The sequence below is a fragment of the Aureimonas pseudogalii genome, assembly GCF_014196835.1.
Taxonomy (GTDB): domain Bacteria; phylum Pseudomonadota; class Alphaproteobacteria; order Rhizobiales; family Rhizobiaceae; genus Aureimonas; species Aureimonas pseudogalii.
Genome location: NZ_JACIEK010000001.1, coordinates 444678 through 560020 on the forward strand (window position 1 = coordinate 444678; position 115343 = coordinate 560020).

The 115343-nt window shown below is 69.2% G+C and carries 95 protein-coding genes, 1 tRNA gene and 1 pseudogene (2 of these 97 cut by a window edge); 49 read left to right on the forward strand and 48 right to left on the reverse strand.

All coding sequences use genetic code 11. From position 1 onward, the window contains the following. From GGR04_RS02150 to GGR04_RS02160, 3 genes are all read right to left on the reverse strand, one after another. Window positions 1-186, reverse strand: partial view of an FAD binding domain-containing protein gene (locus GGR04_RS02150; RefSeq protein ID WP_183197381.1) — the 5' portion only. It extends 618 nt beyond the left edge of the window; only the first 186 of its 804 coding nucleotides appear in the window; the start codon lies at window positions 184-186; the stop codon falls past the left edge of the window. A gap of 20 nt (window positions 187-206) precedes the next feature. Then, on the reverse strand, window positions 207-2561 hold the full coding sequence (locus tag GGR04_RS02155) for a xanthine dehydrogenase family protein molybdopterin-binding subunit (RefSeq protein ID WP_183197383.1): 2355 nt from the start codon (window positions 2559-2561) through the stop codon (window positions 207-209). An 84-nt stretch (window positions 2562-2645) separates the two neighbouring features. Then, entirely contained in the window at window positions 2646-3146 is a 501-nt protein-coding gene (locus tag GGR04_RS02160) for a (2Fe-2S)-binding protein (protein WP_183197385.1), read from the reverse strand. A 507-nt stretch (window positions 3147-3653) separates the two neighbouring features. Here GGR04_RS02160 and GGR04_RS02165 point away from each other — a divergent pair. From GGR04_RS02165 to GGR04_RS02220, 12 genes are all read left to right on the forward strand, one after another. Then, entirely contained in the window at window positions 3654-5609 is a 1956-nt protein-coding gene (locus GGR04_RS02165; RefSeq protein ID WP_246392629.1) for an autotransporter assembly complex protein TamA, read from the forward strand. After that, window positions 5609-10996: a translocation/assembly module TamB domain-containing protein gene (locus tag GGR04_RS02170; RefSeq protein WP_183197389.1), complete on the forward strand. Its 5388-nt coding sequence runs from the start codon at window positions 5609-5611 to the stop codon at window positions 10994-10996. Before GGR04_RS02165 ends, GGR04_RS02170 begins: the two co-directional genes overlap by 1 nt. 128 nt (window positions 10997-11124) lie before the next feature. After that, window positions 11125-11352 carry a hypothetical protein gene (locus GGR04_RS02175; protein WP_183197391.1) on the forward strand — a complete coding sequence of 76 codons (228 nt, stop codon included), beginning with the start codon at window positions 11125-11127 and terminating at the stop codon, window positions 11350-11352. A gap of 276 nt (window positions 11353-11628) precedes the next feature. Further along, window positions 11629-13281 carry a glucose-6-phosphate isomerase gene (gene pgi, locus GGR04_RS02180; protein ID WP_183197393.1) on the forward strand — a complete coding sequence of 551 codons (1653 nt, stop codon included), beginning with the start codon at window positions 11629-11631 and terminating at the stop codon, window positions 13279-13281. Window positions 13282-13286: 5 nt separating this feature from the next. After that, complete coding sequence (locus GGR04_RS02185) at window positions 13287-15782, forward strand: glycogen/starch/alpha-glucan phosphorylase (RefSeq protein WP_183197395.1); 2496 nt, start codon at window positions 13287-13289, stop codon at window positions 15780-15782. 179 nt (window positions 15783-15961) lie between these two features. After that, the gene (gene glgC / locus GGR04_RS02190) at window positions 15962-17227 is read left to right on the forward strand and encodes a glucose-1-phosphate adenylyltransferase (protein ID WP_183197396.1); all 1266 of its coding nucleotides are present in this window, start codon (window positions 15962-15964) and stop codon (window positions 17225-17227) included. Then, window positions 17224-18669 (forward strand): glycogen synthase GlgA, encoded by a 1446-nt coding sequence (gene glgA, locus GGR04_RS02195; protein ID WP_183197398.1) that lies wholly within the window; start codon window positions 17224-17226, stop codon window positions 18667-18669. Before glgC ends, glgA begins: the two co-directional genes overlap by 4 nt. Further along, window positions 18666-20294 (forward strand): alpha-D-glucose phosphate-specific phosphoglucomutase, encoded by a 1629-nt coding sequence (locus tag GGR04_RS02200; protein ID WP_183197400.1) that lies wholly within the window; start codon window positions 18666-18668, stop codon window positions 20292-20294. Before glgA ends, GGR04_RS02200 begins: the two co-directional genes overlap by 4 nt. Then, on the forward strand, window positions 20291-20902 hold the full coding sequence (locus GGR04_RS02205; RefSeq protein WP_183198986.1) for a DUF2585 domain-containing protein: 612 nt from the start codon (window positions 20291-20293) through the stop codon (window positions 20900-20902). Before GGR04_RS02200 ends, GGR04_RS02205 begins: the two co-directional genes overlap by 4 nt. A gap of 74 nt (window positions 20903-20976) precedes the next feature. Further along, window positions 20977-23013, forward strand: coding sequence for a glycogen debranching protein GlgX (gene glgX, locus GGR04_RS02210; protein ID WP_183197403.1), 2037 nt, complete (start codon window positions 20977-20979; stop codon window positions 23011-23013). 78 nt (window positions 23014-23091) lie between these two features. Then, window positions 23092-24939, forward strand: coding sequence for a DNA mismatch repair endonuclease MutL (gene mutL / locus GGR04_RS02215; RefSeq protein ID WP_183197405.1), 1848 nt, complete (start codon window positions 23092-23094; stop codon window positions 24937-24939). 109 nt (window positions 24940-25048) lie between these two features. Continuing rightward, window positions 25049-25282: a DUF2093 domain-containing protein gene (locus tag GGR04_RS02220; RefSeq protein WP_183197407.1), complete on the forward strand. Its 234-nt coding sequence runs from the start codon at window positions 25049-25051 to the stop codon at window positions 25280-25282. Between the two features lie 96 nt (window positions 25283-25378). Here the strand turns inward: GGR04_RS02220 and lpxK are convergent, their stop codons facing one another. Genes lpxK through GGR04_RS02250 form a run of 6 tightly spaced genes read right to left on the reverse strand, consistent with a single transcriptional unit; the run spans window position 25379 to window position 30952 of the window. Beyond that, complete coding sequence (gene lpxK, locus GGR04_RS02225; protein WP_183197410.1) at window positions 25379-26395, reverse strand: tetraacyldisaccharide 4'-kinase; 1017 nt, start codon at window positions 26393-26395, stop codon at window positions 25379-25381. Continuing rightward, entirely contained in the window at window positions 26395-27735 is a 1341-nt protein-coding gene (gene waaA / locus GGR04_RS02230; RefSeq protein WP_183197412.1) for a lipid IV(A) 3-deoxy-D-manno-octulosonic acid transferase, read from the reverse strand. Before waaA ends, lpxK begins: the two co-directional genes overlap by 1 nt. Further along, window positions 27732-28508: a lysophospholipid acyltransferase family protein gene (locus tag GGR04_RS02235; protein ID WP_183197414.1), complete on the reverse strand. Its 777-nt coding sequence runs from the start codon at window positions 28506-28508 to the stop codon at window positions 27732-27734. Before GGR04_RS02235 ends, waaA begins: the two co-directional genes overlap by 4 nt. A gap of 48 nt (window positions 28509-28556) precedes the next feature. Then, window positions 28557-28793 carry a DUF4170 domain-containing protein gene (locus tag GGR04_RS02240; RefSeq protein WP_183197415.1) on the reverse strand — a complete coding sequence of 79 codons (237 nt, stop codon included), beginning with the start codon at window positions 28791-28793 and terminating at the stop codon, window positions 28557-28559. A 33-nt stretch (window positions 28794-28826) separates the two neighbouring features. Further along, entirely contained in the window at window positions 28827-29615 is a 789-nt protein-coding gene (locus tag GGR04_RS02245; RefSeq protein WP_183197417.1) for a 3'(2'),5'-bisphosphate nucleotidase CysQ, read from the reverse strand. Beyond that, entirely contained in the window at window positions 29615-30952 is a 1338-nt protein-coding gene (locus tag GGR04_RS02250) for a TldD/PmbA family protein (RefSeq protein WP_183197419.1), read from the reverse strand. The genes GGR04_RS02245 and GGR04_RS02250 overlap by 1 nt, the downstream gene beginning before the upstream one ends. Window positions 30953-31058: 106 nt before the next feature. Here GGR04_RS02250 and GGR04_RS02255 point away from each other — a divergent pair, with 106 nt between their 5' ends. After that, complete coding sequence (locus tag GGR04_RS02255; RefSeq protein WP_183197421.1) at window positions 31059-32921, forward strand: monovalent cation:proton antiporter-2 (CPA2) family protein; 1863 nt, start codon at window positions 31059-31061, stop codon at window positions 32919-32921. Between the two features lie 27 nt (window positions 32922-32948). Here GGR04_RS02255 and GGR04_RS02260 read toward each other — a convergent pair whose 3' ends face one another. After that, window positions 32949-33167: a hypervirulence associated TUDOR domain-containing protein gene (locus tag GGR04_RS02260; protein ID WP_183197423.1), complete on the reverse strand. Its 219-nt coding sequence runs from the start codon at window positions 33165-33167 to the stop codon at window positions 32949-32951. 174 nt (window positions 33168-33341) lie between these two features. On the opposite strand from GGR04_RS02260, the gene GGR04_RS02265 reads away from it, so the two are divergent. After that, the gene (locus tag GGR04_RS02265) at window positions 33342-34379 is read left to right on the forward strand and encodes a DNA topoisomerase IB (protein ID WP_183197425.1); all 1038 of its coding nucleotides are present in this window, start codon (window positions 33342-33344) and stop codon (window positions 34377-34379) included. A 26-nt stretch (window positions 34380-34405) separates the two neighbouring features. Here the strand turns inward: GGR04_RS02265 and GGR04_RS02270 are convergent, their stop codons facing one another. The 5 genes from GGR04_RS02270 to GGR04_RS02290 all read right to left on the reverse strand — a co-directional run bounded on the left by GGR04_RS02270 (window position 34406) and on the right by GGR04_RS02290 (window position 41330). Next, on the reverse strand, window positions 34406-35320 hold the full coding sequence (locus GGR04_RS02270; RefSeq protein ID WP_183197427.1) for a patatin-like phospholipase family protein: 915 nt from the start codon (window positions 35318-35320) through the stop codon (window positions 34406-34408). A 117-nt stretch (window positions 35321-35437) separates the two neighbouring features. Next, window positions 35438-36766 carry a M16 family metallopeptidase gene (locus tag GGR04_RS02275; protein WP_183197430.1) on the reverse strand — a complete coding sequence of 443 codons (1329 nt, stop codon included), beginning with the start codon at window positions 36764-36766 and terminating at the stop codon, window positions 35438-35440. Between the two features lie 17 nt (window positions 36767-36783). Further along, window positions 36784-38358 (reverse strand): M16 family metallopeptidase, encoded by a 1575-nt coding sequence (locus tag GGR04_RS02280; RefSeq protein WP_183197432.1) that lies wholly within the window; start codon window positions 38356-38358, stop codon window positions 36784-36786. Between the two features lie 98 nt (window positions 38359-38456). Next, window positions 38457-39020: a 16S rRNA (guanine(966)-N(2))-methyltransferase RsmD gene (rsmD, locus tag GGR04_RS02285; protein ID WP_183198987.1), complete on the reverse strand. Its 564-nt coding sequence runs from the start codon at window positions 39018-39020 to the stop codon at window positions 38457-38459. A 12-nt stretch (window positions 39021-39032) separates the two neighbouring features. Further along, a complete protein-coding gene (locus GGR04_RS02290; RefSeq protein WP_183197434.1) occupies window positions 39033-41330 on the reverse strand; it encodes a pseudouridine synthase in 2298 nt (765 codons plus the stop codon). Window positions 41331-41446: 116 nt separating this feature from the next. On the opposite strand from GGR04_RS02290, the gene GGR04_RS02295 reads away from it, so the two are divergent. After that, on the forward strand, window positions 41447-41878 hold the full coding sequence (locus GGR04_RS02295) for a nucleoside deaminase (RefSeq protein WP_183198988.1): 432 nt from the start codon (window positions 41447-41449) through the stop codon (window positions 41876-41878). A 20-nt stretch (window positions 41879-41898) separates the two neighbouring features. Here the strand turns inward: GGR04_RS02295 and GGR04_RS02300 are convergent, their stop codons facing one another. The 4 genes from GGR04_RS02300 to GGR04_RS02315 form a co-directional block, all read right to left on the reverse strand. After that, the gene (locus tag GGR04_RS02300; RefSeq protein ID WP_246392631.1) at window positions 41899-42567 is read right to left on the reverse strand and encodes a hypothetical protein; all 669 of its coding nucleotides are present in this window, start codon (window positions 42565-42567) and stop codon (window positions 41899-41901) included. 186 nt (window positions 42568-42753) lie between these two features. Beyond that, window positions 42754-45792 carry an isoleucine--tRNA ligase gene (ileS, locus tag GGR04_RS02305; protein ID WP_183197436.1) on the reverse strand — a complete coding sequence of 1013 codons (3039 nt, stop codon included), beginning with the start codon at window positions 45790-45792 and terminating at the stop codon, window positions 42754-42756. Window positions 45793-46039: 247 nt separating this feature from the next. Beyond that, complete coding sequence (locus GGR04_RS02310) at window positions 46040-47032, reverse strand: bifunctional riboflavin kinase/FAD synthetase (protein ID WP_183197438.1); 993 nt, start codon at window positions 47030-47032, stop codon at window positions 46040-46042. After that, window positions 47029-47886: a TIGR01459 family HAD-type hydrolase gene (locus GGR04_RS02315; RefSeq protein ID WP_183197440.1), complete on the reverse strand. Its 858-nt coding sequence runs from the start codon at window positions 47884-47886 to the stop codon at window positions 47029-47031. The genes GGR04_RS02310 and GGR04_RS02315 overlap by 4 nt, the downstream gene beginning before the upstream one ends. Window positions 47887-48216: 330 nt before the next feature. Here GGR04_RS02315 and groES point away from each other — a divergent pair, with 330 nt between their 5' ends. The 6 genes from groES to GGR04_RS02345 all read left to right on the forward strand — a co-directional run bounded on the left by groES (window position 48217) and on the right by GGR04_RS02345 (window position 53688). Further along, a complete protein-coding gene (groES, locus tag GGR04_RS02320; RefSeq protein WP_183197442.1) occupies window positions 48217-48513 on the forward strand; it encodes a co-chaperone GroES in 297 nt (98 codons plus the stop codon). A 77-nt stretch (window positions 48514-48590) separates the two neighbouring features. Beyond that, a complete protein-coding gene (groL, locus tag GGR04_RS02325; RefSeq protein ID WP_183197444.1) occupies window positions 48591-50249 on the forward strand; it encodes a chaperonin GroEL in 1659 nt (552 codons plus the stop codon). Window positions 50250-50530: 281 nt separating this feature from the next. Then, window positions 50531-51301: a sulfite exporter TauE/SafE family protein gene (locus GGR04_RS02330; protein ID WP_183197447.1), complete on the forward strand. Its 771-nt coding sequence runs from the start codon at window positions 50531-50533 to the stop codon at window positions 51299-51301. Window positions 51302-51396: 95 nt separating this feature from the next. Further along, window positions 51397-51585 (forward strand): CsbD family protein, encoded by a 189-nt coding sequence (locus GGR04_RS02335; protein WP_183197449.1) that lies wholly within the window; start codon window positions 51397-51399, stop codon window positions 51583-51585. A 166-nt stretch (window positions 51586-51751) separates the two neighbouring features. Then, window positions 51752-53143 carry a class II fumarate hydratase gene (gene fumC, locus GGR04_RS02340; RefSeq protein ID WP_183197451.1) on the forward strand — a complete coding sequence of 464 codons (1392 nt, stop codon included), beginning with the start codon at window positions 51752-51754 and terminating at the stop codon, window positions 53141-53143. A gap of 173 nt (window positions 53144-53316) precedes the next feature. Beyond that, complete coding sequence (locus tag GGR04_RS02345; RefSeq protein ID WP_183197453.1) at window positions 53317-53688, forward strand: DoxX family protein; 372 nt, start codon at window positions 53317-53319, stop codon at window positions 53686-53688. Between the two features lie 53 nt (window positions 53689-53741). Here GGR04_RS02345 and hisG read toward each other — a convergent pair whose 3' ends face one another. From hisG to GGR04_RS02365, 4 genes are all read right to left on the reverse strand, one after another. Further along, entirely contained in the window at window positions 53742-54446 is a 705-nt protein-coding gene (hisG, locus tag GGR04_RS02350) for an ATP phosphoribosyltransferase (protein ID WP_183197456.1), read from the reverse strand. Further along, complete coding sequence (locus GGR04_RS02355; protein WP_183197458.1) at window positions 54443-55603, reverse strand: ATP phosphoribosyltransferase regulatory subunit; 1161 nt, start codon at window positions 55601-55603, stop codon at window positions 54443-54445. Before GGR04_RS02355 ends, hisG begins: the two co-directional genes overlap by 4 nt. Beyond that, entirely contained in the window at window positions 55600-57162 is a 1563-nt protein-coding gene (gene hisS / locus GGR04_RS02360; protein ID WP_183197460.1) for a histidine--tRNA ligase, read from the reverse strand. Before hisS ends, GGR04_RS02355 begins: the two co-directional genes overlap by 4 nt. Window positions 57163-57299: 137 nt before the next feature. Beyond that, window positions 57300-57947: a DNA-3-methyladenine glycosylase I gene (locus GGR04_RS02365; protein ID WP_183197462.1), complete on the reverse strand. Its 648-nt coding sequence runs from the start codon at window positions 57945-57947 to the stop codon at window positions 57300-57302. 164 nt (window positions 57948-58111) lie between these two features. Between GGR04_RS02365 and GGR04_RS02370 the strand changes: the two genes are divergently transcribed. The 3 genes from GGR04_RS02370 to GGR04_RS02380 all read left to right on the forward strand — a co-directional run bounded on the left by GGR04_RS02370 (window position 58112) and on the right by GGR04_RS02380 (window position 60806). Next, the gene (locus GGR04_RS02370) at window positions 58112-58879 is read left to right on the forward strand and encodes a DUF2927 domain-containing protein (RefSeq protein WP_183197464.1); all 768 of its coding nucleotides are present in this window, start codon (window positions 58112-58114) and stop codon (window positions 58877-58879) included. Window positions 58880-59059: 180 nt separating this feature from the next. Continuing rightward, window positions 59060-59941 carry a L,D-transpeptidase gene (locus GGR04_RS02375; protein WP_183197466.1) on the forward strand — a complete coding sequence of 294 codons (882 nt, stop codon included), beginning with the start codon at window positions 59060-59062 and terminating at the stop codon, window positions 59939-59941. A gap of 118 nt (window positions 59942-60059) precedes the next feature. Further along, window positions 60060-60806: a L,D-transpeptidase gene (locus tag GGR04_RS02380; protein WP_246392633.1), complete on the forward strand. Its 747-nt coding sequence runs from the start codon at window positions 60060-60062 to the stop codon at window positions 60804-60806. Between the two features lie 67 nt (window positions 60807-60873). On the opposite strand, the gene glcF is transcribed toward GGR04_RS02380, so the two are convergent. The 7 genes from glcF to GGR04_RS02410 form a co-directional block, all read right to left on the reverse strand. Beyond that, window positions 60874-62211, reverse strand: a complete 1338-nt coding sequence (gene glcF, locus GGR04_RS02385) for a glycolate oxidase subunit GlcF (protein WP_183197468.1) — start codon at window positions 62209-62211, stop codon at window positions 60874-60876. A 17-nt stretch (window positions 62212-62228) separates the two neighbouring features. Further along, the gene (locus tag GGR04_RS23685) at window positions 62229-62477 is read right to left on the reverse strand and encodes a hypothetical protein (RefSeq protein ID WP_210291606.1); all 249 of its coding nucleotides are present in this window, start codon (window positions 62475-62477) and stop codon (window positions 62229-62231) included. Window positions 62478-62578: 101 nt separating this feature from the next. Beyond that, window positions 62579-62794: a DUF433 domain-containing protein gene (locus tag GGR04_RS02390; RefSeq protein ID WP_246392635.1), complete on the reverse strand. Its 216-nt coding sequence runs from the start codon at window positions 62792-62794 to the stop codon at window positions 62579-62581. Between the two features lie 30 nt (window positions 62795-62824). Beyond that, complete coding sequence (glcE, locus tag GGR04_RS02395; protein WP_183197472.1) at window positions 62825-64057, reverse strand: glycolate oxidase subunit GlcE; 1233 nt, start codon at window positions 64055-64057, stop codon at window positions 62825-62827. Next, window positions 64057-65550: an FAD-linked oxidase C-terminal domain-containing protein gene (locus GGR04_RS02400; protein WP_183197474.1), complete on the reverse strand. Its 1494-nt coding sequence runs from the start codon at window positions 65548-65550 to the stop codon at window positions 64057-64059. The genes glcE and GGR04_RS02400 overlap by 1 nt, the downstream gene beginning before the upstream one ends. Before the next feature lie 297 nt (window positions 65551-65847). Further along, window positions 65848-66558, reverse strand: a complete 711-nt coding sequence (locus GGR04_RS02405; RefSeq protein ID WP_210291654.1) for an RlmE family RNA methyltransferase — start codon at window positions 66556-66558, stop codon at window positions 65848-65850. Window positions 66559-66587: 29 nt separating this feature from the next. Continuing rightward, entirely contained in the window at window positions 66588-67847 is a 1260-nt protein-coding gene (locus tag GGR04_RS02410) for a Ppx/GppA phosphatase family protein (protein ID WP_183198991.1), read from the reverse strand. A 677-nt stretch (window positions 67848-68524) separates the two neighbouring features. Here GGR04_RS02410 and GGR04_RS02415 point away from each other — a divergent pair. Further along, on the forward strand, window positions 68525-68755 hold the full coding sequence (locus tag GGR04_RS02415; RefSeq protein WP_056697844.1) for a DUF6429 family protein: 231 nt from the start codon (window positions 68525-68527) through the stop codon (window positions 68753-68755). Window positions 68756-68760: 5 nt separating this feature from the next. On the opposite strand, the gene GGR04_RS02420 is transcribed toward GGR04_RS02415, so the two are convergent. Together GGR04_RS02420 and tnpC are read right to left on the reverse strand one after the other, a co-directional pair. After that, complete coding sequence (locus tag GGR04_RS02420; RefSeq protein ID WP_183198992.1) at window positions 68761-69366, reverse strand: plasmid pRiA4b ORF-3 family protein; 606 nt, start codon at window positions 69364-69366, stop codon at window positions 68761-68763. A gap of 2 nt (window positions 69367-69368) precedes the next feature. Beyond that, window positions 69369-70364: pseudogene (gene tnpC / locus GGR04_RS02425) on the reverse strand (IS66 family transposase); the annotation flags it as partial. Between the two features lie 60 nt (window positions 70365-70424). Here tnpC and GGR04_RS02430 point away from each other — a divergent pair. The 13 genes from GGR04_RS02430 to GGR04_RS02490 all read left to right on the forward strand — a co-directional run bounded on the left by GGR04_RS02430 (window position 70425) and on the right by GGR04_RS02490 (window position 85579). Next, window positions 70425-70498, forward strand: a tRNA-Gln gene (locus tag GGR04_RS02430). A 1227-nt stretch (window positions 70499-71725) separates the two neighbouring features. After that, window positions 71726-72886: a transporter substrate-binding domain-containing protein gene (locus GGR04_RS02435; protein ID WP_183197477.1), complete on the forward strand. Its 1161-nt coding sequence runs from the start codon at window positions 71726-71728 to the stop codon at window positions 72884-72886. Continuing rightward, a complete protein-coding gene (locus tag GGR04_RS02440; RefSeq protein ID WP_183197479.1) occupies window positions 72883-73530 on the forward strand; it encodes an ANTAR domain-containing response regulator in 648 nt (215 codons plus the stop codon). The genes GGR04_RS02435 and GGR04_RS02440 overlap by 4 nt, the downstream gene beginning before the upstream one ends. Window positions 73531-73568: 38 nt before the next feature. Then, window positions 73569-74795: an urea ABC transporter substrate-binding protein gene (locus GGR04_RS02445; protein WP_312857410.1), complete on the forward strand. Its 1227-nt coding sequence runs from the start codon at window positions 73569-73571 to the stop codon at window positions 74793-74795. Between the two features lie 74 nt (window positions 74796-74869). Next, window positions 74870-75742, forward strand: coding sequence for an ABC transporter permease subunit (locus tag GGR04_RS02450; RefSeq protein ID WP_183197483.1), 873 nt, complete (start codon window positions 74870-74872; stop codon window positions 75740-75742). A gap of 5 nt (window positions 75743-75747) precedes the next feature. Next, the gene (locus GGR04_RS02455; protein WP_183197485.1) at window positions 75748-76827 is read left to right on the forward strand and encodes a branched-chain amino acid ABC transporter permease; all 1080 of its coding nucleotides are present in this window, start codon (window positions 75748-75750) and stop codon (window positions 76825-76827) included. Continuing rightward, window positions 76827-77546 (forward strand): ABC transporter ATP-binding protein, encoded by a 720-nt coding sequence (locus GGR04_RS02460; protein WP_183197487.1) that lies wholly within the window; start codon window positions 76827-76829, stop codon window positions 77544-77546. The genes GGR04_RS02455 and GGR04_RS02460 overlap by 1 nt, the downstream gene beginning before the upstream one ends. Then, window positions 77539-78255 carry an ABC transporter ATP-binding protein gene (locus GGR04_RS02465; protein ID WP_183197489.1) on the forward strand — a complete coding sequence of 239 codons (717 nt, stop codon included), beginning with the start codon at window positions 77539-77541 and terminating at the stop codon, window positions 78253-78255. Before GGR04_RS02460 ends, GGR04_RS02465 begins: the two co-directional genes overlap by 8 nt. Before the next feature lie 38 nt (window positions 78256-78293). Continuing rightward, complete coding sequence (locus tag GGR04_RS02470) at window positions 78294-79292, forward strand: acetamidase/formamidase family protein (protein WP_183197491.1); 999 nt, start codon at window positions 78294-78296, stop codon at window positions 79290-79292. A gap of 79 nt (window positions 79293-79371) precedes the next feature. Continuing rightward, window positions 79372-81120, forward strand: coding sequence for a nitrilase-related carbon-nitrogen hydrolase (locus tag GGR04_RS02475; protein WP_183197492.1), 1749 nt, complete (start codon window positions 79372-79374; stop codon window positions 81118-81120). A 201-nt stretch (window positions 81121-81321) separates the two neighbouring features. After that, complete coding sequence (locus tag GGR04_RS02480; protein ID WP_183197495.1) at window positions 81322-82419, forward strand: SMP-30/gluconolactonase/LRE family protein; 1098 nt, start codon at window positions 81322-81324, stop codon at window positions 82417-82419. 251 nt (window positions 82420-82670) lie between these two features. Continuing rightward, complete coding sequence (locus tag GGR04_RS02485) at window positions 82671-83636, forward strand: aldo/keto reductase (protein WP_210291656.1); 966 nt, start codon at window positions 82671-82673, stop codon at window positions 83634-83636. A 308-nt stretch (window positions 83637-83944) separates the two neighbouring features. After that, window positions 83945-85579, forward strand: coding sequence for a methyl-accepting chemotaxis protein (locus GGR04_RS02490; protein ID WP_183197499.1), 1635 nt, complete (start codon window positions 83945-83947; stop codon window positions 85577-85579). Between the two features lie 520 nt (window positions 85580-86099). Here the strand turns inward: GGR04_RS02490 and GGR04_RS02495 are convergent. Beyond that, on the reverse strand, window positions 86100-86279 hold the full coding sequence (locus tag GGR04_RS02495) for a hypothetical protein (RefSeq protein ID WP_183197500.1): 180 nt from the start codon (window positions 86277-86279) through the stop codon (window positions 86100-86102). Window positions 86280-86787: 508 nt separating this feature from the next. Next, window positions 86788-89106: a M10 family metallopeptidase C-terminal domain-containing protein gene (locus tag GGR04_RS02500; RefSeq protein WP_183197502.1), complete on the reverse strand. Its 2319-nt coding sequence runs from the start codon at window positions 89104-89106 to the stop codon at window positions 86788-86790. 394 nt (window positions 89107-89500) lie between these two features. On the opposite strand from GGR04_RS02500, the gene arfA reads away from it, so the two are divergent. The 5 genes from arfA to GGR04_RS02525 all read left to right on the forward strand — a co-directional run bounded on the left by arfA (window position 89501) and on the right by GGR04_RS02525 (window position 95232). Continuing rightward, complete coding sequence (gene arfA, locus GGR04_RS02505) at window positions 89501-91006, forward strand: arabinosylfuranosidase ArfA (protein WP_183197503.1); 1506 nt, start codon at window positions 89501-89503, stop codon at window positions 91004-91006. Window positions 91007-91016: 10 nt separating this feature from the next. Next, window positions 91017-92093: an ABC transporter ATP-binding protein gene (locus GGR04_RS02510; protein WP_183197506.1), complete on the forward strand. Its 1077-nt coding sequence runs from the start codon at window positions 91017-91019 to the stop codon at window positions 92091-92093. 75 nt (window positions 92094-92168) lie between these two features. After that, window positions 92169-93446: an extracellular solute-binding protein gene (locus GGR04_RS02515; protein WP_183197509.1), complete on the forward strand. Its 1278-nt coding sequence runs from the start codon at window positions 92169-92171 to the stop codon at window positions 93444-93446. An 83-nt stretch (window positions 93447-93529) separates the two neighbouring features. Then, window positions 93530-94408, forward strand: coding sequence for a carbohydrate ABC transporter permease (locus tag GGR04_RS02520; RefSeq protein WP_376769822.1), 879 nt, complete (start codon window positions 93530-93532; stop codon window positions 94406-94408). Continuing rightward, window positions 94405-95232 carry a carbohydrate ABC transporter permease gene (locus tag GGR04_RS02525; protein ID WP_183197512.1) on the forward strand — a complete coding sequence of 276 codons (828 nt, stop codon included), beginning with the start codon at window positions 94405-94407 and terminating at the stop codon, window positions 95230-95232. The genes GGR04_RS02520 and GGR04_RS02525 overlap by 4 nt, the downstream gene beginning before the upstream one ends. On the opposite strand, the gene GGR04_RS02530 is transcribed toward GGR04_RS02525, so the two are convergent. The 14 genes from GGR04_RS02530 to GGR04_RS02590 form a co-directional block, all read right to left on the reverse strand. After that, entirely contained in the window at window positions 95204-95983 is a 780-nt protein-coding gene (locus GGR04_RS02530) for a FadR/GntR family transcriptional regulator (RefSeq protein WP_183197514.1), read from the reverse strand. The genes GGR04_RS02525 and GGR04_RS02530 overlap by 29 nt on opposite strands. Before the next feature lie 127 nt (window positions 95984-96110). After that, window positions 96111-97397 carry a D-tagatose-bisphosphate aldolase, class II, non-catalytic subunit gene (locus tag GGR04_RS02535; RefSeq protein WP_183197516.1) on the reverse strand — a complete coding sequence of 429 codons (1287 nt, stop codon included), beginning with the start codon at window positions 97395-97397 and terminating at the stop codon, window positions 96111-96113. Beyond that, window positions 97394-98386 carry a tagatose kinase gene (locus GGR04_RS02540; RefSeq protein WP_246392637.1) on the reverse strand — a complete coding sequence of 331 codons (993 nt, stop codon included), beginning with the start codon at window positions 98384-98386 and terminating at the stop codon, window positions 97394-97396. Before GGR04_RS02540 ends, GGR04_RS02535 begins: the two co-directional genes overlap by 4 nt. Beyond that, window positions 98383-99393 (reverse strand): LacI family DNA-binding transcriptional regulator, encoded by a 1011-nt coding sequence (locus GGR04_RS02545; RefSeq protein ID WP_183198993.1) that lies wholly within the window; start codon window positions 99391-99393, stop codon window positions 98383-98385. The genes GGR04_RS02540 and GGR04_RS02545 overlap by 4 nt, the downstream gene beginning before the upstream one ends. 108 nt (window positions 99394-99501) lie before the next feature. Next, window positions 99502-100272 (reverse strand): L-iditol 2-dehydrogenase, encoded by a 771-nt coding sequence (locus GGR04_RS02550; RefSeq protein ID WP_183197520.1) that lies wholly within the window; start codon window positions 100270-100272, stop codon window positions 99502-99504. A 314-nt stretch (window positions 100273-100586) separates the two neighbouring features. Next, the gene (locus GGR04_RS02555; RefSeq protein WP_183197522.1) at window positions 100587-101246 is read right to left on the reverse strand and encodes an HAD family hydrolase; all 660 of its coding nucleotides are present in this window, start codon (window positions 101244-101246) and stop codon (window positions 100587-100589) included. Between the two features lie 505 nt (window positions 101247-101751). Beyond that, complete coding sequence (locus GGR04_RS24215) at window positions 101752-101874, reverse strand: hypothetical protein (protein ID WP_281383019.1); 123 nt, start codon at window positions 101872-101874, stop codon at window positions 101752-101754. Window positions 101875-101983: 109 nt separating this feature from the next. Next, a complete protein-coding gene (locus tag GGR04_RS02560; protein WP_183197525.1) occupies window positions 101984-102760 on the reverse strand; it encodes an ABC transporter ATP-binding protein in 777 nt (258 codons plus the stop codon). Next, a complete protein-coding gene (locus tag GGR04_RS02565; protein ID WP_183197527.1) occupies window positions 102757-103608 on the reverse strand; it encodes an ABC transporter ATP-binding protein in 852 nt (283 codons plus the stop codon). The genes GGR04_RS02560 and GGR04_RS02565 overlap by 4 nt, the downstream gene beginning before the upstream one ends. Next, complete coding sequence (gene nikC / locus GGR04_RS02570; protein WP_183197529.1) at window positions 103605-104525, reverse strand: nickel transporter permease; 921 nt, start codon at window positions 104523-104525, stop codon at window positions 103605-103607. The genes GGR04_RS02565 and nikC overlap by 4 nt, the downstream gene beginning before the upstream one ends. Then, window positions 104522-105616, reverse strand: coding sequence for an ABC transporter permease (locus tag GGR04_RS02575; RefSeq protein ID WP_183197531.1), 1095 nt, complete (start codon window positions 105614-105616; stop codon window positions 104522-104524). Before GGR04_RS02575 ends, nikC begins: the two co-directional genes overlap by 4 nt. A 33-nt stretch (window positions 105617-105649) precedes the next feature. Continuing rightward, entirely contained in the window at window positions 105650-107260 is a 1611-nt protein-coding gene (locus GGR04_RS02580; protein WP_312857386.1) for an ABC transporter substrate-binding protein, read from the reverse strand. Window positions 107261-107398: 138 nt separating this feature from the next. Beyond that, window positions 107399-108448, reverse strand: coding sequence for a dipeptidase (locus GGR04_RS02585; protein WP_183197533.1), 1050 nt, complete (start codon window positions 108446-108448; stop codon window positions 107399-107401). A 36-nt stretch (window positions 108449-108484) separates the two neighbouring features. Continuing rightward, window positions 108485-109237, reverse strand: coding sequence for a UTRA domain-containing protein (locus GGR04_RS02590; protein ID WP_183197535.1), 753 nt, complete (start codon window positions 109235-109237; stop codon window positions 108485-108487). A 160-nt stretch (window positions 109238-109397) separates the two neighbouring features. Between GGR04_RS02590 and GGR04_RS02595 the strand changes: the two genes are divergently transcribed. From GGR04_RS02595 to GGR04_RS02620, 6 genes are all read left to right on the forward strand, one after another. After that, on the forward strand, window positions 109398-109553 hold the full coding sequence (locus tag GGR04_RS02595) for a hypothetical protein (RefSeq protein ID WP_183197538.1): 156 nt from the start codon (window positions 109398-109400) through the stop codon (window positions 109551-109553). Window positions 109554-109693: 140 nt separating this feature from the next. Then, window positions 109694-110746, forward strand: a complete 1053-nt coding sequence (gene uvsE, locus GGR04_RS02600; protein ID WP_183197540.1) for a UV DNA damage repair endonuclease UvsE — start codon at window positions 109694-109696, stop codon at window positions 110744-110746. Window positions 110747-110884: 138 nt separating this feature from the next. After that, on the forward strand, window positions 110885-111826 hold the full coding sequence (locus GGR04_RS02605; RefSeq protein WP_183197543.1) for a hypothetical protein: 942 nt from the start codon (window positions 110885-110887) through the stop codon (window positions 111824-111826). A 313-nt stretch (window positions 111827-112139) separates the two neighbouring features. Beyond that, window positions 112140-113105, forward strand: coding sequence for a galactofuranose ABC transporter, galactofuranose-binding protein YtfQ (ytfQ, locus tag GGR04_RS02610; RefSeq protein ID WP_183197545.1), 966 nt, complete (start codon window positions 112140-112142; stop codon window positions 113103-113105). 189 nt (window positions 113106-113294) lie between these two features. Then, complete coding sequence (locus GGR04_RS02615; protein ID WP_183197548.1) at window positions 113295-114806, forward strand: sugar ABC transporter ATP-binding protein; 1512 nt, start codon at window positions 113295-113297, stop codon at window positions 114804-114806. Continuing rightward, on the forward strand, window positions 114803-115343 hold the 5' portion of the coding sequence (locus GGR04_RS02620) for an ABC transporter permease (RefSeq protein ID WP_183197550.1). The gene runs 506 nt beyond the window's last position; the window shows 541 of its 1047 coding nt (coding positions 1-541); it begins with the start codon at window positions 114803-114805; its stop codon lies beyond the right edge, outside the window. Before GGR04_RS02615 ends, GGR04_RS02620 begins: the two co-directional genes overlap by 4 nt.

Below are 115343 nucleotides of genomic sequence, written 5' to 3' on the forward strand. Positions count from 1 at the left end.
CGCGATGCCCTTCATCTCCTTGATATGGCGAAGATCGATGAGCGCGCCGGGCGCCGCGAGGCGCGCCTTCATCGTCGGGATCAGCGTCATCCCGCCCGCGAGATACTTGCCCTCTCCGCCGGACTGCGTGAGGGCGGCGGCCGCTTCACCGAGCGAGGTCGGGCGCTTGTATTGGGTCTGGTACATCGGATCGTTCCCTCTCGCCGTCAGGCCGCCGACCGGGCCGCGTGGATCGCGCGCCAGACCTTTTCGGGGGTCGCGGGCATCGACAGGTCGTTGTTGCCGATCGCGTCGGTGATGGCGTTGATCACGGCCGGCGGCGAGCCGATGGCGCCGGCCTCGCCGCAACCCTTGATGCCCAGCGGATTGGTGGTGCAGGGCGTCTCGGTGGTGAGAACGTCGAACATCGGCAGGTCCCAGGCCCGCGGCATCGCGTAGTCGTTGTAGGAAGCCGAGACCAGCTGCCCGCTGTCGTCATAGTGCGTGCCCTCGAGCAACGCCTGACCGATGCCCTGCGCAAGGCCGCCATGCACCTGCCCCTCGACGATCATCGGGTTGATGATCCGGCCGAAATCGTCGGCCGCGACGAACTGGATGATCTCGGTGGTGCCGGTCTCCGGGTCGACCTCGACCTCGCAGATGTAGGTGCCCGCCGGGAAGGTGAAGTTCTGTGGGTCGTAGAACGCGCCTTCCTTCAGGCCCGGCTCCATTCCGTCGGGCAGGTTGTGCCCGGTATAGGCGCCGAGCGCGACCTCGTGCCAGGCGAGCTTGCGGTCGGTGCCCGCCACCTTCACCTCGCCGTTCTCGATCACGATGTCCTCGTCGGAGGCTTCGAGAAGATGGGCGGCGATCTTCTTGGCCTTGGCCTCCACCTTATCGAGCGCCTTGGCGATGGCCGACATGCCGACCGCGCCGGAGCGCGAGCCGTAGGTGCCCATGCCGAACTGCACCTTGTCGGTGTCGCCGTGGATCACCTGCACGTTGTCGATGGGCAGGCCGAAGCGCTCGGCGATGAGCTGGGCGAACGTGGTCTCGTGGCCCTGCCCGTGGCTGTGCGAGCCCGTCAGGATCTCGATCGTGCCGACCGGATTGACCCGCACCTCCGCCGATTCCCAGAGACCGACGCCTGCGCCGAGCGAGCCGACGGCCTTGGAGGGCGCGATGCCGCAGGCCTCGATGTAGCAGGAGAAGCCGATGCCGCGCAGCTTGCCGCGCGCCTTCGCCTCCGCCCGCCGCGCCTCGAAGCCCGCCATGTCGGCGGCCTTCAGCCCTGCATCCAGCGTCGCGCCGAAATCGCCGGTGTCGTAGTTCATGATCACGGGCGTCTGGTGCGGGAAGGACGTGATGAAATTCTTTCGGCGGAACTCGGCCGGCGACTGGCCGAGTTCGCGCGCCGCCGTCTCGACGAGGCGCTCCACCACGTAGGTCGCCTCTGGCCGGCCAGCGCCGCGATAGGCGTCCACCGGCACGGTGTTGGTGTAGACCGCCTTCACGTTGGCGTGGATCGCAGGGATGTCGTACTGGCCCGAGAGCAGCGTCGCATAGAGGTAGGTCGGCGTCGCCGAGGAGAAGAGCGACATGTAGGCGCCGAGATTGGCGATCGTTCCGACCTTCAGGCCGATGATGCGTCCGTCCGCATCCATGGCCAGTTCGGCATGGGTCTGATGGTCGCGCCCGTGAGCGTCGCTGAGGAAGGCCTCGGAGCGGTCGGAGGTCCATTTCACGGGAACGCCGGTGCGCTTGGACGCCCAGAGGCAGACGATCTCCTCGGGGTAGATGTAGATCTTCGAGCCGAAGCCGCCGCCAACGTCGGGCGCGATGACGCGCAGCTTATGCTCCGGCGCCACGTTGTAGAAGGCGCTCATCACCAGCCGCGCCACGTGCGGGTTCTGCGACGTCGTCCAGCAGGTGTAATGGTCGTCGGCCGCCTCGTAATGGCCGAGCGCGGCGCGCGGCTCCATCGCGTTGGGGATCAGCCGATTGTTGACGATGTCGAGCCGCGTCACGTGGGCGGCCCGGGCGAAGGCCTCGTCCGTGGCCTTCTCGTCGCCGATCTCCCAGTCGAAGATCAGGTTGCCCGGCGCTTCCGGATGCAGCTGCGGAGCGCCCTCCTTCAGCGCCTTGGCGGCGTCGACCACGGCGCCGAGCACCTCGTAGTCGACCTCCACGGCCTCGGCGGCGTCGCGCGCCTGCGCCTTCGTATCGGCGACCACCACGGCGACGGTCTGCCCGACATGGCGCACCGAGCCGACCGCGAGCGCCGGCCAGGCGCCCATCTTCATGCCCGTGCCGTCCTTCGAGGACACGGCCCATCCGCAGATGAGATTGCCGATCCCGTCGCCGGTCAGCTGTTCGCCGTCGAGAATGTCGATGACGCCCTTCATCGCTCGCGCCGCCGCGGTGTCGATGCCGCGGATCTTCGCGTGAGCATGGGGCGAGCGCACGAAGGCGGCGTATTTCATGCCGGGAACGACCATGTCGTCCGTGTAGCGGCCGCGGCCGGTGATGAACCGCCGGTCTTCCTTGCGCAGAACGCGCGCGCCGATGCCTTCGACACCCATGACGAGATCCTCCCGAGATCGCTGCGGGCGGCGCTCGCGGCGCCCTCCAGGCGCCGGCGCGGCCCGATAGAGAAAGCCTGCGGCCTATTCGGCGGCGATGCGCTGGTCGGCGGGCTGCGAGCCCATGGCTTCGGCCGCCGAGAGGATCGCCTTGACGATGTTGTGATAGCCGGTGCAGCGGCAGATGTTGCCGTCGAGCTCCTCGCGCACCGTGTGCTCGTCGAGGACGCCGTCGTGGCGGCGGATCATGTCGATCGCCGTCATGATCATTCCCGGGGTACAGTAGCCGCATTGCAGCCCGTGATGCTCGCGGAAGGCCACCTGCACGGGGTGCAGCTCCTGCCCCTGTGCGATGCCTTCGATCGTCGTCACCGCCGAGCCGGCGGCCTGCACCGCCAGCATGGTGCAGGACTTCACCGCCCGCCCATCGACATGCACGATGCAGGCGCCGCATTGCGAGGTGTCGCAGCCGACATGGGTTCCCGTCAGGCCGAGCTGGTCGCGCAGGAACTGCACGAGCAGCGTGCGGCCCTCGACCACCCCGTCCATGGCGCGCCCGTTCACCGTCATCGAGACTTCGGTCATGCACGTCCTCCCCCGGGCCGCGGCGAACGCGGCCTAATCCTCCGGCGTCGCACGGCATTCGACCGGCCGGCGAGCCCCGCGAATGGCGGGCGTTGGGCTCTCGCCCTCGCCTCGTTCTCATCGCGTTCCACCGGAGATTGCTCTGCCGTTTCGAGCCTCGCAAGCGAAATCTGGAATCCTTCCATCTTGGCCGCAGGCCTCGATTCGAGCGCCGGCACCGGCTGCGTCGAAACGACACGCCGCCGCAGAACGACCGGGTTTGGCGCCAATCCGAGGGCGGCGCGCGAAGACTGTGGCGCAAGTCCCACAAAAGGTTCGGCGATTGATCGGCGGGCCGAGGTGGCGGTTGTCATTTGGGGTGGGTCCGGCATTTTGATGGAGACGTGCTCGGGAGCGCGATGGTCGAGAGAGGGTTCGCACGGGGTGCGGCGCTCGTTCGCCCGGTGGCGGAGCAATCCGTCACGGTTCCCGGTTCTGATGGCATCCGGCGAAGAGAGCGTTCCTGCGTTGTTTGAGAGCTTGAAGCGTCGCCGTCTTCCCGTCCTGTTCGCCCTTCTCGCGGCGACCTTGGCGGGCCCGCTCGTGCCGGCGCCCGCGCAGGCGTTCGAGATCTTCGGCATCACGCTGTTCGGCAAGAAGGAAGCCGATCCCGCGATCACCGACCCCGTCGAGTACACGGCGACGCTGACGGTGGCGCCGGAGAACGAGGACCTGCAGGAGGTTCTGGAAAAGGCCTCCTCGCTGGTGGCCGACGAGGACGAGCCGGTCTCGGGCTCGCTCGGGCTACTCGCCAAGGCCAAGAACGACCGGCGCCGGCTCGTGGCGGCGCTCTACGAGAACTCGCGGTACGACGGCCTCGTGACGATCCGCATCGAGGGGCGCGACGTCGCCGACCTCCTGCCTGACGCCGCGTTCGACACCTCGCGCCCGGTGCCTGTCGAGATCACCGTCGATCCCGGCCAGCTCTTCACCGTGGGCCGCGTGTCGATCGACGCCAACGGCGTGCCGCTCGATCCCAAGACCTACGATCTGGCGCCGGGCTCGGCGGCCGATTCCACGCGCATCCTCGCCGCCGAAGGGCGCATCCTAGAGGCCCTGCGCAACGAAGGCCGCCCCTTCGTGGCCCTGACCGAGCGCAGCGTCGTTGCCGACAGCGCCACGGCCACGGTCGATCTGTCGCTGCGCATCTCGCCCGGCGAGCCCGTGCCCTTCGGCCAGACCTTCGTCGACGGCACCACGCGGATGGACCCGGGCTTCGTCGCCTTCATGGCCGGCATCGAGCCGGGCACGCCCTATTCCACCGCCGCGCTGGAGACCGCGCGCAAGCGGCTGGTCGATCTCAACGTCTTCTCCAACGTCAGCGTGCGCGCCAGCGACGCGCAGGCTGCCGACGGCACGCTGCCGCTGCAGGTCACCGTCGCCGAGCGCAAGCGCCATGTCTTCGGCGCCGGCGCCACCTTCTCCAACACCGAAGGGGCCGGCGCCAACGCCTATTGGGAGGACCGCAACGTCTTCGGCCGTGCCGAGAGCCTGCGCATCGAGGGCGCGGTGTCGCGCATCGGTGCCAACACGCTGTCGGACACCGGCCGCGAGACCGACGGGTTCGACTACCGGCTCGCAGGCGTCTTCCGCAAGCCGGGCGTCCTCGGGCCCGATTCCGTCTATGTGGGATCGCTGATCGGCCTGAAGGAGCAGCCGCTCGCCTACGACCGCACCTCGGTCGCCTTCACCAACGGCGTCGAATATTCGATCGACGCCCGGCAGCGCCTGACGGTCAACGTCGTCGCCGAGTACGAGACGATCACCGACTATCTCGTCTCCGACGAGGAGTTCATCATCGCCTCGGTGCCGGTGACCTACACGTTCGATTCGCGCGACGACAAGCTGAACCCGACCAGCGGCTTCCTCGCCAAGCTGGCGGCGGAGCCGGGCTACGAGATCAACGGTTCGGTGCCTTTCGTGAAGGGCCGGGCCGACGCCTCGGCCTATTTCTCCTTCGACGACGACGGCCGCTTCGTGCTGGCCGGGCGCGTCGGCTACGGCGCGGTGGTCGGCGCCGACCTGCAGGAGGTTCCCAACGACCGCCGCTTCTATGCCGGCGGCGGCGGCTCGGTGCGCGGCTACGTGTTCCAGTCGATCGGTCCCTACTACCCCTCGATCCCGCTGCCGGGCACCAACCCCAATTTCGTCGACACGCCCACCGGCGGCCTCTCGGTCTTCGAGGCGTCGGCAGAGCTTCGCTTCAAGGTCACCGACAACATCCAGATCGTGCCCTTCGTGGATGCCGGCACGGTGGGCGAGGATCTCGCCCCGGACTTCGGCAACCTGAAGATCGGCGCGGGCGTCGGTGCCCGCTACATGACCGGCTTCGGCCCCATCCGGGTCGATGTCGGCATTCCCCTCGATCCCGGCCCGCGCGATGGATCCTTCCAGATCTATGCCGGCATCGGACAGGCCTTCTGATGATCATGCGCGCCCTTGCCCCCCTCGCCGCGCGCCTGCGCCTCGTGCTGATCATGGCGCTCGCCCTGCCGGCGATCCTCGCGGCGCAGCCCGCCCGCGCCCAGTTCCTCGCCGGGCAGTTGGAGAGCCTTCTTTCCACCGACGAGCGCATCGTGAAGATTGAGGGCCTGAGCGGCGCCCTGTCGGGCAACGTGCGCATCGAACAGCTGACCGTCGCCGACCGCGACGGCGTCTGGCTGACGGCCCGCGATCTGGCGCTCGACTGGTCGCCGCTCGCGCTCGTACGCAAGACCGTGTCGATCGACAATCTTGCCGCCGCGCAGATCATGCTCGACCGCCTGCCCCGTGCCTCCACGGCCCCGGCCGACGAGAGCGCCGGCGGCTTCTCCCTGCCCTCGATCACGGCCCGCGTCGGGCGCATCGCCATCGCCGAGTTCGTGCTTGGCGAAGCGGTGGCCGGCGTTCCCGCCCGCCTCTCGGCCGAAGCTTCGCTCAATCTCGCGCCCGATCCCGCCCAGCTCGACGCCAACGCCCGCGTCCAGCGGCTCGATCAGCCGGGCGAGGTGTCGCTGCGCCTCGGCTTCCAACCCGACGCCAACCGGCTGGAGATCGCCGTCAATGCCAGCGAGCCGGCGGGCGGGCTGGTTGCGAACCTCCTCAAGCTGCCCGGCGCGCCGCCGGTGACGCTCGCCGTGACCGGCTCGGGTCCGTTCGACGATTTCGCGGCGAACGGCACGCTCGATCTCGGCACCGAGCGCGCCGCGACGCTCCAGGCGAACGTGCGCAACGGCACCGAAGGCCGGCGCGTCGAAGCCTCGTTGACCGCCCTCAGCGCGCCTTTCGTGCCGCAGGCCTATCTCGGCGTCGTCGGCGAGAATCTCGCCCTCGACGCCAACGTGCTGCTGCGCTCCGACGGCGTCGTCGCGATCGACACCGGCCGCCTCGTCTCCGGCGCTCTCCAGGTGACGGCCGCCGGCACGCTCGACCGCAGCGGCAGCGCCAACGACCTCCAGGTGACGCTGCGCACCGATGCCGGCAATCCCGTGGCGCTCAGCTTCGGCTCGGCGGGGTCGCAGACCGCGCTGGAACTCTCCAGCCTCGACGCCACGCTGAAGGGCGCCTTCGCCGCCGCCGCGCTCGACGTGTCGGCCGCCGCGCGCACCGCCGGCTTCGAGGACTACGTCCTCAACGACGTGACCGCCAACGCGGTGAGCTCTGCCTTCGACCTCAACAATCTCGCGGGGCCGCTCACCCTCGTCGCCCGCGCCCGCAACGCCACGGTCGCCAACACCGCGACCGGACGGGCGCAACTCGTCGCCTCGCGCGTGCTGGAGGGCCCGATCGCGCTCGACGCGGCGGGGGCGCTGACCGCCGACGGTATCACCTTCGACACCGCCCGCCTCACCACGGGCGCGGCCGAGCTTTCGCTCGCCGGTCAGGCGGCGCTGAACTTCTCCACCTTCCAGCTGCAGATCGACAGCGCCTTCGAGACCGCCGCCTTGGAGCCGCATGCCGAGCCCTATGTCGGGACGCGCGTGCGCATTGCCGGCAACGCCCGGCGCGGCAGCGACGGCTCGCTCGGCGTCGAAAACCTCGTGGTGGACGGCGACGCGCTCGACATCGGGGGCTCCGCCAGCCTCACCGGCGAGACGATCGCAGCCGCCATCACCGGCCAGCTCAATCAGGCCGCGATCGCCCAGTCCGGACTCGACGGCTCCGCCAGCTTCACGCTGAACGCCTCCGGCACGACGAGCGCGCCGATGATCGATCTCACGGCCAGCGCCAGCGATCTCCTCGTCGCCGGGCGTTCGCTGAACGACCTCAACGCCCGCATACAGGGCACCTTCGCGCCCGACGCGCCCTCCGGCACGATCGCGGTGGGAGGCACCTACAACGGCGCGCCGCTGGCCCTCACCGCCGATCTCGCCAGCGAGGGCGGGCAGCGGCTGCTGCGCAACCTGCTCCTGCGTCAGGGCGAGAACCGCATAGAGGGCCAGCTCGCCCTCGACGACGAGAACCGCCCCTCCGGCAACCTGCGCATCGCCGTGCCGAACGCCGCGACGCTGCTGGCGCTCGCCGGCCAGACCGGCTCCGGCGATCTCTCGGGCACGCTGAACTTCGCGGTCGGCAACGGCGGCACGCCCGTCGCCGACGTGGCGCTGCGGTCGAACGGCCTGACGCTCGGCACGAACGAGCTGAGCGACGCCGCGATCGACCTGCGCCTCACCGACTTCCTCGCCCGCCCGCTCGCCGCCGGCACGGTGCGCGCCGGGGCCCTTCGCGCCGGCACGTTGAACGCCGAGCGGCTCGACGCCTCGCTCGCCACCGTCAATCAGGCGACCGCCGTCAACGCGACGGTGCGGCTGAACGAGGTGCCGGTGCGCCTCTCCACCGACATTGCCTTCACCGATGCCGGCACCGTCCTCGACCTTCGCACGCTCGAAGCCGCCATTCCCGACGCGGCGCTCTCGCTCGCCGAGCCCGCGACGATCACGCTGGGGTCGCTGCGCACCACGATTTCGCCGCTTCGGCTCGATGCGGCCGGCGGTTCGCTGACGGTCGAGGGCTCGCTCGGCGAGCGCTACGATCTGCGCCTCGCGCTCGACCGCTTCCCCGCCGCGATCGCCAATCCCGCCGTCTCGGGCCTCGCGGCGTCCGGCACGCTAAGCGGCACGGCGTCGCTCACCGGGCTCTCGGCAGCGCCCGACGCCGATTTCGACCTCACCGCCGACGCGCTCGCGACCTCGCAGACGCGCGCGGCCGAGATCGCCGCGGTGGACGCGGCGCTGCGCGGTCGTTATCGCGACGGCACGGCGACGCTCACCGCCGCGCGTGTCGATCTCGGAACCGGCTCCATCGACGCCACCGGCACGGTGGGCCAGTCGCTCGACCTCGCGCTTCGCCTCACCGACATTCCCGTGGCGCTCGCCAACGGCTTCGTCGCGGGGCTAGACGCCGAGGGCACGATCAGCGGCACCGCGAACGCGGTGGGTTCGCTCACCAACCCAGCCGTCACCTTCGACATCGCGGGCTCCGGCATCACCGCGGCCGAAGTGCGCCGCGCCGGCGTCGCGCCGCTGACGCTCGATCTCTCGGGCGTCTATCGCGGCGGCACCGCCCGGCTGGAGACGGCGCGGGTCGACGTCGGCACGGGCCGAATCGAGGCGACGGGCAGCGTCGGCCGCGACCTGAACCTCCAGCTCGCGATCGTCGATCTTCCCGCCGCGCTTGCCAACGGCGCACGGCCGGGGCTCGGCGCCTCGGGTGTGATCAACGGCACCGCCATCGCCACCGGCTCGATCAGCAACCCGAACGCCGAGTTCCAGCTGACGGCGCGCGACCTCACCGCCGCGCCGTTGCGCCAGGCCGGCCTGGAGCCTGCAGCCCTCGACCTCGCCGGCGCCTATGGCGACGGCACGGCCCGTCTCGACAGGGCGCGGATCGACGTCGGGAACGGTTCGCTCGACGCCACCGGCACGGTGGGGCGCACGCTCGACCTGCGCGTCGCGCTCGACGGGCTTCCCCTCGCCCTCGCCAATGCCGTGCGGCCCGATCTCGACGCGCGCGGAACGCTGTCGGGCACGGCGAGCGCCACGGGCTCGATCTCCGATCCCGCGGCGAGCTTCGACCTGCGCGCAACCGACGTCTCGGTGGCGCAGACCCGCGCGGCCGGCGCCCCGTCGATCGACGCCGTTGCCGCCGGCCGGTACGCGGCCGGCACTGCCGAGATCCAGACCGCCCGGATCGATCTCGGCTCCGGTTCGGTCAGCGCCACCGGCAGCGTCGGCCAGCGGCTCGACCTCGCGGTGACGCTCGACAATGTCCCCGCCTCGCTCGCCAACGCGGCGGCGCCTGGCATCGCGCCCACGGGCACGCTGAACGGCACGGTGCGCGCCGGCGGCACGATCGCCCAGCCAAACGTCGACTACGATCTCCGCGTCGGCGCCCTCACCCTGCAGCAGACGCGCGACGCCGGCGTCGGCCCGCTCGATATCGCCGCGCGCGGCACCTTCGCCGACAATCGCGTCACGCTGGATTCGCAGCTCACCGGCTCGGGCCTCGCCTTCACCGCCGCGGGCTCCGTCGCCCTCGCCGGCCCGACCTTCGACCTGCGCCTCGACGGCACGGCGCCGCTCTCCCTCGCCAACCGCATCCTCGCCGAGAACGGCCGCTCGGTGCAGGGCACGGCGCGCGTCAACGCCGCGATCACCGGCACGCCTTCCAGCCCCAACGTCGTCGGCACCGTCTCCACCGCCGGCGCGAGCTTCACCGATACCGGCGCCAACCTGTCGCTGCGCAACATCAACGCCGACATCGCGCTCAGCGGCACCACCGCGACGCTGCAGCGCGTCACCGCGGAGTTCGCGGCCGGCGGCACGCTGTCGGTCGGCGGCACGATCGGGCTCGGCGCAGGTTTCCCCGCGAACCTGACGATCCAGGTGAACCAGGGCCGCTACGCCGACGGCGAGCTGGTGTCGATCCGTCTCGACGCCGGGCTGACGCTGACCGGGCCGCTCACCGGCGACGCCGTCCTGGCGGGCACGATCAATGCCTCCGAGATCAACATCCTCGTTCCCGACAACCTGCCGACCTCACTCGCCCGCATCGACCTCGAACGGCGCAACGCACCGGCCGCGGTGCTTCAGCAGATCCGCGAGATCGACCCGAACGCCGGCAAGGCGGGCACCTCGCCGCGCGGCGGCATCCGCCTCGACGTGACGCTGAACGCCCCCAACCGCGTCTTCGTGCGCGGTCGCGGACTCGACCTCGAGCTCGGCGGCACCATCCGCATCACCGGCCCCGTCTCCAATCTCGGCATCGATGGCGGGTTCGAGTTGCAGCGCGGGCGCTTCCAGCTCCTGTCGCGCCGACTCGACTTCGAGCGGGCTTCGCTCACCTTCGACGGCAATCTGGTTCCGACGCTGGATCTGCTCGCGACGTCCGACACCGGTGAGGTCACCGTCAACATCGCCATCACCGGACCGGCGACGAACCCGGCCTTCAACTTCTCCTCCTCCCCTGCCCTGCCGCAGGACGAGGTTCTGGCGCGCCTGATCTTCGGCCAGGGCACGGCCGATCTCTCGCCGCTGCAGATCGCCCAGCTCGCGTCCGCCGCGGCGCAGCTCGCAGGCGTCGGGGGGTCCACCAACCTCCTCGACAACCTACGCTCGCAGCTTGGCGTCGACGATCTCGACATCCGCACCAATGCCGACGGGCAGACGGCGGTGGGTGTCGGGCGTTACCTCAACGACAACACCTATGTCGGCGTCGATTCCACCGGGCGCGTCGCCATCGACCTCGACCTCGGCGCCAACGTGAAGGCGCGCGGTGCGGTCACGGCGGGTGGCGGCGGCGAGGTCGGCATTTTCTACGAGCGGGAATACTGACGGTCGCGGCGTCCCGCGCCCGCCTGACGCCGCAACGTTTGACGCGCCGCGCCGTTATCGGTCCGTCACAAACGGTCGATGCCCGCCCTTCGGGGGCGACCGGCATCGAGACGGAAAGGAACCGGACCATGAGCACCGAGCCCCTCAAGCATGCGACGTTCCACGGCGGGGACGGTCGCAGCTTCGCCTCGCCGCAATCGGTTGTCGACGATACCGGGCTCGATCACGACGGCAAGCGGTCGATCCTAGAGGAGTGGAAGCGTCGCGTCGCCGCCGAGAACCGCGAGGACGGCATCGACACGCTCGATCACACGCTCGACCGTGCCATCGAGAACCTCGCGGGCCTGCGCACCTGATCATCCCTCACTGCGCCCTGCGGTCATGGCGGGTCGATCCAAACGGATCGGCCCGCTTTTTCGTGTCGGATGCCCCGTCCGGTCGCTTCACGGCGGCGTGAGGGCAATTTGGCAACAGTCGGCGTGGTAGATACGTCGACGACGGGTTGGAAACGGCCTCGTCGCGTACCGATCCGGGATCCGGCGGTTGAGGTTTTGCTTCGCCGCAAAAGCCTCTATCTCTGAACGCTGGTGCGGACGGCTCCTCGCGAGGGGCTTTGAGCGATGGATTAGGACGTGAACGAGAACAGACCCGTTTCGAGCGACGCCGGCGTCGAAGACCTCAAGAGCCGCGGCGAGACCGCGATCGCCAAGGGCATCCGCTCGCTCTTCACTGAGAATGCCGATCGCTTCGCCGCCTTCTCGGTGCGCCACGACGACCTCCTCCTCGACTTCTCCAAGACCGCGCTGTCGCGGGACGACCTCGCCGCGCTCCTCGCCTTCGCCGGGACGGCGCAGGTCGAGGCGCGGCGCGACGCGATGTTCGCGGGCGCGCGGATCAACGCGACCGAAGGGCGCTCGGTGCTGCATGTCGCGCTGCGCGGGCGGCCCGAGGACGGCTACACCGCCGATGGCGAGACGGTCGGCGACGAGGTCGAATCCGTGCTCGCGGCCATGTCGCGCTTCGCCAACGGCATTCGCAACGGCGCCATCCGCGGCGCCACCGGCGAGACCATCACCGACATCGTCAATATCGGCATCGGCGGGTCCGACCTCGGCCCGGTGATGGCGACGATCGCCCTCTCCCCCTACCATGACGGCCCGCGCGCGCATTTCGTCTCGAACATCGACGGCGCGCACATGGCCGACACGCTGGCCCGCGTCGATCCCGCCACCACGCTCTTCGTCGTGGCTTCCAAGACCTTCACCACGATCGAGACGATGACGAACGCGCAGACCGCGCGCCGCTTCGTCGCCGCGGCACTCGGCGAGGACGCCGTCGGCGCGCATTTCTGTGCGGTCTCCACCGCGCTCGACAAGGTCGACGCCTTCGGCATCGGCGCCGACCGCACCTTCGGCTTCTGGGACTGGGTCGGCGGTCGCTACTCCGTCTGGTCGGCGATCGGCCTGCCGCTGATGATCGCCATCGGCCCCGACCGCTTCCGCGAGTTCCTCGCCGGCGCGCGCGACATGGACCGGCATTTCGCGCAGGCGCCGATCGAGCAGAACCTGCCGATGCTGCTCGGCCTCGTCGGCTGGTGGCACCGCGTCGCGCAAGGCCACCCGACCCGCGCCGTCATCCCCTACGACCAGCGCCTCGCCCGCCTGCCCGCCTATCTCCAGCAGCTCGACATGGAATCCAACGGCAAGCATGTCGGCCTCGACGGCCGCCGCGTCGCCGTCACTGGCCCCGTGGTCTGGGGCGAGCCCGGCACCAACGGTCAGCACGCCTTCTTCCAGCTCCTGCACCAGGGCACCGATCTCATCCCGGTCGAGTTCATCGTCGGCGCCAACGCGCACGAGAGCGATCCGGAGATGCGCATCCACCAGGATCTTCTGCTCGCCAACTGCCTTGCGCAGAGTGAAGCCCTGATGAAGGGCCGCACGCTGGAAGAAGCCCGGCAGCAGCTCCTCGACGCCGGGCGTTCCGCCGACGAGGCCGAGCGCATCGCGCCACACCGCGAGTTTTCCGGCGACCGGCCGTCCCTGACCCTCCTCTACCGCCTGCTCGACCCCTTCGCCTTCGGACGGCTCGTGGCGCTCTACGAGCACCGCGTCTTCGTGGAAGCCCAGCTCTTCGGCATCAACGCCTTCGACCAGTGGGGCGTGGAGCTCGGCAAGGAGTTGGCCACCGGCCTCCTGCCGGTCGTCCAGGGCAAGGAATCCGCCGCCACCCGAGATTCGTCCACGGCCGGCCTCGTCGCCGCCATCGCTGACATGAGGACCTGACCCCGATGACCGCATCCAGCCTTGCCGAAACGAGCGCCGCCGAGCGGACCTTCGCCGAGAAGCCGGCGCCCCGGCTCAACGATGCCGATACCCTGGCGCAGGAAATCGTCGAGAAGCTCACCTATTCCATCGGCAAGTCGGTGAAGCGCGCGCGCCTTCACGACTGGCTGGAGGCGACGACGCTGGCGGTGCGCGACCGCATCATCGACCATTGGCTCGTTTCCTCGCATGAGACGGCCGAAACCGGCGCCAAGCGCGTCTGCTACCTGTCGATGGAGTTCCTCATCGGCCGGCTGCTGCGCGACGCCATCGCCAATCTCGGCCTCACCCAGTCGGTGCGCGAGGCGCTGGCGCGCTACGACGTCGAGCTGGACCTCGTGGAGCTGCTGGAGCCCGACGCCGCGCTCGGCAATGGCGGTCTCGGGCGTCTGGCCGCCTGCTTCATGGAGTCGATGGCCTCCACCGGCGTCCCCGGCTTCGGCTACGGCATCCGCTACGTCCACGGCTTCTTCCGGCAGGAAATCGTCGACGGGCGGCAGGTCGAGCTGCCCGAAACCTGGCTGAAGCACGGCAACCCCTGGGAGTTCGAGCGCCGCGAGAGCGCCTACGAGATCGGCTTCGGCGGCAAGGTGTCGATGCTGGACGAGGCCGGCAAGCCGCCGCGCCAGGTCTGGCGCCCGGCCGAGCGCGTTCTCGCCGTCGCCTACGACACGCCGGTGGTGGGCTGGCGCGGCGAGCACGTCAACACGCTGCGCCTCTGGTCGGCACAGTCGCTCGACCCGATCCTGCTCGACGCGTTCAACGCCGGCGACCACATCGGCGCGCTGCTGGAATCGAACAAGGCAGAGGCGATCACCCGCGTCCTCTATCCTGCCGACTCGCATCAGGCCGGCCAGGAGCTGCGCCTGCGCCAGGAGTATTTCTTCTCCTCCGCCTCGCTGCAGGACATCATCCGCCGCCATCTGCGCGAGAACGAGACGCTCTCGAACCTCGCCGACAAGGTCGCCATCCAGCTCAACGACACCCATCCGGCCGTCTCGGTGGCCGAGCTGATGCGCCTCCTGATGGACGTGCACGGCATGGAGTGGGACGAGGCCTGGACGATCACCCGCGCCACCTTCTCCTACACCAACCACACGCTGCTGCCCGAGGCGCTGGAGACCTGGCCGATCCATCTCTTCGAGCGCCTGCTGCCGCGCCAGATGCAGATCATCTACGCGATCAACGCGGTGGTGATGCGCGAGGCGACGCAGGGCCAGGGCTTCGACGATACGACCATCTCGGCGATCTCGCTGATCGACGAGGGCAACGGCCGGCGCGTGCGCATGGGTCAGCTCGCCTTCGTCGGCAGCCACGCCGTCAACGGCGTCTCGGCCCTCCACACCGAGCTGATGAAGGAGACCGTGTTCCACGACCTCCACAAGCTCTACCCCTCGCGCATCGAGAACAAGACCAACGGCGTGACCCCGCGCCGCTGGCTCTTCGAGTGCAACACGGGTCTCGCCAGCCTCATCGACGAGACGATCGGACCAGGCTTCCGCGACGAGATCGGCGAACTCAAGAAGCTCGACGGCTTCGCGAACGACGCGGCGTTCCGCGAGAAGTTCGCCGCCGTGAAGCGCGCCAACAAGGCCCGGCTCGCCGCGCTGGTGGAGGAGCGGCTGGCCATCCAGCTCGATCCGAACGCCATCTTCGACATCCAGGTGAAGCGCATCCACGAGTACAAGCGCCAGCTTCTCAACATTCTGGAGACGGTCGCTCTCTACGAGCAGATCCGCTCGCTGCCGCATCTCGACTGGACGCCGCGCGTCAAGATCTTCGCCGGCAAGGCGGCACCCTCCTACGTGCAGGCCAAGGAGATCATCCATCTCGCCGGCGACGTGGCGCGGGTGATCAACTCCGACCCCTCGGTGCGCAACCTGCTGAAGGTCGTGTTCATCCCCAACTACAATGTCAGCCTCGCCGAGATCATCATGCCGGCGGCCGACCTCTCCGAGCAGATCTCCACGGCGGGCCTCGAGGCGTCGGGCACCGGCAACATGAAGTTCGCGCTGAACGGCGCGCTGACGATCGGCACGCTCGACGGTGCCAATGTCGAGATGCTCGAACATCTGGGCGCCGAGAACATCTTCATCTTCGGGCTCGATGCCGACGAGGTGGCGCGCATGCGCCGCGAGGGCCACAACGGCCAGAGCGTCATCGACCGTCAGCCGCTCTTGCGCTCGGCGATCGACTCGATCTCCGCCGGCGTCTTCTGCCAGGAGGAGCCGGGCCGCTACGCCTCGCTGATGAACTCGATCCGCGACCGTGACTGGTGGATGATCGCGGCCGACTTCCGCGCCTACTGGGACACCCAGCGCCAGCTCGACATGCTCTGGAAGAAGCCCGACGACTGGAACAAGATCGCCGTCCACAACACCGCGCGCATGGCCTGGTTCTCGTCGGATCGCTCGATTCGCGAATATGCCAAGGACATCTGGCGGGCCGGGCCGGACGCCTGAAGGGCCACCCATGCGGGTATCCACGTAAAAAACTGTGGGAGCCGGGTTGTCCCTCTGTGGCAGCCCGGCTTTGCGGCGCTATCTTGACGGAACCGGGGCGATAAGACCTTCTCACGAGGTGGCGAACCGGCCGCGCCGGTGTAGGCGGCGCGGACGCTGAGAGTAGGGGGGAACGATCCATGGCCGACCGCAGAGTGGCGCCGATCTCGCGCGATACGATGGCCTACGTACTGGCAGGGGGACGGGGCAGCCGCCTGATGGAGCTGACCGACGACCGCGCCAAGCCCGCGGTCTATTTCGGCGGCAAGTCCCGCATCATCGACTTCGCTCTGTCGAACGCCGTGAACTCGGGCATCCGGCGCATCGGCGTCGCGACCCAGTACAAGGCGCATTCGCTGATCCGGCACCTGCACCGGGGCTGGAACTTCCTGCGCCCCGGGCGCAACGAAAGCTTCGACGTGCTGCCCGCCTCGCAGCGCGTCTCGGAAGATCAGTGGTATGCGGGCACCGCCGACGCGGTCTACCAGAACATCGACATCATCGAGTCCTACGCGCCGAAATACATCGTCATCCTGGCAGGCGACCACGTCTACAAGATGGACTACGAGATCATGCTGCAGCAGCATGTCGACACCGGGGCCGACGTCACGGTCGGCTGTCTCGAAGTGCCGCGCATGGAAGCCGTCGGCTTCGGCGTGATGCATGTCGACGAGAAGGGCCGCATCACCGACTTCATCGAGAAGCCGGCCGATCCACCGTCGATCCCCGGCCGGCCCGACACGGCGCTCGCCTCGATGGGCATCTACGTCTTCAACACCGAGTTCCTCGCCGACCAGCTGCGGCGCGACGCGGCCGATCCGATGTCGAGCCGCGACTTCGGCAAGGACATCGTGCCCCACATCGTGCGCCATGGCACCGCCTGGTCGCATTCGTTCAACACTTCGGTGGTGCGTTCGGCCGCCGAATACGGCGCCTACTGGCGCGACGTCGGCACGGTGGAGGCCTATTGGCAGGCCAATATCGACCTGACCGACGTTCAGCCGCAGCTCGACATCTACGATCGCGACTGGCCGATCTGGACCTATGCCGACGTGACGCCGCCCGCCAAGTTCGTTCACGACGAGGACGGGCGCCGCGGCACGGCCATCTCCTCGCTCGTCTCGGGCGACTGCATCATCTCCGGCGGCTCGCTGCATCGCTCGCTGCTCTTCACCGGCGTTCGGCAGAACTCCTACTCCAAGCTCGACCACGCCGTGGTGCTGCCGGGCTGCCATATCGGGCGCGGCGCGCGCGTCACCAAGGCGGTGCTCGATCGCGGCGTCCACATTCCCGACGGGCTCGTCATCGGCGAGGATCCCGAGCTCGACGCGCAGCGCTTCCGGCGCACCGCCAGCGGCATCTGCCTCGTCACGAAGCCGATGATCGACCGACTGAACTACAGATGACCAGCGTCCTCTCCGTTTCCTCGGAGGTGTTTCCGCTGATCAAGACCGGGGGGCTCGCCGACGTCGCCGGCGCGCTGCCGCTGGCGCTCGGCCGCATCGGGATCGACGTGCGCACGCTCATTCCCGCCTACCCGAGCGTTCTCGCCGGATTGGGGGGCGGCCAAGTCGTGGCGGAGATGCCCGAGCTCTTCGGTGGCCCGGCGCGCATCCTCCAGGTCGAGGTCGCGGGCCTCGATCTCCTGCTGCTCGACGCCGCCCATCTCTACGACCGGCCGGGCGGCCCCTATATCGGGATCAACGGCTACGATCATCCCGACAACTGGGCGCGATTCGCCGCGCTTTCCAAGGCCGCCGCGCTGGTCGGCCTCGGTCTCATTCCCGGCTACCGGCCCGACATCGTCCATGCGCACGACTGGCAGGCCGCGCTCGCGCCCGTCTATCTGGAGCGCGAGCCGGACCGGCCGCGCACCGTCGTCACCATCCACAACCTCGCCTTTCAGGGCGCCTTTCCGCACGCCATCTTCGCCGAACTCGGCCTGCCCGACGAGGCATGGGGGGTCGACGGGGTCGAGTATTACGGCTCGGTCGGCTTCCTGAAGGGGGGTCTGCGTTCGGCCGACGCGGTCACCACGGTCAGTCCCAACTACGCTGCCGAGATCACCACGGCGGCGGGCGGCATGGGGCTCGACGGGCTGTTGCGCGGGCGCGCCGACCGGCTCACCGGCATCGTCAACGGCATCGACGTCGAGACCTGGGATCCCGCCACCGATCCGCATGTCGCGGCGACCTTCACCCGCGGCGACGTCTTTCGTCGCACCATCAACAAGCGCGCCCTCGAGGCGGAGTTCGCCATCGAGGAGGACGACACGCCGATCCTCGCCGTGGTCAGCCGCCTCACCTGGCAGAAGGGGCTCGATCTTCTAGCCGAGAGCTGCGACGACATCGTTGCCGCTGGCTGCCGGCTGGTGATCTGCGGCTCTGGCGACCGCATGCTGGAGGGCGCCTTCCTCGGCGCAGCCGCTCGCCATTCGGGGCGCATGGGCGTTCGCATCGGCTACGACGAGATCCTGTCGCATCGCATCCAGGCCGGCGCCGACGCGTTGCTCGTGCCGTCGCGCTTCGAGCCCTGCGGTCTGACGCAGCTCTACGCGCTGCGCTACGGCTGCCTGCCCGTGGTCAGCCGTGTGGGCGGGCTCGCCGACACGGTGATCGACGCCAATTTCGCGGCGCAGGCCGCGGGCGTCGCCACCGGCGTGATCTTCTCGCCGGTCTCGCGCGAGGGACTGATGGACGGCATCGGGCGGCTCGTGCGGCTTTACGAAGACCCCTCGCTCTGGCGAGACCTGCAACTCACGGCCATGTCGAGCGACGTCTCGTGGACGAGCAGCGCTCGCCGCTACGCCGATCTCTACAAGAGCCTCCTCCCGGAACCCCTCGCATGATCCAGACCGTCGCGACCACGCCCTACGACGACCAGAAGCCCGGCACGTCGGGCCTTCGCAAGAAGGTGCCGCACTTCCAGCAGCCGAACTACGCCGAGAACTTCCTCCAGGCGATCTTCGACGCCTCGGAGCGGGCGCCGGGCGCGACGATCGTGATCGGCGGCGATGGGCGCTTCTTCAATGCCGACGTGGTGCGAAAGGCCATCCGCATGGCCGCCGCCAACGGCGTCGGGAAGGTCGTGGTCGGGCGCGACGGCCTCCTCTCGACGCCGGCGGCCTCCAACCTCATCCGCCAGCGCAAGGCGGCGGGGGGCATCATCCTCTCGGCCTCGCACAATCCCGGCGGGCCGGACGGCGATTTCGGCATCAAGTACAACATCGCCAACGGCGGGCCCGCGCCGGAGGGGATCACCGACGCGATCTACCGGCGCACGCGGGAGATCACCGAGTATCGCATCGTGGACGAGGACGCGCCGGATCTCGGCACCCTCGGCACCACGCGGCTCGGCGAGATGGAGGTCGAGATCGTCGATCCCGTCGCCGACTACGCGGCGCTGATGGATACCTTGTTCGACTTCGGCGCCATCCGCGCGGCGATCGCCGGCGGCCTGACGCTGCGCTTCGACGCCATGCATGCGGTGACCGGCCCCTACGCTCACGAGATCCTCGAGCGCCGCCTCGGCGCGCCCGCCGGCACCGTGATCAACGGCACGCCATCGGAAGATTTCGGCGGCGGCCATCCCGATCCGAACGTCGTCTGGGCGGCGCCGCTGGTCGATCTCCTGATGGGTCCGACCGCCCCCGATTTCGGCGCCGCCTCCGACGGCGACGGCGACCGCAACATGATCCTCGGGCGCGGCATCGTCGTGACGCCGTCCGATTCGCTCGCGGTCCTCGCTGCCAACGCCCATCTCGCTCCCGGCTATGCCCGCGGCATCGCAGGCATCGCCCGCTCGATGCCCACCAGCGGCGCGGCCGACCGGGTGGCGCAGAAGCGCGGCATCGGCCTCTTCGAGACGCCCACGGGCTGGAAGTTCTTCGGCAATCTTCTCGACGCCGGCAAGGTGACGATCTGCGGCGAGGAAAGCGCCGGCACGGGCTCCGACCACGTGCGCGAGAAGGACGGGCTCTGGGCCGTGCTGCTCTGGCTCAACATCCTGGCGGTGCGCAAGGCGAGCGTCGCCGAGATCGTCCAGGCGCACTGGCGCGAGTTCGGACGAAACTACTATCAGCGCCACGACTACGAAGAGGTCGATAAGGCCGCCGCCGAAGGGCTGATGGAGTCGCTGCGCGATCGTCTGGCGTCGATGGCCGGCCAGCGCTTCGGCACGCTCGTGGTCTCGCAGGCCGACGATTTCTCCTACCGCGACCCGATCGACGGCTCGGTCTCCACTGGCCAAGGCGTGCGCATCGTCTTCTCCGGCGGCTCGCGCATTGTCTTCCGCCTGTCGGGCACCGGCACCAAGGGCGCGACGTTGCGCGTCTACATCGAGCGCTACGAGCCCGAGAGCGGCCGTCTCGACATGTCGATCGACGAGGCGCTCGGCGAACTCGTGCGCACCGCCGACGCCATCGGCGAGATCACCAAGCGCACCGGCCGGGCCGAGCCGGACGTACGCACCTGAGCGCTCTCGCGCGGGAGCCGGAGCTTGGCAGGCGCGGCGGCTCCAACCGCCGCGTCGCGCCCTGGCACGTCGCGCTGATCCTCGCGCTCATTGCCGCGACGGCCGCGATCCTCCTCGCCATGGGCCGGGTGCCGATCTGCGAATGCGGTACCGTCAAACTCTGGCATGGCGCGGTGCAGAGTTCGGAGAACTCGCAGCACCTCTCCGACTGGTACTCGCCGTCGCATTTCATCCACGGGCTGATCTTCTACGCTTTGGCTTGGGTGGCGGCGCGTCGCCAGCCGCTCGGGGCTCGGCTCGCCGGAGCCGTCTTCGTGGAAGCCCTGTGGGAGATCGCGGAGAACAGCGACGCGGTGATCCAGCGCTACCGCGAGGCGACGATCGCGCTCGACTACTATGGCGACAGCGTCGTGAACTCGGTGGCCGACATCGGCTTCATGGTGCTCGGCTTCCTCTTCGCCTCCCGCATGCCGATCTGGGCGAGCGTCGCCGTCGCGATCTTCTTCGAAGGGCTGACGGCCGTTCTCATCCGCGACAACCTGACGCTCAACGTTCTCATGCTTCTCTATCCGCTCGATGCCGTGCGCGTCTGGCAGAGCGGGCTCTAGCGTTTGAGAGGAAGCGCCGGCGTCGGGACGACGAGCGCTCCGAAGCGGAATCCCAACGAGGAAGGCCGACGAGCATGACGCGCCAGATCACCGCCGAACGCGGCCTGCCGGACGGCCTCGGCGCGACGCTGATGGAGGACGGCGTGCATGTCGCCGTCTTCTCCGCCCACGCCGAGGCGATCGACCTTTGCCTCTTCGAGCCCTCGGCCCCGGTGGAGGCGCAGCGTCTGCAGCTGCCCGGCCGCATGGGCGACGTGCACTACGGCTTCGTGCCGGGGCTTCGCGCCGGCGCGCTCTACGGCCTTCGCGCCCACGGACGCTTCGATCCCGCGCAAGGTCATCGCTTCGACGCCTCGAAGTTGCTGGTCGATCCCTATGCGCTGCGGATCGACCGGCCGTTCCTCTACCACCCGACGCTCGCCGCCCCGCCCGGCCGCGCCATCGACACGGCGCCGCTGGTGCCGCGGGCCGTGGTGGATGCGCCGGCCGGGGATGCCGCCCCCCTCCCCTTTCGCCGACCGGGCTTCACCTACGAGGTGCTGGTACGCGCCTACACGCAGCGCCATCCCCTCGTGCCCGAGCGCCTGCGCGGCACGGTGGCGGCGCTCGCCGAGCCGGCGGTGCTCGACCATCTCGTGCGCCTCGGCGTCGAGACGGTGGAACTGATGCCGCTCGCCGCGGCGATCGACGAGCGCCACCTCTCGGCGCTCGGCCTGACCAACGCCTGGGGCTACAATCCGGTGACGCACCGCGCGCCCGATCCGCGCCTTGCGCCCGGCGGCTGGCCGGAGATCCGCCGCACGGTCGAGGCGCTGCACGCGCGCGGCATCCGCGTCCTTCTCGACGTGGTGCTCAACCATTCCGGCGAGAGCGACCGGTGGGGGCCGACGATCGCCTATCGCGGCCTCGACAACCGCAGCTACTACGCCGCCGCGCCGGACGATCCCGACTGCCTCATCAACGACACCGGCACCGGCAACACCTTCGCGCTCTGGCGCGAGCCCGTGGCGCGTATGGCGATCGACGCCCTGCGGACCTGGGTCGAGGTCGGTGGCATCGACGGCTTCCGCTACGATCTCGGGCCGATCCTCGGGCGCACGCCCGATGGCTTCCGCCCCGATGCGCCCTTCTTCGCGATGCTTGCCGCCGATCCGGTGCTGAAGGACCGCATCCACGTCGCCGAGCCTTGGGACATCGGGCCCGGCGGCTATCAGGTCGGCCGTTTTCCGCGCCCCTTCCTCGAATGGCAGGACCGGTTCCGCGACGACGTGCGCCGCTTCTGGCATGGCGAGACGGGCCTCATCAGCGCGCTCGCGACCCGCCTCGCCGGCTCGCCCGATCTCTTCGACAGTGGCGGGCGCACGCCCGGCGACGGTGTCAATTTCATTGCCGCGCATGACGGCTTCTCGCTTGCCGATCTCGTCGCCTTCGAGGCCAAGCACAACGAGGCCAACGGGGAAGGCAATCGCGACGGGCATGGCGAGAACCATTCCTGGAACAACGGCACGGAAGGCCCGACGCGCGACCCGGCGATCGCCGAGGCACGGCGGTGCGACGTGCGCGCGCTACTTGCGACGCTCTTCGTGGCGCGAGGCACGCCGATGATCGTGGCGGGCGACGAGATGGGCCGCACGCAAGGCGGCAACAACAACGGCTACGCGCAGGACAACGAGACGCTCTGGCTCGACTGGCCAAGCGCCGACATGGATCTCACGGCCTTCACGGCTCGGCTCGCCGCTCTTCGCCGCGAGGAGCCCGCCCTCCATGCCGACCGCTTCCTGACCGGCGCCGAATGGCATGGGCGACCCGACGTGACCTGGCTCGGCGACGACGGCGCGGCGATGACGCCGGAGGCGTGGAACGCGCCAGAGGGGCGCTTCCTCGGACTTCGCACGAGCGGCGGGACGCAGGGTGCCGATGTCCTCGTCTACCTCAACGCCGCCGGGGAAGCCCGCGACCTAAGCCTGCCCGAGCCGCGACCGGGCCATGCCTGGTCGCTCGCGCTCCAGTCCGATCGCCCGGACCTCGGCGAGCGCCCGCTAGGGCCGGGTCTCGGCCTCTCGGTCGGCGCGCGGTCGGTCTTCATTCTCGTGGAACGCCTCGCCGCCTGACGGGCCGTGCCGCCGGTTTGCCCACCCGCCCGCAAGCGCCTATCGTGGCGACCCGTCGCCCGTCCTGCCGAGCCTGCCATGCCCATCGAGCAACTGTCCGAGACCCTGATCGACCAGATCGCCGCCGGCGAGGTGGTGGAGCGGCCGGCGAGCGTGGTGAAGGAGCTCGTCGAGAACAGCCTGGACGCCGGCGCGCGCCGCATCGAGATCGTCACCGCCGGCGGCGGCAAGAGCCTGCTTCGCATCACCGACGACGGTCATGGCATCCCCGAGGCCGAACTGCCGCTCGCCGTTCGCCGCCACTGCACCTCGAAGCTCGCGGGCGGGCTCGACGCCATCGCCTCGCTCGGCTTTCGCGGCGAGGCGCTGCCCTCAATCGGCTCGGTGGCGCGCTTGTCGCTGCGCTCGCGTGCGGCCGGAGCCGACGGCGCGCACGAGATCCTCGTGCAGGGCGGGCGCACGGAAGGGCCCCGGCCCGCCGCGCTCGGTCAGGGCACGGTCATCGAAGTGCGCGACCTCTTCCACGCCGTGCCGGCCCGGCTGAAGTTCCTGAAGAGCGACCGGGCCGAGTCCTCGGCGATCACCGAGGTGGTCCGGCGCATCGCGGTGGCCTTTCCCGGCGTGCGCTTCGAGTTGGCCGGCGAGGACCGCAGCCCGACGATCCTCGAGGCGGTGGCGCCGGGCCGCGAGATCGACCGGGTGGCGCAGGTGCTGGGCGCCGATTTCACCGACAATTCCTTCGCGCTCGACGCGGCGCGCGAGGGCGTTCGGCTCACCGGTCATGCCGGCCTGCCGACCTTCCACCGCGGCAACGCGCTGCACCAGTTCGCCTATGTGAACGGGCGGCCGGTGCGCGACAAGATGATCCTCTCGGCGATCCGTGGCGCCTATGCCGACGCGATGGCGCGCGACCGGCACCCGGTCTGCGTGCTCTTTCTCGACCTCGACCCGCGCGACGTCGACGTCAACGTCCATCCCGCCAAGGCGGACGTGCGCTTTCGCGATCCCGGCCTCGTGCGCGGGTTGGTGGTCGGCTCGATCCGCGCCGCCATGGCCAATCTGGCGCTGCGCGGCTCGACGGAAGGCGCGGGCGGACTGATGGCGCGCTTTCGCGCCGGTCCCACCGGCTTCGCGCCCGCGCCGAGCCCGCCAACGCCTGCCGCCGCTGCCAGTGCCGCTTCGTTCGGCTCGGGGCGGGGCTTCTCCGCGCAACCCTCCGCGCGCTACGAGATCGACGCCTCGCCGTCTCGGCCCCTGAACGGTCCGGCCCCACGTTTCGCCGATTTCGCCCCGTCCGCGAGATCGGTCGCCCCGGCCGCGGCCGAGCCCACCCCGGCGCGTGCGCAGTTTCCGCTGGGTGCCGCGAGAGCCCAGATCGACAGGGCCTTCATCGTCGCCGAGACCGGGGACAGTCTCGTGATCGTCGACCAGCATGCCGCGCACGAGCGCCTCGTCTACGAGGCCCTGAAGACCTCGCTGCACGCCAAGCCCCTGCCCTCGCAGATGCTGCTCCTGCCCGAGATCGTCGATCTGCCGGAGGCCGACGCCGACCGGTTGGGCGAGGCCGCGCCGACGCTGGAGCGGTTCGGGCTGCGGCTGGAGCGCTTCGGGCCGGGGGCGGTGATGGTGCGTGAGACGCCGGCACTGCTCGGTGAGGTCGATGCCGGCGCGCTGGTGCGCGATCTCGCCGACGAACTGGCGGACAGCGGCACCGGCACGGGGTTGCAGGCGCGGGTCGATCATGTGGCGGCGACCATGGCCTGCCACGGCTCGGTGCGCGCCGGCCGGCGCCTCGACGGCGCCGAGATGAACGCGCTCCTGCGCCAGATGGAGGCGACGCCGGGCTCGGGCACCTGCAACCACGGGCGGCCGACCTTCATCGAGCTGAAGCTCGCCGACATCGAGCGCCTGTTCGGCCGGCGTTGACGAGGGCTTCAGGGCACCCCGCGTTGACTTGCCGGCGGAAAGCGCGAGAACAGGCGATCCCTGGACGCGCGCCGGCCAGACCCGAACCGACGAGACAGAGACCAGACCCATGATGAACCGTATGGACAGCGGCGGCGAGGCGAAGCTGCGCTATCTCGACGCCGATTTCGAGGTCGTGCGGCCCGGCGCCTTCGTGCGCTGCGCCGTCACCGGCGAGGCGATCCCGCTCGATCTCCTGAAATACTGGAGCGTCGAGCGCCAGGAACCCTATGCCGACGCCGCCGCCTCCTTGGCGCGCGAACTCGAACTCGACCCGGGTCTTCGCAAGCGCTCCACCCGCTAGACCATTGCGGGGGAAAGCCGAACCGGTTTCCCGTCCGGACGATGCGGCGGACAGGGACTGGAGCCGATCTGGCAAACACGTGCCGCCCCATCGGCTCTAGGCGGCGGCTTCTCGGGCGGCATAGGCGTCGAGCGCCCGGCGCAGGATCGCCTCTGCGTCGCCCTCGCCGGCGAAGCGCAGTTCGTGTTCGAGCACGCTCGTACGCTCATGGAGAGCCCGCACCACGCCGGCCGAGGCGGCGTGCAGGCGCTGGGCGTCCTTGGCGGTGGTGACCAGCCGGGCGCCGAGGCTGTCGGCCTCCTGAAGGAGGCCGCGCGCGTCGTCGGCGCCGAAGACGTGGTGGTCGGGATAGTCGCTCCGGGCCACGATCTCGGCGCCCGCCGCTCGTAGCGAGCGGTGGAACTTGCCGGGATCGGCGATGCCCGAGAAGGCGAGGACACGCACCCCCGCGAACTCCGCGCCGTTCGGCGAGAGGATGTCGGCGGTGAAATGCGACAGGCCGGGCGCCGCGAAGCCCGGACGAGCGTCCGGCCCGGCCCCGACGGTCAGGATCGCGTCGGCGTGGCGAAGCTGCGTCATCAGCGGCGCGCGCAGCGGGCCGGCGGGAAACACCCGGCCGTTGCCCACCCCCCGCACGCCGTCCACCACCACGAGCGCGAGATCGCAGCGAAGATGCGCGCTCTGGAAGCCGTCGTCCATGATCGCGAGGTCGCAGTCGGCCTCGCACAGCCGCCGCGCGCCGGCCAGCCGGTCGCGCGAGACGGCGGTGGGCGCGGCGGCAGCGAGCAGCATCGCCTCGTCGCCGACGGCTCGCGCGTCGTGCCGGGCGGGGTCGACGAGGACCGCGCCGCGCTCGCGCCCGCCGTAGCCGCGCGTCAGGAAGCCGGGACGCAGGCCAAGACCTCGCGCCGCGGCGGCGAGCGCGAGGCAGGTCGGCGTCTTGCCGCCGCCGCCGAGCGTCAGATTGCCGACGCAGATCACCGGCAGTCCGGCGTCGGCGCGCACGCCGCGATCCATCCGCCGCCCGGCGATCGCCCCGAAGAGCGCGGCGACGGGGGCCAGCGCCCGGGCGCCCCAACTGACCTCACGCCACCAGAAGCCGGGCGCGCGCATCAGCGGACGTCCCCGTCACGGCGGTCGGGAGTGCGGCGATCGAGCCTCTGCTGCAGGCGCAGCGGCAGGAGGAAGGGATCGAGCGCCGCCATCGTGCGGCGAAGACCTCCGCTCATCTCGTTCACGGCCCCCGCGGCGCTGGCGATCATCGCCCGTCGCATCTCGGGATGAGCGAAGAGTTCGGCGACGTTGTCGGCGAGTTCCTCGCGGTCGCGCACGATGCGCGCGCCGCCGGCGTCGATCAGGCGCTGGTAGACCTCGCGGAAGTTCTGCACGAAACGGCCGGACAGGACGGCCGCGCCCAGCATCGCCGCCTCCAGCGGGTTCTGCCCACCCTCGCCGTGGATCGACTTGCCGACGAAGGCGATCTCGGTGAGGCGCAGGTAGAAGCCCATGTCGCCCATCGTGTCGCCGAGCAGGATGTCGGTGGTGGGGTCCGGCAATTCACCGCGGCTCCAGCGGGCCACCGTCAGCCCACGGGCGCGCATCTCCTTCTCCACCGCGTCGGCGCGCTCGACATGACGCGGCACCACGATGGTCAGGAGGCGGGGCCGATCCTCGCGCAGGCGCAGGTGGATGTCGGCGGCCATCGCCTCCTCGCCCTCGTGCGTGGAGATCGCCGCCCAGACCGGGCGAAGGCCGAGAATGCGCCGGGCGTCGGCGAGATCCTCGGAGTTCACCGGGGGCGCCTCGACGTCGGCCTTGAGGTTGCCCGAGATGGTGACGGCCCGCGCGCCGAGGAGATGGTAGCGCTCGCCGTCGATGTCGGACTGCGCCACGATATGCGCGAGGTTCTCGATGAGCGCCTCGGCCAGCCGCGGCACCGAGCGCCAGCGCTGGAACGAGCGATCCGACAGTCGCGCGTTGACGAGAATCTGCGGGATCTTGCGCCTGGCCAGTTCGGTCATCGTCACCGGCCAGATCTCGCTCTCGGCGATGATCGCGAGATCGGGCCGCCAGTGGTCGAGAAAGCGGCGCACGCAGGAGGTGATGTCGAGCGGCACGTATTGGTGGAGCACGCAGTCGCCGAGGCGCTCGCGCACGAGCACGGCGGAGGTCACCGTGCCCGTCGTCATCAGGACGCAGATCCCGTCGGCCGCGATCGTGCGCACGAGCGAGGCCACCGCGATGCTCTCGCCGACGCTGGCCGCATGAATCCAGACCAGCGGCGCGTCCGCCGGGCGCGGCTCGCCGGGGTAGCCGTAGCGTTCGCGGCGACGGCCGCGCTCCTCCTTGCCGCGCGCGGTGCGCCAGCCGACATAGGCCCCGATGCCGGGATAGGCGAACGAGCCCGCCATCCGATAGGCCGCCAGCGCGGTCCTTGCCCAGCCTTCGCTCAATGCGTTCCGTTCCCGTCCGCCAGTTCGATGGCTCTTCGATTCGCCCGCTCGATCGCCGCGGTCAGCTGCACGCGGACTGCCTCCAGCACGGCGGCGTCGGCGTCGGCAGGCACCATGATCGGCTCTTCCATCACCACGGCAATGCGGCCGAAGGGCAGCGGAAGCGTGGTCCGGTCCCAGGTTTTTTCGAGCACCCGGCGCCGGCTCGTCACCGCCGCGCTCGGCACGATCGGGCGCCCCGAAAGGCGGGCGAGCGTGACGATGCCGAGCCCCGCCTCGCGCGCCACGCCCTTGGGCACGTCGGCGATCATGCAGACGCCGAACCCCTCGCGCAGCTGGCGCATGAGCTGGATCAGCGCGCGCGCGCCGCCCTTCTGCGAGGCGGCCTCGCGCACCCGGCCGCCCGAGCCGCGCACCGTGGCGATGCCGAAACGCTCCACCACGGCGGCGTTGATCTCGGCGTCGGCGTTGCGCGAGAGCAGCGCCACGTAGGGCAGCCTGCGCGGCCGGAAGAAGGGCGCAAGCAGGTGCTGGCCGTGCCAGAGCGCCACGATCGCGGGATGCTCTCGCGCGAGGATCGCGGCAAAATCGCTCGATCCCGCTGCCCGGCGCTGCGTCGCGTACACGAGACGCAGCGCCTCGTAGATCGCCCGACCCACGAAGCGGACCACGGCCGGCGAGCGGGACAGCGTCTTCATCCGCCGCTGCAGGCGCACCCGCAGGCGCCGCCGCCGCGGCGGCCCGCCGGCAGCGACCGGTGGCTGGTCATCCATGGCCGGCGACGCGCTCGCTCACGGGTCTGGCGCTCACGGGGCTGGCGCTCACGACAGCTCGGGATCGAGGAGCCGGTGCATGTGGACGATGAAATAGCGCATCGCCGCGTTGTCGACGGTCGCCTGCGCCTTGCCGCGCCACGCCGTCAGCGCCGACGCGTAGTCGGGATAGATGCCGACGATGTCGAGCGCCGACAGGTCGCGGAAGTCGACCGACTTCAGCGAGGTCAGCTCGCCGCCGAAGACCAAGTGAAGGCGCTGCTTGGACTCGTTTTCGGTGACCATGGGCTGAAACTCCGAAAGGAACGGGACAACGGCTCAAGCCGCGGCGGCGCCGTAGGCGAGAAGGCGATCCAGATGCCCGACGCCGCCCGCGACGAGAACGCCATGCCTTTCCGACGCCGGATTGTAAAGGTGGCGCCCGGCGTCGAGCCGCGCCAGCGCCCCGCCGGCCCGCTCGAGAATGAGGTCGCCGGCCGCGATGTCCCAGTCGTTGGCGCGCGGCCCGATCAGCGTTCCATCGAGCCGGCCGCTCGCCACCAGCGCCAGACGCCAGGCCAGCGAGGGCACGCCGGGCTGGAAGGCGATCCGGGCGCCGTGCTCGGCCTCCAGACGCCGCCGCATGCCGTCGGGCATCGAGAGGCGCAGCGGGCTGCCGGGGTCGGGCGCGGCGACCGAGATGGTCTCGCCGCCGAGCAGCGCCGGTCCGCCCGCTGTCGCCGTCAGCACCTCGCGCAGCGCCGGTGCGTCGATGACGCCGGCGACGGGCCGCCCGCACGCAATCACGGCCACCGAGATGCACCAGGTCGTCTCGCCGCGCAGGAAGGAGCGCGTACCGTCGATCGGGTCCACCACGAAGAACCGCTCCTCGCCCTCGCCCGCCGGGCGGGCCGCCGTCTCCTCGGAGATCCAGCCATAGGTCGGCCGCGCGGCGAGCAGCGTGCGCCGCAGATGGTCGTCGGCGGCGAAGTCGGCTTCCGAGACGGGCGAATTGCCCTTCCAGAAGACTTGCGGATCGCGCTTCCAGAAACCCAGCGCGATCCGGCCCGCCTCGGCCGCGGCATCGGCGATGAGCGCGAGATCGTCGAGGTGGCCCTCGTCCGCCATCAGGATCCGGCCACCGTCATCTCGCCGACGCGAAGGGTCGGCACGTCCACCGAGAAGCGCGGATCGCCGTCGTCGGCGGCCTCGATCGCGAGCAGCATGTCGCCGAGATGGCCGGCGACGGTGAACTCCGAGACGGGATGGGTCAGCACGCCGTTCTCGATCATGAAGCCCGACGCGCCGCGCGAGTAGTCGCCGGTCACGAGATTGGCGCCCTGCCCGATCATCTCGGTGACGTAGATGCCCCGATTCGTATCGCGGATCAGGTCGGCCGGGCTGCGCGCGCCCTTGGTCAGCGAGACGTTGGTGGAGGAGGGCGAGACGCCGGAGGAAGAACGCGACGCTCGCCCGTTGGGCTGGAGGCCCAGCTCGCGCGCCGTGGCGCCGTCGAGCAGCCAGTGGCGCAGGATGCCGTCCTCCACCAGCGCCAGCCGCTCGCCGCGCAGGCCCTCGCCGTCGAAGGGGCGCGAGCCCGGACGGCGCACGAGCAGCGGCTCATCGAGGAGATCCATGCCCTCCGGCAGGACACGGCTGCCCATCCGGTTCTTGAGGAAGCTGGTGCCGCGCGCGATGCCGGCGCCGTTGATCGCACCGAGAAGGCTGCCGATCAGCCCGCGCGAGACGCGCGGATCGAGCACGATGGGATAGCGGCCCGTCGGCACCTTGGCCGGCGAGAGACGACGCACCGCACGCTCGCCCGCCCGGCGGCCGATCGCGTCCGCCGCGTCGAGATCGCCGGCATGCATGCGCGAATCGAAGTCGTAGTCGCGTTCCATGCCCGTGCCCTCGCCGGCGACGACGCTGACCGAGCGCGAATAGCCCGAACGCATCCGCCAGCCGCGAAAGCCCGTGCTCGTCACCAAGACGAGACCGGTGACGCCGGTGCCCGCGCTGGCGCCGCCCGAATTGGTGACGCCCGCGACGTCGAGCGCCGCGGCCTCCATCGCCTTCGCCGCCTCGACCAGCGCCTCGCCGGCGATCTCGGTGTCGTCGTAGAGGTCGAGATCGAGCTCGCCCGACGAGAGAAGCGCGGGGTCGGCGAGCCCGGCATAGGGGTCTTCCGGCGAGACCTTCGCCATCGCCACCGCGCGCTCGGCCAGGCGGTCGGCGTCAGCGCGGATGTCGGCGGAGACGGTCGCGACGCGCCGCCCGACGAAGACGCGTAAGGAAAGGTCGTCGCTCTCCGACGATTCCAGTTCCTCGACCTTGCCGAGCCGGACCTGCGCCGAGCGGGATCGCGAGAGGACCGACGCGGCGTCCGCCGCATCCGCGCCATGGCGGCGCGCGGCCCCGATCAACCGGTCGCCGAGGTCGGCCAGGCGCTGGATATCGTCGTTCATCGTGAAAACCGCCGAAGCTTTTGCATCCGCACCATCTATTATGCGATTCGCGTCAATCAAGCTGCTGCTTCGGCGCGGCAGGCGATTCGATCTTGCGGGAGACCCCATGGAAGAGACCGCGCCGCTGTTTCTGGAAGTCCTCCTCATTCTCGGCGGCGGCATCGTCGCGGGAACGCTGTTCAAGCGCATCGGCCTCGGGACCGTGCTCGGCTATCTCTTCGCCGGCATCGTGCTCGGGCCGGTGCTGCGCGTGATCGAGAGCGGCAAGGGCGAGATCCTCCATATCGGCGAACTCGGCGTCGTGTTCCTGCTCTTCATCATCGGTCTGGAGCTGAAGCTCTCGCGCCTCTGGTCGCTGCGTCGCCAGATCTTCGGTCTCGGCCTCGCGCAGGTGCTTCTCACCGGCGCGGTGCTCGCCGGCCTCCTCATGCTGCTGCCGCTCGGCTGGCGCGCCGCGAGCGTCATCGGCTTCGGCCTCGCGCTCTCCTCCACCGCCTTCGCGCTGCAGCTTCTGCAGGAATCGGGCAGCCTCAACACGCGTTTCGGGCAGGCGTCCTTCTCGGTGCTCCTGTTCCAGGATCTCGCCATCGTGCCGCTGCTGGCGCTGCTGCCGGTGCTGGCGCCCGGCGGTGGCGCGGAGGCCGCGGCGGGGATCGATCCCGTGGCGATCGCCAAGTCCTTCGGCGCGCTGCTGCTGCTCGTGCTGGCCGGGCGCTATCTCATCAACCCGCTGTTTCGCGTGCTTGCCAATGCCGGCGCGCGCGAGGTGATGATCGCCGCGGCGCTCTTCGTGGTACTGGCCTCGGCGCTTCTCATGGGCCTTGCCGGATTCTCGATGGCGATGGGCTCCTTCATCGCCGGCGTGCTTCTGGCCGAATCCTCCTACCGGCACGAGCTGGAAGCCAATATCGACCCGTTCCGCGGCCTGCTGCTTGGCCTGTTCTTCATCGCCGTCGGCCTGTCGCTCGACATCGCGGTGATCCGCGACAACTGGTGGATCATCCTCCTCGGCGCGCCCGCGCTGATGGCGGTGAAGGCGGCGATCCTCTATCCGCTCTGCCGCGTCTTCGGCGAGAATCACGCTAACGCCCTGCGCACCAGCCTCGTGCTGCCGCAGGGCGGCGAGTTCGCCTTCGTGCTGTTCTCGGCCGCCAGCGGCGCGGCGATCTTCGACGGCGCGGTGGGCTCGCTCCTCGTCGCCGTCGTCACGCTGTCGATGGCGCTCACCCCCCTCACCGCCTATCTCGGCCGCCGGCTGACGGAGGAGGAGGACGACGAGGGCGAGCAACTGGAGGAGGATTTCGAGGGCGCCGGCTCCGACATCCTGATGATCGGCTTCTCGCGCTTCGGGCAGATGGCGGCGCAGGTGCTGCTCTCCAGCGGCCTGGAGATGACGATCCTCGATTCCTCGGCCGAGCGCATCAAGACCGCCGGTCGCTTCGGCTTCCGCATCTATTTCGGCTCGGGGCTGCGGCGCGAGGTGCTGGAGGCCGCCGGCATCCGGCAGGCGAAGATCGTGGCGGTCTGCACCAACAAGCCGGAGGTGACGAACCAGATCGTCGATCTCATCCGCTCGGAATTTCCGAACGTGTCGCTCTTCGTGCGCTCCTACGACCGAAACCACTCGCTGGTGCTGCGCGAGCGCGGCGTCTCGTTCGAGATCCGCGAGACGCTGGAATCGGCGCTGCGCTTCGGCGGCCAGACGCTGGAAGAGCTCGGCTTCGAGACGGCCCGGGTGCGCGAGATCGTCGAGGACGTGCGCAAGCGCGATGCCGAGCGTCTGGTGCTGCAGCAGGCCCGAGGCCTCGGCGCCGGCGGCAGCGTCTTCGCGCCGAACAAGGCGACGCCGGAACCGCTGGTCAAGCCGCGCGCCGGGCGCGACGGCGAACCGGCGGGCCCCAAGCGCCGGCCGCGGGGGCAGAAGCCGCTCAGCGTGCGGCTGGCCGAGGAGTCCGCCGCCGCCGATTGATCCGGCGACGGCGCATGACGCCAGGTCTCACTTCGCCTTGTGGACCTCGCTGTCCTTCTTCAACGCCTCGGCGCCGTCCTCCTGCTTCACGAGATAGGCGGGCTCGTCCTTCGTGGCGTTGCGAGTGATCTCCTTGCCCTTGATCTCTTTCGTCACCTTGTCGGTGAAGGTCTCCTCGACCTTACCGGTCGCGGTGCCCTTGCCGTATTTCCACTCGACCTCGGTGCCCTTGCGAATGCCTGTCATGATGCCGTCTCCGATGATGGTTGGCGGGGCAATGCGGGCGCCGCATCCCTCGTTCCCCGACGAATGCCGCAAGCGGCGGGGTTGAATCGTCGCAGCCCACGCCGCTCTGTGCGCGCAAGGGAACGACGCGGCGCGAAAGGGCGTTGGCTCGCACGATCACCGGTGTGCCCGTCCATGAACAAGCGTCTCGAATTCCATGCCCTGCGCTTCGGCCTTCTTATGGTCGATCCCGCCGACTTCACGGTCGAGCGGCGCAAGCACGGAAGCCAGCATCGCATCGTCTTCGCCGGCGGCGAGACGATCACCGACAAGCGGCTGAAGGCGCGGGTCAAGGCGCTGGTGATCCCGCCCGCCTGGGCCGACGTGAAGATCTGCGTCGAGGAGAACGGCCATATCCAGGCGATCGGGCGCGACGAGAAAGGCCGGCTGCAATACCGTTACCACGACGACTGGGTGAACGTGCGCAACGCCGTGAAGACCGAGCGCCTGCTGCGCTTCGGCCGGGCGCTGCCGAAGCTGCGCAGGCGGATGGAAAAGGATCTTCGCCGACCCGCGCTGGACGAACGCACCACCTCCGCCGTCGCCGCCCGGCTGATCGACGTCGCCGCGATGCGCCCGGGACACGAGAAGTACGCCGAGGACGGCGGGCGCGGCGTCGCGTCGCTGCGCAAGGGAGACCTGCGCCTCGGCAAAAGCCGTGCGGTGCTCAAGTTCGTCGGCAAGTCGCGCAAGCTCAACGTCATCGAGATCGAGGACCGCAACCTCGTGCGCTCGCTCGAGAAGATGCGCGCCGGGCGCGGCAAGCGCCTGTTCCACTATCGCGGCGCCGACCACAAGGCCCATGACCTGACCGCCAACCGGCTGAACGCCTACCTGCGCGATTCCGCCGGCAAGCGGATTTCGGCCAAGGACTTCCGCACTTTCCACGGATCGGCCGAGGCTCTGCGCTTTCTGGTCGAGGAGGTGAAGCCGGCGGAGACCGACACCGAGGCCAAACGCAAGCGCGCCGTGGCGAAGGCCATGCGCGCCGTCAGCGAGGTGCTGCGCAACACGCCAGCCGTGGCGCGCGCGTCCTACGTCCATCCCGAGATCGTCTCGGCCTTCGAGGAAGAGCGCCTGCCGCGAAATCTGCTGAAGGGGCGCAGGCGCGAAGGGCTGACGAAAGTGGAGAGCGGGTTGATGCGCTTTCTCGAAGAGACCGCTACCGCCTGAACCCCACCGCCTGAACCGCCATGCGCTCAGGCGACCGTGCGCGCCACCTCCTCCGGCGATGGCCGCCCGAGCGGCCAGCCGCGGCCCGCGAAGGCCGCCTCGATGGCGCGCTTGGTCTGTTCGCGCACCGGGCTCGTCTCTTCCACGATCACGCGGGCGCGCAGGAAGTCGAGCACGCCATAGCCGGACACCGCCGGCTGCACGAAGATCTCCGGCGCCCCGCAGGCGAGCTTGGCGCGGATGATCGCCTGCATCATCAACTGCGAGGCGCCGAACATCGTCTCGATCGGACGCGGCAGGGGCGCGCCGGAGGCGACCGGCCCGCCGGTGACGTCGCAGGCGACCACGAGGTCGCAGCCGCGAGCGGCCACGTCGAAGGGCAGCGGATTGGTGATGCCGCCGTCGACCAGCACCACACCGTCGCGCCGCACCGGACGAAACACCGCGGGAATGGCAGCGGAGGCGGCGATTGCGGATGGAAGGGGCCCGCTCGTCAGTTCGCATTCGCGGCCGGCGAAGAAGTCGGTGGCGATGACCGTCAGCGGGATCGCGAGATCCTCGAACTGGCCGGGCACGCGCGCCGGCAGGAAGGCCGCGATGACCCGCTCGGCATTGAGCTGCCCGAACCGCAGCCCGCCTTCCGCGATGAACTCGGCGAAGGAAGGCGGCCGCGTGCGCCAGAGCGTGCCGACCACGAGGCGGCGGTTGGCGAGCGCCTCGAACACATGGGCACGGATCTCCCGCGCCGTGAGGCCGGCCGCGAAGGCCGCGCCGATCAGCGCTCCGATCGACGATCCCGCGATCCGCGCGGGCTTGAGGCTGAGATCGTCGAAGGCCTGGAGAACGTGGATATGTGCGAGGCCCCGCGCCCCGCCGCCGCCGAGCGCGAGGCCGATGCTGGGATCGGAGAGCGGAGAGGGAGAAGTGGGACTAACGGACATCGGCAGGCTTCCCCTCTCGTCCGGCGCCCCATCACGGGATGGCGGACGAGAAGGGTCCGAGACGCTGGAAAGTGAAGATGGGCGGCGGGACCGCTTCTGTCAGCCCCGCCCGCCCGATCAGGCGGCGGGACCGACGGTGATGACAGTCGGCTCAACCGAAAGGAGGCGCTTGGCCACCGCTTTGACGTCGTCGAGCGTCACCGCGTCGATCAGCGCCTGCCGGCGGTCGATATAGTCGATGCCGAGATCGTCGAGTTGGATGCCGACGAGGGTGGAGGCGATCGACAGCGACGAGGAGAGGTTCTGCACGGCGTAGGAGCCCTTCACGAAGGCCTTCGCCTTGTCGAGTTCCTCCGCCGACGGCCCGTTTTCGGCCAGCTGCTTCAACTGCTCGCGGATGATCGCGACGCTTTCCGCCGCCTTGTCGGCCCGCGTCGCGGTGGAGCCGGCCAGCAGCGACGCGTGGTCGTAGTTCGACAGCGAGGACCCGGCGCCGTAGGCCAGACCCCGCTTCTCGCGGATCTCCTGGTAGAGGCGCGAGGTGAAGGAGCCGCCGCCGAGCACATGGTTGGCGAGATAGGCGGCGAAGAAGTCCGGCGCGTCGCGCTTGACGCCGGGCAGCACGAACTGGATCTGCGTCTGCGGCACGGCGAGCGTCACCGCCTCCACCTTGCCCGTCACCGGCTGCACGTCGGGGACGGTCGTCAGTTCCGCCGTCTGGCGCAGCGGGCCGAACACCTCGTCGAGACGCCGGCCGAGCGTCGCCGCGTCGATCGCCCCGACGACGCCGACCACGAGATTGTCGCGCCCGAAGGTCGTCTGGCGGAAGGCTCTGAGATCGTCGGCCGTGACCGTGTTCAACGTCGCGACCGTGCCCTCGACGGGGCGCGAATAGGGATGGTCCGGGAAGACAGTCGTGCGGAAGGCCTTGCCGGCGAGCGTGCCGGGATCGTTCTCCTCCGAGACGATGCCCGCCGCGATCTGGCCGCGGATGCGCGCCACCGGCTCCTCGTCGAAGCGCGGCTCGTTGACCGAAAGGCGCAGCAGGTCGAAGGCGGCATCCTCGTTCTCGACGATGGTGCGGAAGTTGCCGGAGAAATTGTCGTAGCCGGCATCGTAGGAGAGGCTGACGCCGAGTTCGTCGAGCTTGCCCTGGAAGGCCTGGCTGGTGATGTCGCCGGCGCCCTCGTCGAGAAGCCCCGAGAGAAGGTTGGCGATGCCCTCCTTGCCCGGCTTGTCCTGCGTCGAGCCCGCGCCCTCGAAGGCGAAGCGCATGGCGATCAGCGGGTTGGTGTAGTCCTCGACCAGAAGCGCCTTGATGCCGCCAGGGCTCGTCACCTCCTGGATGTCGACGGCTTGGGCCACCGTCGCGAGGCCGAGCGATGCCAGGCCCGTGAAGCCGAGGGCGAGCGTCGCCCGGCGAAACGAATGGAGAAGAGCGTTCATAGAATGGGATCCGTTCGTCAGGAGCGCGTGTCGCCGGGCGCCGGAGCGCCGGCCGCCGGGTCCACCGCGCCGGCGGCGGCGGGCGTGCCCTCGGGCGCCTTGGCGTCGGCCGCCGTCTCGGCGGCGGCCGGCAGCAGCGTGCCGGTGACCGAGCGTTTCTTGTCGAGAATGGCGCGCGCCGCGGCGTTCACCTGATCGACGCTCACGGCCTCGATCCGCTCCGGCCAGCTCTCGACGTCGGCGATGGTCTGACCGGTGGAGAGCGCGGCGCCGTAGCGGCGCGCCATCGAGGTCTGGTTGTCGCGCTGGTAGATCAGCGCCTTGCGCACCCGGTTCTTGGCGGCCTCGAGCTCGGCCGGCGTCACGCCGTCCTTGACGAGCCGCACGATCTCGCCGTCGATGGCCGCTTCCACCTGCGCCAGCGTCGCCTCGCCGCGCGGCGTGCCGTAGGTCATGAACTGCCCGTCGTCAAGCGCCGTGCCCTGGTAGTAGGCGCCGGTGCCGGCGGCGATGCCCTGCTCCACCACGAGTGCGCGATAGAGCCGGCTGGTGGTGCCGCCGCCGAGAATGTCGGCGAGGAGATCGAGCGCCTCGGCCTCGCCGGGCTCGGCATTGTTCTCGGAAGGGGCGAGATAGGTAGTCTGGACGCTTGGCTGCGTGACCCGCGCGTCCGACAGCGAGACGGTGCGCGCGGCCAGCGGCTCGGGCTCCTGCGGGCGCTGGCGCTCGCCGGGCTCGGCGCGCCGCTTCACCTGGCCGTAGGTCTCCTCGGCATAGGCGCGCACCTGATCGAGCGTCACGTCGCCGGCCACCAGCAGCGTCGCGTTGTTGGGCGTGTAGTACTTGTCGTAGAAGGCGATCGCCTGGTCGCGCGACAGCTTCTCCATCTCCTGCCGCCAGCCGATCACCGGCGTGCCGTAGGGGCTGTTGGCGAAGAGCGCGGCGTCCACCGCCTCGGAGAGCTGCGCGCCGGGGTCGTTGTCGACCCGCATCCGGCGCTCTTCGAGAATGACGTCGCGCTCGGGCAGCACCGCCTCGTCGGAGAGGACGAGGTTCTCCATGCGGTCGGCCTCGAAGGCCATCATCTCGCGCAGCTGCTCTACCGGCACCTGCTGGTAGTAGGCCGTGTAGTCGTAGGAGGTGAAGGCGTTCTCCGAGCCGCCGACCGCGGCCACCGCCGCCGAGAAGGCGCCGTCGGGATGGGCCTTCGTGCCCTTGAACATCAGGTGTTCGAGGAAGTGGGCGATGCCCGACTGGCCGCGCGCCTCGTCGGCCGAGCCGACGCGGTACCAGATCATCTGCGTGGCGATGGGCGCGCGATGGTCGGGCAGCACCACGACCTGCAGGCCGTTGTCCAGCGTGAAGCTCTCGATCGCCGGGCGCTTAGCCTCGGCAGCCGCGGCTGCCGGCGTCGGGGCTGCCGGCGTCGGAGTGGCGGGGCTCGTTTTGGTGGCGCTCGCGGCCGGGCGCGGGGCCTCCTGCGCGAAGGCGGGCGTCAGGGCGGTGGCACCCAGCGCCAGCGCCAGAAGCGAGGTGCCGGCCGAGCGGACGAGCGACGTCCGGCACAGGACCTTCCGGGACAGGGACTTCATCGTCGGGCGTTTCCTCGTGTTGCGTCGGGCATCTCGCCGTCCGATATGGCGGACGGCGAGGAAAGGAGCCAATTACGTTTTTGTAAGGGCTTGGAATCTCAAGCGATCGACACGGCCCGCAAGAAGCGCAGCCGCGTCTCGCCCATCTCGCGCTCGTCCTCGACGACCAGCCCCGCGATCGGCTCGAAGGGCGCCGCCAGTGCCTCCTCCAGCACGAGGAGCGCGCCGGGAGCGAGCCAGCCGCCGGCGAGCGCGCCCGCCAACGCGGCTTCGCCGAGGCGCCGGCCGTAGGGCGGATCGGCGATCACGAGATCGAAGGGCTCCACCGGGCCGGCGGGGCCGAGCCGCGTCGCGTCGCGCCGGAAGATCTTGGTGCAGCCGCCCAGCCCGAAGGCTTCGACATTGGTGCGGATGAGGCCGCGCCCCTCCGTGCCCTCCTCCACGAAAAGGCAGAAGCGGGCGCCGCGCGACACCGCTTCCAGACCGAGCGCGCCGGTGCCGGCGAAGAGGTCGAGCACCCGGGCGCCCTCGAAGCGGAAGCCGAAGCCGTGCTGCAGGATGTCGAACAGCGCTCCGCGATGGCGTTCGCTCGTCGGGCGGATGCCTTCGCCCTTCGGCGTGGCGAGGGGGCGGCCCTTCAGGCTGCCCGCGACGATTCGCATCGCCATGCCGGATCAGCCCTTCGGGCCGCGACCGCCGCCCCCGCCACGGGGCCGGTCGCCCTGGGGCCGATCCCCGTGTGGGCGATCCCCGCGCGGACGGTCGCTGCCGGAGCGCTCGCCGCCCCGCGCGCCGAAGCCGCCCGTCCGCTCGCCCGTACGAGGGAAGCGCTTGGCCTTCTCGTCGCGCTCGGCCTTCTTCGCCTCGCCCACGGCCCGGGCGCCCGGCGCCATCCAGACGTTGGTGGAGCGCTTGGGCTCGTTCAGCGCGGGGCGGCGCGTCGCGCGCGCATCGCCGCCGGCCTCGCCAGTCCGGTCGTTCGGCCGGTCGTTCGGGCGACGCGGCTTGTCGCCGAAGGTGGGCTTGTCGCGGCCGCCGCCGAAGGCCGGGCGCTCGCGCTTCTCGAAGGTGCGCCCGCCCCGCTCGCCGCCGTCCGGCTTGTCGCGGAAGGAGCGCGGCGCCTTGGTGTCGAGCCGGCCGAGCGCGTCGTCGCGCTTGGCGGCGCCGAACTTCTTGCGGTTCGGCGTCGAGTCGGTGGCGCTGATCCACTCACGCTTGGGCTTGGCGCCGCGCTCGGACCGGTCTTCGCTCGCCTCGGTGCGCTTCGGCGCGACCACCGCCTGGTTGGTGAACTCGTTGACGATGGGCGCGTCAAAGTCGGCGCCCGATTCTTCGATCAGGCGCTCGCCGAGCTGGTCGCGCAGCATGCGGCCCTTGATCTCCTGCACCGCGCCTTCGGCGAGATCGCCGAGCTGGAACGGTCCGAACGACAGGCGGATCAGCCGGTTCACGTCGAGCCCGAGATGGCCGAGCACGCGCTTGACCTCGCGGTTCTTGCCCTCGCGAAGGCCGAGCGTCAGCCAGACGTTGGAGCCCTGCTCGCGATCGAGCGTCGCCTCGATGGCGCCGTAGAACACGCCGTCGACGGCGATGCCCTGACGCAGCTCGTCGAGCTGGGCCTGCGTGACCTCGCCGCGGGCCCGCACCCGGTAGCGCCGCAGCCAGCCCGTGGCCGGAAGTTCGAGGACGCGCGCCAACCCGCCGTCGTTCGTCAGCAGCAGCAGGCCTTCGGTGTTGATGTCGAGGCGCCCGATCGAGAGCACGCGCGGCATGTCCTCCGGCAGGCGGTCGAACACGGTGGTGCGCCCTTCCGGGTCGCGGTTGGTGGTGACGAGGCCGGCCGGCTTGTGGAAGAGCCAGAGGCGGGTACGCTCGATCGCCGGCAACGGCTTGCCGTCCACCTCGATGCGGTCGCGCATCGTCACGTCCACCGCCGGGGTGTCGAGCTTGCGTCCGTTCAGCGTGATGCGCCCGTCGGCGATCATGCCCTCGGCGTCGCGGCGCGAGGCGACGCCGGCGCGCGCCAGGCGCTTGGCGATGCGCATGGACCCGTCGGACGCGGTCTCGCCGCCCTCGCGCCGGGCCGGACGCTCGCCGGCCTCGGTGCGCGATTCGCGGCGCGATTCGCGGCGCGGACGCTCCGCCCGGTCGGAGCCTCCCGAACGCTGCTTGAACTCGCGAGGCTTGCGTGCCTCGCCGGCGACGTCGCCATGCTGCAGCCGGCCGTAGGAGCGCGGACGCGCCTCGCCGCCCTCAGTTCTGGCACCGCCATGCGAGAACATGCCGTGCGAGCGGGGCGTGAACGGCTTGTCGCCGCCCTGCCGGGCGGGACGCTCCGCGCCCTCGGGCCGGCGATACGAGCCGCGCTCGCCGCCGTCCTCACGCTTCACGAACGGCTTGCGCTCGCCCTCGGGCCGCTCGGTGCGCGCCCGGAAGGGCTTGCGCTCGCCGGCCTCGCCGTCGCGCTTGACGAAGGGCTTGCGCTCGCTCGTTCCAGCACCGCGCTCGCCGCCTTCGCGCTTCACGAAGGGTTTGCGTTCGCCGTCGCCGCGTTCGGTCCGGGGCCGGAACGTCCGCCCCTCCCCCGCGCCGCCGCCCTCGTGCTTCACGAAAGGCTTGCGCGCGCCCTCGGTCCGCTCGGTGCGCGGCCGGAACGTCCGGCCCTCGCCGCCACCCGCGCCTTCGCGCTTGACGAACGGCTTGCGCTCGCCCTCGCTGCGTTCGGTTCGGGGCCGGAAGGATCGCTCTCCGTCGCCACGCGGCGCGCCGGCCGCTCCTGCCGGGCGCGACCGGAACGGCTTGCCCGCGCCCGCGCCGCCCGGCTTGGCCCCGCCGAACGCCGGCTTGCCGCCGCGCGGGCGATCGCCGCCGCCCGCGCCGCCGCGGGCTCCGCCACCGCCGCTCTTGCCGCCGCCGCTGCGCGGTCCGCCCTTGCCGCCGCCGCGGCGGCCACCGTCGTTCGTGTCGCTCATCTTTTCGCTATGCCTTGTTTCGGGCGACGCATATCAAAAACCCGTCGACGAAACGAGGGAAACGGCGTGTCCCGCAGGAATTGGATGCCAGCCAAGGCCGATGGCCCGTGAACTGGATGGACGAGGCGCTGACGCAAGCCCATCTCGCCGCCGATCGGGGCGAGACACCGGTCGGCGCCGTGGTGGTGTTCGAGGAGCGGATCGTCGCCCGCGCCGGCAACGAAACCCGCGCGCTGTTCGACCCGACGGCCCATGCCGAAGTGCTGGCGATCCGCCGCGCCTGCCGGGCGGTCGGCTGCGAGCGCCTGCCCGGCTTCGATCTCTACGTGACGCTGGAGCCCTGCGCGATGTGCGCGGCGACGATCTCCTTCGCGCGCATCCGCCGGCTCTACTACGGCGCGGCGGACGAGAAGGGCGGAGCGGTGGAGCATGGCTCCCGCTTCTACGCCCAGCCGACCTGCCATCACGCGCCGGACGTCTATTCCGGCATCGGCGAACGGGCGTCCGCCGAGCTTCTTCGCAGCTTCTTCCGGGCCCGGCGGGACTGACGCTGGCGGCCGGGAAACGATCAGAACGGCCAGAGGCTCTTCAGCTTGGAGCCGACGCTCGTGGTGCCCTTCATGCGGCGCTCCTTGACCTCCTCGTCGTCGCCCTGCACGCCCACTGGCGCGGTGGCGGCCGGCGCGCGATAGGCGAGCGGTGGCTCGGAGAGGTAGCGGCGCACCTCGGGGCTGCCCTGGCGGGTGTTCTTGGCAGCGTCGGTGGCCGCGACGCGTTGGCCCGCCATCGCCTTGGGGTCGAGCCAGCTGTTCTCCATGTCGGTGCGGCGCCCGACCGTCGAGCTCTGCACGGAACGCTCCACCGGGATGCCGTCCTTGGCCGCGGTCATGTAGCCGACCGGCAGCGGGGTGTCGGGATCGGGCGCGGCGGCCTGCAGGCGGGCGCTGCGCCGCTCCGGCGATTCCGGCCAGTCGGCGTCGTTGGCCGCCGATACGGACTCGCTCGGCGGCGGCAGCGCGCCGATGGTCTTGGGCTTCACCAGTTCGGGCCGCGGCGCGTAGCTGGGGCGGGCGCCGCCGGTCGAGCCGAGCGAGACGATGTTGTCGAGATCGCTGAAGAGCTGGCCGCCCTGCGACTTGCCGGTGCCGTAGGTCGGCCCCATGCATCCGGCCAGCGTCATCGCGCAGATGCCGAGGAGCGCGGCACGAACACCCACGCGGATGAGATCAGACGTCATGCTCAGCAGTTCCCCTCGTGGCGCGATCGACCGGCCCTCTGGACAAGGGTTCGCCGCAGCTTTATCTCGCGCCATCCCACGACAATCCGGCGAATTTGCGAGCCCTCCTGTAGGCGAGACCGCCTCGTCTGTCCAGAAACGGCGCGCGGGGCGAGGCGAGGCTACGACCGCCCCCTCGCCTCGTCGTCAGGCGGCGTCCCGCTCGACCGCCAGTTCGCGCAGCGCGTCGGCATCGCGCGGCGTCACGTCGGGGAACTCCGGGTCGGACCCGACGTCGGGCGAGATCTTCCAGGAGCGCGCGCATTTGCGCCCCTCGGCGCGCGCCGGCGTCACGGCGATGCCGGGCGTGTCGGCCAGATGGAACGCCGTCTCGGGCGCGGACTCGGCCGAGATCGCGATGTCGCTGGTGATCGCGATCTCGGCGAGATCGACGCCCGCCAGCAGCGCGCGAAGCTCGGCATCCTCGACATGGACGACCGGGGCGGCTTCGAGCGACGAGCCGATCCGCTTGGCGCGGCGCTCCTCTTCCAGCGCGCCGGTGACGACGCGGCGCACGCGGCGGATCTTCGCCCACCGTGCCGCCAGCGCCTCGTCGCGCCAAGCGGGATCGCAGGGGCGGAAGGCTTCGAGATGCACCGAGCGCGCGGCGGGATAGCGCGACAGCCACGCCTCCTCGGTGGTGAAGGGCAGCAGGGGCGCCAGCCACGTCACCAGCCGATCGAACAGGATGCGCACCACCTGCAGCGACGCCTTGCGGCGGGTCGAGGACGGCGCGTCGCAGTAGAGCGCGTCCTTGCGGATGTCGAAATAGAAGGCGGAAAGCTCCGTCACCGCGAAGTCGAGGAGCGTGCGGGTGATGCGCTTGAAGTCGAACGCATCGTAGGCGCGCAGCACCACCTCCTCGATCTCGGCGAGGCGATGCAGCATCAGCCGTTCGATCTCCGGCATCTCCGCCAGCGACACCTCATCGCCCCGATCGTGCGCGAGCGTGCCGAGCATCCAGCGCACGGTGTTGCGCAGCTTGCGGTAGCTGTCGATGTTCGTCTGCAGGATCGTCTTGCCGAGCCGCAAATCCTCGGAATAATCGGACGAGACCACCCAGAGGCGCAGGATGTCGGCGCCCGACTGCTTGATCACCTCTTGCGGCGTCACGACGTTGCCGAGGGACTTCGACATCTTGCGCCCCTCCTCGTCCATCACGAAGCCATGCGTCAGCACGGCGTCGTAGGGCGCGCGGCCGCGGGTGCCGCAGCTTTCGAGCAGCGAGGAGTGGAACCAGCCGCGATGCTGGTCGGAGCCTTCGAGATAGAGGTCGGCCGGCCATTTCAGGTCGGGACGCTTCTCCAGGCAGAAGGCGTGCGTTGAGCCCGAATCGAACCAGACGTCGAGGATGTCGCGCACCATGGCCCACCTGGGGCCGTCGTGCTCGACCCCGAGGAACCGCTCCTTGGCGCCCTCCGCGAACCAGGCGTCGGCACCCTCCTCGGCGAAGGCCTGCGTGATCCGCGCGTTCACCGCCTCGTCCTTCAGGATCTCGCCGTCCTCGTCGACGAAGACGCAGATCGGCACGCCCCAGGCGCGCTGGCGCGAGAGCACCCAGTCGGGCCGATCCTGGATCATGCCGCGCAGGCGATTTTGCCCGGAGGCCGGCACGAAGCGGGTGTCCTCGATCGCCTTGAGCGCGCGGGCGCGCAGCGTGTCGTCACCCTCGGTGAGTCCGCGCTCAGGTGAGCCGTAGCCGCCGAGATCCCGATCCATGTGGACGAACCATTGCGGCGTGTTGCGATAGATGATCGGCTTCTTGGAGCGCCAGGAATGCGGGTAGGAATGCTTCAGCCGGCCGCGGGCGAGGAGATTGCCGCGCTCGATCAGCGCGGCGATGACGCGCGCGTTGGCGTCGCCCTTCTTGCCCTTGTCGTCGATGACCCGCGCCGCGCCCCCCTCGGCCTCCGGCCCGAAGCCCGGCGCGTCCTTGGTGTAGAAGCCGTCGTCATCGACGGTGAAGGGGATGGCGGTGTCGATGCCGCGCGCAGCGAGATCGCGGCGGGCGTCCACGAAGGCCTCGAAATCCTCGCGGCCATGACCGGGCGCGGTGTGCACGAAGCCGGTGCCCGCGTCCTGCGTCACATGCGCGCCGAACAGCAGCGGCACCGCGAACTCGTAGCCGCCGCCGAACCCCTTCAGCGGGTGATCGACGACGAGCGCCGCGAGATCCTCGGCCCTGACGTCGGCAACCCGCTGGAACCCGTCCGACCCGACGCGCGCCTTGGCGAACACGTCGGCGGCCAAGGCGTCGGCGAGCAGAAACCGCTCGCCCGACCGGGCCCAGCGCGGCTGCTCGGCATCGTCCGGCGCCGTCACCTCGTAGAGACCGTAGGCGATCTTCGGGTTGAAGGTGATCGCGCGATTGCCGGGCATGGTCCACGGGGTCGTCGTCCAGATGACGACGGAAGCGTCCTTAAGTTCGTTCGCCTCATCCACGCTTCGACTATTGCCGCCCGTATCAGACAGCCAAGCAGCCTTCATTTCGGTTGGAACGTTCCGAACCGGAAACTTCACCCACACAGTATCCGACTCGTAGTCATGATACTCGACCTCGGCCTCGGCGAGCGCGGTCTTCTCGACCACCGACCACATGATCGGCTTCGAGCCGCGATAGAGCTGGCCGCTCATGGCGAACTTCAGGAGTTCGCCGGCGATCACCGACTCGGCCCCGAAGTTCATCGTCAGATAGGGGTCCTTGAAGTCGCCCTCGACGCCGAGGCGGCGGAACTCGGCCGACTGCACGCCCACCCAGTGCGCGGCGAACTCGCGGCACTCGGCGCGGAACTCGTTGATCGGAACCGCGTCCTTGTCGCGCCCCTTCGCGCGGTAGGCCTCCTCGATCTTCCACTCGATCGGCAGGCCGTGGCAGTCCCAGCCCGGCACGTAGTTGGCGTCGAAGCCGCGCATCTGGAAGGAGCGGGTGATCGCGTCCTTCAGCACCTTGTTCAGCGCGTGGCCGATATGGAGGTTACCGTTGGCATAGGGCGGGCCGTCGTGGAGCACGTATTTCGGCCGCCCCGCCGATTCACGGCGCAGCGTACCGTAGAGATCCATCTCGTCCCAGCGCGCGATCCAGGCGGGCTCGGCCTGCGGCAGGCCGGCGCGCATCGGAAACTCGGTCTCGGGCAGGAAGAGCGTCTGCGAATAGTCGGTCTCGGGGGTCGTCGGGGCGTCGGTCATCTCGGATTCTTCGCGGAAGGCGCCGCGCATCAGGGGCGGCGCAACCCCTCGGCGGGGTCGAATGGAAAAAGGCTCTTGCGGGAAGGCGCGGCGTCTCGTCCCGGCCTTCGCCCTCGCGGCTAGTGCAGCGCGAGCGACGAAGCCGGGCGGATAATTCGGGCCGCGAAGGGCGGCAGGCGGGCGCCGGGTTCCATGAGCGGGTTCTCTAGCAATCGCCGCGTGGGGATCAAAGCCTTTTCGCGCAGTGTCAGAAGGCGATGCGGGCGTCGAGGGCCGAGAGCGGACGGGCGCCGGCGAGCAGCGCCCTCGCCTCGTCGCGGTCCCGATCCATCTGCGCCACCAGCGCCTCGACCCCGTCGAACTTCTCCTCGCCGCGCAGATAGGCGAAGAGCGAGACGCTCGCGGTCTCGCCGTAGAGATCGCCCGCGAAGTCGAAGAGGAAGGTCTCGAACAGCGCGTGGCCGTTGTCGAAGGTCGGCCGGCGCCCGAAGCTCGCGACGCCGTCGTGCAGCGTGCCGTCGGCCCGGCGCAGCCGCACGGCGTAGATCCCATGGGCGAGCATCGCGTCCTCGTCCAGCGCCATGTTGGCGGTGGGATAGCCGAGCGTGCGGCCGAGCTTGGCACCGTGCCGGATCTCGCCCGAAAACGTCCAGCGATAGCCGAGCAGCGCGGCAGCCGCCGCCACGTCGCCGTTCATCAGGTCCTCGCGGATGCGCGAGGAGGAGACGGGAATGCCGCCCTCGTCGGCGAAGGGCGGCACCTCGGTGACGCCGAAGCCGAGCGCCGGGCCGCGCTCGGCGAGAAAGGCGCCGTCGCCCTGCCGGCGCGCGCCGAAGCGGAAGTCGAAGCCGACGACCACATGGGCGGCGCCGAGATCGCGCGCCAGCGTCTCGGCGACGAAGGCTTGCGCGGGATGGGCGGCGTAGGCGAGGTCGAAGGGCTGCTCCACGACGGCGTCGAAGCCGAGCGCTTCCAGAAGCCGCGCCTTCATCGGCGCCGGCGTCAGGCGCGGCACGGGATGGGCGGGGCGGAAGACGGTGCGCGGATGCGGCTCGAAGGTGAGGCACACGAGCGGGCGCGCCTCGCTCGACGCCCGCTCGGCCGCCGTCTCCAGCACCTGCTGGTGGCCGCGATGGACGCCGTCGAAATTGCCGATCGCCACCACGGCGCCGCGCAAGTCTGCCGGCAAGGCGGCAGCGCCCGCGATCCGCCGAAGGGTCGTGGTGCCGGCGTCGCTCATCGCAGCGCGGGCTGGACGAAGCGGGCGTGCAGCCCGTGGGTGCGCAGCGCCGCGGCGATGGCCTCCGGCCGCCCCTCCGCCGGCGCCAGCTCGTCGCGGTGGATGCCGTCGGCGACGAAGAGGCAGTCGGCGTCGATGCCGTTGGCGCCTTTCACGTCGGTGAACATGCCGTCGCCGATGCAGAGAATGCGGGGCTGAACTTCGGCGAGCAGCGCGCGCGCCACGTCGTAGATCGGCGCATGCGGCTTGCCGGCGAGATGCACGGTGCAGCCCATCTCGGCATAGACGGCCGCGAGCGCGCCAGCGCAGTAGATCAGCCGTTCGCCCCTGTGCACGACGATGTCGGGATTGGCGCAGATCATCGGCAGGCCTCGGGCCGAGAGCCGCGCGAGGAGGTCGCGGTAGTCGTCCGGCGTCTCCTCCTCGTCCTGCGTCAGCCCGGTCGCGACGACGACCTTCGCGCGGGCCTCGTCGGCGAAGTCGAGCGCCAGCCCGTCGAAGAGGTCGCGGTCGCGCACGGCGCCGATGTGGAAGACCTGCGCGGGCCCGGCGGCGATGAGGGCGCGCGTCGCGTCGCCCGAGGTGACGATGGCGTCATAGGCGTCATGCGAGACGCCGAGCGCGTCGAGCTGGGCGCGTACGCCGGCAGCCGGTCGCGGCGAATTGGTGAGGAGCACGACGCGCGGCCCCGAAGCCCGCGCCTCGATCAGCGCGGCTTCGGCCTGCGGATTCTTGGCGACGCCGTCGTGCACGACGCCCCAGACGTCGCAGAACAGGGCGTCGTAGCGCTTCGCGACATCCGCCAGCCGGGCGATCGATTCGAGCGCGCTGGACCCGTCCGTGTCTGTCGTCATCGCCCGCCATCCTCGCTGCCGCCGACGACGCGCCGGCTTGACGGGCGATATCGGGTCGGGCGGGGACGGGTCAAGCGAGGGCCCCGATTCCCCCGTGATCGGCCGCTAACGTCATGGTCGGCAGGGGCCAGAAGAGCTCCACGAGATGACCGGCGGATGAGCGCAAACCCTGCGAAGCTTTCGTGAAACCTGTCGCGAACCTTGACAGGAGCCGCCGGGATCGCCTATCTCCCGCTTTGTTAGCACTCCTCGAAAGAGAGTGCCAAAGATCCCGGGGACGGGTGCCGCTCAGGGCCCGCTCCTCTATCAGCCAAGGAAGGTTCGATCCAGATGGCCAACGTGAACTTCCGCCCTCTTCATGACCGCGTCGTCGTTCGTCGCGTCGAGTCCGAGAGCAAGACCGCGGGCGGAATCATCATTCCGGACACCGCCAAGGAGAAGCCGCAGGAAGGCGAGATCATCGCCGTCGGCGCGGGTGCCCGCGACGAGACCGGCAAGATCAATCCGCTCGAGGTGAAGGCCGGCGACCGCATCCTGTTCGGCAAGTGGTCCGGCACCGAGATCAAGCTCGGCGGCGAAGACCTGCTGATCATGAAGGAATCCGACATCCTCGGGATCGTCGGCTAAGTTCCAGCCCCCTTCTTCCATCCCATTCATCCCAGACGGTGTGGCCTCTTTTTGGGGAACGCCGAGGAGACAAGATCATGGCTGCCAAGGAAGTCAAATTCGGACGTGACGCCCGCGAGCGGATGCTGCGCGGCGTCGACATTCTCGCCGACGCGGTGAAGGTGACGCTCGGCCCGAAGGGCCGCAACGTCGTCATCGACAAGTCGTTCGGCGCGCCGCGCATCACCAAGGACGGCGTCACCGTCGCCAAGGAGATCGAGCTCGAGGACAAGTTCGAGAACATGGGCGCCCAGATGGTGCGCGAAGTGGCCTCGAAGACCAACGACAAGGCCGGCGACGGCACGACCACCGCCACGGTTCTGGCGCAGGCGATCGTCCGCGAAGGCGGCAAGGCCGTCGCCGCCGGCATGAACCCGATGGACGTCAAGCGCGGCATCGACCTCGCCGTGACGGAAGTCGTCAAGGTTCTCGTCGCCTCGGCCCGCAAGATCGAGACCTCCGACGAAGTCGCGCAGGTCGGCACGATCTCGGCGAACGGCGAGAAGGAAATCGGCCAGATGATCGCCTCGGCGATGCAGAAGGTCGGCAACGAGGGTGTCATCACCGTCGAGGAAGCCAAGACCGCCGAGACCGAGCTCGAAGTCGTCGAAGGCATGCAGTTCGACCGCGGCTACCTCTCGCCCTACTTCGTGACCAACGCCGAGAAGATGGTTGCCGAGCTCGAGGACCCCTACATCCTCCTGCACGAGAAGAAGCTCTCGAACCTGCAGGCGATGCTGCCGATCCTCGAGGCCGTGGTGCAGTCGGGCAAGCCGCTCGTCATCATCTCCGAGGACGTCGAAGGCGAGGCCCTGGCCACGCTCGTCGTCAACAAGCTGCGTGGCGGCCTGAAGATCGCCGCCGTCAAGGCGCCGGGCTTCGGCGATCGCCGCAAGGCGATGCTCGAGGACATCGCGATCCTCACCGGCGGTCAGGTCATCTCGGAAGACCTCGGCATCAAGCTCGAGACCGTGACGCTCGACATGCTCGGTCGCGCCAAGAAGGTGTCGATCACCAAGGAAAACACCACCATCGTCGATGGCAACGGTGAGTCCGCCGGCATCCAGGCGCGCGTCGCCCAGATCAAGCAGCAGATCGAGGAGACCACCTCGGACTACGACAAGGAGAAGCTCCAGGAGCGTCTCGCCAAGCTCGCCGGCGGCGTCGCGGTCATCCGCATCGGCGGCGCGACGGAAGTCGAGGTCAAGGAAAAGAAGGACCGCGTCGACGACGCCCTCAACGCGACCCGTGCGGCCGTGGAAGAAGGCATCGTCCCCGGCGGCGGCGTGGCGCTGCTGCGCGCCTCCAACGCGCTGACGCTCAAGGGCGAAAACCAGGACCAGGAAGCCGGCATCACCATCGTGCGCCGCGCTCTTCAGGCCCCGCTTCGCCAGATCGTCACCAACGCGGGCGCCGAAGGCTCCATCATCGTCGGCAAGATCCTCGAGAACGCCTCGGTGACCTTCGGCTACAACGCCCAGACCGGCGAATACGGCGACATGATCCAGATGGGCATCGTCGATCCCGTCAAGGTCGTTCGCTCGGCGCTGCAGGACGCGGCCTCGGTCGCGGGTCTCCTCGTCACCACCGAAGCCATGATCTCGGAGGCTCCCCGCAAGGAGTCGGCCGGCGGCGGCATGGGCGGCGGCGGCGGCATGGGCGGCGGCATGGGTGGCATGGGCGGCATGGACTTCTAAGAACCCCTACCCGGGTTCAAGGAACGACCTGACGCTCGTCCATTCGGACGAACGCCAACGCATCGAGAGGGTCCGGCGCAAGCCGGGCCCTTTTGCGTGCGACGGGGGGACGATCGATCGTCCCGCCGTGCGGCAAGGGGTGAGATTTTGCGTCGTGAGCCGCTTTCGGCGAAACTCCTGGTCTCGTCACGAGCGGCGGAAAACCGTTTAAGTCCGAGCAGTCGGTCCTTGAGGGCGGCGTGATTCGGCTGGAAAGGCCCCGGAATGATCGAAGCGACGGCATGATCGAGTTCGCGACCTTCTTCTTCGTGGGCGCGCTGGCCCAGCTCGTCGACGGGGCGCTGGGCATGGCCTACGGCGTCATCTCCTCCACCGTGCTCATGAGCTTCGGCGTTCCGCCCTCCGTCGCCTCCGCCTCGGTGCACACGGCCGAGCTCTTCACCACCGCGGCGTCCGGCACCGCGCACATCGCCAACCGCAACATCGACTGGAAGCTGTTCTGGCGCCTCGTGCCGTTCGGGGTCGCGGGCGCGGTGCTCGGCACCTACGTTCTGACCTCGATCGACGGCTCGGTGCTACGCCCGTTCGTGGCGGCCTATCTCGGCGTCATCGGCGTGCTGTTGACCGCACGGTCCTTCCGCAAGATCCCGCGCGCGCCGACGCCGATGGGCCTCGTACCACCGCTCGGTGCGGTCGGCGGCTTCCTCGATTCGATCGGCGGCGGCGGCTGGGGGCCGATCGTCACCTCGGGCCTGCTCGGGGCCGGCGGTCAGCCGCGCTACGTCATCGGTACGGTGAACGCGGCCGAGTTTCTCGTCACGCTCGCGGTCTCGCTGTCGTTCCTTCTCGCCCTCCTCACCGGACACTGGGAGGAGGCGGGCGACCTCTCGACCCACGCCCTCTCCGTGCTCGGGCTGATCGGGGGCGGCGTGCTCGCCGCGCCGCTCGCCGGCTATGCCGTGAAGGCCATTCCGGAGCGCCTGCTGCTGCGGATCGTTGGCCTTCTCATCTGCGGCCTCTGCCTCCAGCAGATCGTCTCGCTTCTCTCCTAAATGTAATGTTTGGCCGGGAACCGATATCGGGCATCGCCGGTTCTTCACCCGAAACCGGACACACGGTTCGGTACGACATCGAATGGAGAAGTCTCGTGGTCGACAAGAACGAAATCTCGGGCGGCGCCAAGGAAATCGGTGGCAAGATCAAGGAAGGCGTCGGCAAGCTGGTCGGCAACGAGCGCCTCCAGGCGGAAGGCGTGGTCGACCAGGCCGAGGGCAAGACCGAGAAGAACTACGGCAAGGTCAAGGACGCCGTGAAGGACGAGGTCGGCAAGCACTGACCACGGGCTGACGATCGACGAAAAGGGGCTGGCCGAAAGGCCGGCCTTTTTTCGTTCGGGGATCTTCAATCGGTTCGACCTCGACCGAAGGGTTTCCGGGCCCCGGCCTTCGTGGTAACGCGCGGCGGAAGCCAAGCGGCGCAACACGGGACAGGGCGGGCGAACAGTGACCAGCACCAGACGCGAAACGGACTCGATCGGCGCGATCGAAGTCGCCACCGACCGGTACTGGGGCGCCCAGACCGAGCGCTCCCTCCACAATTTCCGCATCGGCACCGACAAGCAGCCGATCGCCATCATCCACGCCCTCGCCACCGTCAAGAAGGCCGCGGCGCGGGTCAACACGGCGATGGGCAAGCTCGACGGCCAGCTCGCCGGCGCCATCGAGGCCGCCGCCGACGAGGTGATCTCGGGCGCGCTCGACGACCATTTCCCCCTCGTCGTCTACCAGACGGGCTCGGGCACGCAGACCAACATGAACGTCAACGAGGTCATCTCCAACCGCGCCATCGAGGCGATGGGCGGCGAGATGGGATCGAAGAAGCCGGTCCACCCCAACGACCACGTCAACATGGGCCAGTCGTCCAACGACGTGTTCCCGACCGCCATGCACGTCGCCGTCGCCATCGAGACGACGAAGCGCATCCTGCCGGCGATCGACGCGCTGCACGGGGCGCTCGACGCCAAGGCCAAGGCGTTCGACGGCATCATCAAGATCGGGCGCACGCACACGCAGGACGCAACCCCGATCACGCTCGGCCAGGAGTTCTCCGGCTACGCGGCGGCGCTGGAATTGGGCAAGGCGCGTATCCTCAAGGCCATCGAGGACGTCTATGCCCTTGCGCAGGGCGGCACCGCCGTCGGCACCGGCCTCAACGCTCCCGTAGGCTTCGACGTGAAGATCGCCGCCGAGATCGCGGCGCTCACCGGCCTGCCCTTCCGCACCGCCGCCAACAAGTTCGAGGCGCTGGCCTCGCACGGGGCGCTCGCCTTCTTCCACGGCTCGCTCAACGCGCTCGCCGCCGATCTCTTCAAGATCGCCAACGACATCCGCTTCCTCGGCTCCGGCCCGCGCTCGGGGCTCGGCGAACTGTCGCTGCCCGAGAACGAGCCGGGCTCCTCGATCATGCCGGGCAAGGTCAACCCGACGCAGGCCGAGGCGCTGACCATGGTCGCCTGCGAGGTCTTTGGCCACGAGACCACCGTGACGGTGGCGGCGAGCCAGGGCCATTTCGAGCTCAACGTCTTCAAGCCGGTGATCGCCAATGCCGTGCTCTCCTCGATCCGGCTGCTCGCCGACGCGATGGACAGCTTCCGCGAGCATTGCGTCGAGGGCATCCAGGCCAACGAGGATCGCATCGCAGCGCTCATGAGCCAGTCGCTGATGCTCGTCACCGCGCTCGCCCCGACGATCGGCTACGACAACGCCGCGACGATCGCCAAGACCGCCCACAAGAAGGGCACGACCCTGCGCGAGGAGGCGATCGCCTCCGGCCTCGTGTCGGGCGAGGACTACGACCGGATCGTCGATCCCGCCGCGATGACGCGTCCGGGCTGACCCCTCCTCGATTGGACCCTGGAAACGTTCCAGTCGCGCCATTGGTCCTGAAATGATGAACGAACAGTCGCCCGCCGGGCGGCTGTCCGACGGGCGCGCTTTGGGTCATCTGTTCGCTGCGACATTTCGGGCGGTATGATACGGCCCGGCCCTTCCACAGACCGGAGCTTTGCATGAATCCCGCCGTCACGCTCATCGCGCGCGTCCTCCTCTCGATCCTCTTCATCGTCTCCGGCTTCGGCAAGCTGGCGGGCGCGGCGGGCTTCGCCGGCTATCTCGGCAGCCTCGGCGTGCCCGGCGGCGTCGCCATGGCCTATCTGGTCGGCCTGTTCGAGCTTCTCGGCGGCCTCGCGGTTCTCGTCGGCTTCCAGACGCGCATCGTCGGCTACGCGCTCGCCGCCTTCTGCGTGGCGACGGGCCTGCTCGCTCATCTCGGCCCCGACCAGTCGACGCAGCTGATGAAGAATCTCGGCCTCGCCGGTGGCTTCCTGCTGCTCGCCGCCGGCGGCGCGGGCGCCTATTCGGTGGACGCGCGCAAGCGCTGATCCCAGCCTGCCAAGACCGGAAGCGGCCGTCCCTCGGGGCGGCCGTTTTTCGTTCAGGCGGGCTTGGCTGCGAAGCGCGCGGCGAGCCTCGTCAGCGCGGCGTCGTCATCGGCCGAGCGCTCGACCTGGGCGGCCAGCGCGAGGCAGGCCTCGGATCGCAGGATCGTGCCGTCCGCGAGGATGCGCAGGTGGTTGGCGGTCAGCGTCGAGCCGGTGGAGGTGATGTCGACGATGATGTCGGCCGAGCCCGCCGCCGGGGCGCCCTCGGTGGCGCCGAGACTTTCCACGATGCGGTAGGACTGGATGCCGTGGGCACGGGTGAAGAAGCCCTGCGTCAGCCGCCAGTATTTGGTGGCGATGCGCAGGCGCCGGCCGTGGGCGGCGCGAAAACCCGCGGCGACGTCGTGAAGGTCCTCCATCGTCTCGACGTCGATCCAGGCGTCGGGCACGGCCACCACCACGTCGGCCCGGCCGAAGCCCAGGCGCGAGAGGATACGCCCGCGCCGGTCGAAATCGGGCATGGTCTCGCGCAGGAGATCCTCGCCGGTGATGCCGAGGTCGATCGCCCCGTCGCGCAGTTCGCGCGCGATCTCGGAGGCCGAGAGCAGCAGCACCTCCAGCCCGTCAGTGCCCTCCACCCGCGTGCGGTAGGACCGCGCGTCGTCGGAGGGGATCACGGTGATGCCGGCCGCCGCCAGCGAGGCGACGCACTGGTCCTTGAGGCGGCCCTTCGAGGGAATGGCGAGCGTCAGGGTCATGCGGTCTCTCCCGCCACCGCCGAGATGCGATCGAGCCAGAGCGAGAAGCCGACCGCGGGGATCGGCCGGGCCGCGCCGAGATAGCCGACGAGCCGGTCGTAGCGCCCGCCGCCGGCGAGCGGCTCGGCTGCGCCAGGTCGGCGGGCCTCGAAGACGAGGCCGGTGTAGTAGTCGATGGCGCGCCCGAAGGCGGCGCGGTAGCGAAGGCGGCCGAGATCGACCCCGGCCGCGGCGAGCGCGTCGTTGCGCTGGCGGAAGAAGGCGAGCGCGGGCCCGAGATCGACGCCGGTGTCGGCCTCCAGCGCGGCGAGCGCGCCGGGCGCCTCGGCGAGCGGGCAGTCGAGCGCCAGGAAGCGCCGCAGCCGAGCGAGCGAGGCCGGCGTCATCCGCGTCTCCGCCAGTTCCACCTTCTCGAACAGGCGCACGGCGATCTCGCGCGGGGTGCGCCCGCGATGGGGCGGCAAACCGCCCTCCTCCATCAGGCCGGCGACGTGGTCGGCCAGCGCCTTCACCGATCCGGCCTCGACGAGGGCGCGAATCTCCGGCGGCAGGCGCGCGCTCGACGCCTCGCCTTCGCGCGCGAGAGCGTTCAGCGCGGCGTCGAGCAGGTCGTCGCGCCCGAAGGTGCGCACCAGCCGGCGTTGCCAGCCCGCCGGCAGCGCGAGCGCCCCGAGAAACGCCTCGAACAATGCCTGATCGCCGAGCACGATCTCGAGCGGCGCGGTCTCCGCGATTCCGCAGGCTCCGAGTCCGGCGAGCGCGTCGGCGAGCGTGCGGGCGTCGGCCGCCGCGCGGTCGTCGTCGCCGAGACTCTCGATGCCGGCCTGCCGGAACTCCGCAGCGCCGTCGCGGTGCTGGCGGAAGACGAGGCCGTGATAGGCGTAGCGGCGCGGCAGCCCCTCGCCGCCCGCGATGTGGGCGAGGCACACGGGGATGGTGAAATCCGGCCGCAGGCACAGCGTCTCACCGGCCTCGCCCCGCGTCAGGAAAATGCGGCGACGCAGATCCTCGCCGGCGGTGTCGAGATAGGGCTCGGCGCGCTGCAGGATCGGCGTCGACACCGTGACGGCGCCGGCGGCGTGGAACAGGCGCGCCAGCGCGAGGTCGACGGGCGAGCCCTCCGCGGTCGGGCCCGCCGACCTCTCGATCGAGATCATCGGCCGGCGCTCTCCGCATCGGCGGCGTGGCGATCGAGGATCGCGCGCACGGCCGTGACGAGCTCGGCTTCGTCCACAAGCTCCTGTCCCGCGCGGGCCTCGCGCCACTCGGCATTGTCCTCGATGCCGGCGGCGATGCGCTTGCCCTCGACGAGGTCCTTCACCTGGACCTTTCCGGCCACCTTCTCGTCGCCGCCCTGGATGACGACGACGGGGGCGTTGCGTCGGTCGGCATATTGCAGCTGCTTGCCGAACTGCTTGGGGTTGCCCTGGAAGACCTCGACGGGAAGGGCGGGGCCGAGATAGGCGCCGTCCGCGCCCTTCGGGTTCAGCCCGTCGCGAAGCACGCTCGCCATGCGCTGGTAGTCGGCCATACGGTCGCGGTCCATCACGGTGACGACCACCGGGCCGGAGCGCGGCGCGGCGTCGAGGCGGCCGAGATTCTTCAGCGCCGTCTGCAGGCGCGAGACGCCGATCGAGAAGCCGGTGGCCGGCACGGGGGTGGACATGAAGCGCGACACCAGCCCGTCGTAGCGCCCGCCGCCGCCGACCGAGCCGAACTGCACCTTCTGGCCCTTCTCGTTGACGACGTCGAAGAGGAGTTCGGCCTCGAAGACCGGGCCGGTGTAGTATTCGAGCCCGCGCACGACGGAGGGGTCGATCAGAATGCGGTCCGGTCCGTAGCCGGCGGCGCGAACGGATGCGGCAATCTGCTGGAGTTCAGCAACTCCGTCTGCACCGGACTTACTATCTCCAACGATGCGCATCCAGTCTGCGAAGTCATCCTCAGAGGTACCGTCCTCGTCGTCAAAACTGACGAGAGCATAGCCCAAAACTTGCCGCGCCGCGTCTTCGTCGAGCCCAGCACCAGGAGTGAAATCGCCACTTTCGTCTTTTCGACCAGAGGTCAGCAAAAGGTGGACACCGGGCTCACCAAACTTGTCCAGCTTGTCGATCGCCCGCAACACGGTGAGCCGGCGCCCGGCATTCTCCTCACCGCCGAGCCCGATCGCCTCCAGCACCCCGTCCAGCACCTTGCGATTGTTCACCCGGATCACGTACTGGCCGCGCGCGATGCCCAGCGCCTCCATCGTGTCGGCCATCATCATCGCCATCTCGGCATCGGCCGAGACGTTGGGCGCGCCCACGATGTCGGCGTCGAACTGCATGAACTGGCGGAAGCGGCCGGGACCGGGCTTCTCGTTGCGGAAGACGTAGCCGGCCCGATAGGAGCGGTAGGGCTTCGGCAGGTCCTCGAAATTCTCGGCGACATGACGGGCGAGCGGCGCCGTCAGGTCGTAGCGCAGCGACAGCCATTCTTCGTCGTCGTCCTGCAGCGAGAAGACGCCCTCGTTGGGGCGGTCCGAGTCGGGCAGGAACTTGCCGAGCGCATCGGTGTACTCGAAGAAGGGCGTCTCCACCGGCTCGAACCCGTAGCGCTCGTAGACGCCGCGGATCGTGCCAAGCATGCGCTCCTGCGCCAGGAGGTCGGCGCTCGTGCGATCCACGAAGCCGCGGGGCTGGCGCGCCTTCACGCGGGAGGGCTTCTTCGGGGCCATGGGGCTGCCTGTCGCTCGTAGGGGGCCCCGATCGAATGGGATCTCGACCGAGGCGCAATGGCGTAAGTCAATTTTGACTTACCGCGTTGGCCGCGTCCTAGCCGATCACCCCCGCAGCGGCAAGTTTGGCGCCGGTTTCACGCCGGCCGCACGAAGCGCGCCCGCGCCGCCTCGCATTCGTCCCGCACGCAGCACCCCTCCATGTGGTCGTTCACGAAGCCCATCGACTGGAGAAAAGCATACATCGTGGTGGGACCGACGAAGGAGAAGCCGCGAGCCCGCAGCGCCTTGGACAGACGCGTCGAGGCGGGCGTCACCGGATTGGCGCGCAGCCATTCGGCGCTCATCGGCTCCGGCCGCTCCTCGGGCAGCGGCTCGAAGCGCCAGAGGAAGGCGGCGAGCGAGGCGCCGGTCTCCTCGCGCAGCGCCAGCGCGCGCCGGGCGTTGTTGATCGTGGACGCGATCTTGCCGCGATGGCGGACGATGGCGGGGTCGGCGACGATGCGCTCGACATCCGCCTCCGTCATGCCCGCCACCGCCTTGATCGCGAAGCCGTGGAAATGGCGGCGGAACGCCTCGCGCTTGCGCAGGATCGTGATCCACGAGAGCCCGGCCTGGAAGCCTTCGAGGCAGAGCTTCTCGAACAGGCGGTCGTCGTCGGCGCTGGGCCGGCCCCATTCCGTGTCGTGGTAGAGAGCGTAGTCGGCGCTGGCGCCGGCCCAGGCGCAGCGCATCCGTCCGTCCGTGCCTTGCAGCAGGCCCTCGTGTGTCGTCTCTTCGCTCATGGGCTCAAGGGTTCGCGCGACACGCGGGCGAAGGCAAGGCCCGACCGGGCATCCAGCCTTCGGGAAAGCGTCGGCCTTGGAGCCGTCTCACCGTCTTGGCGCTTGCCACGATCCCTGGAAGCACCGCACAAAAAGCCGAAGAACGGGCAAGAGGGTCGACCGGCATGCGATTCGCGGGGGCAGCGACGGGGAAGAGCGGACGGCCGCCATCGGGCAGGCTGGCGCTCGTCGTCGCGCTCGCACTGGCCGCCCTCGGCATGGCGCCGAGCGTCGCTCGCGCCCAGCGTCTGCCGCCCGACGCCGCGATCCTCGACGGGTTCTCCCGCGTCGTGTTCGGCGCGGAGTTTCGCGGCGTCTTCAGCGACGACACCTATCTCAAGCGCTTCGCCGCGCCCGTCCGGTTCCGGGTCGAGAACCGCGCCGCGATCGACCGCGCGGCCGCCGTGCGCGGCTTCGTGCGCCAGGTCGGGCGCTCCGTCGCGGGTCTCGAAACCGGCATGGCCGGCCGCGACGAGCCGGCCAATTTCGTGGTGCACGTGGTCGACCGTGCCGCGTATCAGCGCACCGGGCGCGAGATCTACCGCAACCCGTTCATGACCGTGCCCGGCAACTGCATCGTGCGCGCCGTCTACGGGCGCGCCGGCATCAGCCATGCCGACGCGATCCTCGTCTCGGACGAGGGCGAGCCGCTGTTCCGGCGCTGCCTCGTGGAGGAGATCCTGCAGGGGTTGGGGCCGCTCAACGACGATTCCGACGCGCCGCAGAGCGTCTTCAACGACACATCCCGCCTCACCACGTTCGGCCCCTACGACCGGCTGATCCTCAACATGCTCTACGACGCGCGCCTGAAACCCGGCATGAGCATGGCCGCGGCCAAGCCGCTGCTGCCCAAGGTGCTGGCCGACACGAAGCGGCGGCTCCGACTGCGCTGAGCGTCCGGCGGGGATCGCGGCAAGACGGCGTTCACCATGCCCGCGAACGCGGCCTTCACCATAGCGGGAGGCAGTGGCATGCGGACGGCCGATCGAAGCCGCCGATTCACCAATCGAACGGATTTCGCCCGCATTCTGGCCGCAACCGCTCCTCCCGGAGCCTGCGACGGGATCAGACCGATGCGACTTCGCCTTCTCCTCGGTGCCGCCATGCTGGCCGGCGCGCTCACAGCGCCGGCGCTGGCGCGTGATCGCCAGCCCCTGTCGGTGGCGCCCGACATCGCCGCCGAATGGGTGCAGCAGCTTTCGCCCGGCAGCGGCGTCGTGCCGGGCTACGCGCGCCAGAGCCTCGCCCGCCCCTACCCCGCCGGCCACGTCGTGTTCGAGGGCAGCGTTCCCGTCGGCATCGCGCCCGCCGACGGTGGCCCCGTCGAGCCGCTCGGCTCCTACCGCGAGGAGCGCCGGCCAATGCTCGGCTTCTTTGGCGAGCGGGCACCCCGCCGCGCGCCCATCGAGCGCCCGCGAGCCTCGCGTCGCACGCCCCTCTTCGCCTCCGCGACCGTCGCGCCGGCGGCGGTGCGCGCCACCGCGCCGCGCCACGCGCTCGACCCGCGCTTCCTGCCCCAGCGCGTCACCTACGACACCCGCTACGCGCCGGGCACGATCGTGATCGACACGCGCCAGAAGTTCCTCTACCGCGTCGAGGGCAGTGGTCGGGCCATGCGCTACGGCGTCGGCGTCGGCAAGGAGGGCTTCGGCTGGACCGGCTCGCACGCGATCTCGCGCAAGGCCGAATGGCCGGGCTGGACGCCGCCGGCCGAGATGCGCCAGCGCGAGCGCGCCAAGGGCCGCGTGCTCCCCGCCCACATGCCGGGCGGCGTGGAGAACCCGCTCGGCGCGCGCGCCCTCTATCTCGGCTCCACGCTCTACCGCATCCACGGCACCAACGCGCCCTGGACGATCGGCCAGGCGGTGTCGTCGGGCTGCATCCGCATGCGCAACGAGGACGTCATCGACCTCTACGAAAGCACCGACGTCGGCACCCGCGTGGTTGTGCTCTGACCGCAACATCCGATTGCATTTCGGCGCCGCCGTCTCGCTTCGGTAAGCATCGCGTTCCATCTTCTCTCTCAACCCGATCCCGTCGCATTCCGCCGATCGCCCGAAGGACGTCCCGCCGATGAAACAGCTTCTCGCCCTTTCCCTGCTCGCGGGCCTCGCCTCCGGGGCGATGCTGCAGGGCGCCGCCGCCGAAGCGCGCTACTACGACCACAGCCGCAACCAGTGGGTCGTCGGCTCCGACCGCGCCACGGTGCAGACGCAGCGCATGACGCGCCAGACGCAGGTCGCCCGCAAGGTCGATCCGCGTTTCCTGCGCCAGTCCGTGCGCCTCTCCACCAAGGAGAAGCCGGGCACGATCATCATCGATACCGACAAGAAGTTCCTCTACCTCGTCGAGGCCGGCGGCACCGCGACGCGCTACGGCGTGGGCGTCGGCAAGGAGGGCTTCGCTTGGGGCGGCACGATGAAGGTGGCCCGCAAGGCCGAATGGCCGGGCTGGACGCCGCCGGCCGAGATGGTGCGCCGCGAGCGCGCCAAGGGCCGCATCCTGCCGGCCTACATGGAAGGCGGCCCGGAGAACCCGCTCGGCGCGCGCGCCATGTATCTCTACCGCGACGGCCGCGACTCGATGTTCCGCATCCACGGCACCAACCAGCCTTGGACGATCGGCCTCAACATGTCGTCGGGCTGCATCCGCATGATGAACCAAGACGTCACCGACCTCTACGATCGCGTGACGCCCGGCACCAAGGTGATCGTCCTCGCCCCCGGCGCGGCCAACCGCGACGCCGTCTACGCCGAGACGGGCACGATGCGCCGCGCCGGCGAGCGCCCGAACCTTCTGGCGGCGATCTTCGGCGGCTGAGCCGGCTGCGGATCGCAAGGGAAAAGGCCCGGCTTCGCGCCGGGCCTTTTTTACGTGGACGCCGGGCTCAGGCCGTCGCGACGGCGAGCGGACGCGCCTCGAAGCCGGCGAGCTTGGCCGGCTTCTCGCCGCCGAAGGCCCAGTCGAGGAGTTCCACCGTGTGGACGATCGGGATGGCGGTGGCCGAGCCGATCTGCGTCATGCAGCCGATATTGCCGGTAGCGATGAGGTCGGGCGCGACGCGCTCGATGTTGGCGACCTTGCGATCGCGCAGCTGCACCGAGATGGCGGGCTGCAGGATGTTGTAGGTGCCGGCCGAGCCGCAGCACAGATGCCCCTCCGGCACGTCGCGCACCGTGAAGCCGGCCTGCGCCAGCAGCACCTTCGGCGCCTTGGTGATCTTCTGCCCATGCTGCATCGAGCAGGCGGAATGATAGGCGACGACGGCATCGACGGGGTTCGCGGGCAGCGGCAGCGCGAGGGTCGCCAGGACCTCCGTCACGTCCTTCGCCAGCGCCGACACCCGCGCCGCCTTCTCGGCATAGGCGGGGTCGAGCCGCAGCATGTGGCCGTAGTCCTTGATAGTCGTGCCGCAGCCCGAAGCGGTGATCACGATCGCGTCGAGCGTCCCCTCCTCGGCAAGCGCCGACCAGACGTCGACATTGGCGCGCGCGAAATCCAGCGCCTCCGCCTCGCGGCCCATATGATGGGTCAGCGCGCCGCAGCACCCTTCCCCCTTCGGCACCACCACCTCGACGCCGAGCCGCGTCAGCAGGCGCACCGTCGCCTCGTTGATGGCGGGGTCGAGCACCGACTGGGCGCAGCCGCGCAGGATTGCGACGCGCCGGGTGCGCGCGCCGACGGCGGGATGGACGCCCGGCTCGTCGTTCGGCGAGCGCGCGGGAACGCTCATTGGCGCCAGCCGCAGCATCGCCGCCAGCGGCTTCAGCGGGACGACCGCGTCGAGGAGACCCGCGAAGGGCCGCCCGATCCGGGCCAGCACGAGCGCCGCCCGGAACCGCCGGGGATAGGGCAGCACGCTCGCCAGCACGGCGCGGATCGTGCGGTCGAGGAAGGGCCGGCGATAGGTCTTCTCGATATGGGCGCGGGCGTGATCAACGAGATGCATGTAGTTCACGCCGGACGGGCAGGTCGTCATGCAGGCAAGGCACGAGAGGCAGCGGTCGATGTGCTTGACCACCTTCTCGTCGGCCGGCCGGTCGTTCTCCAGCATGTCCTTGACGAGGTAGATCCGCCCGCGCGGACTGTCGAGCTCGTTGCCGAGGGTCACGTAGGTCGGGCAGGTCGCGGTGCAGAAGCCGCAATGCACGCATTTGCGGATGATGCCCTCGCTGTGGGCGGTGTCGGGGTCGGCCAGCGCGGCGGGGCTGAAGGCGGTCTGCATGGGTCGGCTCTTTCGCCTTATGCGGGAGACGGTCCGACGGCGTCGGTCCTATCGATGATCTTCACCTCGCCGGGTCTCGCATCCCGAATGGTCATCGCGATCTGGTCCACCAACGGCGCCAAGATCTGCAGGCGCTGCCTAGGAACGACCACGACCGCAATGGAGCGGCCTGCGAACGACTGCTGAAACGGCATGTTGCGGTCGCACGTCACGAGAACGGTCCACCCTTGCGCCTCGATCGCGTCGAGAAGCGCCCCGTCCTGCATTCCCTTCCAGCGAGCTGGGAACCGATCGACCGGGCAGCCGGCGTCGCGGAGCAAAGACGCCAGCTTGTGAGGGAGCGCTTCGTCGAGCACCGCTCTCACGGTCAGGCGACCAACCTGTCGACACGTTCCGTGACGAGATGAAGCGCGGCCTCGACCTGCCAACGCTCGACGGTCGGGAAGTTCTCGAGGAACTCGTCCAGCGACATGCCGTCGGCAAGGTTCTCGAAGAGCGCTTCGGCGGGCACGCGCGTTCCCGCGAACACGACGGCGCCGGACATGATCTCGGGATCGCGGGAGAAAACCTCGGTGACCTGCATATCCATTTCCCTCGAATGCGCCTGCAAACCCTACCCCATCCGGCCGGGGTTGAGGATGCCCTCCGGGTCGAACTGGTCCTTCAGCCGCTGCGCGAGCGCCGCGAGGGCCGGCGGCTGCGGCTGGAAGACCGGCGTGCTCGCGCGGGTCGCGAGGTCGGCGCGCACGAGCGTCGCGTGCCCCCCGCCATGCGCGGCGACGAGACGGCGCAGGAGATCGGCCTCGGCACCGGCCTCGAGCCGCAGCCAGACGAGACCGCCCTGCCAGTCGTAGAAGGCGTCCGCCGCGACCTGCATGCGAAGCGCCATGACGAGCTCGTGGCCGCGCGTCGGCGCCACCGAGACGCGCCAGACCGGCCGCTCGGTGCCGTCTGCGAAAGGCCGGACGTCGCGGATGTCGCGCCAGAGCGCCGCGGACGCCTCGTCCTCCAGCCGCTCCAGCGGCGCGACCCGGCCGAGCGCCGCGCCGAGATGGCGGGCGCGCGCCTCCACCGAGGGGCCGAACCCGTCGATGCGGATGGCGGTGGCGGCCTCGCGCCCGAGCGCGCCCTCGCCGACGCGGGCCGCGACGCCGTAGGGCAGGTGCGCGGCGCCCGACACTTCGGCCGACGAGCCCATCGCCGCGGCCATCGCGCCCACCGCCGCCGCATCGTCGAGGCCGCGCAGCACGAGCGTCGTCTCGCGTTGCGAGCGCGGCATGGTCTTGACGATGATGTCGGTCAGCACCGCGAGCGTGCCGTAGGCGCCGGTGAGGCCCTTCGACAGGTCGTAGCCGGTGACGTTCTTCACCACGCGCCCGCCGGCCTTGAAGATCTCAGCCCGCCCCGAGACCGCCGCGAGGCCGAGCACGTGGTCGCGCGCCGCGCCCTGCTTCAGCCGCCGCGGGCCCGACAGGTTGCACGAGACGACGCCGCCGAGCGTTCCCTCGCCGGCCGGGCGGCCGTGCAGAGGGCCGTAGTCCATCGGCTCGAAGTCTAGCCGCTGGCCATGCGCGGCGAGCAGCGCCTCGATCTCGGCGATCGGCGTGCCCGCCCGGGCCGAGAGCACCAGCTCCTCCGGCTCGTAGAAATGGATGCCGCTCAGCGCCGCCGTCGAGACGGTTCGCGCGGCCTGGACGGGACGCCCGAGCCCACGCTTGGAGCCTGCGCCCTCCACCGCAAGCGGCTCGCCGGCGACGACGGCCTCCGCCACGATCTCGCGCAGCGCCTCGGGCGTTCCCGGCGTCAGGATCTCCTCGGACACGAGAGATTGCGGAACGGCCGACATCAGAACCGCGGCAGTTCGGGAAAGGGAAGCTGGCCGCGATGCACGTGCAGCCGGCCGAGTTCGGCGCAGCGGTGCAGCACCGGAAAGACCTTGCCGGGATTGAGGAGATGCCGGTCGTCGAAGGCGCATTTCACGCGGATCTGATGCTTCAGATCGTCCTCGTCGAACATCTCGGTCATCAGGTCGCGCTTCTCGATGCCGACGCCGTGCTCGCCCGTCAGCACGCCGCCGACGGAGACGCAGAGCCGCAGGATATCGGCGCCGAAATCCTCGGCGCGCTGCAGCTCGTCGTGCTTCGAGGCGTCGTAGAGGATGAGTGGGTGCAGGTTGCCGTCGCCGGCATGAAAGACGTTGGCGACGCCGAGCCCGTATTTATGCGACAGCGCCTTCATGCCGGCCAGCACGCGCGGTAGTTCCTTGCGCGGGATCGTGCCGTCCATGCAGAGATAGTCCGGCGAGATGCGCCCGACCGCCGGAAAGGCCGCCTTGCGCCCGGCCCAGAACGACATGCGCTCCTCGTCGGATTGCGAGACGCGCGCCGTGGTGGCGCCGTTGGCGGTGGCGATCGCTTCCACCTCGGCGAGGAGATGATCGACCTCGGCCTTCGGCCCGTCGAGCTCGACGATCAGCAGTGCCTCGACATCCAACGGATAGCCGGCATGGACGAAGGCCTCCGCCGCGTGGATCGCCGGCCGATCCATCATCTCCATCCCGCCGGGAATGATGCCCTTGGCAATGATCGCGGCGACGCACTCGCCGGCCTGCTCGGAGGTCGGGAAGCCGATCAGCACGGCGCGCGCCGTCTCGGGCGCCTGCAGGATGCGCACGGTCACTTCCGTTACCACGCCGAGAAGCCCTTCGGAGCCCGTCATCAGGCCGAGCAGGTCGTAGCCCTCCGAATCCAGATGCTTGCCGCCGAGCCGGATGACCTCGCCCTCCATCGTCACGAACTCGATCCCGAGGACGTTGTTGGTGGTGAGCCCGTATTTCAGACAGTGAACCCCGCCCGAGTTCTCCGCGATGTTGCCGCCGATGGAACAGGCGATCTGCGATGACGGGTCGGGCGCATAATAGAAGCCGGCATGCTCCACGGCGCGGGTGATGCCGAGATTGGTGACGCCCGGCTGGACCACGGCGCAGCGATTGTCGAGATCGACCTCGAGGATCCGGTTGAATCGCGACAGCACGAGGAGAACGCCGTCCTCCAGCGGCAGCGAGCCGCCCGAGAGCGAAGTGCCGGACCCGCGCGGCACCACGGGAATGCGATGCTCCCGGCAATAGCTCAGGATCGCCGCGACCTGCGCTACCGTCTCCGGCAGCACCACGACGAGGGGCAGCTGGCGATAGGCGGTGAGCGCGTCCGTCTCGAAGACACGCATCTCGTTTGTGGCGTCGACCACGCCCTCGCCCGGCACGATCGACCGCAGCGCCTCGACGATGGCCGCGCGGCGGCCGAGGATCTCGCCGCTCGGCTTCGGCATCGAGATGGCCATCGCCTGCCCCTCCCCCTTTGTTCTTGGAATCAGTCTAGCCCAGCCAAGCTCGCGATGGGAAGCAGCCACGCACGGGTACGCCGGTTCGCCTGCCTCGCTCTTGCGCGAACAAGACCGGCAGGTGCGGCAGCGGTCGCGGCACCTGCCAGAACGGTATGGGAAAAGATCGGCGGATAGGCCGACGCCTGCAACCTGAGGCTCACCCGACGATGGCGGGCAGCGTCGCCCGCTCGGGCCCGCCGGCAGAGTGGATCGGCGCACTGCACCCGTCCTGCAGCCGCTACGGGCCGTCTCCCGTCAGTCGTCCCGGTTTTCCTCGGCGGCTTCGACGCCGTCCGGGTTGTTCTCGCGGAAATTCCTGCCGCGAAAATCCTTGGCGAGGAGATAGAGCTCCACCGATCCATCGCGCGAGGCCGGCGGCTTCACGTGGTGAACCGAGCGGAAATTACGCTTCAGGAGGGTCAGCAACGCGCCCTCGGTGCCGCCCTGGAAGGTCTTGGTCAGGAAGTGACCGCCCGGCCGCAGCGTGCGCAGCGCGAACTCGGTCGCGACCTCGCAGAGATGCATGGTGCGCAGATGGTCGGTCTGGCGATGGCCCGTGGTCGGCGCCGCCATGTCGGAGAGGACGATGTCGGGATCGCCGCCGAGCGCCTCGAGCAGCCGCGCCGGCGCGCTGTCGTCGAGAAAGTCGAGCTCCAGGATCACCGCGCCCGGCACCGGATCCACCGGCAGGTAGTCGATGCCCACCACATGCGCCTCGGTCTCGGAGGTGCCGGTGCGCTGCACGGCGATCTGGCACCAGCCGCCGGGCGCAGCGCCGAGATCGACCACGCGCATGCCCGTCTTCAGGAGGTGGTAGCGATCGTCGATCTCGGATAGCTTGTAGGCCGCGCGCGAGCGGTAGCCGTCGGCCTTCGAGCGCCGCACATAGGGGTCGTTCAACTGGCGCTCCAGCCAGCGCCGCGACGAGGCCTTTAGCCCGCGCTTCTTCTTGACGCGGACCACCAGCCCACGATCGTCGCCTCGCCCCGAACCTGTCACGCGGTCTGCCTTGCCTGTGCCGTGGCGGCGCGGCGCCAGACGCCGTCCGCCACCATCATTTCCGTCAACAATCCCTCGCGAAGGCCCCGGTCGGCCACGCGAAGCGTCTTGGCCGGCCAGACCCGCCGAATCGCCTCGAGAATGGCGCAGCCCGCCAGCACGAGATCGGCGCGATCCGAACCGATGCAGGGGTTGGCGACGCGCTCCTCGAAGCTCCAGCCGGCGATGCGGGCGACCAGCCGGTCCGTCTCCTCGTCGCTTAGCCACAGCCCGTCCACCTGCCGCCGGTCGTAGCGCTCGAGTTCGAGATGCACGCCCGCCAGCGTCGTCACCGTGCCGGATGTGCCGAGGAGATGGAAGCCCTCGCGCCCCACGAGATCGCGCAGCCGATGGCGGCCGGGGAAGTCGTCGATCATCGCCTCGACCTCGCGGATCATCCGCTCGAAGAGCTCCGGCGTCACGTTGCGTCCGCCATGGCGCTCGGCCAGCGACACGACGCCGACCGGAAGCGAGGTCCAGGCGACGATGTGGTTCGACAGGCGCCGGCTGGCACCGTGGCGCAGGTCCAGGAGCGCGATCTCCGACGAGCCGCCGCCGATGTCGAAGAGCACCGCACCCTTCGCCGAGCGGTCGACGAGCGAGCCGCAACCGGACACGGCGAGCCGCGCCTCCGTCTCGCGGCTGACGATCTCCAGCTTCAGCCCGGTCTCGCGGTGCACGCGCTCGATGAACTCCTCGCCATTGGCCGCGGCCCGGCAGGCCTCGGTGGCGATCAGCCGCGCCCCGCAGATCTCGCGCGCCGAGAGCTTCTGCGAGCAGATCTCGAGGGCGGCCACCGCGCGGTCCATCGCCGTGCCGGCCAGGCTCCCGGTGCGGCCGAGCCCCTCGCCGAGCCGCACGATCCGCGAGAAGGCGTCGATCACGCGAAACTGGCCGGGACGGGTGGGCACGGCCACGAGCAGGCGGCAATTGTTGGTGCCCAGGTCGAGCGCGGCGTAGACTGGGATCTTCGCCGAAACCGACGCCATCCCCGCACCCGACGGAACGGGCGTCGCGGGAACGGGCTTTTCCCACGCGGACGGCACGGCCGAATCAGCCGAGGGTGCCGCCTTCACGGCGGGACTCGCGACGCTGCCGCGACTGCCCGCCTTGGCGCCGCGCCGCCGGCGCGGCTTGGTGCGCCCCGCCGGCGGCTCGTCGCGGGTGCGAAGGGCGCGTTCAGCCTCGGCCACCTTGGCGCCGAGTTCCGCCGACATCTTGCTCAACCCCTGCGGTAGCGAAGCCGCGGCAGCGACATCCTTCGGCTTGCGCCGTCGCCGACGCTGGCGCTTCGAAAGCCGCCCCGGATCGACCGTCCCGTCGTCGATACCCGTCGGCTCCCCGCGCTCGCGCGTCGTCGAGCCACGCCGCGCGAGCTCGCCGACGTCGTTGCGTCGCACGGGCCCGAGATCGATGTTGCTCGTCGCACCCGTCGTCGCTGCCCGATCCTGATGCGGTTCGTGAATCACTCACTGTCTCCGGAGCCGGCACACGGGGGCTCCCTCGGCTCTCTCGGCCGCGTTCGTTGGCGCCACTGTAGCAATCCGACAACATTTCACAAGCCACCGCGCCTTGCTCCCGCCGCATTGGCTTCTACGGCGCGCCGATAGACGCCGGGCGACATCGGGACCGCGAACCGGACACGATGCGAAAGCCGTTCGACCGATCAGCACTGGACCGTGCGATCGGCGAGCACCGGCCTTTCAGGGCAACCGGTATCCAACCGGAGGCCAATCGATCACCCGATGCCGAAACGCCCTGACGCCCGGGCTTCGCCATCCGCACTTGCCGAGCTCCGATCCCAGGTCTGCGTCGACGTCCAGACGATCGCCCCATCGTACGCATCCGATGAAGACCGCGGCGTTTGCGTGCTTTGCATGATAAGTTTGCGAGCATGGATATCGATGAGGAGAAGATCGACGCCGCTGTTCTGGCGCTCTTATGGCTGACGCTTCACGATGAGCGCCGTGCCTGGAAGAGCTTTGACTGGGACGCGATGGATCGCCTGCACCGGAAGGGAATGATCTGCGATCCGGCGAGCAAGGCCAAGTCGGTCGTCTTGACCGACGAGGGGCTGCGCCAGGCGGAGGTGCTGTTTCGAACCCTGTTCGCGCGGACCGGGTGATCGGCCTATTGGGATGCTCGGCTGGACTTGGTGCGCGGCTTGCGGGTCCAGCTTTTGCCGAGCCTGAGCAGTTCCGCACCGATGGCATCGATGTCGATGTCGCCGGGATCGAAGCTGTCGCCCCACCACTCGACCATCTCTTCGTGCCGCTCGTTCTTGGGATCGGCGAGCGCTTCGAGGAATTCCTGGTAGCCCCAGGGTCCACCGACATCTTCGGGCGGGCAGCGGCCCGACGCCGCGAGCAGGCGGGGATAGATGACATCGGCAAGAGCAGGCTCGATCCGCTCGATCCGGATCGAATGCTCCCAGCCGTCGCCGAAGTCGTAGAGATACTTGAACGACTTGGCGCCGGTATCCTCGATCACGGCGAGAAGCGTTGTCTTGCGGGCGTCGATCGGGCCGTCGCCAAAGCCCCATTCCGGATTGGGAATACCAAAGCCGATATCGCGGACGCGGAACTCCCAGAGGTGACTGTTGGTCCAACCGACGGCTTCCTGAAGGACGGCATGGAGGCGGTCGAGCCGCAGGTCGAAAGGAACCTCGATCCGCCGGGTGACGGCGGGCTCGACATCGTCGAGAACGATCTTGAGACGGGCGATCGAGGTTTGCACCATTATGCGGCTGCCCGTTGGTCCCGCGCGAACGGCTTCGCCCAATTCCACGGAAGCAACTCTTCGAGCCGGCTCTGCGGCGTGTCGGCGATGCGGCTGAGAACGTTGGCGAGCCAGGCCTGCGGATCGATGTCGTTGAGCTTGGCGGTGGCGATCATCGTCAGCATGAAGGCACAGCGATCGGCGCCGCGCTGCGAGCCGGCGAAGGTCCATGAGCGGCGGCCGAGGGCGATGCCGCGCAAGGCTCGCTCCGCTGCGTTGTTCGACAGGCAGACGCGCCCGTCTGTCGTGAATCCGGCGAAGGCGTCCCACTTGGTCAGCATGTAGTCCATCGCCTTGGCGACGTCGGCATGGCGTGACAGTCGCGCCCGCTCGGTGCGCATCCAGCTTTCCAGATCAACGAGAAGCGGCAGCGAGCGTTCGCGGCGGATCGCCAGGCGCTCGGCGGCAGGCAAGCCGTTGATCTCGCGCTCAATGGCGAAGAGGGCATCGATGCACTTCACCGCCTCCAGCGCCATGGGCGAGATCGACGCCGCGTTCTTTCCCCGACGCGCGTTCTTCGCGAGGTCGGCGAGTTCGAAGAACTTGCGACGGGCATGTACCCAGCATAGCGCCTGGGTCAGCGGTCCCGGACTTCGATCCGCAGCATAGAGGCGCCCGTAGCCGGGATAGGCGTCGGCTTGCAGGATGCCGGTCCAGCCCTTCAGGTGCTCCTCCGGCTGCTCGGCCGTGCGGTCCGGGGAAGCATGATACAGGGCCGCCGGTGGGGCTTGACCGTCAAAGGGACGGTCGTCGCGCACATAGGTCCAGATCCGGCCCGTGACGGTCCGGCCCTTGGCCAGGATCGGCACGGTCGTATCGTCGCCGTGCAGACGCTCGGCGGCGAGGACGTGGGCGGTGATGAGGTCATGCAGCGGCCGAAGGGCGTGGGCGCAGGCGCCGACCCGGACATGATCGACGACGATCGAATGTACCTTGACGCCGGCTCGCGCCTCCCGTACAAGCCCCATCAACCTTGCAGGCTAACCAGCCGGCAAGCGGATGCTACGGCATCATGCTGGGGAATAGTTTAAGGGTAGAACAGCGGACTCTGACTCCGCTAGTCTTGGTTCGAATCCAGGTTCCCCAGCCAGCTAGACGCCCTACGACGCATGGGCTTCAGACCCAAACCACCTCACCGCACGACGATGTCGGCCTTTGCTAGACAGGCCAGCTAGACGACGATGATCCGGGTTTGCTGCTCTGCAGAGGCTCGAACGCGAGGGTCGAGCCGACCGTTCGGGTGTGATGGCTCGCCCCCTCCCCTCTTCAAGGAGTGCGGGCCGTGGCGATCGTCTTCCGTCCCAGCACCATGGCGATGTCTTGCTTGCGCCGTTCTCTTTCAGGAGCGCCGATCATGGACCGGAGAGCGTGGAACGTCGGCCCGGAGGCACCACGAGAGTTGACGCACAGGATCGTCACGGCCGGTTTCCGCGTCTTGCCGGCCTGACGATCCTTCTCGGCCCTCTCAGCCGCGGCTCGGGCCACCGCCTCGCCGCTCCCCCCTCCCCGGCAAGCGCCGTGCGCAGTGGCCAGGCGATCCCGACGCCGGCCTAGTCCGTGCACACGACGATCCAGTCCTCCTGGACGCCGTTGCGCGGGAGCGAGATGGCGCCGCCTTCGAAGGCCCGCGAACATCCCGAGCGCGATCGGCAGGTTCAGCGCCAATGGCACGACCGCCATGACCGCGGCGCGCTCCGTTCGGCCTCCTCGCCCGGTTCGCCTTCCTGGCGCTCTTCGGCTTCGGGATCTGCCGGGCACCTTTCACAGGACTGTCCTTCCTCTCGCCGCGCTTGGTGGCCACGCCAAAACCGCGGCGAGGACTGCCATGACATCGTTCGCGAACCGCCGCTCCTCTCGAAGCCTTTATCGCGCCGGCCGGCGTTGAAGGCGCGGTCGATCGATGCCAGCGGCATCTACCTCAGCCGGTGCTCCGGCGCCCTGCGTTCCGATCGAACGTCGTCGCCGCTTCGCATCGAGGTGACCGGCATTCGCAACGGAAGACGACCGGAAAGACGATCGGCGGCCGATGCGCCTTCGTGCATGCTGGATCAATCCGGCCGGACCTTTCATTCCCAGGATCCACTTTGCCCCTCCTACAAGTTGCACCAAGCGTCGGCGTGGCCGGTCGCACGGAAGGCTGGTCGGCCCGTCTGCGAAACTTTCGTATCGACACTTGACAGGCGCCTAGCTTCCGTTCAGCTTAATCCTTGAGCGTGGGGCAAGGCTGCCCAAAGTCGCGCCAGAACGATGATCCTTTGACTTGGCACCGTCGCCCCGCAGCCATCAGGCTGAGGGGCTTTTTGCGTGGGACGACCTGATGGCTCGACGAAACGTTCCGATCGGTATCCTGTTCTCCGCCACCGGGTCCTATGGCGCGGTCGGGCGCACGATGCTGAACGGGGCGCTTCTCGCATGCCGCGAGATCGCAGGCGATGCCGAGGCCGGCATCCGCCTCGATCCCGTCGTCATCGATCCCGGCAGCCGCCTCTCGGCCTATGCGCCAGCCGTCCACGCGCTGCTCGGGCGCGGCATCCGCCATGTCGTCGGCTGCTACACCTCCTCCTCGCGCAAGGAGGTGATCCCGATCTTCGAGAAGCGCGACGCGCTGCTCTGGTATCCCGCCCATTACGAGGGCTTCGAGAGTTCGGAGAACGTCGTCTACACGGGCGCGGCACCCAACCATCACATCCTGCCGCTCGTCGATTTCCTCGTCACGCGGTGTGGCCGCCGGGCCTTCTGCATCGGCTCCAACTACATCTGGGCCTGGGAGAGCAACCGGGTCCTGCGCGACGAGCTCGGCCAGCGCGGCGGCACGATCGTCGCCGAGCGCTACCTGCCGGTCGGCGAGACCGACATGGCGCAGATCGTCGAAGCGATCCTCGAAGCCGAGCCCGACTTCGTCTTCAACTCGCTGATCGGCGAGTCCGCCTATGCCTTCTTCCGCGCCTTACGAGCGGAATGCGAGGCGCGCGGCATCGATCAGGTCAGGCGCTTTCCCGTGGCGAGCTGCAATCTCTCGGAGCCCGAGCTGCTCGAGATCGGTCCCGAGGCCGTCGACGGCCATCTCAGCTCCTCGGTCTGGTTCGCGAGCATCGACAGCCACGCCAATCGCCGCTTCGTCGCCGCCTACGACCGCGCCTTTCCCGATGGGCCCGTGGCCTCCGCGGAGGGCGAGGCCGCCTTCATCGCCGTGAAGCTGCTGGCCAAGACGCTGGCCGCCGCCGGGACGGATGCGATCGCGGCGGTGCGTGCGAGGGTCGCCGGACAGACGTTCGACGCGCCGCAGGGCTGCGTCTCGATCGATCCGCAGACGCTTCATGCCTATCTGACGCCCCGCATCGGCCGCTCGCGCGCCGACGGGCAGTTCGACATCCTGATGGAAGCGCAGGAGCCGGTTCGCCCCGATCCCTATCTCGTGCGCTCCTCCGCCGCCCTCGAACAGCCGGTTCTCCGGCCCGCCTTGAGGATCGTGTCATGAGCGTCGTGCGCTTCGTGCAGAACTTCAGCCAGCGCCGGGCGCTGATCGCCTCGGCCGACGCGCGCGCGATCGAGGCGCTTTCGGTGACGCTCGGCAAGCTCGGCCTCCTTGTCGAGCCGCTCGGCGCCGAGGGGGCGCAGGCGCCGCTCGCCGATCTCGACGCCGCCCGGGACGTCCTCTTTCTCGACGGCGATCTGCACGCGCCGCCGATCGTGCCGACCGGCCCCACGGCCGAATTGCCGCTCGTTCCCCTCGTCGGCCTCGTCGGGGTGGAGGCGCCGAGCCGGCTGCGCGCGCTGATGCTGGCGGGCGCCACCGCCTTCCTTCCCAAGCCCGTCTACGGCGGCTCGGTCTATTCCGCGCTCTACCTCGCGGTGAACGAGCATGCCCGCAAGGCCGCACTCGGTTCAGCGGTCGAAGAGCTCGAACAGCGCCGGCGTCAACGCCGCTACGTCGTCAAGGCGATCCTGATCGTGATCGCGGAGGCGGGCCTCGACGACGAGGCGGCCTTCCAGTCCTTGAGGCGGGCGGCGATGCGCGCGCGCCTCGGCCTCGAAGCCTATTGCGAGCAGCTCGTCCGCGAGCGCGCCGACGAAGATCTCGACAATCCCGCGGCCCCTTTCGCAAGGGCCGCGGTGGACTGAGCCGACGCCTTCCCCCCTGACGGAGACCACAGATGAAGATGCGATCCTCCAGCGTCCTCGCGGCGCTCGGAACACTCCTCCTATTGTCCGGCGCCAGCCTTGCCCAGGAACCGATCAAGCTCGGCGTCCTCGAGGACCAGTCCGGCGACTTCGCCGTCGCCACGATCGGCAAGGTCCACGGCATCGAGCTCGCCACCGAGGAGATCAACGCGGCCGGCGGCATCGCGGGCCGCCCGCTCGAGCTCGTGGTCTACGACACGCAGTCGGACAACACGCGCTACCAGGAGTTCATGCGCCGCGTCCTGCAGCGCGACAAGGTGGATGCCGTCTTCGCCGGCTTCTCCTCGGCCTCGCGCGAGGCCTACCGGCCGATCGTCAACCAGTTCGACGGCCTCGCCTTCTACAACAACCAGTACGAGGGCGGCGTCTGCGACGCCAACATGATCGTCACGGGCGCCGTGCCCGAGCAGCAGTTCTCGACGCTCATTCCCTACATGATCGAGACCTACGGCAAGAAGGTCTACACGATCGCGGCGGACTACAATTTCGGCCAGATCTCGGCCGAATGGGTGCGCAACATCGTGAAGGAGAGCGGCGGCGAGATGGTCGGCGAGGAGTTCATCCCGCTCGGCGTCTCCCAGTTCTCGCAGACCATCCAGAACATCCAGACCGCCAAGCCGGACGTCCTCGTGACGCTCCTCGTCGGCACGGCGCAGGCCTCCTACTACGAGCAGGCGGGCGCGGCGAACCTGAAGGTGCCGATGGCCTCCTCGGTCAATGTCGGCCAGGGCTACGAGCACAAGCGCTTCAGGCCGCCCTCGCTCGCCAACATGTACGCCACCGTGAACTACATCGAGGAGGTCGACACGCCCGCCTCGAAGGCCTTCGTCGAGAAGTGGCACAAGAAGTTCCCGGACGAGCCCTACATCAACCAGGAGGCCGAGAACTCCTACACGGCGGTCTATCTCTACAAGTCGATGATCGAGCGGGCCGGCGGCTCGACGAAGAAGGACGATCTGCGCGCCGAGATCGCCAAGGGCGACGTCTGCTTCGACGCGCCGGAGGGCAAGGTCTGCCTCGACCCGAAGAGCCAGCACATGTCCCACACGATCTATCTCGCCAAGGTCGGCGAGGACCACGCGATCACCTTCCCGAAGGTCTGGAACGACATCAAGCCCTACTGGCTGGGCGATGCCGGCTGCGACCTGACGAAGAGCGACCCGAGCGCGCAGTACACGCCGTCGAACCCGCCGCCGAAGGGCTGATCCAGAGCCGGCCGGGCGCTCCTGCCCGGCCGGCCCCTCCTTCGATCCGCGTTCTCCAACCCCGGGATGGCACGATGGACGTCCTCTACGGCGCCTTTACCTTTCTCTACCAAGCCGGCGACGCCTTCGCCTTTCTCGTCCTCTCCGCCTGCGGCCTCGCCGTGATCTTCGGCATGATGGGCGTCATCAACCTCGCCCATGGCGAGTTCATCCTCTGCGGCGCCTACGTCTCGACGAGCGCGGCCCGCATGGGCCTGCCGCTGCCCCTCGCCATCCTTCTCGGTGCGCTCGTCGCGGGGCTCGTCGGCATGGCGCTGGAGCGCCTGGTGATCCGCCATCTCTACGAGCGCCCGCTCGACACGATCGTCGCCACCTGGGGCGTCTCGATGATCGCGACGCAGGGAACGCTGATCCTTCTCGGCTCCACCCTGCAGGGCACGGGCACGCCCTTCGGCTCCTTCGCCGTCGGCCCCTACAGCTATTCGGTCTACCGGCTCGTGCTGGTCAGCGCCGCGCTGCTGACGCTGCTCTGCCTCTGGCTGGTCTTCACGAGGACGCGCTTCGGCACGATGGCGCGCGCCACGATCCAGGTGCCGCACATTGCCGAGGCGCTCGGCGTCAACACGAGCCTGATCTACTCGCTGACCTTCGGCCTCGGCGCCGCGCTCGCGGGCCTCGCCGGCGGGCTCTACGCCCCGACCATGACGCTCGTGCCGACCATGGGCAGCGCCTTCGTGGTGGAGGCCTTCGTCACCGTCGTGGTGGGGGGCGCCGACATCTTCCTCGGCACCGCGCCCGCCGCCGCCGTGCTCGGCATCGTCAAGGCCGCGCTCACCTCCTGGCAGGGACAGCTCTTCGGCCAGATCGGACTGCTCGTCGCCGTCATCGTCGTCATCCGCGTCCTGCCCCGAGGCATCTCGGGCTGGATCCTGCGCGAAAGGGCCTGATCTCCATGGCACGCGCTTTGAAAAAGCCGCGCTGGCTGGCGCTTCTCGAAGGCCCGCAGACGCTGGGCAAGGGCCCGAAGTTCTGGGCGCCCTTCCTCCTCGTCCTCCTCGCCGCCTCGGCCTATCCGCTGTTCGCGGACGGCTACGACGTCGGCAACAACGTCTACTTCTTCAACTGGGCCTTCATGGCCCTCGGCCTCAGCCTCATCTGGGGCTATGGCGGGGCGCTGTCCTTCGGCCAGACCGCCTTCTTCGGCGTCGCCGGCTACGCCTACAGCGTCATCTCGATCAATCTCGGCGACGCCTACGGCCTGACGCTCTTCGCGCTTCTGGCCGCCGTCCTGATCTCGGCGCTGTTTGCCGCCGTGCTCGGCTACTTCCTCTTTTTCGGGCGCATCTCCGGCGTCTTCCTCGGCATCGTCACGCTCTCGGTGACGCTCGTCCTCGAGCGGTTCATGTCGCAGACCGCGGGGCCGGAATGGCGCATCGGCGCGGCGCGTCTCAACGGCTTCAACGGCATGGGCGGCATGCCCTCGCTGACGATTCCCTGGCCGGGCGGCGCCATCGCGCTCTTTCCCGACATCCCGCTCTACTACGTGACGCTGACGCTCCTGACGCTCGTCTATCTCGGCCTTCGCATCCTCGTGAACTCGCGCTTCGGAAACGTCCTCGTCGCCATCCGCGAGAACCCGCAGCGCGCCGAGATGCTCGGCTACGACATCCGCCGCTACCAGCTCGCCGCCTTCGTCGTCGGCTCGGCGCTCGCGGGGCTCTCGGGCGTCCTCTACACGTCCTGGGGCAACTACATCACGCCGGCCTCGATGGGCATGACGGCGGCCTCGCTGCCGATCGTCTGGGTCGCCGTCGGCGGACGCTCGGATCTCACGACCACGCTTCTCGGCACGCTCCTCGTGCTCGCCGGCTTCCAGGCGCTGACGATCTACGGCAGCCAATATGCGATCGTCGTCATGGGCTTCCTCCTCGTCGCCACCGTCCTCGTCGCGCCGAACGGCCTCGTCTACGGCATCGGCTCGCTCCTCTCGGGACGCCTGCGCCGGCGGGTGCGCGAACGGGAGGCCGTGTGATGGCCGCCCTTCTCGAAACCCGCACGCTGAACAAGTGGTTCGGCGGGCTGCATGTCACCGGCGGCGTCGACTTCGACCTCGAGCAGGGCGAGATCCATTGCCTGATCGGGCCGAACGGGGCCGGCAAGTCGACGCTCTTCCGGCTGATCCTCGGCGAACACCTGCCGAGTTCCGGCCAGATCCTCTACGAGGGCGCCGACATCACGAACGACAAGCCCTTTCAGCGCATCCGGCGGGGCATCAGCGTCAAGTTCCAGGTGCCCGGCATCTTCAAGGCGCTTTCGGTGCGCCAGAACCTGCAGATCGCCCTCCAGCACCACGAGAGCCCCGAAACGCTTCACGACGAGATCGACCGGCTTCTCGAATTTCTCAAGCTGACGGCCGACGAGAGAGTGCTCGCCGGCAATCTCAGCCACGGCCAGAAGCAATGGCTGGAGATCGGCATGGCGATCGCCCTGAAGCCGCGGCTGCTGCTTCTCGACGAGCCGACCGCCGGCATGACGCCCGACGAGACCTTCGCCACCGGCGAGATGGTCCAGGCCCTCAATCGCCAGGGCGTCACGGTCCTGGCCGTCGAACACGACATGGCCTTCGTGCGCCAGATCGCCCAGCGGGTGACGGTGCTGCATTTCGGCAAGATCTTCGCCCAGGGCACGATCGAGGAGATCGTCGCCGATCCCCGCGTCGCCGCGATCTATCTCGGAGAGGTCCATGCGTAGGGAGACGATCCTCAACACGGTGGGCCTTCGTTCGGGCTATGGCGGCAAGCCGGTGCTCCAGGGCGTCGACATGGAGGTGCGCGAGGGCGAGATCGTCGCCGTGATCGGGCGCAACGGCGTCGGCAAGTCGACGCTGATGAAGAGCCTGATCGGCCTTCTGCCCGTCGACAAGGGCTCGATCGTCTTTCGCGGCAGCGCCATGGACGCGCTCCCCGCGCACAAGCGTGCCCGGCTCGGGCTCGGCTACGTGCCGCAGGGGCGCGACGTCTTTCCCCGCATGAGCGTCCTGGAGAACCTGGCCGTCGGCGAGTGCATCGCCGGCGCCCCGGCGCCGAAGGAGCGGCTGGAGCAGATCTTCTCGTTCTTTCCCATCCTCGCCGAGCGGCGCAACCAGCGCGCCGGCACCATGTCGGGCGGCCAGCAGCAGCAGCTCGCCATCGGCCGCGTCCTCATGGGCGCCCCCTCGCTCATTCTGCTCGACGAGCCGTCCGAAGGAATCCAGCCGAACATCGTCCAGGACATCGCCCGGATCATGGTCGAGCTGAACCGGACGACCGGCGTCACGATCGTCTTCGTGGAGCAGAACATCGACATGATCCGCGCCATGGCGACGCGCGCCTACGCCATGGACAAGGGTCGGATCACCGACGAGATCATGCCGGCCGCCCTCGAGGATCGCGACGCCGTGCGGCGCTACCTCGCGGTTTGAAGCGAGACTTTCAGAATCATCAGAAGAAGGAGGCTCCGATGAGCTGGTTCCAGGATTCCATCATGGCCCGCAAGGGCGCCGCCAAGGGCGAGGCGCGCACCGAGCACGCGATTACCGAGGAGAGCCAGGGCCGATACCACTACGTCTACGGCGCCTTCGCCGAACCGATCCTCGCCGTCGACCCCGGCGCGGTGATCTCGGCCGAGACGCACGACGCCTTCGAGGGCGCCATCAAGACCGAACGGGACCTGCCGAGCGAAAAGCTCAACTTCCCCTTCCTCAACCCGCAGAACGGCCCGGTCTGGATCAACGGCGCGGAAAAGGGCGACTGCCTCGCCGTCCACATCAAGAGCATCGTGCCGCGCGGGCCCCAGCCGCGGGGCACGACGGTGATCATGCCCGAGTTCGGCGGCCTCGTGCCCACCGCCGACACCGCGCTCTTGACCCAGCCGCTCCCTGAACGCGTGAAGAAGCTCGAGGTCGATGCCGTGACGGGCGTCAAGTGGAACGATCGCATCACGCTGCCCTACGAGCCCTTCATCGGCACGATCGGCACGGCGCCGGAGATCGAGGCGATCTCCTCGCTCGTTCCCGACTATTACGGCGGCAACATGGACCTGCCGGACGTCGCGCCCGGCGCGGTGATCTACCTGCCGGTCAACACGAAGGGCGCCTATCTCTTTCTCGGCGACTGCCACGCCGCGCAGGGCGACGGCGAGCTCTGCGGCGTCGCGATCGAGCATCCGACCGTGACGACGGTGCAGGTCGACCTCATCAAGGGCTGGACGATCCGTTCGCCGCGCCTCGAAAACGAGAGCTTCTACATGACCATCGGCTCCTCGCGGCCGATGGAGGACGCGGCGCGCGGCGCCTATCGCGAGCTGATCCGCTGGATGGCCGCCGATTTCGGCTTCGAGGAGATCGACGCCTACATGCTGCTGACCCAGTGCGGCCGCATCCGCCTCGGCAACATGGTCGACCCCAAATACACGGTCGGCGCCTCCGTGCTCAAGTCGATCGCCGGCACGCCGCGCTGATCCGGCTCCTTTCCGGTCCCCGCAGGCGTCGCGCGGGGCCGGGGCTCGTCCGCTTCCCGTCGATCGAGGTTTTCCCGCCATGAGCGCCCCCACGCCCTTCAAGACCGCCGCCGTCCAGTTCGAACCGACGATATTCGAGAAGGAGCGCAACGTCGAAGGGCTGCTGGCGCTGGTCGAGCGGGCCGCCGCCGGCGGCGCCAAGCTGATCGTGACGCCGGAGATGGGCACCACCGGCTATTGCTGGCACGACCGCAAGGAGGTGGAGCCCTTCGTCGAGCCGATCCCCGGCCCGACCACGGATCGCTTCGCGGCCGTTGCGAAGGCTCTCGACATTCACGTCGTCGTCGGCCTGCCGGAGGTCGATCCGGCGACGCAACTCTACTACAATTCGGCGGTACTCATCGGGCCGGACGGGGTCGTCGGCACCCACCGCAAGACGCATCCCTACATCTCCGAGCCGAAATGGGCCGCTTCCGGCGATCTCGGGCACCGCGTCTTCGAGACCCCGCTCGGGCGCATCGCCCTTTTGATCTGCATGGACATCCACTTCATCGAGACCGCACGCCTCGCCGGTCTCGGCGGCGCCGACGTGATCTGCCACGTCTCCAACTGGCTCGCCGAGCGCACGCCCGCACCCTACTGGATCACCAGAGCCTTCGAGAACGGCTGCTATCTCGTCGAGGCCAACCGCTGGGGCCTGGAGCGCGGCGTCCAGTTCTCGGGCGGCAGCTGCATCATCGCGCCGGACGCCTCGATCCTCGACACCGTGGACGACGGCGACGGCATCGCCTTCGCCGTCGTCGACCCCGCCCTCTCGCGCGCCCGCACCGTCTGGGGCGAGCCGATCCTGCGACAGCGCCGGCCGGAGCTCTACCGCGAGCTGATGACCAACACCTTCGCCTGGAACCCCGGCGACTTCTTCCGCCTCTACGGCCACCAGCCCCTGCCGGAAGGGCGAAAGGCGGCCGTGGCGGTCGCCGAGTTCGCGCCGGGGCCCGTCGCCTCCGACAACCTCGCCGAGATCGCCCGGCTCGCCGAAGCCGCGGCGACCGAGGGCGCCGAGCTCGTCGTCTTCCCGGAACTCGCCCTCACCGGGCTCGAAGATCCCGCGGCGGGCGCCGTGACGGGGTACGATCCGCTGATCGCGGCCATCGAGGATCTGGCGAGACGCCTCGCCATCCATCTCGTCGCCGGCTTCGCGGAACGCGACGGCGAGCGCGTCTTCGACAGTGCCGTTCTCGTCGGTCCTGCAGGGCTCGTCGGCATCTATCGCAAGATCCATCTGAGCGAGGCCGACAAGGGCTGGGCGAGTGCCGGAGACGACTGGGCCGTGTTCGATCTTCCCTTCGGCCGCCTCGGCCTCCTGATCGGGCACGATGCGAGCTTCCCCGAGGCGGGTCGCATCCTGGCCCTGCGCGGCTGCGACCTCATCGCCTGCCCCTCGGCGGTGAAGGACCGGTTCCACCAGGGTCACGCCGGCACGAGCGTCGTGCAGCCCGAGCCTATCCCGACCGGCGCCGACCCGCTTCACTGGCACCAGTACCGGGTGCGGGCCGGCGAGAACAATTGCTGGCTCGCCTTCGCCAACGTCCGCGCGCCCCTCGACGGCTATCCCGGTCTCTCCGGCATCTTCGGTCCCGACACGTTCCTGTTTCCGAGGCAGGAGGCGATCGTCGACGGCAACCGGCCTTACGCCGTCATGGAGATCGACACCGGCACGCTCGGCGGCCCCTATCCGACCCACGTCGTGCGCCGGAAGGATCTCGTCCTGATGCGCCAGCCCCACCATTACATGGACCTCGTCGTCGCCGCGCCGACGGCTGTCTGAGCGACGATCGTCCAACGTCGGGAACGGCCCGCGAGGACTCGGCGCTCGGCCGGATCGACCCCCTCCGCGACGATCGGCTTTCAGCGGCGAACACGACGCCGACGAGCATGTTCGGCCGCACCACCACGATGGGGTTGGGGCTGACGATGAGCAGGGCTCATCGCTTCATCAAGACCCTCGCAACGGGCGAAGTTAGGCGACATGCGTTGTCTCCTGATGACGCCAGAGAACTCGGACACCCCGCCGAAGACCGCCAGCCGACAGACCAAGGCCGATCGATACGCTCGCAAGCGCCGGGCCTTCGTTCTCGCCACGGGAATGGCCGTCTCGATCATGCCGAACGGCGCATCGATGGCGGCCGCTCCGGATCTGCTGCCCGGTCTGGTGGCGGACGAGCGCCTGCGGGGCGAGGTGCCGATTCCCGTTGCCGAGCGGGACATTCCCACCGTCGTCGCGAAGCCCTGGGTCCGGATCCTCGAAGGCCCAACGCCTCTCGAAGGCGTCGCCTTCTCGACCTCCGGCGAAATTCTCCTGTGCGATGTCGGCGGCGGACGCGTGCTGCGCCTGACGAGCGAGGGCGTGGTCTCGCCGCTGCTCGAACGCGGGAGCCTGGGGCCCGGAGGTCTGGCGATCGACACGGAGGGCCGCGTGTTCGTGGCCGCGGCGGGCGACTTGACCGCCGGCACGGTCGGCTCGCTCCCCGAAGGCGGGGATGACTGGCAGGAGATCCTGCCGACATCCGCCGGCTACGTCCCGAACGATCTCGTGCTCGACGGACGCGGCGGGTTCTACTTCACCGACTTCAAGGGCTCGGCCTTCGAGGCGACGGGCGGCGTCCACCATCGGGCGGCCGACGGGACGATCACGTCGATCGTGACCGGTCTGGCGCTGCCGAACGGGATCGCGCTCTCGCCGGATCGCCGCACGCTCTGGATCGCCGAGCATGGCCGGAACCGTCTGGTCCGCGTCCGGCTCGACGGCGCGACGCAGATCGCACGCCTCGGCATCGACGTCGTCTACCATTTCATCGGCCCCAAACCCGACACGGTGCGCACGGACGCGGAGGGCAACGTCTACGTCGCGCTGAACGGACAGGGCCGCGTCCTCGTCCTCAGTCCCGGCGGCATCCCGATCGGCCAGATCCTGCTGCCCGGCCGCGAGGACGGGCGCAACCTTCGCAGCACCAGCTTCGCGATCCGGCCGGGCGGCGACGAGATCGTGATCGTCGCCAGCGACGGCGAGCGCGGCGGCGGAGGATGGACCTTCCGCGCCCGAACCTTCGGGCATGGCCACCGGTGACGACCGACCTTGGCCCAGAAAAATCCAGCAGCCCCTCGAAGAGAGATCACCCGATGACCAACCCAACCACCTCCAGCCGCCGGAACTTCGTGAAGTTCGGTGCCCTTCTCGGCGCCGCCGCTTCCACGCCGTTCGTCCTGGGCGGCATCGCGGCCCGTGCCCAGTCCGGTGCACCATCGCCTTCAGGCATCGCGACTCCGGACCTTCCCACCCTCGGGCAGCGCCGGACGCTGGGCACCGGCCGCGCCGCCATGGAGGTGTCGGCGCTCGGGTTCGGCGTCATGGGCATGGACCACGACCGCGGCGAGCACCCCGATCGCGCGGCGATGATCGCGCTCCTGCGCCGGGTGGCGGAGCGCGGCGTCACCCTGTTCGACACGGCGGAAGTCTATGGGCCCTTCACGAACGAGGAGATCGCCGGCGAGGCGTTGCAGCCGTTCGGCGACGAGGTTCTCGTCACCACCAAGTTCGGCTTCCGCTTCGTCGACGGCAAGCAGGTGCCGGGCGAACTGGACAGCCGCCCGGCCAACATCCGCAGCGTGGTGGAGGCTTCGCTGCGTCGCATGTGCGTCGAGGCGATCGAGCTTCTCTACCAGCACCGCGTCGATCCGAACGTGCCGATCGAGGACGTCGCCGGCACGGTGCGCGATCTCATCGCGGAGGGGAAGGTGAAGCGCTTCGGACTCAGCGAGGCCGGCGCCGACACGATCCGCCGCGCGCACGCCGTGCAGCCGGTGACGGCGGTGCAGAGCGAGTACCACCTCATGTGGCGCGAACCCGAGACGAAGATCTTTCCGACGCTTCAGGAACTCGGGATCGGCTTCGTGCCCTATAGCCCGGTCAACCGCGGCTTCCTCACCGGCGCGATCACCGAATACAACCGCTTCGACAGCGGCAACGACAATCGCGGCGACTCGCCCTGGTTCCAGCCGGAGGCGATCCGGGCCAATCTCGCGGTCGTCGAGGTTCTCAACGCATTCGGGCGCACCCGCGGCATGACGCCGGCGCAGATTTCCCTCGCCTGGCTGATGGCCAAGCAGCCCTGGATCGTCGCGATCCCCGGAACCACCAAGCTCGCGCATCTCGACGAGAACCTGCGCACCGCCGAGTTCACGATGTCGGCCGCCGACGTGGCCGAACTCGAGACCGCGTTGGGAAAGGTCGAGATCGTGGGCACCCGCTACTCGGCCGACCAGCAGGCGATGATCGACAGCTGAGGGGCGGCGAGCGGTGCCCTTCTCGTCTCGCCGGGAGGGGCGCCGGGCATTGGTCGCCGGTCCGCTCCGCCCAAACGTTCGGAGCTGGAGCCGCGGAGCCCGTTCTCCTCAGGTGTCGCCGACGTTCGGCGGCATTGCGATCCCGTTCGTTACGATCGTTTAAGGCTGCTTTCAGGCCGTGGGGGGTTCGGTCGCGCAAGAAGCAACTCCCTCGCGCGGTCCGACGTATAGGGCGTGCGGCGACACGAAATCGCCCGCGGCCGGCGGCTGGAACGCCGGGTCGTTTCTCAAGCGTTCATTGGTGAGTCATGTCGAGTTCACGGTTTCGGATTTCCGTCCGCGCCAAGGTCGTTGCCCTGGCCCTGGCCGGCATTGCAGTGGTGTCGGTCGTCAACGTCTGGCAGGCCTATCAGGCCGCCATCGTCGATGCCGGGGTCAAATCCGCCGCGCGCCTCGCCTCCAACAACAAGGTGGCCTGGAAGGTCCTGAACGAGACCGGCGAAGCGTTCTCGTTGGAGAACGGTACGTTGAAGCTGGGGGCCCGACCGTTGAACGGCGACGAGACGACCGTCGATGCGATCGAGGGCCTGGTCGGCGGCGCCGCGACGATTTTCGCCGGCGACACGCGCGTCGCCACCAATCTGCGCGGTGCCGACGGATCGCGCGCCGTGGGAACCAAGCTGACCTCGGCGGCCGTCAACGAGACGGTGCTGATGCGGGGCGAACCCTTCCGGGGCGAAGCCGACATTCTGGGGCATCCCTATTACACCGCCTACGATCCGATCAAGGACGCGTCGGGCAAGACGATCGGCATGCTGCTCGTCGGACTGGACAAGGCGTTCTATCTCAACGGAATCGAGGCCACGATGCGCACGATGGTGCTGACCAATCTGGTGATCGGCGGCCTCGCCGGCCTTCTCGTCTTCGCCGTGACGGGGCCGATGTTCCGCCCGCTGCGGGTCCTTCGTTCCGGGCTCGTCAGGATTTCCGAGGGCGATCTCAGCCAGGCGGTCGAGACGTCGCGCCTGCGCGACGAGATCGGCGATCTGCAGAATGCCGCCGCCGTGATGTCGACCAATCTGGCGCGCATCGTGACGGACGTGCGCTCCTCGGCCGCGCAGGTGGCGGGCGGGTCTTCCCAGTCCGCCGCCACCGCCGACCAGCTCTCGTCGGGCTCGACCGAGCAGGCCGCGGCCTCCGAGCAGGCTTCGGCCGCGATGGAGGAGATGACCGCCAACATCCGCCAGAACGCCGACAACGCCTCGACCACCGAGAAGATCGCGGCGCAGGCCAGCGTCAGCGCCGAGAAGACGGGCGAGGCGGTGGCCCATTCCGTCGAGGCGATGCGTGCCATCGCGCAGAAGATCCAGGTGGTGCAGGAGATCGCCCGTCAGACCGACCTTCTGGCGCTGAACGCGGCGATCGAGGCAGCCCGCGCCGGCCCCCACGGCAAGGGCTTCGCGGTGGTGGCGTCCGAGGTGCGCAAGCTCGCCGAGCGCTCGCAGCAGGCTGCGGCCGAGATCGGCACGCTGTCCTCGCAGACGCTGGTCATCTCGGAGGATGCCGGCCGCATGCTCTCGGCGCTGGTGCCCGACATCCAGCGCACGGCCGAACTCATCACCGAGATCTCGGCGGCCTGCCGCGAGCAATCGATCGGCGTGGAACAGATCAACCAGGCGATCCAGCAGCTCGACCAGGTGACGCAGGCCAATTCCGGTGCGGCCAACGAAATGTCGGCGACCTCCGAACAGCTTTCGGCCGAAGCCGGCCGGCTCAGCGAACACGCGGCGTTCTTCACCCTCGGCTCCGACGAAGGCCGGGCGACGGCGCCCGTGAGCGACCCAGTCCCGCCGGTCGCCGGCAACGTCTACCGCTTGGCATCCGCCCCGCGCGGCCGGACGCCGACGCGAACCGAGGGGGCGATCGAGCGGCTGAGCGCCTAGAACGTCTCGGCACCGGCAGTTCCCGAAGCTGCCAGCATCGACACCGCGTCGCCGGCCCGAAGCCGTCGGCGCGGTGTCGACGTTTATACGCCCCGTCGTTTTCGACGCGGGTGCATGTTCCCGCGGGATCTCGCAGCGGAGCCGAGTTCGGCTTTGCCTGTTGGGCAGCAGCCTGCCGTTGTGTCCTGCGACTGAGAAAGCACTCGCGAGGCGAGAACGCTTGCAGCGGTTTTCGGTCGTGGTTAGCGAGGGGCGCATCGTCCGAGCGTCGGCCGCCACAGCCGCTGGGCCTCGGCGCAGTCGATGCTGTCCGGTCCAGCCACCGGCGCACCGTGTTGGGGCGGCGCACTGACCGGCGGAGAGCCCGACGCCGGATGGGTTGGCAGCACTTGGCGGATACCGGCAGACGCCCGACCTCGTCACGTCCGCTACACGAGAGAAATGGCGGACCGGCGTGAGCGCGCGGGTGCACCGGCCCTTCGCGAGGCGAGCGGGGCGACACGCCCTGCGCCATCGGCCATCACGCCGGCCTCGCCGCCATCGCCGGCACGAGACCGGCCGAGCGCTTCACCGCCATCTCCAGCCCCTCCCGCAGCCCGCCTTCGACCGACGCCTTTCGATGGGCGGGGATGTCGATACCGCCGAGAACGATGGGCCGAGCCCGATGCCGTTCTCCAAGACCCGAGGTCGGCAATCTCACTCCAGACGCCGAGCCTCGAGATCACGACAGATCGACGCGAAACGACCATGCGGCCGCAGGGAAGACGATGTCGGGGCAACGCGCCGGCCTCCGAACGTCATGCTCACACCCGTCCGCGGGTCCTGACGCGGATCGTCCCGACAGGGGATAGACGGGTTCGGGGAAAGGCAGCGCCGAAGCGCGGAGCCAAGCCGGGCGACGTCGTCTGCTCCCGGCTTGAAGCACGGACACGGTGCGAGCGCCGCGACCGGCGCGTCCCGTCGGCAACATGCGAGACGACCTCGGCACCCGAGGGATGAAACGTCGGCGACGCGGGCTCCGCCGCCGATCCGACGACGACTCGCGGCAGCGGGAGGAAACCGATCGGTTCCCTCCCGCTGCCGTTCGTTCAATGGCGTTGCAAGCAACGGGCGACGCCGCTTCTCGTGTCCCGCCCTCGTCCGTCACCCCGCATCGCGATGCGTCAGCCCCTGCCGAAACCATTCGGCCCGCGGTGCGAACACCGCGCTCAGAGCAGGAAGTCGGCTGCGGCCAGCGTCTGCACGCCGTTCAGAGCGATGACGAAATCAGCCACCCTGTTGCCGTCGAGGTCTGCCTCGACGAAGGTCGAGCCGTTGGCCTGCGCGAAGCGGATGTCGCCGATCGCGCCGGTGAAGGCGGCCTTCCCGACGAAGTGGAGGTCGATCGTGCCGCCGCGGTCGATCTCGCTGAGGTCGATGACGTCGCCCTTCTGGAAGTCGGTGATCCGGTCGGCCGCCATCCGTGTCGAGCCCGTGTCGCCGTTGCGGAAGATGAAGACGTCCCTGCCCGCGCCGCCGGTCAGTTCGTCGATGCCGGCGCCGCCGGTCAGGCGGTCGTTTCCGCCGTCGCCGATCAGGCGATCGTTTCCGCCGTCGCCGATGAGAATGTCGTTTCCGGCATAGCCCCGCAGAACGTTGGCCGCCGAGTTGCCGACGAGGATGTTGGCCAGTTCGTTGCCCGTTCCCTCGATGTCGGCGCTGCCGACGAGATAGAGGTTTTCGATATTGGCGCCCAGCCGGAACGAGACCGAGCTTTCCACGTGATCGGTTCCCTCGGCGGCGCGCTCGGTCACCGCGTCGCGGACGTTGTCGACGACGTAATAGTCGTCGCCGCGCCCGCCCACGAGGCGATCGACGCCGCCGCCGCCATTCAGCCAGTCGTTGCCGTCGCCGCCGGTCAGCACGTTCGCCGCATCGTTGCCGAAGAGGGCGTTGTCGCGATCGTTTCCGGTGCCGGAAATCGCGCCCGTGCCGGTCAGCCGCAGGTTCTCGAAATCGGCGCTCAGCGTGAAGCTGATCGAGGATTCCACGACGTCGAACCCGCCGTCGGCCTCCTCCACCAGCACGTCACCTCGGTTGTCGACGATGAAGACGTCGTCGCCCGCGCCGCCGATCATCGTGTCCGCGCCGGCGCCGCCGTCGAGCCGGTCGTTGCCGTCGCCGCCGTCCAGATGATCCCGGCCGATATTGCCAATCAGGCTATCGTGCCCGCCGAGCCCTTCGAGACGCCAGTCCGCGCCGCTCGTCGCCACCAGCGTCTCGCCATCGTCGGTTCCGATCAGCGTGTCGGCCGGTGGATTGGGCTCGGTTCCGGTCGGCGAGAAGACGCGCCCGACGAGATCGTAGGTGCCGTCCGAGAAGATCGCGGTCTCGACGGTCTCCAGCCGGTCGACGCCCTCTCCCGTGATCACCGTCACGTCGCCCTCCAGCCGAAGGGTGTAGCTGGAAAAGGCGTTGCGATAGATGGCGGTGTCGGAGCCCGCTCCGCCGACGAGCGTGTCGTCCCCCTCTCCGCCGTCGAGGCGGTCGTTTCCACCGTTGCCGCGCAGGACGTCGTTTCCGGCCAGCCCCGTGAGCGTGTTGGCGACGTCGTTTCCGACGAGGATGTCGTCGCCGACATTGCCCTTGGCGTTCTCGATCGTGACGCCGTTGGCGATGGTGAAGCCGCCGGTCAGCGGTTCGGAGGTGGAGATCCAGCCGCCGCCGCCGATCTCGTCCTTCAGCGTCGCGGCGCGCAGGTCGATCTTGGCCCGGCTCGTCCCCTCATATTCGATCGTGTCGGAGCCGCCCGTGTCCCAGATCGTCGAATAGCCCTTGTTGAAATCGACGTCGTCGCTGAAGCGGTAGACGTCGTTGCCGGTGTTGTAGGCGCGCGCCCCGTAGAGATGCTGGAGGGCGGCGATGTCGATGGCGCCGAAGGAGCCGGGCTGGGCATTCACCTGCGTGCCGAAGTCCACGGCGTCGGTGAAGGGGTTGTCCTCCGACAGGAAGGAGGACGTGTAGCCCATGACCGTGTTGATCTGCGAGTTGAGATAGGTCGCGCCCTGGTCGCCCGGCTCGACGACGCCCGGAAGCTTGGGAAACAGTCCCTCCTCGGCGTCGTGGGTGTGCTTCAGCCCGAGGGCGTGGCCGAACTCGTGGAACCAGGTGACCGAATAGGTGCCGAGCCGCACCACCGCCGCGGCTCCCGCGACGTCGGGATTGATCCCGACCGCGGTCTCGACGTCGCGCACCCCGAACACCGGCACGCCGGACTCGCCGCCGCCGCCTTCATCCAGTCGGAAGTTGATGTTGCCGAGCCCGGAGACTTCCTGAAATTTCAGCTTGGTGAAGGTTTCGACGTTCGAGTTGATCTCGCGGTAGAACGATTTCCAGTCTCCCTCGTCGAAATCGCTGACGCCGTTCTTGTTCATGTCACCATGCTTGAAGCTATAGGTGATGGTCGGGCCGGACCATGCACCTCCCAGCATCAGTCCGTCGACGACGGCATTTCCAGAAAGGGGAGCACTCTTCGCGGCGTCAGGCATAGCATATCCTCGGTATCAGATGATCTTCGAGACCAACAATAGCGGCTCTCGATGGAAATGAATGCTGCATCGAAGCGGAATTAACCAGTTCCGTTGCATGTAATGAATGAATTATTAAGAAAAGTTATTTGTTTTGATTGCTATAAGTTTGGAATGCTTTGGATATATTATAGCGGACTTACCACCCGGCCGATGCCCTCTCCCCGAACCGGGTGAGGCAGATTTTCAGCTCACGCAGGAACCCGGAAACATCACGCCGAAGAGCCGGCAGACGTTCGACCCACGCCCGACCCACCGCAGCGCGCCCGTGGAACGCGGCGTCGCTCGCCTCACATCGCGGCTTGACAGGACGCTGCCGCTTCGCCTTATTTGTCCGACAAATCGAGGGTTCACGATGCAGGTCAGCGCAGTCATCCACCGGGGTTTCGCCATCGCCGAGATCGACGACAGGCTCTATTCCGCCTTCATCGAGCACATGGGCCGCGCCATCTATTCCGGGATCTACGAGCCCGGGCACCCGGAGGCGGACGCCAACGGCTTCCGGCGCGACGTGATGCGCTTCGTGAAGGATCTGCAGATTCCCGCGATCCGCTATCCCGGCGGCAACTTCGTCTCGGCCTATCGCTGGGAAGACGGCATCGGCCCGAAGGAAGACCGCCCGGTGCGGCTGGATCTCGCCTGGCGCTCGAAGGAGACGAACCAGGTCGGGCTCAACGAGTTCGCGGTCTGGGCCAAGGACGCCGGGATCGAGATGATGCTGGCGCTGAACCTCGGCTCGCGCGGGCTGGAGGACGCGCGCAACTACGTCGAATACGTGAACCACCCGTCGGGCACGTTCTGGTCGGACCTGCGCCGCAGCCACGGCGTCGCCGACCCCTACGCCGTCACCATGTGGTGCCTCGGCAACGAGTTGGACGGCCCCTGGCAGATCGGCCACAAGGAGGCCAAGGAATACGGGCGCCTCGCCGACGAGACGGCCAAGGCGCTCCGCGCGCTCACGCCGAAGGCCGAGATGATCGTCTGCGGCTCCTCCAACGACGAGATGCCGACATACCCGGACTGGGAGCGCGAGGTTCTCGAGGAGTGCTACGAGAACGTCGACTACATCTCCCTGCACAAGTATTTCGGCAATTCGAGCCACGACACGCTGAACTTCTTCGGCAAGGTCGAGGAGACCGGCCGCTACATCCAGGCGATCGGCGGCGTCATCGACTTCGTGAAGGCGAAGAAACGGGCGAAGAACGACGTCCACATCTGCTTCGACGAGTGGAACGTCTGGTATCACAAGCGCGAGGACGACAGCCGTCGCTGGCGCTCGTGGGACTGGCCGGAGGCGCCGGACCTTCTGGAGGAGGACTACAATTTCGAGGACGCGCTCTTCGTCGGCTGCCTCCTCAACGAGTTCATCCGCCGCTCCGACCGCGTGCGCATCGCCTGCATCGCGCAGCTCGTCAACGTCATCGCGCCGATCCGGGCCGAAAAGAACGGCCCGGCCTGGCGTCAGACGATCTACTGGCCCTATCAGTTCGCCTCGCTCTACGGCCGGGGACGGGCCCTGCGCGTCGCCGTCGACGGCCCGACCTACGACTGCCAGGTGGCCCACGACGTGCCCTATCTCGACGTCGCGGCCATCGAGAACGCGGGCGGCACGGTGACGATCTTCGCCATCAACCGCCACCTCACCGAAACGCTCGACCTCGACTGCCATCTCGGCGGCTTCGGCGGCCTTCGCGTCGCCGAACATCGGACGATGGCCGGCTACGGTCTTCGCGAGACGAACGGGCCGACGGCGCCGGACGCCGTGGTGCCGACGACGGGAACCGGCGTCGCGATGGACGGGGATCGCCTGCGGGGCAAGCTCGCGCCGCTGTCCTACCACATGATCCGTCTGTCGGTCTGAGGCCGCGATCATGTCGGGCGTCAAACTCACGAACGTGCGCAAGTCCTTCGGCTCGGCGGAGGTGATCCGGGGCGTGTCGCTGGAGGTGCCGAAGGGCAGCTTCGGCGTCTTCGTCGGCCCGTCCGGCTGCGGCAAGTCCACGCTTCTGCGGATGATCGCGGGGCTGGAGGACACGAGCGGCGGCACGATCGAGATCGGCGGGCGCGACGTCACCTCCGTGGAGCCCGCCAAGCGCGGCGTCGCGATGGTGTTCCAGTCCTATGCGCTCTATCCCCATCTCAGCGTCTACGAGAACATGGCCTTCTCGCTGCGGCTGGCACGGGCGAAGCGGGCGGTGGTCGAGGAGAAGGTGCGCGAAGCCTCGCGCATCCTGCGGCTCGACGAGCACCTGCAGAAGAAGCCCGGGCAGCTCTCCGGCGGCCAGCGCCAGCGCGTCGCCATCGGCCGCGCCATCGTACGCCAGCCCGAAGTCTTCCTGTTCGACGAGCCGCTGTCCAATCTCGACGCCGAGCTGCGCGTCCAGATGCGGCTGGAGCTGACGCGCCTCCACCGCCAGATCGGCGCCACCATGATCTACGTCACGCACGACCAGGTGGAGGCGATGACGCTCGCCGACGACATCTTCGTGCTGAAGAACGGCGAGCTGCAGCAGGCCGGCCGCCCGCTCCACCTCTACGACAATCCGGCGAACCGCTTCGTCGGGGGCTTCATCGGGTCGCCCGCGATGAACTTCGTGGAGGCGAACGTTCTCTCGACGCAGGGCGGGCGCACGCGCGTCCGGGTCGAGGGCGAGACGCAGGAATTCAACCTTCCCATGGCCTCGCAGGCCGCCGGCAGCGGGGCGCGGGTCGTGCTCGGGCTGCGGCCCGAGAAGCTCCGGCTGGCCGAGGAGGGCATGCCCGTCACGATCGAGATGATCGAGGAACTGGGCGGCGTCTCCTACCTCCATGCCCGCACCGCGGGGGGCGGCGACATGGTGATCGAGCGTCGCGGCAGCCGCGAGGGCATGGAAGGCCGGCGCGTCTTCGTGACCGCCGACGGCGAGGACATCCTCGTCTTCTCGCAAGGGGGCGAGCGCCTGCACTGACGATCCGATCGAGATTCAAGGGACCCGCGATGGTGGAGGCCATGCGGTCCGCACAACGACAAGGGAGGAATGACGATGCGTAAACTGAAGGTGCTGCTCGCCGCATCCATGACGATGCTGGCGATCCTGCCGGCGCAGGCGGCCGAGACCGTCGCGCTCTGGGACTTCTTCGTGGGGGGCGACGGCGTGCGCATGAAGGCGCTGCTGGCGGACTTCAACAAGGAGCATCCCGACATCAAGATCGAGGCGACCTCGCTCGAATGGGGCGTTCCCTTCTACACCAAGGTCCGCACCTCGGCCGCGGTCGGCCAGGGACCGGACGTCATGAGCTACCACCTCTCGCGCCTGCCGCTGGCGTTGACCGAGAAGGTGCTGACGGAGGTGACGCCGGACGATCTGGCGGCGGCCGGGCTGAAGAAGGAGGACTTCTTCCCGAACGCTCTGGAGGCCGCAAGCGACGGCGGCAAGCTCTACGCGGTGCCCTTCGACATCCATTCGGTGGTTCTCTACTACAACAAGACCTACCTGAAGGGCACCGAGTTCCTCGATGCGAACGGCAATCTCACGGGGATCACCGACCTCGCCAGCTTCGAGAAGGCGATGGCCGCCGCCAAGGAAAAGGGCTCGGCGACGCCGCTGACCTATGCGACGGGCGACGACGGCGGCGTGTTCCGCGTCTTCTACACCCTGCTGGCGCAGCAGGGCGGCGAGTTGATCACCAACGGCAACGAGGTGCTGACCGGCGACAACGAGGCCAAGGCCACGAAGGCCGTCGAGACCATGACGCGCTGGCACGAGCAGGGCTGGCAGCCCGAGCAGGCGCTCTACCCCGCCTCCGTCGCGCTCTTCACCTCCGGCCAGTCCGCCTTCAGCATCAACGGCGTCTGGGAGGTGCCGACGATGAAGGACCTGCAGGCCACCGGTCGCCTCGGCTTCGAATGGGGTGCGGTGGAGGTGCCCAACATCATGGGCCAGCAGGCGACCTGGGCCGACAGCCACGCCTTCGCGATTCCCGTTCAGGGCGACAGGACGATGAGCCCGGAGAAGCGCAAGGCGGTGATGACCTTCATCGGCTGGATGGAGAAGAACTCCCTCCGCTGGGCCGAGGCCGGCCATATCCCGGCCTACAAGCCGGTGGCCGAGAGCGCCGAGTACAAGGCGATGCAGCCGAACGCCACCTACGCGCCGCTGGCCGAGACCGCCGTCTACGATCCGCGCTCGAAGATCGCCGGCGTCGCCTCTCCCGTCTACGACGCAGCCGTCAACATCATCTCCCCCGCGATCCACGGCTACATGCCCGCGGCCGATGCGGTGGCGCAGATGAAGAGCGATCTCCAGGGGCTTCTGAACTGAGGCCACGCCATTCCTGGCCGGGCGGCGGATCGACCGCCGCCCGGCTTTCGTGCAGGCTCGATCGAGGAGAAACCACCATGGCGATGCTGCAGAACCGCCGAAAGCATGTCCTGACGGCCTACACGCTGGTGCTGCCGTTCATCGCGATCTTTTGTCTGGTCTTCCTCTACCCCGCCTTCCGCATCGCCCAGCTCAGCCTCACCGATTCCACCCTGATCGGCGACGGCGCCTTCGTCGGTCTCGACAATTTCCGCAAGCTCCTGGGCGACCGCCTGTTCTGGACGTCGCTGAAGAACAACGGCTACTTCCTGGCTCTCACCGTCGTTCCGACGACGCTCATCGCGCTCGGCATCGCGCTGATGGTCAACCGCCTGTCGGGTCGGCTCCAGGCCTTGATCCTGGCGCTGTTCTTCCTGCCCTACGTGCTGCCGGTCTCGGTGGTGACCACCATCTGGCTCTGGCTGCTCGACCAGCAGTTCGGCGTTCTCCAGAACGTCATCACCTTCTTCACCGGGCGCCCGATCCCCGTCTTCAAGCATCCGGTCTGGGTCATGCCGGCCATCGCCGTCGTCACCATCTGGTGGACCAACGGGTTCAACGTGCTGCTCTTCCTGGCGGGGCTACGCAACATTCCGCAGGATCTCTACGAGGCGTCCGCGCTCGACGGCGCGACGCGGCGCCAGCAGTTCCGCCGCGTGACCTGGCCGCTCCTCTGGCCCGTCACCGGGCTCGTGCTCACGTTGCAGCTGATCCTGCAGCTCAAGCTCTTCGACCAAGTCTATCTCCTCTCGGAGGGCGGCCCGTTCAACTCGTCCTACGTGCTTCTGATGATGGTCTACCGCGCGGCGTTCCAGCTGAACCAGGGCGGCTACGCCTCGGCCATCGCCCTCGTTCTCTTCGTCCTCATCATGGGCCTGTCGGTCCTCCAGTTCCAACTGCTGCGCATCGGAGGCCGTCGATGAGAAGCGCCCGCGTCGCCAACGGCCTCCTGACGGTGCTCGCCCTCATCGCGGGCGCAGTCTGGTTCTTCCCGATCTACTGGGCGATCGTCACCTCGCTGCGCTCCGAGGACAGGGTGGTGAGCGCCGGGGCCGGCGTGCTCCCCGACGAGTTCAACCTCGCGTCCTATTCGAACGCGATCTTCAACACGCGCCTGACGACCTGGTACCTCAACTCGGTCGGCACCTCGCTCATCATCACGGCGGTGGTGATCGTCACCGGCATGATGTGCGCCTACGCCCTGTCGCAGATGCGCTTTCCCGGACGGCGCATCCTCTACGGCGTGGTGCTGGCGAGCTTCATGATCCCGGCGCAGGCGCTGGTGGTCTCGCAGTTCATCCTGATGAGCCAGCTCGGCTTGATCAACACCTGGGCCGGCATCATCCTGCCGCAGCTCGTCGTGCCGATCGTCATCATCGTCTACAAGCAGTTCTTCGATGCCGTGCCGAAGGAGATGAAGGAGGCCGTGGTCCTCGACGGCGGCGGCGACTATACCCTGCTCTGGCGGGTCTATATGCCCCTGAACTGGGGAATCACGACGGCGCTTGCGATCATCACCTTCATCACGTCGTGGAACGCGTTTCTCTGGCCGTTCCTCGTGGAGACCAGCGAGAGCATGATGACGATCCCGGTCGGCATCACGCAGGTCAACGATTCCTTCGGCGTCGTCTACGCGCGGCTGATGGCGATCGCGCTTCTGGCCGCCGCGCCCGTCGCCCTCGCCTATCTCGTCTTCCAGAAGCGGGTGACGGAGGCGATCATGATTTCTTCCGGCGTGAAGGGGTGAGACGCGGCAGCGCGAGATCGGCAACCGTCGTGCCCGAACTGTCGAGAAGCGCGGTGTCGACGAGTTCGGCCATCAGGCGCCGTGCGCCCTTGGCGTCGCGCGCCTCGATCCGCTCGAACACGGCGGCGTGCTCGTCGATCGGGTTGCGCGTGTGCGGATTGGGCATGTCGCGGTAGCGGAAGGCGGTGGTGAAGGCGACCGCCGACCGGATGCCGGCCTCGAACGTCACGAGGATCGGGTTCTTCGAGGCCCGCAGGATCGTCTGGTGGAAGCTGGCATCGGCTTGATGCCAGCTGTCCTCGGTGATCTCGCAGGTGCGCATCGCATGAAGCGCCGTACGGAACGCCGCGAGGTCGGCCTCCGTGCGCCGCTCGGCCGCCAGCGCGGCCGACGGCGGCTCCACCATCGCCCGCAACTCGTAGAGCGCGCGGATGAACCAGTCCGGCGGGGTACCGGTCTCGAAGAACCAGCGCAGGACGTCTGGGTCGAGCAGCGACCAGCCTTCGCGCGGGGCGACCCGCGTTCCCGTCCGCGTGCGCCTCACCAGCAGCCCCTTGGACGCGAGCTGTCCCAGAGCCTCCCGATAGGTGCCCCGCGCGACGCTCGCCTGGACATAGAAGTCGAGCTCCTTGGGAACGGCCTCGCCCACCGCCAGCTCGCCCGAGACGATGCGCCGGCCCAGCCATTCCGCGATCGAGCCGTGGATCCGCCGCTCCGATCGGGTCGAGAAGTTCAGTTCCGCTTCCGGCATTCTCTTCATCGTCCGGGAGCGGACGCCTTTACGTGTATGGCCCTTATCAAACGGCGAACGACACCCGCTTGGCAAGGCGACGTCGCTTCCTCCGGGCTCCGAGTCGCGTCGTCCGCTTTCAAGCGGATCAGCGCCCCGTCGCTTCGGCGTAGATGTCGAGAACTCGGCGGACGCTGCCGAGAAGCAGGGCTCGGGCGGTCGGCTCCACCGAACCGTCCTCCACCATCGGGTAGAGCTGGCCGAGATGCCGGCTGACGAGCGGGCGCGGGATCTCGCGCTCGCCGAGCCGCGCGAGGAGGCGCTCCACCGCCGCGCTCGCCTCCGGCTCGGGCCAGTAGTAGCGGATGCGATCGCTGAAGGAGTAGTGCCGCTCGATGCGCTGCTCGGCGTCGCTGCCGGGATAGTATTTCTGCCAGTGGCCGGGCGAGGCCAGCATCACCCGTTCCATCGTCTCGGGCAGCGTTTCGCTCGGCACCCCGGGATCGAGGAGATCGGCGATGTCGGAGAGGCCATAGAGCGCCTCGCGCAGCGCGAAGGTCAGCCACGGCCCGACCTTGAGGATCACGAAGCCGTCCGCCACCAGCGCCTTCAGGGCGGCCGCGGGCTGGTAGTCGGTGGAATGGGCCTCGAAGACGAAGCCGGGCATGTCGCGCAGCGTCGCGGAGAGCGCCGCGGCCTCAGCGGGATCGAACACCACGATCTCGGCATTGCCGAACTCGACGCCGGGCTGCACCACGGCCGCGATCGCCCGCCCGAAGGCGGCCTCCAGCCCGAGTGCGGCGAAGGCGTCGCGATGCACCTCGATCGTGCGCCGCGCCGCCTCCGGGCGGGTCACCTCGATATGGTCGAGCGCCTCGAGCGCGCCGCCGGGCACCGGCACCTCGGTTCCCACCACGTAGACCGGCAGCGCACTGCCACCGCGTGCCGCGGCCGCCTCGGCCGCCTTCGCCAGCCGCGCGGCACGCTCGGCGACGACGGCGTCCGGCAGCGCGGCGGGCTCGCCGGCGCAGCCCATCGAGGTGTCGAGATGCAGCTTGGTGAAGCCGGCTTCAGTGAAGGCCTCGATCATCGTCTCGGCCTTGCGCATCGCCGCCTCGGCCGACAGCGCCTTCCAGGGATTGGGCCCGAGATGGTCGCCGCCGAGCACCAGCCGATCGAGCGGGAAGCCGACCTCAGCGGCGATGCGCTCGACGAAGCCGCGGAAGTCGGCCGGGTTCATGCCGGTGTAGCCGCCGTCCTGGTTCACCTGGTTGCAGGTCGCCTCGATCAGCACGTCGCTGCCGCGCTCCGCGCCGTGGCGCAGCGCCGCCTCGATCACGAGCGGATGCGCCGAGCAGACGGAGCAGATGCCCGTCGCCTCGCCGGCGGCGTAGCGCCGGGCGATGGCGGCGAAGCGTTCGGTGGCGTTGGTCATCGCGTCGTCTCCTGCTGCGCCGCCAGGAAGCGGCGGACGGCCTCGGCAGTTCCCGTGCCCTCCATCGGCCCCTTCGTGCCCACCGCCAGGGCGCCGCAGGCATTGGCCTGCCGCAGCGCCTCGCGCGGCGCCGCGCCGCCAAGCCAGGCGCAGACGAAGCCGGCGCCGAAACAGTCGCCCGCCCCGGTCGGGTCCACTTCCTCCACCGCGAAGGCGGGCATCGACACCGTGCCCTCGCAGTCGTGATAGCTCGCGCCATCCGCGCCCTTCTTCACCACCACGGCCCGCACGCCGCGCGCCAGAAGCTCGGCGACGGCGGCCTCCTCGGTCTGCGCCTGCGTGAACAGGAAGAGCTCCGGCCCGCTCGGCAGGAAGAGGTCGCAGCGTTCCAGAATCTGCGACAGCGCCTCGCGCATGCCCGGCGCCTCCAGCATCTCGGCGCGGATGTTGGGATCGAACGAGACGGTGCCGCCCTGCTGCTTCACCTGTTCGATCCCCGCCGTCACGACGGCGACCACGGCGGGCGAGAAGAGCGAGGAGCCCATCACGTGGAAATGGTCGGCCCGCTCCAGCAGCGCCCGCCCCTCCTTCGTCAGCGCGATGCGGCCCGAGGCGCTCAAGGGAATGTTGAAGACGAAGGCGCGGCTGCCGTCCTCGGCGTAGCGCACGAAGGCGGTGCCGGTCGGCGCGTCCCCGTGGACCGCGATCGCCGAGACGTCGACGCCGCTCGCCCGCAGCCGATCCAAGTTGAGCGTGCCGAAATCGTCGGCCCCGATCGCCGCGATCATGCCGCAGGGCTGGCCGAGCCGCCCGGCCTGGTCGATGAAGATCGCCGGCGCGCCGGAGGGAAACGGCCCCACCAGCGGGCCGGGCGCGCGGAAGGATTGCCCCACCTGCGTCGCCATGATCTCGACGAGGATCTCGCCCGCCGTCACCAGCACCTTGCGTCCCGTGGCATCCATGCCGCCCTCCCCCGTTTCTCGTTTCATGCGGACTCCCGCGCCACCACGCGGGCGCCGAGCAGCACCAAATCCTCGCCCCCTGCCGCGGCCGGCGCCTCTTCGGCGAGGCGCCGCAACAGGATTGCCATCGCTCGCCCCGCGATCTCGTCGTAGTCCTGCGCCACCGTGGTGAGCGGCGGGCAGGCGTAGCGCGACAGCGGGTGATCGTCGTGGCCGGCGATGCGAAGGTCGCAGGCCTCTGCGCGCCCGACCCGGACGCCCGCCTGCCACGCCGCGGCGAGCGCCCCGAAGGCCAGCCGGTCGTTGGCGCAGAGCACCGTCGCGCCGGCGACGCCGCCCGCCGCGATCCATGCCGCGCTCGCCTCGAAGCCGACGCGCTCGAAATCCCAGTCGCGGGCGTTCGGCAAGGGCAGAAGGATCGGCTCGAAGCCGCGCGCGCGCATCGCCGCGTCATAGGCCTCGGCCCGGCTCGCCGCGTTGGCGTTGACGGCGGGCATGGCGAGGAAGCGCGGCGGCGTGCCGGTGTCGCAGAGATGATCCACCATCAGCGCGAAGGAGGCGCGGTTGTCGGTGCCGACGAAGGCCGCCGGGCGGGCGGGCGGCGAATCGACGTAGACGATCGGGATGTCGGTCTGCATCCGCTCCAGCGCCCCGCCGCCTTCGGACCCACCGAGCGGCGCGACGATGATTCCGGCGACGCTCATCGCGGCGAGCGTGCCCACCGCCCGCGCCTCTTCAGTGCGGTCGCCATCCGAGGACAGGACGAAGGCATGGAACCCCGCCTCCGAAGCGATCGCCTGCACCCGCCGGGTCAGCGCGGTGTAGAACGGATCCACGGGATCGGGGATGATGATGCCGACGATGTTGGAGCGCCGGCGCACGAGATTGGCGGCGAGGAGGTTGGGCTGGAAGCCGGACGCCTCCACCGCGAGGGCGATGCGGCGGCGCGTCGTCTCGCGCAGCGACGCGGGATCGTTGAAGAAGCGCGAGACCGTCGGCCGCGACAGGCCGACGAAGGCGGCGAACGCCGCCATGGTGCGCGGCGGCGGCGCGCGCTCCGTCTCGCCTTTTCCCGGCAGGCGCGGCAGCCTGTCGGAGGCCGGGAGGCGGGCTCGCGAACGCACCATGACGCCGGCTCCCGCTCAGCTCATCCAGTTGCCGCCGTCGACATTGTAGGTCTGCGCCAGGATGTAGTCGCTGTCCGCCGAGGCTAGGAACACGGCGAGCCCCGCGATGTCCTCGGGCCGGGCGAAGCGCCCGATCGGCACGGCTTTCGCGACCGCTTCCTTCTTCTCGCCGGGCGCCAGCCCCTCCCACTTGGCGAAGGCCGCGTCGACCTGATCCCAGTGCTCGCCGTCGACGACGCCGGGCGCGATGGCGTTGACCTGGATGCCGTGCTTCACGAGGCCGAGCGCGGCCGACTGCGTCGCCGAGATGATGGCCGCCTTCGAGGCGCAGTAGAGCAGCACCAGCGCCTCGCCCCGGCGCCCGGCCTGGCTCGCCATGTTGATGATCTTGCCGCCGCGCCCGCGCGCGATCATCGCGTTCGACACCGCCTTCATCACGAAGAGCGGCCCGCGCAGATTGACCGAGAACACCCGCTCGTAGCTCTCGGGCGTGATGTCGGTGATCGGCGCCATGTCGAAGATCGCGGCATTGTTGACGAGGATGTCGATGCCGCCCTGGTGCGCGTCCACCTCGGCCACCACCGTCTCGATGGCGGCGAGATCGGTCACGTCGAGGCGCACCGCGCTCGCCGCCGGCCCGATCGCCTCGGCCGCCGCTTGCGCCCGCGCGAGATCGACGTCGGCCAGCACGACGCGCGCCCCCTCGCGCACGAAGGCCTGCGCGAAGCCGAGACCGATGCCGCGGGCGCCGCCCGTCACGAGTGCCGTCTTGCCGTCGAGCTTCATGCGGTTCGTCCTGCAACGGATGGGGCCAAGGCCGCCGGATACCGGCAGCGCGTTCGACAGGGGGAGGCCGGCCGACCCGTCCCGAAGAGCGATCCGGCATCCTGTCCGTCAACTGTTACACGTGTCAAAAACCTCGTCAAGAACGTCGAACGGACGGCGATTTGGTGCAGGACGGCACCGCTTGAGATTTCGATACGTCGCCGAATGCCGGCCTTCGCGCCTGACACCGCAACGATTCCATCTGCGCGACCGGTTCCGGTTCCCGGACTGCCTCTTGCGTCGCCGTGCCCCCCCGCGAGCGGTGTGTTGCAGCGTCAGCCGGCGAGACGTGTGGCGATCTCGGGCCAGCTTCGGGCCACGAAGTCGGCGTCCGCCTCGCGCAGCGCCTCGCCGGCGTCGCCGACGAGATGAGCGCCGCCGAGGAAGCCGAAGGCGGTCATGCCGGCGGCCTTGGCGCCGAGAATGCCGAAGCGCGAATCCTCGATCACCAGACAGCGTGCGGGATCGACGTTCCGCCGCCGTGCGGCATGCAGAAAGAGATCGGGCGCCGGCTTGCCCCGCGCCACGTCATGCGAGGAGAACACCGCGTCGGGCTCGAAGAACCGCGCGAGATCGCACACCGACAGGCTATGGCGGATGCGGGCGTGGTCGGACGAGGAGGCGACGCAGCGCGGCGTCGCCGACGCCTCGAGAAAGGCAACGATGCCGGGCATCGGCTGGAGGTGAGCCGTGAACAGCGCCTGCGTCTGCGTCCAGAAGAGAGGATGGTAGGCCGCGTCGAGCGTCTTGCCCGTGCGCTCTTCGAGACCGCGCAGCATGTCGGCGAACTTCATGCCAACGATCGCGTCCACCATCGCGCCGGTGACCTCGATCCCCGCCTGCCGATACACCGACTGGACGGCGCGGCGCGCCAGAAGCTCGCTGTCCACGAGCACCCCGTCGCAATCGAAGACGATGAGATCGAATGACGCCATGGCTTCTCGTCCTTCCAGCCGACGGGGGAACGCAAAGTCCCGCGACCCCGCTCCCAAACCCCGATGTGCCGCAAGGCCCGATCCGATGAAAGAGGTCGATCGCGATCGTTCTCGGCGGTCGTCAGCGTACCGGATGGGAGCCTGTCGTTCATCGCCCGACGATCGCGCCGGTCCGTCTCTGCCGCAGCGGGCCGCTCGTCACGGCCTCTCCGGTCTTTCGACCATCGAAATCCGATCCGAGCGTCGGAGAGAATACCACTCAGGAGGTCGGCAAGTTTTGGCCGCAGCCGTACCGATGATCATCGGCAACGCAGCGAGGCAGACACCGCACGTGAAGTTTGGGACGCCGCATGCCGGACGACGACCTTCAACCACAGGAATTCTGCCGCTGATCGGCCTCCAGCACGCCGGTTTCAGTCGCGCGGTTGACATGGAGAGGCTTCGACTCGGGACGGCAGAAAACGAAGGCGGGCTCGTCGAACGCGAACAGCGAGCCCGCCCGCCATCAGGGAAAGAAGAGTTTCACCCCGAAGATGGCGACCGCCGCCAGAAGGCTGAGGGCGGTGAGGTTGACGAAGACGGACACGAAGGTCTCGACACGCACGGCGAAGGCTCCCAAAGGTCTCAAGCGACCGTCCCATTCTACAACGGCCCTGTTTCCGCCTTGTTTCGTCCAACGCCGGGTATTTTTCCTCCCGGTCTTTTTCGCCGGGAAGGCTTAACGAGGCGACCCCGCCTCAGGCGCCGCGCGGGGTCGGCCGCACGAAGCCGTCACTCGCCGTCATGAGCGCCTTGGCATAGGCTGAGGCGACGTCGCGGCGCGCCAGACGCCCTTGCCCGAGTTCTTCCACCGCCCGGCCCGCCCGCATCACCAGAAGCCGCTCGCACATGTGATCGACCACCGCGAGATCATGGCTGACGAAGAGATAGGTGAGGCCCCGCTCCACCCGCAGCCGCGCCAGAAGGTTCAGCACCTCCGCCTGGATCGAGGCGTCGAGCGCGGAGGTCGGCTCGTCGAGCAGCAGGATCGCGGGTTCGAGGATCAGCGCTCGGGCGATGGCGATGCGCTGGCGCTGGCCGCCCGAAAGCTGGTGCGGCAGGCGGAAGCGGAAGGCGGGGTCGAGACCGACGTCGCCGAGCGCCTTCAGGATGCGCGCGTCGCGATCCCCCAGGCCATGAATCGCCAAAGGCTCGGCGAGGATGCGGTCGATCGTGTGGCGCGGATGCAGCGAGCCGTAGGGGTCCTGGAACACCATCTGGACCTCCGCCGCGAACGCCTTGTCGCGCCGGCCTTCGAGCCGCATGCCGTCGACGAGCACCTCGCCGGACGAGATCGGGGCGAGGCCGCAGATCGCGCGCAGGATCGTGGACTTGCCCGAGCCCGATTCCCCGACGAGCCCGAAGGACGCGCCCGGCTCGACCGCGAAGGAGACGCCCTTCACGGCCTCCACCCGGCCCCGCCCCTCCCCGAGGACGACGCCGAGATCGCGGACCTCGATGCGCGGCGCGCTCATGCGCCCGCCCATTCGGGTCGGCGGTCGAGGACGGGCAGCGGCTCATGGCCGCCGCCGATGCGCGGCAGGCAGGCAAGCAGCCCCTGCGTGTAGGGGTGCTTCGCCTCGGCGAGGTTCACGGCTTCGATCTCCTCGACGATGCGGCCCTTGTACATGACGAGAACCCGGTCGCAGAAGGTCGAGACGAGACGCAGGTCGTGGCTGATGAAGAGCAGCCCCATGCCGCGCCCGCGCACGAGATCGTCGAGAATGCGCAGGATCTCCAGCTGCACGGTGACGTCGAGCGCCGAGGTCGGCTCGTCGGCGATGAGAAGCTCGGGCTCGGGGATCAGCATCATCGCGATCATCACCCGCTGGCCCATGCCGCCCGAAAGCTCGTGCGGGTAGGCGCGCAGCACCCGCTCGGGATCGCGGATCTGCACGTCCTCCAGCATCGCGACCATGCGGCGCTTCGCGTCTCCCGACGAGATGCGGCGGTGCGCGCGCAGCGCCTCGCCGAGCTGGCGGTCGATGCGCATCACCGGGTTGAGCGAGTATTTCGGGTCCTGCATCACCATGGCGATGCGCCGGCCGCGCACGGCGCGCATCTCGCGCTCCGACAGGCCGGTCAGGTCGGCGCCGCGAAACGCCAGCCGGTCGGCGGCGACATGGCCGGGCGGGCGCACGAGGCGCAGGATCGCGCGGCCCGTCATCGACTTGCCGGAGCCGGACTCGCCTACGATCGCCACCCGCTCGCGCCCCACCGTGAAGGAGACGCCGCGCACCGCCTCGACGAGACCGCGCCGCGTGTCGAAGCCGACGCGAAGGTTGCGGACGTCGAGGAGGGTCTCGGATGCGCCGGCGCTCACGACTTGGCGCTCCGCGGGTCGAGAATGTCGCGCAGCGCATCGCCGAGGAGGTTGAAGCCGAGGCTGACGAGGAGGATGGCGATGCCGGGAATCGTCGCCACCCACCAGTGCGTGAGGAGGTACTGGCGGCCCGACGAGATCATCGCGCCCCATTCGGCGAGCGGCGGCTGGGCGCCGAGCCCGAGGAAGCCGAGCCCGGCTGCGGTGAGGATGATGCCGGCCATGTCGAGCGTGATGCGCACGATGACCGAGGAGAGGCACATCGGCATGATGTGGCCGGTGATGATGCGGATCGTGCCGGCGCCTTGCAGCCGCGCGGCGGCGATGTAGTCGGAGCGGCGCACCGTCAGCGTCTCGGCGCGCGCGACGCGGGCGTAGGGCGGCCAGGCCGTCAGCGCGATGGCGAGGATGGCGTTCTCGATGCCGGGGCCGAGCGCGGCCACGAAGGCGAGCGCCAGGATGAGCCGCGGAAAGGCGAGGAAGATGTCGGTGACGCGCATCAGCACCCGGTCGGTCCAGCCGCCGAGCGTGCCCGCCACGGTGCCGATGACGAGGCCGAGCGCCGGCGCGGTGACGGCGACGAGCGCGACCACATAGAGCGTGACGCGCGAGCCGAAGACGAGCCGGCTCCAGACGTCGCGCCCGAGCTCGTCGGTGCCGAGCCAATGGCCGGCACCGGGCGGCAGCAGGCGAGTGTTGAGGTTCTGGACGTTCGGGTCGTGCGTGGCGATGAACGGCGCGAAGGCCGCCATCAACAGGAGCGCGACGATGAGGCCGAGGCCGATCATCGCCAGCGTGTTGGCGCGCAGGTCCGCCCACCCCTGCCAGAGCGCGACGGCGCGCGCCTGCAGGCGCGAGCGCGGCGTGTCGGTGGTGAGCCAGGTCAGCCAGCCCGTGGTGCCCTTGCCCGCGCTCATCGGGCCCTCGGATCGACGAGCGTGTAGACGACGTCGGACAGGAGGTTGAGGACGATGAAGGCGGCGCCGATCACCAGCGTGCCGCCGAGCACGGCGTTGAAGTCGGCGGCGAACAGCGCCTGCGTGATGTAGAGACCGAGGCCGGGCCAGGCGAAGACGGTTTCGGTGAGCACCGAGCCTTCGAGGAGCGCGGCATAGGAGAGCGCGATCACCGTGACGAGCGGCACGAGCGCATTGCCGAGCGCATGCACCCAGACGACGCGCCGCTCCGACACGCCCTTCACGCGCGCGGCGGTGACGTAGTCCTGCGAGAGCTGTTCGAGCATGAAGGATCGCGTCATCCGCGAGATGTAGGCGAGCGAGAAATAGCCGAGCACGAGCGCCGGCAGGACGAGATGCGTCAGCGCGTTGCCGAACACGTCCCAGGCGCCCGACAGCGCGGAATCGATGAGGATCGAGCCGGTGACGGGCGTCACGTCGAACTCGTAGGCGAGTTCGAACGAGACGTCGAGCCGGCCGGGGCCGCCGACCCAGCCGAGTTGGCCGTAGAAGACGAGCAGCGCGATGAGGCCGAGCCAGAAGACGGGCATGGAATAGCCGAGCAGGCCGACGACGCGGATCACCTGATCGGGCCAGCGCCCCTGGTGCACCGCGCCGAAGACGCCGACGGGCACGCCGAGGAGCACGCCGATCAACGTCGCGAGCGTGGCGAGTTCCAGCGTCGCGGGGAAGGCCGCCGCGATGTCCTCCACCACCGGGCGCGAGGTGAGGTTGGAGCGGCCGAGATTGCCGGTCACGACGTCGCCGAGATAGCGCACGAACTGCACGGGCAGCGGCTGGTCGAGACCGAGCGCGATCTTCGCGGCGTCGTACTGCGCCTGCGTCGAGCGATCGCCGACCACCGCGAGCACGGGATCGAGCGGCACGACGCGGGCGATGAGGAAGGTGACGAAGAGCAGGCCGAACAGCGTGATGGCGAGGCTGAACACGAGCCCGGCACCGCGCGAGAGGGCGCGCGGCACGCCGAGGCCGCCGCCGGTCGGGGCGCGCGCGGGACCCCGCGCGGGCTCGTCGAGAACGGGCGGGCTCATGCGCCCGCCCCGAAGACTGAACGGCGCAAGGGCCTACTTCGCCTTCGTCACGGTCCAGTAGAACGCCGAGGCCACCGCGCCGCCGGTGTGGAAGCCGTCGACGCCCGCCCGCAGCGCCGGCTGCTCGGAGCGCTGGAACAGCACCGCGATCGGCGACTTCATCTGCTCGATGCGCTGCATCTCCTCGTACATCGCGGCGCGCTTGGCCTCGTCCTTCTCGACCACGGCCGCCGCCACCATCGGTGTCGTCTCGGCCGCCGCATAGGCGTTGCGCCAGGCGAGATTGCCGACGAGCGCGCCGGCGTCCGAATTATCGGCATTGGCGGCGAAGACCGAGGCGTTGGTCTGGGGATCGGGATAGTCCGGCCCCCAGGTCTGCAGCGTCAGCTTGTGGTTGCGCGCGCGGTAGATCGACAGCGCCTCGGCGCCCGTCACCGAGCGAAGCGAGGCCTTGATGCCGCCCTGCGCCAGCGAGCCCTGGATCGCCTGCGCGATGTCCACCCGCTCCTTCTCGTTGCGGATCAGGATCTCGGTCTCGAATCCGTCGGGGTAGCCAGCCTCCGTCAGCAGCGCCTTGGCCTTGGCGACGTCGAGCTTGAAGGACTTGTCCTCGATGGCGCCGAGGAAGCCCGCCGGCAGGAAGGACTGGTGCGTCTGCTCCTGGCCCTTCAAGAGCTGGTTGGCGATGCCGTCATAGTCGATCAGATATTTGATCGCTTCCATAACCTTGGGCTTGGCGAGGATCTCGTCCTTCTGGTTGCCCGAGAGATAGTAGACCTGACCGCGCAGCTCGGTCTGGACCTTGAGGTTGGCGTCGCCCTCCACCGCCGCGATGTCGGTCGGCCCGAGATTGCGCGCGACGTCGACGTCGCCCTTCTGCAGCAGCAGAAGCTGCGTCGCCGGCTCCACCACGTGGCGCACGAAGACGCGCTTCATCGCCACCTCGTGGCCGAAATTCGGATTGGCGTCGAGAACCACCGATTCGTTCGGCTTCCAGGCGCGCAGCACGTAGGCGCCCGACCCCGCCGAATGGGTGTCGAGCCAGGCGTTGCCGAAATCCTCGCCGAGATTTTCGGAAACCACCGCCTTGTCGACGATCGAGCCGACCTCGGCCGTCAGCGCGTTGTAGAGGAAGGACGGCGCGTAGGGCTTGTCGGTGACGATCTGCAGCGTCGAGGCGTCCAGCGCCTTCACGCTGGTCTCGACATTGCCCTTCGTCAGGCCGAACTGGGTGAGGATGAAGGCCGGCGTCTGGTCGAGCTTGACGACGCGCTGCAGCGAGAAGGCCGCGTCCTCGGCGGTGATCGGGTTGCCGGACGCGAACTTGCGCCCCTCCGCCATCTTGAACGTGTAGGTCAGCCCGTCGTCGGAGACGCTCCAGCTCGCCGCGAGGCCCGGAATGGGCTTCAGCGTCGCCGGATCGATCTCGACGAGCGTCTCGTAGAGATTGTTGATCTGGTCCTGCCCCGAGAATTCGAAGCTCTCGGCCGGGTCGAGCGACTTCATGTCGTCGATGCCGTTGGCGATCACCAGGGTGTCGGCCGGGGTCTCGGCCATCGCCGCCGGGCCGAGAGCCGCGACGCCGAAAAACATGGTTCCGGCGAGGAGGCTGCGGGCGAGCGGGCGGGAGCTGGGGAGCGACACGGGCAACCTCGTCGGTTCGATGGGAAGACGATCGGCGCAGGGCACTCATAGGCCGCCCGACGCCGGAAGACCCAACGCTATGTCATGCTTAAGGACGGAGCAAGCGAGCGCAGTGCACAAACTGTGGACGAGATCGCCTCATGCCTTCCACGTGCGCTCGAGCACCGACAGCCAGTTACGGAACGCGATCTTCTCCAGCAGCGTCTCGCCGTAGCCGGCCGCTGCGAGGTGATCGAAGAGCTTCGGCAGCCCTTCGGCGGTGCCGATCGCATTCGGAATCGTGGCGCCGTCGAAGTCGGAGCCGAGTGCCACGCCGTCCTCACCGAGCCGTTCCAGCAAGGCGTCGAGATGCCGGCGCATCGTCTCCAGCGGCGTGTCGGCGTCCATGCGCCCGTCCTCGCGCAGGAAGGCCGTGGCGAAGTTCAGCCCGACGACGCCGCGCGAGCGCGCGATCGTATCCAGCTGCGCGTCCGTCAGGTTGCGGCTCACCGTGCAGATCCGGTGCACGTTGGAATGGGTGGCGACGAGCGGCGCGTCGGAGAGCTCGGCCACCTCCCAGAAGCCCTTCTCGTTGAGATGCGAGAGATCGAGAAGAATGCCGAGCTCGTTGCAGCGCTTCACCAGCCGCCGGCCGGGCTCGTGGAGGCCAGCGCCCGTGTCGGGCGAGGAGGGAAAGCGCATCGGCACGCCTTCGGCGAAATGGTTGGGGCGGCTCCAGACCATGCCGACCGAGCGAAGACCCGCCGCGAAGAGCACGTCGAGCATCCGCAGTTCGGGGTCGATCGCCTCGGCGCCCTCGATGTGGAGCACCGCCGCGAAGCTGCCGCGCGCCATCGCCGCCTCGATCTCGGCGACCGTGCGGCACACGGTCAGCCCGCCCTTCGAGGCCGCCTCCAGGCGGAAGAGGATCGAGGCCATCGCGATCGTGGCGTCGGCGCCCTCGGGGTGCGCGAGCGCCTCGGGCAGCGGCAGCGAATAGCCGTCCGCGCTCATGCGGTCGAACATGTCGCCGTTCATCGGCGAGGGCGGAAAGATCGCGAAGAGCCCGCCGGCGAGCCCACCGGCCTTCGCCTTCGGCAGATCGATATGGGCGTTCGATCCGCCGTGGAGGAACGCCTCGAACGCCGCCGGCGTCCGGTCGAGGTAAATGCGCAGCAGCGCGTCGTTGTGACCGTCGAAGACCTGCACGTCGGGATTCCCTGGCTGGATGAAAGACGGCGCGGCTCAGGCCGCGACCCGCACGAGGATGGCGTCGTGACGCCAATATTCGAAGTCGCAATCGACGCGCCGGCCGGCGCGGTCGTCATGGGCGCGGGTGACCAGCAGCCCCGGCGAGCCCACGGCCATGCGCAGTGGCTCGGCCGCCGCGGGGTGCAGGCCCACGGTGGTGATCTCGAACACCATGCCGCCGTAGGAGAAGCCGTAGTCGCGCTCGTAGATCTCCGTCATCGAGCCGGTGAGGTCGGCGGTCTCGAGGCCGGGAAAGGCGTCGGGCTGCAGGTGGTGCTCGACATAGAGCACCGCGCGCCCGTCGAGAAAGCGCTGGCGCCGGATGCGCAGGATGGGCAAGCCGACCGGGAGGGCGAGGAGCGCGGAGACGCGGGGGGCGCAGGGCACCACGGCGAAATCGAGCAGGCGCGTGACGGGCACGCGCCCCTGCGCCCGCGCGGTGCGATCGAAGGTGCCGCGCTCGGTCGGGTCGTAGACGAGACGCGGCGGCGCCACGAACCAGCCGCGCCGGTCCTCGCGGTAGAGCCGCCCCTCCGATTCCAGCATCGACAGTGCCTCGCGCAGCGTCACGCGCGTCGTCTCGAAATGCTCGGCGAGATCGCGCTCCGACGTCAGCCGTTCGCCGGGCGCCCAAATGCCGGAGCGCACGCGGCGTTCGATCTCCTCGCGGATGCCGAACGCGCTGCGCAGCTCGCCGTCGAGCTTCGGCCCGGCGCCTTCGTCCCGTTCCCATGCCGATTCGTGCATGTGCCCCGCTCGTCCCCAAGACGTGTCATCGTTTTGTTACAGGACCGGGCGCCCTCTGCGCCAGTGCGGGCGCTCCCGGCCTCTCCGGCGCATGCGAGAGCGGAGCCGATCGGGCCGCGATGCGTTGAGGACGCGAACCCCGAAACTAAGGACGCCCGCGATGAGCCATATTCCGAAGGACGAGTTCGACAACCAGCAGGACCAGCCCGACAATCAGGACCGCGACGCCGACCAGGCCTCGCAGCAGTCGCAGCAGGACGAGCTGAACGAGGCGCTGGCTCGCATCCTGAAGCAGGACACGCCGTCGCCCCGCTGAAGCGCGGCCTAGGACGAGGCGCGGCGGGAGCGGCATCGACGTGCACGATGCGCCGAACATCCCCCTCCCGCCGCCCGCGTTTAACGAAACTTCGCCGCGTTCCCGCCACCGCCCCCTGCCCGAAAGCCCATCGCCCGGACATGAACGACCCGACCCCAGCCCCCGCGCGCTTCGGCTTCCCCGTCAAACTTCTGAGCGATCCCGCGCTGAAGAGCGGCGACACGCGGCGCGCGGCAAACGAGCCGCATCTGAAGGTCTCGCTCGAACTTCTCGACGCCGTGCTCGACCAGCTCGACCGGCTGGACATCCGCATGTATCGGCTCGCCTCCGACATCGCGCCCTACGTCACCCATCCCGACATGCCGCAGTTCCATGGCATGGTGTCGGAGAGCCGGGCCGAACTCGCCGCCTTCGGGGCCAAGGCGCGGCGCCTCGACATCCGCCTCTCGTTCCACCCCTCGCAGTTCATCGTGCTGAACAGCCCGGACGCGGCGCTCGTCGCACGCTCGACCGCCGATCTCCTGTCGCAGGCCGAGATGCTGGACGCGATGGAGCAGCCGCCGGAGGCGGTGATGGTGATCCATGTCGGCGGCACCTATGGCGACGTCGCGGCCAGTCGCGCGCGCTGGGTCGAGACCTATGCGACGCTGCCCGAGCCGGTGCGCCGCCGCCTCGTGCTGGAGCACGACGACCTGCGCTTCTCGGCCGCCGACGTCCTGTGGATCCACGAGCGCACGGGCGTGCCGCTGATCTTCGACCACCAGCATTTCTGGTGCCTCAATCCCGAGCGCGCCGACATGCGCGAGACGCTCAAAGCGATCCTCGCCACCTGGCCCTCGGGCGTGCGCCCGAAGGTGCACTTCTCCTCGCCGCGCACCGAGATGCGCGAGCAGGTGCGCGTCGATCGAGTCACGAAGAAGAAGGTGACGTCGCTGGTGCCGCCGGTCTTCACCGGCCATGCGGATTTCTGCAATCCGTTCGAGTTCGCCACCTTCATGCGCACGGCCGAGGGGCTGACGTTCGACGTGATGCTGGAAGCCAAGTCCAAGGATCTGGCCCTGATGCGCCTTCGCCAGGATCTGCCGCGCTACGCGCCCGATGTCGCCGCCCGCTTCGGGTTGCCGATCGGCGACGGGACGCGGGATGCCGACCTTCCCCTTGATCCTCGGGAGGACGACGCCGGCACGCCGTAGAAAGATCCTGGGTGCCGCGAAGCACGCCAGCCGTTGAACGAGATCTTCAGCCGCCGAAAGAAATCGGCGGACACAACTAGGAATTGTTGGCAGTTTTAGACAGTCGGACTTAGCATCCTTTCCCCAGACGGGGGAAACATGCGGAAACTCTTCTATGGCTTGGCCGGGTTGATCGTCCTCCTGCCCGTCGCCGGCGAAGTCGCGGTTCGGCAGGCGGGGCTGATCGACGTTCCCCTGTACGATGCCGACAACCGCATCGGCTACATTCCGAAGCCGAACCAGCACGGCTCGTTCCTGAACGGCAACGACTGGGTCTTCAACGAACTCAGCATGGGCACGGCGCGTCCCTTCCGGGCCACCGACGAGACGGACGTGCTCCTCGTCGGCGACAGCATCGTCATGGGGGGCAACCGATACCGGCAGACCGAACGCCTCGGTCCCCAGCTGGAACAGGCGACCGGGGCCGCCGTCTGGCCGATCGGTGCGGCCAGCTGGCGGCTGCAGAACGAGTTCCACTACCTGGCCGATCATCCGCAGGTCGTGGCGTCCGTCGATCGCATCGTCTTCGTCGTCAATTCGAACGATTTTGCCGGCGTCTCCTCCTGGCGCACCGAGATGGCGCATCCGCGCCATCCGCCCGTCTCCGCGCTCGTCCATTTCCTTCAAAAGCAGCTTTTCGAGGCCGACGTGCCGATCCAGCCGGAGATGAAGGTGCCCGACGGCGACGCCTATGCCGACCTCGAGCGTCTCTCCCCGTCGTTCGGCGGGTCTTTCGACGTCTGGCTGTTTCCGTCCCGCGCCGAAAGCCTCGACCCCGCGCTTCGAAACGAGCATTTCGGCCCCGAGCGCGCCCGGCTCGAAGCCTTGGGTATCCATGGCATGCGCATCTTCGACGCGGCCGCCGTCCTCGGCCTCACCGAGGACGACTACACCGATCGATCGCACCCGACGCCGGCGGCGACGCGCAAGTTCGCCCACGCGATCGCCGACGCCTTGAAGACCGGCAGTTGCTCGGTCGCCGCTGGCTGTCGCCAGGTATCCCGCAACGGGGCCATCGGCAGCACCGGGTCGGGTCGGTAGCGGGGCTTCTTGCCGAAGCGAGCCTGCCTCCCGCCGCCGCTTCGAGACGGGTTCGACGGGGCGAGGCAGCGAAAGCGCCGTAAACGGATGGATCGAGCCCGCGAGTGCCGCACCGCATCATGCGGCACACCGAAACCACATTGACACAAGCCGCCCGATCGAACTTGTATGAGTTATTCGCGAGGTTGCACCTCGCGACCGATCAACCTTCGCGGGCGCGGCTTTTCGAAAGCGGCGTCCCGTGGTGATGTCTCCGGTGCGGATGCCGGAGGCGTGACGACCGGCCGGGCCGGACTTTCTGGGAGGAAAGACGATGACGACACTTCGCAGGATCGCAGCAGGCCTTGCGCTCGCGACGCTTCTCGGCACGCCGGCCATGGCCGCCGGCATGGTGGTGGGCTTTGCGCAGGTGGGTTCCGAATCGGGCTGGCGCGCGGCCGAGACGGCGGTGACCCGCCAGGAAGCCGAGAAGCGCGGCGTGGACCTCAAGTTCGCCGACGCCCAGCAGAAGCAGGAAAACCAGATCAAGGCGATCCGCTCCTTCGTCGCGCAGGGCGTCGACGCGATCCTGCTCGCCCCCGTCGTCGCCACCGGCTGGGACGACGTGCTGGCCGAGGCCAAGGAAGCCAAGATCCCGGTGGTTCTGCTCGACCGCAACATCGAGACCAAGGACGACTCGCTCTACCTGACCGCCGTGACCTCCGACCAGGTCCACGAGGGCAAGGTCGCCGGCGACTATCTCGTGAAGCAGGTGGGATCGAAGGACTGCAAGGTCGTGGAGCTGCAGGGCACCACCGGCTCCTCGCCCGCCATCGCTCGCAAGAAGGGCTTCGAGGAGGCCATCGCCGGCAAGTCCAACATCAGCCTGACGCGCTCGCAGACCGGCGACTTCACCCGCACCAAGGGCAAGGAAGTCATGGAGAGCTTCATCAAGGCCGAGAACGGCGGCAAGGACATCTGCGCCGTCTACGCCCATAACGACGACATGGCGGTCGGCGCCATCCAGGCGATCAAGGAAGCGGGCCTGAAGCCCGGCACCGACATCATGGTCGTGTCGATCGACGCCGTGCCGGACATCTTCGCCGCGATGGCCGCCGGCGAGGCCAACGCCACCGTCGAGCTGACGCCGAACATGGCCGGCCCGGCCTTCGACGCCCTCGAGGCCTTCAAGAAGGACGGCACGATGCCGAAGAAGTGGATCCAGACCGAATCCAAGCTCTACACGCAGGCCGACGATCCGAAGGCCGTGATGGAGTCGAAGAAGGGCCTCGGCTACTGATCGATCCGAACTTCGGGGCGGGAGCGGGCCGGTGCGGCCCGCTCCCGCCCCTTGTCGTTTCGCCTGACTGCCGCGCCCTCGCCCGCCCGGCTTCCGGACCCGGCGTCGATACGTGCCCTACCCGGTGATCGCGTCCACCGACCGCCGACCTCTCGCGTTCGCCGACCTTCCGCGTTCCAGGATCTGCCCATGTCTGAACCGCTTCTCGCCATCGAGAACCTCGGCAAGAGCTTCGCCGGAATGACGGCGCTCGCCGGCGTCGACCTGACCCTGCGCGCCGGCGAGATCCACGCCCTGCTCGGCGAGAACGGCGCGGGCAAGTCCACCCTCATCAAGACGCTGACCGGCGTCTACCGGCGCGACGGCGGCACGATCCGCCTCGCCGGCACCGAGATCCATCCCGCCGACAGCCGCGAGGCGCAGTCGCTTGGCATCGGCACCGTCTACCAGGAGGTCAATCTCCTGCCGAACCTCTCGGTCGCCGAGAACCTCTTCCTCGGCCGCCAGCCCATGCGTTTCGGCTTCACCGACGGGCGCACCATGCGCCGGCGCTCGGCCGAACTCCTCGCCAGCTACGGGCTCGACGTCGATCCCGCCGCGACGCTCGGCCAGCTCTCCGTCGCCGTGCAGCAGCTCGTCGCCATCATTCGCGCCGTCGACGTCTCCGGCAAGGTGCTGATCCTCGACGAGCCCACCGCCAGCCTCGACGCCGCCGAGGTCGAGACGCTGTTCGCCGCCATGCGGCGGCTTCGCGACCAGGGCCTCGCCATCCTCTTCGTCACCCACTTCCTCGATCAGGTGTTCGCGGTGTGCGACCGCGCCACGGTGCTGCGCAACGGCCGGCTGGTCGGCGAGCGCGCCATCAAGGAGACCTCGCAGATGGAGATCGTCACGATGATGCTCGGCCGCGAGCTCACCGAGGCGGTGTCCCATCCGGTGCGCGCCGCCGCCCCGGACGGCCCGCCGCGCGTCGCCTTTCGCGGCTTCGGCCGCAAGCGCTCGGTCGAGCCCTTCGATCTCGAGATCCGCCCCGGCGAGGCCGTGGGCGTCGCGGGGCTCCTCGGCTCGGGCCGCACCGAGACCGCCCGCCTCGTTTTCGGCGCCGACCGCGCCGATACGGGCGAAGCGCTGGTCGACGGCAAGCCCGTGCGCCTTACCAACCCGCGCGCGGCCATCCAGGCGGGCTTCGGCTACTGCCCGGAGGAGCGCAAGGTCGAGGGCATCGTCGGCGATCTCTCGGTGCGCGAGAACATCATCCTGGCGCTGCAGGCCCGGCGCGGCTGGACCAAGCCGCTGCCTATGCGCGAGCAGGTGCGCATCGCCGACCGCTTCGTGAAGGCGCTGGACATCCGCACCACCGACATCGAAAAGCCGATCAAGCTCCTGTCGGGCGGCAACCAGCAGAAGGCGATCCTCGCCCGCTGGCTCGCCACCGAGCCGACCTTCCTCATCCTCGACGAGCCGACCCGCGGCATCGACGTCGGTGCCCATGCCGAGATCGTGCGCCTCATCGAGTCGCTCTGCGCCGACGGGATGGCGATGCTCGTCATCTCCTCCGAGCTCGAGGAGATCACCACCTATTCCAGCCGCGTGCGCGTGCTTCGCGACCGCCGCCATCTCGGCGACCTCACGGGCGACGAGATCAATCCCGCCGCGATCATGCGAACGATCGCCGGCACCGACGCTCCGGCTCGCGCATGATTCTCTCCCGTCTTCGCCCCGCCCTGCCGCAGATCCTGGCGCTCGCCGCGGTGCTGTCAGCCAACTGGCTGGTGTTTCCCGGCTTCTTCGACCTCGCGCTTCGCGGCGAGCGGCTCTACGGGCCGCTGGTCGACGTCCTCAACCGCGGCGCGCCGGTGATGCTGCTCGCCATCGGCATGACGCTGGTCATCGCCACCAAGGGCGTCGATCTCTCCGTCGGCGCCACGATGGCGATCTCGGGCGCGGTGGCCGCCACCCTCACCGTCGCGGGTTATCCCGTGCCGCTGGTGCTGCTGGCGGCCCTCGGCGTCGGCCTCGTCTGCGGCCTGTGGAACGGCTTCCTCGTCGCCGTCCTCGACATCCAGCCGATCATCGCCACCCTCATCCTCATGGTCGCGGGCCGCGGCATCGCCCAGCTCGTCACCTCCGGCACCATCGTCACCTTCAACGATCCCGTGCTCTTCTTCATCGGCGGCGGCTCGTTCCTCGGCCTGCCGATGCCCGTGGTGATCGCCTTCGCGGTGGCGCTTCTCGCCA

Coding starts and splice junctions, on each gene's coding strand:
- GGR04_RS02155 (WP_183197383.1), bottom strand. CDS start 2,561: ATGGGTGTCGAAGGCATCGGCGCGCGCGTTCTGCGCAAGGAAGACCGG.
- GGR04_RS02160 (WP_183197385.1), bottom strand. CDS start 3,146: ATGACCGAAGTCTCGATGACGGTGAACGGGCGCGCCATGGACGGGGTG.
- GGR04_RS02170 (WP_183197389.1), top strand. CDS start 5,609: ATGATCATGCGCGCCCTTGCCCCCCTCGCCGCGCGCCTGCGCCTCGTG.
- GGR04_RS02175 (WP_183197391.1), top strand. CDS start 11,125: ATGAGCACCGAGCCCCTCAAGCATGCGACGTTCCACGGCGGGGACGGT.
- GGR04_RS02185 (WP_183197395.1), top strand. CDS start 13,287: ATGACCGCATCCAGCCTTGCCGAAACGAGCGCCGCCGAGCGGACCTTC.
- glgC (WP_183197396.1), top strand. CDS start 15,962: ATGGCCGACCGCAGAGTGGCGCCGATCTCGCGCGATACGATGGCCTAC.
- glgA (WP_183197398.1), top strand. CDS start 17,224: ATGACCAGCGTCCTCTCCGTTTCCTCGGAGGTGTTTCCGCTGATCAAG.
- GGR04_RS02200 (WP_183197400.1), top strand. CDS start 18,666: ATGATCCAGACCGTCGCGACCACGCCCTACGACGACCAGAAGCCCGGC.
- glgX (WP_183197403.1), top strand. CDS start 20,977: ATGACGCGCCAGATCACCGCCGAACGCGGCCTGCCGGACGGCCTCGGC.
- mutL (WP_183197405.1), top strand. CDS start 23,092: ATGCCCATCGAGCAACTGTCCGAGACCCTGATCGACCAGATCGCCGCC.
- GGR04_RS02220 (WP_183197407.1), top strand. CDS start 25,049: ATGATGAACCGTATGGACAGCGGCGGCGAGGCGAAGCTGCGCTATCTC.
- lpxK (WP_183197410.1), bottom strand. CDS start 26,395: ATGCGCGCGCCCGGCTTCTGGTGGCGTGAGGTCAGTTGGGGCGCCCGG.
- GGR04_RS02235 (WP_183197414.1), bottom strand. CDS start 28,508: ATGGATGACCAGCCACCGGTCGCTGCCGGCGGGCCGCCGCGGCGGCGG.
- GGR04_RS02240 (WP_183197415.1), bottom strand. CDS start 28,793: ATGGTCACCGAAAACGAGTCCAAGCAGCGCCTTCACTTGGTCTTCGGC.
- GGR04_RS02245 (WP_183197417.1), bottom strand. CDS start 29,615: ATGGCGGACGAGGGCCACCTCGACGATCTCGCGCTCATCGCCGATGCC.
- GGR04_RS02250 (WP_183197419.1), bottom strand. CDS start 30,952: ATGAACGACGATATCCAGCGCCTGGCCGACCTCGGCGACCGGTTGATC.
- GGR04_RS02255 (WP_183197421.1), top strand. CDS start 31,059: ATGGAAGAGACCGCGCCGCTGTTTCTGGAAGTCCTCCTCATTCTCGGC.
- GGR04_RS02260 (WP_183197423.1), bottom strand. CDS start 33,167: ATGACAGGCATTCGCAAGGGCACCGAGGTCGAGTGGAAATACGGCAAG.
- GGR04_RS02265 (WP_183197425.1), top strand. CDS start 33,342: ATGAACAAGCGTCTCGAATTCCATGCCCTGCGCTTCGGCCTTCTTATG.
- GGR04_RS02270 (WP_183197427.1), bottom strand. CDS start 35,320: ATGTCCGTTAGTCCCACTTCTCCCTCTCCGCTCTCCGATCCCAGCATC.
- GGR04_RS02275 (WP_183197430.1), bottom strand. CDS start 36,766: ATGAACGCTCTTCTCCATTCGTTTCGCCGGGCGACGCTCGCCCTCGGC.
- GGR04_RS02280 (WP_183197432.1), bottom strand. CDS start 38,358: ATGAAGTCCCTGTCCCGGAAGGTCCTGTGCCGGACGTCGCTCGTCCGC.
- rsmD (WP_183198987.1), bottom strand. CDS start 39,020: ATGCGAATCGTCGCGGGCAGCCTGAAGGGCCGCCCCCTCGCCACGCCG.
- GGR04_RS02290 (WP_183197434.1), bottom strand. CDS start 41,330: ATGAGCGACACGAACGACGGTGGCCGCCGCGGCGGCGGCAAGGGCGGA.
- GGR04_RS02295 (WP_183198988.1), top strand. CDS start 41,447: ATGGACGAGGCGCTGACGCAAGCCCATCTCGCCGCCGATCGGGGCGAG.
- GGR04_RS02300 (WP_246392631.1), bottom strand. CDS start 42,567: ATGACGTCTGATCTCATCCGCGTGGGTGTTCGTGCCGCGCTCCTCGGC.
- ileS (WP_183197436.1), bottom strand. CDS start 45,792: ATGACCGACGCCCCGACGACCCCCGAGACCGACTATTCGCAGACGCTC.
- GGR04_RS02310 (WP_183197438.1), bottom strand. CDS start 47,032: ATGAGCGACGCCGGCACCACGACCCTTCGGCGGATCGCGGGCGCTGCC.
- GGR04_RS02315 (WP_183197440.1), bottom strand. CDS start 47,886: ATGACGACAGACACGGACGGGTCCAGCGCGCTCGAATCGATCGCCCGG.
- groES (WP_183197442.1), top strand. CDS start 48,217: ATGGCCAACGTGAACTTCCGCCCTCTTCATGACCGCGTCGTCGTTCGT.
- groL (WP_183197444.1), top strand. CDS start 48,591: ATGGCTGCCAAGGAAGTCAAATTCGGACGTGACGCCCGCGAGCGGATG.
- GGR04_RS02330 (WP_183197447.1), top strand. CDS start 50,531: ATGATCGAGTTCGCGACCTTCTTCTTCGTGGGCGCGCTGGCCCAGCTC.
- GGR04_RS02345 (WP_183197453.1), top strand. CDS start 53,317: ATGAATCCCGCCGTCACGCTCATCGCGCGCGTCCTCCTCTCGATCCTC.
- hisG (WP_183197456.1), bottom strand. CDS start 54,446: ATGACCCTGACGCTCGCCATTCCCTCGAAGGGCCGCCTCAAGGACCAG.
- GGR04_RS02355 (WP_183197458.1), bottom strand. CDS start 55,603: ATGATCTCGATCGAGAGGTCGGCGGGCCCGACCGCGGAGGGCTCGCCC.
- hisS (WP_183197460.1), bottom strand. CDS start 57,162: ATGGCCCCGAAGAAGCCCTCCCGCGTGAAGGCGCGCCAGCCCCGCGGC.
- GGR04_RS02365 (WP_183197462.1), bottom strand. CDS start 57,947: ATGAGCGAAGAGACGACACACGAGGGCCTGCTGCAAGGCACGGACGGA.
- GGR04_RS02370 (WP_183197464.1), top strand. CDS start 58,112: ATGCGATTCGCGGGGGCAGCGACGGGGAAGAGCGGACGGCCGCCATCG.
- GGR04_RS02375 (WP_183197466.1), top strand. CDS start 59,060: ATGCGACTTCGCCTTCTCCTCGGTGCCGCCATGCTGGCCGGCGCGCTC.
- GGR04_RS02380 (WP_246392633.1), top strand. CDS start 60,060: ATGAAACAGCTTCTCGCCCTTTCCCTGCTCGCGGGCCTCGCCTCCGGG.
- glcF (WP_183197468.1), bottom strand. CDS start 62,211: ATGCAGACCGCCTTCAGCCCCGCCGCGCTGGCCGACCCCGACACCGCC.
- GGR04_RS23685 (WP_210291606.1), bottom strand. CDS start 62,477: ATGCAGGACGGGGCGCTTCTCGACGCGATCGAGGCGCAAGGGTGGACC.
- GGR04_RS02390 (WP_246392635.1), bottom strand. CDS start 62,794: ATGCAGGTCACCGAGGTTTTCTCCCGCGATCCCGAGATCATGTCCGGC.
- glcE (WP_183197472.1), bottom strand. CDS start 64,057: ATGTCGGCCGTTCCGCAATCTCTCGTGTCCGAGGAGATCCTGACGCCG.
- GGR04_RS02400 (WP_183197474.1), bottom strand. CDS start 65,550: ATGGCCATCTCGATGCCGAAGCCGAGCGGCGAGATCCTCGGCCGCCGC.
- GGR04_RS02410 (WP_183198991.1), bottom strand. CDS start 67,847: ATGTCGGCGGAACTCGGCGCCAAGGTGGCCGAGGCTGAACGCGCCCTT.
- GGR04_RS02415 (WP_056697844.1), top strand. CDS start 68,525: ATGGATATCGATGAGGAGAAGATCGACGCCGCTGTTCTGGCGCTCTTA.
- GGR04_RS02435 (WP_183197477.1), top strand. CDS start 71,726: ATGGCTCGACGAAACGTTCCGATCGGTATCCTGTTCTCCGCCACCGGG.
- GGR04_RS02440 (WP_183197479.1), top strand. CDS start 72,883: ATGAGCGTCGTGCGCTTCGTGCAGAACTTCAGCCAGCGCCGGGCGCTG.
- GGR04_RS02445 (WP_312857410.1), top strand. CDS start 73,569: ATGCGATCCTCCAGCGTCCTCGCGGCGCTCGGAACACTCCTCCTATTG.
- GGR04_RS02450 (WP_183197483.1), top strand. CDS start 74,870: ATGGACGTCCTCTACGGCGCCTTTACCTTTCTCTACCAAGCCGGCGAC.
- GGR04_RS02455 (WP_183197485.1), top strand. CDS start 75,748: ATGGCACGCGCTTTGAAAAAGCCGCGCTGGCTGGCGCTTCTCGAAGGC.
- GGR04_RS02460 (WP_183197487.1), top strand. CDS start 76,827: ATGGCCGCCCTTCTCGAAACCCGCACGCTGAACAAGTGGTTCGGCGGG.
- GGR04_RS02465 (WP_183197489.1), top strand. CDS start 77,539: ATGCGTAGGGAGACGATCCTCAACACGGTGGGCCTTCGTTCGGGCTAT.
- GGR04_RS02470 (WP_183197491.1), top strand. CDS start 78,294: ATGAGCTGGTTCCAGGATTCCATCATGGCCCGCAAGGGCGCCGCCAAG.
- GGR04_RS02475 (WP_183197492.1), top strand. CDS start 79,372: ATGAGCGCCCCCACGCCCTTCAAGACCGCCGCCGTCCAGTTCGAACCG.
- GGR04_RS02480 (WP_183197495.1), top strand. CDS start 81,322: ATGCGTTGTCTCCTGATGACGCCAGAGAACTCGGACACCCCGCCGAAG.
- GGR04_RS02485 (WP_210291656.1), top strand. CDS start 82,671: ATGGAGGTGTCGGCGCTCGGGTTCGGCGTCATGGGCATGGACCACGAC.
- GGR04_RS02490 (WP_183197499.1), top strand. CDS start 83,945: ATGTCGAGTTCACGGTTTCGGATTTCCGTCCGCGCCAAGGTCGTTGCC.
- GGR04_RS02500 (WP_183197502.1), bottom strand. CDS start 89,106: ATGCCTGACGCCGCGAAGAGTGCTCCCCTTTCTGGAAATGCCGTCGTC.
- arfA (WP_183197503.1), top strand. CDS start 89,501: ATGCAGGTCAGCGCAGTCATCCACCGGGGTTTCGCCATCGCCGAGATC.
- GGR04_RS02510 (WP_183197506.1), top strand. CDS start 91,017: ATGTCGGGCGTCAAACTCACGAACGTGCGCAAGTCCTTCGGCTCGGCG.
- GGR04_RS02515 (WP_183197509.1), top strand. CDS start 92,169: ATGCGTAAACTGAAGGTGCTGCTCGCCGCATCCATGACGATGCTGGCG.
- GGR04_RS02520 (WP_376769822.1), top strand. CDS start 93,530: ATGCTGCAGAACCGCCGAAAGCATGTCCTGACGGCCTACACGCTGGTG.
- GGR04_RS02525 (WP_183197512.1), top strand. CDS start 94,405: ATGAGAAGCGCCCGCGTCGCCAACGGCCTCCTGACGGTGCTCGCCCTC.
- GGR04_RS02530 (WP_183197514.1), bottom strand. CDS start 95,983: ATGCCGGAAGCGGAACTGAACTTCTCGACCCGATCGGAGCGGCGGATC.
- GGR04_RS02535 (WP_183197516.1), bottom strand. CDS start 97,397: ATGACCAACGCCACCGAACGCTTCGCCGCCATCGCCCGGCGCTACGCC.
- GGR04_RS02540 (WP_246392637.1), bottom strand. CDS start 98,386: ATGAAACGAGAAACGGGGGAGGGCGGCATGGATGCCACGGGACGCAAG.
- GGR04_RS02545 (WP_183198993.1), bottom strand. CDS start 99,393: ATGGCGGCGTTCGCCGCCTTCGTCGGCCTGTCGCGGCCGACGGTCTCG.
- GGR04_RS02550 (WP_183197520.1), bottom strand. CDS start 100,272: ATGAAGCTCGACGGCAAGACGGCACTCGTGACGGGCGGCGCCCGCGGC.
- GGR04_RS02555 (WP_183197522.1), bottom strand. CDS start 101,246: ATGGCGTCATTCGATCTCATCGTCTTCGATTGCGACGGGGTGCTCGTG.
- GGR04_RS02560 (WP_183197525.1), bottom strand. CDS start 102,760: ATGAGCGCGCCGCGCATCGAGGTCCGCGATCTCGGCGTCGTCCTCGGG.
- nikC (WP_183197529.1), bottom strand. CDS start 104,525: ATGAGCGCGGGCAAGGGCACCACGGGCTGGCTGACCTGGCTCACCACC.
- GGR04_RS02575 (WP_183197531.1), bottom strand. CDS start 105,616: ATGAGCCCGCCCGTTCTCGACGAGCCCGCGCGGGGTCCCGCGCGCGCC.
- GGR04_RS02590 (WP_183197535.1), bottom strand. CDS start 109,237: ATGCACGAATCGGCATGGGAACGGGACGAAGGCGCCGGGCCGAAGCTC.
- GGR04_RS02595 (WP_183197538.1), top strand. CDS start 109,398: ATGAGCCATATTCCGAAGGACGAGTTCGACAACCAGCAGGACCAGCCC.
- uvsE (WP_183197540.1), top strand. CDS start 109,694: ATGAACGACCCGACCCCAGCCCCCGCGCGCTTCGGCTTCCCCGTCAAA.
- GGR04_RS02605 (WP_183197543.1), top strand. CDS start 110,885: ATGCGGAAACTCTTCTATGGCTTGGCCGGGTTGATCGTCCTCCTGCCC.
- ytfQ (WP_183197545.1), top strand. CDS start 112,140: ATGACGACACTTCGCAGGATCGCAGCAGGCCTTGCGCTCGCGACGCTT.
- GGR04_RS02615 (WP_183197548.1), top strand. CDS start 113,295: ATGTCTGAACCGCTTCTCGCCATCGAGAACCTCGGCAAGAGCTTCGCC.